Origin of the sequence: Georhizobium profundi, from assembly GCF_003952725.1 — a bacterium.
Taxonomy (GTDB): Bacteria; Pseudomonadota; Alphaproteobacteria; order Rhizobiales; family Rhizobiaceae; genus Georhizobium; species Georhizobium profundi.
Genome location: NZ_CP032509.1, coordinates 2,190,820 through 2,303,156 on the forward strand (window position 1 = coordinate 2,190,820; position 112,337 = coordinate 2,303,156).

Annotated in this window: 112 protein-coding genes, 1 pseudogene and 1 riboswitch (2 of these 114 only partly in view); of the genes and pseudogenes, 54 read left to right on the plus strand and 59 right to left on the minus strand. The window is 62.5% G+C overall.

All coding sequences use genetic code 11. The annotated features are described in order from the left end of the window. The 4 genes in view from uraD to uraH are tightly spaced (at most 4 nt apart) and all read left to right on the plus strand, a layout consistent with a single transcriptional unit that may run on beyond the window. On the plus strand, positions 1-345 hold the 3' portion of the coding sequence (uraD, locus tag D5400_RS10350) for a 2-oxo-4-hydroxy-4-carboxy-5-ureidoimidazoline decarboxylase (RefSeq protein WP_126009946.1). It extends 153 nt beyond the left edge of the window; the window shows 345 of its 498 coding nt (coding positions 154-498); its start codon lies beyond the left edge, outside the window; its stop codon occupies positions 343-345. Beyond that, positions 346-1,392: an allantoicase gene (alc, locus tag D5400_RS10355; RefSeq protein ID WP_126009947.1), complete on the plus strand. Its 1,047-nt coding sequence runs from the start codon at positions 346-348 to the stop codon at positions 1,390-1,392. Between the two features lie 4 nt (positions 1,393-1,396). Next, positions 1,397-1,915: an ureidoglycolate lyase gene (locus D5400_RS10360; protein WP_245451257.1), complete on the plus strand. Its 519-nt coding sequence runs from the start codon at positions 1,397-1,399 to the stop codon at positions 1,913-1,915. Then, positions 1,912-2,274 carry a hydroxyisourate hydrolase gene (gene uraH, locus D5400_RS10365; protein ID WP_126009949.1) on the plus strand — a complete coding sequence of 121 codons (363 nt, stop codon included), beginning with the start codon at positions 1,912-1,914 and terminating at the stop codon, positions 2,272-2,274. Before D5400_RS10360 ends, uraH begins: the two co-directional genes overlap by 4 nt. Before the next feature lie 47 nt (positions 2,275-2,321). Here uraH and guaD read toward each other — a convergent pair whose 3' ends face one another. The 3 genes from guaD to D5400_RS10380 all read right to left on the minus strand — a co-directional run bounded on the left by guaD (position 2,322) and on the right by D5400_RS10380 (position 5,838). Further along, a complete protein-coding gene (guaD, locus tag D5400_RS10370) occupies positions 2,322-3,629 on the minus strand; it encodes a guanine deaminase (protein WP_126009950.1) in 1,308 nt (435 codons plus the stop codon). Beyond that, positions 3,626-4,870, minus strand: coding sequence for a urate hydroxylase PuuD (locus D5400_RS10375; RefSeq protein WP_126009951.1), 1,245 nt, complete (start codon positions 4,868-4,870; stop codon positions 3,626-3,628). Before D5400_RS10375 ends, guaD begins: the two co-directional genes overlap by 4 nt. A 74-nt stretch (positions 4,871-4,944) precedes the next feature. Beyond that, entirely contained in the window at positions 4,945-5,838 is an 894-nt protein-coding gene (locus tag D5400_RS10380) for a LysR substrate-binding domain-containing protein (protein WP_126009952.1), read from the minus strand. Between the two features lie 121 nt (positions 5,839-5,959). Between D5400_RS10380 and D5400_RS10385 the strand changes: the two genes are divergently transcribed. Then, positions 5,960-6,154 (plus strand): hypothetical protein, encoded by a 195-nt coding sequence (locus D5400_RS10385; protein WP_126009953.1) that lies wholly within the window; start codon positions 5,960-5,962, stop codon positions 6,152-6,154. Here D5400_RS10385 and xdhC read toward each other — a convergent pair. The 5 genes from xdhC to D5400_RS10410 form a co-directional block, all read right to left on the minus strand. Further along, positions 6,146-6,946, minus strand: coding sequence for a xanthine dehydrogenase accessory protein XdhC (gene xdhC, locus D5400_RS10390; protein WP_126009954.1), 801 nt, complete (start codon positions 6,944-6,946; stop codon positions 6,146-6,148). The two genes, D5400_RS10385 and xdhC, sit on opposite strands and share 9 nt — an antisense overlap. Beyond that, on the minus strand, positions 6,943-9,288 hold the full coding sequence (gene xdhB, locus D5400_RS10395; RefSeq protein ID WP_126013074.1) for a xanthine dehydrogenase molybdopterin binding subunit: 2,346 nt from the start codon (positions 9,286-9,288) through the stop codon (positions 6,943-6,945). The genes xdhC and xdhB overlap by 4 nt, the downstream gene beginning before the upstream one ends. Positions 9,289-9,301: 13 nt before the next feature. Next, entirely contained in the window at positions 9,302-10,780 is a 1,479-nt protein-coding gene (gene xdhA / locus D5400_RS10400; RefSeq protein ID WP_126009955.1) for a xanthine dehydrogenase small subunit, read from the minus strand. A 74-nt stretch (positions 10,781-10,854) separates the two neighbouring features. Further along, positions 10,855-11,955, minus strand: coding sequence for a patatin-like phospholipase family protein (locus D5400_RS10405; RefSeq protein ID WP_126009956.1), 1,101 nt, complete (start codon positions 11,953-11,955; stop codon positions 10,855-10,857). Continuing rightward, complete coding sequence (locus D5400_RS10410; protein WP_126009957.1) at positions 11,955-12,737, minus strand: 3-hydroxybutyrate dehydrogenase; 783 nt, start codon at positions 12,735-12,737, stop codon at positions 11,955-11,957. The genes D5400_RS10405 and D5400_RS10410 overlap by 1 nt, the downstream gene beginning before the upstream one ends. Positions 12,738-13,087: 350 nt before the next feature. Here D5400_RS10410 and urtA point away from each other — a divergent pair, with 350 nt between their 5' ends. The 6 genes from urtA (at position 13,088) to urtE (ending at position 18,884) form a co-directional block, all read left to right on the plus strand. Next, a complete protein-coding gene (gene urtA, locus D5400_RS10415) occupies positions 13,088-14,356 on the plus strand; it encodes an urea ABC transporter substrate-binding protein (RefSeq protein WP_425364924.1) in 1,269 nt (422 codons plus the stop codon). 107 nt (positions 14,357-14,463) lie between these two features. Then, positions 14,464-16,104, plus strand: a complete 1,641-nt coding sequence (gene urtB / locus D5400_RS10420) for an urea ABC transporter permease subunit UrtB (RefSeq protein ID WP_164527854.1) — start codon at positions 14,464-14,466, stop codon at positions 16,102-16,104. Then, positions 16,101-17,252, plus strand: coding sequence for an urea ABC transporter permease subunit UrtC (urtC, locus tag D5400_RS10425; protein WP_126009958.1), 1,152 nt, complete (start codon positions 16,101-16,103; stop codon positions 17,250-17,252). Before urtB ends, urtC begins: the two co-directional genes overlap by 4 nt. A gap of 5 nt (positions 17,253-17,257) precedes the next feature. Next, positions 17,258-18,028 (plus strand): urea ABC transporter ATP-binding protein UrtD, encoded by a 771-nt coding sequence (gene urtD / locus D5400_RS10430; RefSeq protein WP_126009959.1) that lies wholly within the window; start codon positions 17,258-17,260, stop codon positions 18,026-18,028. Between the two features lie 9 nt (positions 18,029-18,037). Continuing rightward, the gene (locus D5400_RS21140) at positions 18,038-18,196 is read left to right on the plus strand and encodes a hypothetical protein (protein ID WP_164527855.1); all 159 of its coding nucleotides are present in this window, start codon (positions 18,038-18,040) and stop codon (positions 18,194-18,196) included. Beyond that, positions 18,189-18,884 carry an urea ABC transporter ATP-binding subunit UrtE gene (gene urtE, locus D5400_RS10435; protein ID WP_126009960.1) on the plus strand — a complete coding sequence of 232 codons (696 nt, stop codon included), beginning with the start codon at positions 18,189-18,191 and terminating at the stop codon, positions 18,882-18,884. Before D5400_RS21140 ends, urtE begins: the two co-directional genes overlap by 8 nt. A 15-nt stretch (positions 18,885-18,899) precedes the next feature. On the opposite strand, the gene D5400_RS10440 is transcribed toward urtE, so the two are convergent. The 3 genes from D5400_RS10440 to D5400_RS10450 all read right to left on the minus strand — a co-directional run bounded on the left by D5400_RS10440 (position 18,900) and on the right by D5400_RS10450 (position 20,676). Continuing rightward, the gene (locus tag D5400_RS10440) at positions 18,900-19,466 is read right to left on the minus strand and encodes a superoxide dismutase family protein (protein ID WP_205665457.1); all 567 of its coding nucleotides are present in this window, start codon (positions 19,464-19,466) and stop codon (positions 18,900-18,902) included. Between the two features lie 109 nt (positions 19,467-19,575). Beyond that, positions 19,576-20,115, minus strand: a complete 540-nt coding sequence (locus D5400_RS10445; RefSeq protein ID WP_126009961.1) for a hypothetical protein — start codon at positions 20,113-20,115, stop codon at positions 19,576-19,578. 105 nt (positions 20,116-20,220) lie between these two features. Beyond that, on the minus strand, positions 20,221-20,676 hold the full coding sequence (locus D5400_RS10450; protein ID WP_245451259.1) for a MarR family winged helix-turn-helix transcriptional regulator: 456 nt from the start codon (positions 20,674-20,676) through the stop codon (positions 20,221-20,223). A 91-nt stretch (positions 20,677-20,767) separates the two neighbouring features. On the opposite strand from D5400_RS10450, the gene hmgA reads away from it, so the two are divergent. From hmgA to D5400_RS10470, 4 genes are read left to right on the plus strand one after another with little or no spacing between them, the layout of a single operon-like run. Continuing rightward, positions 20,768-22,093 (plus strand): homogentisate 1,2-dioxygenase, encoded by a 1,326-nt coding sequence (hmgA, locus tag D5400_RS10455; protein ID WP_126009963.1) that lies wholly within the window; start codon positions 20,768-20,770, stop codon positions 22,091-22,093. Then, positions 22,090-22,992: an MBL fold metallo-hydrolase gene (locus D5400_RS10460; protein WP_126009964.1), complete on the plus strand. Its 903-nt coding sequence runs from the start codon at positions 22,090-22,092 to the stop codon at positions 22,990-22,992. Before hmgA ends, D5400_RS10460 begins: the two co-directional genes overlap by 4 nt. Next, positions 22,989-24,005 (plus strand): fumarylacetoacetate hydrolase family protein, encoded by a 1,017-nt coding sequence (locus tag D5400_RS10465; protein WP_126009965.1) that lies wholly within the window; start codon positions 22,989-22,991, stop codon positions 24,003-24,005. The genes D5400_RS10460 and D5400_RS10465 overlap by 4 nt, the downstream gene beginning before the upstream one ends. Positions 24,006-24,011: 6 nt before the next feature. Beyond that, positions 24,012-24,962, plus strand: a complete 951-nt coding sequence (locus D5400_RS10470) for an MBL fold metallo-hydrolase (RefSeq protein WP_126009966.1) — start codon at positions 24,012-24,014, stop codon at positions 24,960-24,962. Between the two features lie 30 nt (positions 24,963-24,992). Here the strand turns inward: D5400_RS10470 and D5400_RS10475 are convergent, their stop codons facing one another. After that, positions 24,993-25,364, minus strand: a complete 372-nt coding sequence (locus tag D5400_RS10475; protein ID WP_245451260.1) for a type II toxin-antitoxin system VapC family toxin — start codon at positions 25,362-25,364, stop codon at positions 24,993-24,995. Continuing rightward, complete coding sequence (locus tag D5400_RS10480) at positions 25,361-25,585, minus strand: type II toxin-antitoxin system Phd/YefM family antitoxin (protein ID WP_126009968.1); 225 nt, start codon at positions 25,583-25,585, stop codon at positions 25,361-25,363. The genes D5400_RS10475 and D5400_RS10480 overlap by 4 nt, the downstream gene beginning before the upstream one ends. A 63-nt stretch (positions 25,586-25,648) precedes the next feature. On the opposite strand from D5400_RS10480, the gene D5400_RS10485 reads away from it, so the two are divergent. The 4 genes from D5400_RS10485 to D5400_RS10500 all read left to right on the plus strand — a co-directional run bounded on the left by D5400_RS10485 (position 25,649) and on the right by D5400_RS10500 (position 29,487). Further along, positions 25,649-27,268: an FAD-dependent oxidoreductase gene (locus D5400_RS10485; protein WP_126009969.1), complete on the plus strand. Its 1,620-nt coding sequence runs from the start codon at positions 25,649-25,651 to the stop codon at positions 27,266-27,268. Continuing rightward, positions 27,265-27,462, plus strand: coding sequence for a DUF2783 domain-containing protein (locus tag D5400_RS10490; RefSeq protein WP_126009970.1), 198 nt, complete (start codon positions 27,265-27,267; stop codon positions 27,460-27,462). The genes D5400_RS10485 and D5400_RS10490 overlap by 4 nt, the downstream gene beginning before the upstream one ends. Positions 27,463-27,529: 67 nt before the next feature. Further along, positions 27,530-28,582, plus strand: a complete 1,053-nt coding sequence (gene mgrA, locus D5400_RS10495) for an L-glyceraldehyde 3-phosphate reductase (RefSeq protein ID WP_126009971.1) — start codon at positions 27,530-27,532, stop codon at positions 28,580-28,582. A gap of 60 nt (positions 28,583-28,642) precedes the next feature. Next, a riboswitch (cobalamin riboswitch) is annotated at positions 28,643-28,829 on the plus strand. A gap of 49 nt (positions 28,830-28,878) precedes the next feature. Continuing rightward, positions 28,879-29,487 carry a HupE/UreJ family protein gene (locus D5400_RS10500; RefSeq protein WP_126009972.1) on the plus strand — a complete coding sequence of 203 codons (609 nt, stop codon included), beginning with the start codon at positions 28,879-28,881 and terminating at the stop codon, positions 29,485-29,487. A 95-nt stretch (positions 29,488-29,582) separates the two neighbouring features. Here the strand turns inward: D5400_RS10500 and D5400_RS10505 are convergent, their stop codons facing one another. Continuing rightward, positions 29,583-30,722: a zinc ABC transporter substrate-binding protein gene (locus D5400_RS10505; protein ID WP_126009973.1), complete on the minus strand. Its 1,140-nt coding sequence runs from the start codon at positions 30,720-30,722 to the stop codon at positions 29,583-29,585. A 111-nt stretch (positions 30,723-30,833) separates the two neighbouring features. On the opposite strand from D5400_RS10505, the gene D5400_RS10510 reads away from it, so the two are divergent. The 6 genes from D5400_RS10510 to D5400_RS10535 all read left to right on the plus strand — a co-directional run bounded on the left by D5400_RS10510 (position 30,834) and on the right by D5400_RS10535 (position 36,489). Beyond that, entirely contained in the window at positions 30,834-31,721 is an 888-nt protein-coding gene (locus D5400_RS10510) for an ATP-binding cassette domain-containing protein (protein WP_126009974.1), read from the plus strand. Beyond that, positions 31,711-32,535 carry a metal ABC transporter permease gene (locus D5400_RS10515; protein ID WP_126009975.1) on the plus strand — a complete coding sequence of 275 codons (825 nt, stop codon included), beginning with the start codon at positions 31,711-31,713 and terminating at the stop codon, positions 32,533-32,535. Before D5400_RS10510 ends, D5400_RS10515 begins: the two co-directional genes overlap by 11 nt. Further along, on the plus strand, positions 32,532-32,948 hold the full coding sequence (locus tag D5400_RS10520; RefSeq protein ID WP_126009976.1) for a Fur family transcriptional regulator: 417 nt from the start codon (positions 32,532-32,534) through the stop codon (positions 32,946-32,948). The genes D5400_RS10515 and D5400_RS10520 overlap by 4 nt, the downstream gene beginning before the upstream one ends. A gap of 55 nt (positions 32,949-33,003) precedes the next feature. Then, complete coding sequence (locus D5400_RS10525; RefSeq protein ID WP_126009977.1) at positions 33,004-34,803, plus strand: acetate/propionate family kinase; 1,800 nt, start codon at positions 33,004-33,006, stop codon at positions 34,801-34,803. Positions 34,804-34,899: 96 nt separating this feature from the next. After that, positions 34,900-35,892: a tRNA dihydrouridine(20/20a) synthase DusA gene (gene dusA / locus D5400_RS10530; protein WP_126009978.1), complete on the plus strand. Its 993-nt coding sequence runs from the start codon at positions 34,900-34,902 to the stop codon at positions 35,890-35,892. Between the two features lie 87 nt (positions 35,893-35,979). Next, on the plus strand, positions 35,980-36,489 hold the full coding sequence (locus D5400_RS10535; protein WP_126009979.1) for a Kazal-type serine protease inhibitor domain-containing protein: 510 nt from the start codon (positions 35,980-35,982) through the stop codon (positions 36,487-36,489). 167 nt (positions 36,490-36,656) lie between these two features. Here the strand turns inward: D5400_RS10535 and D5400_RS10540 are convergent, their stop codons facing one another. Next, entirely contained in the window at positions 36,657-36,869 is a 213-nt protein-coding gene (locus D5400_RS10540; protein ID WP_126009980.1) for a cold-shock protein, read from the minus strand. Positions 36,870-37,248: 379 nt separating this feature from the next. On the opposite strand from D5400_RS10540, the pseudogene D5400_RS10545 reads away from it, so the two are divergent. Next, positions 37,249-37,650, plus strand: a pseudogene (locus D5400_RS10545) (cell wall hydrolase); the annotation flags it as partial. A 25-nt stretch (positions 37,651-37,675) separates the two neighbouring features. Here the strand turns inward: D5400_RS10545 and D5400_RS10550 are convergent. Beyond that, a complete protein-coding gene (locus D5400_RS10550; protein WP_126009982.1) occupies positions 37,676-38,155 on the minus strand; it encodes an NUDIX hydrolase in 480 nt (159 codons plus the stop codon). A gap of 103 nt (positions 38,156-38,258) precedes the next feature. Continuing rightward, positions 38,259-39,800, minus strand: a complete 1,542-nt coding sequence (locus D5400_RS10555; protein ID WP_126009983.1) for a sensor histidine kinase — start codon at positions 39,798-39,800, stop codon at positions 38,259-38,261. A 175-nt stretch (positions 39,801-39,975) separates the two neighbouring features. Here D5400_RS10555 and D5400_RS10560 point away from each other — a divergent pair, with 175 nt between their 5' ends. From D5400_RS10560 to D5400_RS10570, 3 genes are all read left to right on the plus strand, one after another. After that, complete coding sequence (locus tag D5400_RS10560) at positions 39,976-40,587, plus strand: glutathione S-transferase family protein (protein ID WP_126009984.1); 612 nt, start codon at positions 39,976-39,978, stop codon at positions 40,585-40,587. Beyond that, positions 40,550-41,263 (plus strand): uracil-DNA glycosylase family protein, encoded by a 714-nt coding sequence (locus tag D5400_RS10565; RefSeq protein ID WP_126009985.1) that lies wholly within the window; start codon positions 40,550-40,552, stop codon positions 41,261-41,263. Before D5400_RS10560 ends, D5400_RS10565 begins: the two co-directional genes overlap by 38 nt. A gap of 110 nt (positions 41,264-41,373) precedes the next feature. Then, positions 41,374-41,862 carry an Lrp/AsnC family transcriptional regulator gene (locus D5400_RS10570; protein ID WP_126009986.1) on the plus strand — a complete coding sequence of 163 codons (489 nt, stop codon included), beginning with the start codon at positions 41,374-41,376 and terminating at the stop codon, positions 41,860-41,862. Between the two features lie 2 nt (positions 41,863-41,864). Here D5400_RS10570 and D5400_RS10575 read toward each other — a convergent pair whose 3' ends face one another. Further along, entirely contained in the window at positions 41,865-42,326 is a 462-nt protein-coding gene (locus tag D5400_RS10575) for a PAS domain-containing protein (RefSeq protein ID WP_164527856.1), read from the minus strand. 122 nt (positions 42,327-42,448) lie between these two features. Next, positions 42,449-43,318: an NAD(P)-dependent oxidoreductase gene (locus tag D5400_RS10580; RefSeq protein ID WP_126009988.1), complete on the minus strand. Its 870-nt coding sequence runs from the start codon at positions 43,316-43,318 to the stop codon at positions 42,449-42,451. A gap of 81 nt (positions 43,319-43,399) precedes the next feature. Between D5400_RS10580 and D5400_RS10585 the strand changes: the two genes are divergently transcribed. From D5400_RS10585 to D5400_RS10595, 3 genes are all read left to right on the plus strand, one after another. Continuing rightward, positions 43,400-45,865: a penicillin acylase family protein gene (locus D5400_RS10585; protein ID WP_126009989.1), complete on the plus strand. Its 2,466-nt coding sequence runs from the start codon at positions 43,400-43,402 to the stop codon at positions 45,863-45,865. Between the two features lie 152 nt (positions 45,866-46,017). Beyond that, positions 46,018-47,184 carry a PAS domain-containing protein gene (locus tag D5400_RS10590; protein WP_164527857.1) on the plus strand — a complete coding sequence of 389 codons (1,167 nt, stop codon included), beginning with the start codon at positions 46,018-46,020 and terminating at the stop codon, positions 47,182-47,184. Next, positions 47,174-47,608, plus strand: coding sequence for a response regulator (locus D5400_RS10595; RefSeq protein WP_126009991.1), 435 nt, complete (start codon positions 47,174-47,176; stop codon positions 47,606-47,608). Before D5400_RS10590 ends, D5400_RS10595 begins: the two co-directional genes overlap by 11 nt. 25 nt (positions 47,609-47,633) lie before the next feature. On the opposite strand, the gene D5400_RS10600 is transcribed toward D5400_RS10595, so the two are convergent. The 13 genes from D5400_RS10600 to D5400_RS10660 all read right to left on the minus strand — a co-directional run bounded on the left by D5400_RS10600 (position 47,634) and on the right by D5400_RS10660 (position 59,914). After that, positions 47,634-49,115, minus strand: a complete 1,482-nt coding sequence (locus D5400_RS10600; RefSeq protein WP_126009992.1) for a sensor histidine kinase — start codon at positions 49,113-49,115, stop codon at positions 47,634-47,636. Between the two features lie 246 nt (positions 49,116-49,361). Beyond that, positions 49,362-50,192: an ABC transporter permease gene (locus D5400_RS10605; RefSeq protein ID WP_126009993.1), complete on the minus strand. Its 831-nt coding sequence runs from the start codon at positions 50,190-50,192 to the stop codon at positions 49,362-49,364. Further along, positions 50,189-50,962, minus strand: a complete 774-nt coding sequence (locus D5400_RS10610; protein ID WP_126009994.1) for an ABC transporter permease — start codon at positions 50,960-50,962, stop codon at positions 50,189-50,191. The genes D5400_RS10605 and D5400_RS10610 overlap by 4 nt, the downstream gene beginning before the upstream one ends. Positions 50,963-51,068: 106 nt before the next feature. After that, positions 51,069-51,845 (minus strand): ABC transporter substrate-binding protein, encoded by a 777-nt coding sequence (locus tag D5400_RS10615; RefSeq protein WP_126009995.1) that lies wholly within the window; start codon positions 51,843-51,845, stop codon positions 51,069-51,071. A 148-nt stretch (positions 51,846-51,993) separates the two neighbouring features. Next, positions 51,994-53,280, minus strand: a complete 1,287-nt coding sequence (locus D5400_RS10620) for a molybdopterin molybdotransferase MoeA (RefSeq protein WP_126009996.1) — start codon at positions 53,278-53,280, stop codon at positions 51,994-51,996. Then, complete coding sequence (gene mobB, locus D5400_RS10625) at positions 53,277-53,813, minus strand: molybdopterin-guanine dinucleotide biosynthesis protein B (RefSeq protein WP_126009997.1); 537 nt, start codon at positions 53,811-53,813, stop codon at positions 53,277-53,279. Before mobB ends, D5400_RS10620 begins: the two co-directional genes overlap by 4 nt. Continuing rightward, entirely contained in the window at positions 53,810-54,457 is a 648-nt protein-coding gene (mobA, locus tag D5400_RS10630; RefSeq protein WP_126009998.1) for a molybdenum cofactor guanylyltransferase MobA, read from the minus strand. Before mobA ends, mobB begins: the two co-directional genes overlap by 4 nt. Next, positions 54,454-55,347 carry a formate dehydrogenase accessory sulfurtransferase FdhD gene (gene fdhD / locus D5400_RS10635; protein ID WP_126009999.1) on the minus strand — a complete coding sequence of 298 codons (894 nt, stop codon included), beginning with the start codon at positions 55,345-55,347 and terminating at the stop codon, positions 54,454-54,456. Before fdhD ends, mobA begins: the two co-directional genes overlap by 4 nt. An 18-nt stretch (positions 55,348-55,365) precedes the next feature. Next, complete coding sequence (locus D5400_RS10640; RefSeq protein WP_126010000.1) at positions 55,366-56,595, minus strand: multidrug effflux MFS transporter; 1,230 nt, start codon at positions 56,593-56,595, stop codon at positions 55,366-55,368. A gap of 100 nt (positions 56,596-56,695) precedes the next feature. After that, positions 56,696-57,607: a DMT family transporter gene (locus D5400_RS10645; RefSeq protein WP_126010001.1), complete on the minus strand. Its 912-nt coding sequence runs from the start codon at positions 57,605-57,607 to the stop codon at positions 56,696-56,698. A 101-nt stretch (positions 57,608-57,708) separates the two neighbouring features. Then, positions 57,709-58,833: a CHAD domain-containing protein gene (locus D5400_RS10650; RefSeq protein ID WP_126010002.1), complete on the minus strand. Its 1,125-nt coding sequence runs from the start codon at positions 58,831-58,833 to the stop codon at positions 57,709-57,711. A 13-nt stretch (positions 58,834-58,846) separates the two neighbouring features. Continuing rightward, positions 58,847-59,512 (minus strand): DUF922 domain-containing Zn-dependent protease, encoded by a 666-nt coding sequence (locus D5400_RS10655; RefSeq protein WP_126010003.1) that lies wholly within the window; start codon positions 59,510-59,512, stop codon positions 58,847-58,849. A 57-nt stretch (positions 59,513-59,569) separates the two neighbouring features. Then, entirely contained in the window at positions 59,570-59,914 is a 345-nt protein-coding gene (locus D5400_RS10660; protein WP_126010004.1) for a hypothetical protein, read from the minus strand. Between the two features lie 1,292 nt (positions 59,915-61,206). On the opposite strand from D5400_RS10660, the gene D5400_RS10665 reads away from it, so the two are divergent. Next, positions 61,207-62,859: an RNA-directed DNA polymerase gene (locus D5400_RS10665; protein ID WP_164527858.1), complete on the plus strand. Its 1,653-nt coding sequence runs from the start codon at positions 61,207-61,209 to the stop codon at positions 62,857-62,859. Positions 62,860-62,941: 82 nt separating this feature from the next. Here D5400_RS10665 and uvrB read toward each other — a convergent pair whose 3' ends face one another. Then, the gene (gene uvrB, locus D5400_RS10670) at positions 62,942-66,217 is read right to left on the minus strand and encodes an excinuclease ABC subunit UvrB (RefSeq protein WP_425364875.1); all 3,276 of its coding nucleotides are present in this window, start codon (positions 66,215-66,217) and stop codon (positions 62,942-62,944) included. A 221-nt stretch (positions 66,218-66,438) separates the two neighbouring features. Beyond that, complete coding sequence (locus D5400_RS21365) at positions 66,439-67,008, minus strand: SH3 domain-containing protein (protein WP_205665458.1); 570 nt, start codon at positions 67,006-67,008, stop codon at positions 66,439-66,441. A 494-nt stretch (positions 67,009-67,502) separates the two neighbouring features. Here D5400_RS21365 and D5400_RS10680 point away from each other — a divergent pair, with 494 nt between their 5' ends. Beyond that, the gene (locus tag D5400_RS10680) at positions 67,503-69,605 is read left to right on the plus strand and encodes a KAP family P-loop NTPase fold protein (protein WP_126010006.1); all 2,103 of its coding nucleotides are present in this window, start codon (positions 67,503-67,505) and stop codon (positions 69,603-69,605) included. Positions 69,606-69,699: 94 nt separating this feature from the next. Here the strand turns inward: D5400_RS10680 and D5400_RS10685 are convergent, their stop codons facing one another. The 4 genes from D5400_RS10685 to D5400_RS10700 form a co-directional block, all read right to left on the minus strand. Next, the gene (locus tag D5400_RS10685) at positions 69,700-70,749 is read right to left on the minus strand and encodes a sensor histidine kinase (protein ID WP_126010007.1); all 1,050 of its coding nucleotides are present in this window, start codon (positions 70,747-70,749) and stop codon (positions 69,700-69,702) included. Positions 70,750-70,767: 18 nt separating this feature from the next. Next, positions 70,768-72,273, minus strand: coding sequence for an ATPase domain-containing protein (locus D5400_RS10690; RefSeq protein ID WP_126010008.1), 1,506 nt, complete (start codon positions 72,271-72,273; stop codon positions 70,768-70,770). A gap of 154 nt (positions 72,274-72,427) precedes the next feature. Then, on the minus strand, positions 72,428-73,867 hold the full coding sequence (locus tag D5400_RS10695; RefSeq protein WP_205665459.1) for a sensor histidine kinase: 1,440 nt from the start codon (positions 73,865-73,867) through the stop codon (positions 72,428-72,430). A 198-nt stretch (positions 73,868-74,065) separates the two neighbouring features. Then, positions 74,066-74,449 (minus strand): acyl-CoA thioesterase, encoded by a 384-nt coding sequence (locus D5400_RS10700; protein ID WP_126010010.1) that lies wholly within the window; start codon positions 74,447-74,449, stop codon positions 74,066-74,068. Positions 74,450-74,709: 260 nt separating this feature from the next. Here D5400_RS10700 and D5400_RS10705 point away from each other — a divergent pair, with 260 nt between their 5' ends. The 4 genes from D5400_RS10705 to dmeF all read left to right on the plus strand — a co-directional run bounded on the left by D5400_RS10705 (position 74,710) and on the right by dmeF (position 78,725). Further along, the gene (locus tag D5400_RS10705) at positions 74,710-76,104 is read left to right on the plus strand and encodes an extensin-like domain-containing protein (RefSeq protein ID WP_245451261.1); all 1,395 of its coding nucleotides are present in this window, start codon (positions 74,710-74,712) and stop codon (positions 76,102-76,104) included. Between the two features lie 92 nt (positions 76,105-76,196). Next, entirely contained in the window at positions 76,197-77,363 is a 1,167-nt protein-coding gene (locus tag D5400_RS10710; RefSeq protein WP_126010011.1) for a GGDEF domain-containing protein, read from the plus strand. A gap of 82 nt (positions 77,364-77,445) precedes the next feature. After that, positions 77,446-77,715: a metal/formaldehyde-sensitive transcriptional repressor gene (locus tag D5400_RS10715; RefSeq protein WP_126010012.1), complete on the plus strand. Its 270-nt coding sequence runs from the start codon at positions 77,446-77,448 to the stop codon at positions 77,713-77,715. Between the two features lie 44 nt (positions 77,716-77,759). Then, complete coding sequence (gene dmeF / locus D5400_RS10720; RefSeq protein WP_245451262.1) at positions 77,760-78,725, plus strand: CDF family Co(II)/Ni(II) efflux transporter DmeF; 966 nt, start codon at positions 77,760-77,762, stop codon at positions 78,723-78,725. On the opposite strand, the gene D5400_RS10725 is transcribed toward dmeF, so the two are convergent. From D5400_RS10725 to D5400_RS10750, 6 genes are all read right to left on the minus strand, one after another. Continuing rightward, positions 78,726-80,468, minus strand: a complete 1,743-nt coding sequence (locus D5400_RS10725) for a SulP family inorganic anion transporter (RefSeq protein ID WP_126010013.1) — start codon at positions 80,466-80,468, stop codon at positions 78,726-78,728. 245 nt (positions 80,469-80,713) lie between these two features. Continuing rightward, a complete protein-coding gene (locus tag D5400_RS10730) occupies positions 80,714-82,474 on the minus strand; it encodes a methyl-accepting chemotaxis protein (protein WP_126010014.1) in 1,761 nt (586 codons plus the stop codon). 150 nt (positions 82,475-82,624) lie between these two features. After that, positions 82,625-83,077, minus strand: a complete 453-nt coding sequence (locus D5400_RS10735) for a VOC family protein (RefSeq protein WP_126010015.1) — start codon at positions 83,075-83,077, stop codon at positions 82,625-82,627. 142 nt (positions 83,078-83,219) lie between these two features. Further along, positions 83,220-83,642 (minus strand): VOC family protein, encoded by a 423-nt coding sequence (locus D5400_RS10740; protein WP_126010016.1) that lies wholly within the window; start codon positions 83,640-83,642, stop codon positions 83,220-83,222. A 39-nt stretch (positions 83,643-83,681) separates the two neighbouring features. Next, positions 83,682-84,035, minus strand: coding sequence for a DUF1428 domain-containing protein (locus D5400_RS10745; RefSeq protein ID WP_126010017.1), 354 nt, complete (start codon positions 84,033-84,035; stop codon positions 83,682-83,684). An 81-nt stretch (positions 84,036-84,116) separates the two neighbouring features. Next, entirely contained in the window at positions 84,117-84,575 is a 459-nt protein-coding gene (locus tag D5400_RS10750) for an SRPBCC family protein (protein WP_126010018.1), read from the minus strand. Between D5400_RS10750 and D5400_RS21145 the strand changes: the two genes are divergently transcribed. Continuing rightward, positions 84,574-84,747, plus strand: coding sequence for a hypothetical protein (locus tag D5400_RS21145; protein ID WP_164527860.1), 174 nt, complete (start codon positions 84,574-84,576; stop codon positions 84,745-84,747). The genes D5400_RS10750 and D5400_RS21145 overlap by 2 nt on opposite strands. Before the next feature lie 56 nt (positions 84,748-84,803). On the opposite strand, the gene D5400_RS10755 is transcribed toward D5400_RS21145, so the two are convergent. From D5400_RS10755 to thpD, 6 genes are all read right to left on the minus strand, one after another. Then, positions 84,804-85,013 carry a cold-shock protein gene (locus D5400_RS10755; protein WP_126010019.1) on the minus strand — a complete coding sequence of 70 codons (210 nt, stop codon included), beginning with the start codon at positions 85,011-85,013 and terminating at the stop codon, positions 84,804-84,806. Between the two features lie 189 nt (positions 85,014-85,202). Continuing rightward, positions 85,203-85,448: a hypothetical protein gene (locus D5400_RS10760; protein WP_126010020.1), complete on the minus strand. Its 246-nt coding sequence runs from the start codon at positions 85,446-85,448 to the stop codon at positions 85,203-85,205. Between the two features lie 61 nt (positions 85,449-85,509). Continuing rightward, positions 85,510-86,820 carry an RNA polymerase sigma factor gene (locus D5400_RS10765; protein WP_126010021.1) on the minus strand — a complete coding sequence of 437 codons (1,311 nt, stop codon included), beginning with the start codon at positions 86,818-86,820 and terminating at the stop codon, positions 85,510-85,512. Continuing rightward, positions 86,817-87,200, minus strand: a complete 384-nt coding sequence (locus D5400_RS10770; protein ID WP_126010022.1) for a YciI family protein — start codon at positions 87,198-87,200, stop codon at positions 86,817-86,819. The genes D5400_RS10765 and D5400_RS10770 overlap by 4 nt, the downstream gene beginning before the upstream one ends. A 164-nt stretch (positions 87,201-87,364) precedes the next feature. Beyond that, on the minus strand, positions 87,365-87,580 hold the full coding sequence (locus D5400_RS10775; protein WP_126010023.1) for a hypothetical protein: 216 nt from the start codon (positions 87,578-87,580) through the stop codon (positions 87,365-87,367). A gap of 115 nt (positions 87,581-87,695) precedes the next feature. Then, the gene (gene thpD, locus D5400_RS10780; RefSeq protein WP_280987439.1) at positions 87,696-88,622 is read right to left on the minus strand and encodes an ectoine hydroxylase; all 927 of its coding nucleotides are present in this window, start codon (positions 88,620-88,622) and stop codon (positions 87,696-87,698) included. Positions 88,623-88,971: 349 nt separating this feature from the next. Here thpD and D5400_RS10785 point away from each other — a divergent pair, with 349 nt between their 5' ends. Then, positions 88,972-89,793: a sulfite exporter TauE/SafE family protein gene (locus D5400_RS10785; protein WP_126010024.1), complete on the plus strand. Its 822-nt coding sequence runs from the start codon at positions 88,972-88,974 to the stop codon at positions 89,791-89,793. Here D5400_RS10785 and D5400_RS10790 read toward each other — a convergent pair. The 3 genes from D5400_RS10790 to cobS are packed head-to-tail and all read right to left on the minus strand — an operon-like array spanning position 89,777 to position 91,559. Continuing rightward, positions 89,777-90,487, minus strand: a complete 711-nt coding sequence (locus D5400_RS10790) for a TIGR02281 family clan AA aspartic protease (protein ID WP_245451263.1) — start codon at positions 90,485-90,487, stop codon at positions 89,777-89,779. The two genes, D5400_RS10785 and D5400_RS10790, sit on opposite strands and share 17 nt — an antisense overlap. A 4-nt stretch (positions 90,488-90,491) precedes the next feature. Continuing rightward, positions 90,492-90,773 carry a DUF1289 domain-containing protein gene (locus tag D5400_RS10795; RefSeq protein ID WP_126010025.1) on the minus strand — a complete coding sequence of 94 codons (282 nt, stop codon included), beginning with the start codon at positions 90,771-90,773 and terminating at the stop codon, positions 90,492-90,494. 9 nt (positions 90,774-90,782) lie between these two features. Next, positions 90,783-91,559, minus strand: a complete 777-nt coding sequence (gene cobS / locus D5400_RS10800) for an adenosylcobinamide-GDP ribazoletransferase (protein ID WP_126010026.1) — start codon at positions 91,557-91,559, stop codon at positions 90,783-90,785. Positions 91,560-91,768: 209 nt separating this feature from the next. Between cobS and cobT the strand changes: the two genes are divergently transcribed. The 6 genes from cobT to D5400_RS10830 all read left to right on the plus strand — a co-directional run bounded on the left by cobT (position 91,769) and on the right by D5400_RS10830 (position 97,054). Then, positions 91,769-92,791, plus strand: coding sequence for a nicotinate-nucleotide--dimethylbenzimidazole phosphoribosyltransferase (gene cobT / locus D5400_RS10805; protein WP_126010027.1), 1,023 nt, complete (start codon positions 91,769-91,771; stop codon positions 92,789-92,791). 125 nt (positions 92,792-92,916) lie between these two features. Then, positions 92,917-93,330, plus strand: coding sequence for a GFA family protein (locus D5400_RS10810; RefSeq protein WP_126010028.1), 414 nt, complete (start codon positions 92,917-92,919; stop codon positions 93,328-93,330). 81 nt (positions 93,331-93,411) lie between these two features. Beyond that, complete coding sequence (locus tag D5400_RS10815; protein WP_126010029.1) at positions 93,412-94,221, plus strand: DODA-type extradiol aromatic ring-opening family dioxygenase; 810 nt, start codon at positions 93,412-93,414, stop codon at positions 94,219-94,221. Between the two features lie 100 nt (positions 94,222-94,321). Continuing rightward, entirely contained in the window at positions 94,322-94,672 is a 351-nt protein-coding gene (locus D5400_RS10820) for a diacylglycerol kinase (RefSeq protein ID WP_126010030.1), read from the plus strand. Between the two features lie 7 nt (positions 94,673-94,679). Continuing rightward, the gene (locus D5400_RS10825; protein ID WP_126010031.1) at positions 94,680-95,261 is read left to right on the plus strand and encodes a hemerythrin domain-containing protein; all 582 of its coding nucleotides are present in this window, start codon (positions 94,680-94,682) and stop codon (positions 95,259-95,261) included. 119 nt (positions 95,262-95,380) lie between these two features. Then, a complete protein-coding gene (locus tag D5400_RS10830) occupies positions 95,381-97,054 on the plus strand; it encodes an NAD+ synthase (protein ID WP_126010032.1) in 1,674 nt (557 codons plus the stop codon). Here D5400_RS10830 and D5400_RS10835 read toward each other — a convergent pair whose 3' ends face one another. From D5400_RS10835 to D5400_RS10845, 3 genes are read right to left on the minus strand one after another with little or no spacing between them, the layout of a single operon-like run. Beyond that, a complete protein-coding gene (locus D5400_RS10835) occupies positions 97,055-97,945 on the minus strand; it encodes a DMT family transporter (RefSeq protein WP_126010033.1) in 891 nt (296 codons plus the stop codon). Between the two features lie 36 nt (positions 97,946-97,981). After that, positions 97,982-98,743 carry an ABC transporter permease gene (locus tag D5400_RS10840; protein WP_126010034.1) on the minus strand — a complete coding sequence of 254 codons (762 nt, stop codon included), beginning with the start codon at positions 98,741-98,743 and terminating at the stop codon, positions 97,982-97,984. Next, on the minus strand, positions 98,740-99,666 hold the full coding sequence (locus tag D5400_RS10845) for an ABC transporter ATP-binding protein (protein WP_126010035.1): 927 nt from the start codon (positions 99,664-99,666) through the stop codon (positions 98,740-98,742). Before D5400_RS10845 ends, D5400_RS10840 begins: the two co-directional genes overlap by 4 nt. Positions 99,667-100,092: 426 nt before the next feature. Here D5400_RS10845 and rpsU point away from each other — a divergent pair, with 426 nt between their 5' ends. Together rpsU and gltX are read left to right on the plus strand one after the other, a co-directional pair. Then, a complete protein-coding gene (rpsU, locus tag D5400_RS10850; RefSeq protein WP_126010036.1) occupies positions 100,093-100,323 on the plus strand; it encodes a 30S ribosomal protein S21 in 231 nt (76 codons plus the stop codon). Positions 100,324-100,651: 328 nt separating this feature from the next. Beyond that, entirely contained in the window at positions 100,652-102,031 is a 1,380-nt protein-coding gene (gene gltX, locus D5400_RS10855; protein WP_126013101.1) for a glutamate--tRNA ligase, read from the plus strand. Here the strand turns inward: gltX and D5400_RS10860 are convergent. After that, positions 101,949-102,668 (minus strand): hypothetical protein, encoded by a 720-nt coding sequence (locus tag D5400_RS10860; protein ID WP_126010037.1) that lies wholly within the window; start codon positions 102,666-102,668, stop codon positions 101,949-101,951. The two genes, gltX and D5400_RS10860, sit on opposite strands and share 83 nt — an antisense overlap. Positions 102,669-102,828: 160 nt before the next feature. After that, entirely contained in the window at positions 102,829-105,150 is a 2,322-nt protein-coding gene (locus D5400_RS10865) for an NADP-dependent malic enzyme (RefSeq protein ID WP_126010038.1), read from the minus strand. A gap of 201 nt (positions 105,151-105,351) precedes the next feature. Here D5400_RS10865 and D5400_RS10870 point away from each other — a divergent pair, with 201 nt between their 5' ends. Then, the gene (locus D5400_RS10870) at positions 105,352-106,197 is read left to right on the plus strand and encodes a UDP-2,3-diacylglucosamine diphosphatase (protein ID WP_126010039.1); all 846 of its coding nucleotides are present in this window, start codon (positions 105,352-105,354) and stop codon (positions 106,195-106,197) included. An 8-nt stretch (positions 106,198-106,205) separates the two neighbouring features. Here D5400_RS10870 and D5400_RS10875 read toward each other — a convergent pair whose 3' ends face one another. Beyond that, positions 106,206-106,406: a hypothetical protein gene (locus tag D5400_RS10875; RefSeq protein ID WP_126010040.1), complete on the minus strand. Its 201-nt coding sequence runs from the start codon at positions 106,404-106,406 to the stop codon at positions 106,206-106,208. A 173-nt stretch (positions 106,407-106,579) separates the two neighbouring features. Here D5400_RS10875 and D5400_RS10880 point away from each other — a divergent pair, with 173 nt between their 5' ends. The 5 genes from D5400_RS10880 to D5400_RS10900 form a co-directional block, all read left to right on the plus strand. Continuing rightward, positions 106,580-107,761 (plus strand): MFS transporter, encoded by a 1,182-nt coding sequence (locus tag D5400_RS10880; protein WP_126010041.1) that lies wholly within the window; start codon positions 106,580-106,582, stop codon positions 107,759-107,761. A gap of 202 nt (positions 107,762-107,963) precedes the next feature. Beyond that, positions 107,964-109,097: an ABC transporter permease gene (locus D5400_RS10885; RefSeq protein WP_126010042.1), complete on the plus strand. Its 1,134-nt coding sequence runs from the start codon at positions 107,964-107,966 to the stop codon at positions 109,095-109,097. Positions 109,098-109,106: 9 nt separating this feature from the next. Further along, positions 109,107-109,961, plus strand: coding sequence for an ABC transporter ATP-binding protein (locus D5400_RS10890; RefSeq protein WP_164527861.1), 855 nt, complete (start codon positions 109,107-109,109; stop codon positions 109,959-109,961). Positions 109,962-109,968: 7 nt separating this feature from the next. Beyond that, on the plus strand, positions 109,969-111,657 hold the full coding sequence (locus D5400_RS10895; protein WP_126010043.1) for an MlaD family protein: 1,689 nt from the start codon (positions 109,969-109,971) through the stop codon (positions 111,655-111,657). Positions 111,658-111,775: 118 nt separating this feature from the next. Then, a protein-coding gene (locus D5400_RS10900) for an ABC-type transport auxiliary lipoprotein family protein (protein ID WP_425364876.1) crosses the window boundary here: on the plus strand, positions 111,776-112,337 show its 5' portion. 32 nt of this gene lie beyond the right edge of the window; only the first 562 of its 594 coding nucleotides appear in the window; it begins with the start codon at positions 111,776-111,778; its stop codon lies off the right edge, out of view.

Here is a 112,337-nt window from a genome sequence, read left to right on the forward strand (position 1 = left end):
GACCGTGACGAGCGGCTCGGCGTGCTCCGCGCCCATCCCGATCTTGCCGGCAAGCTTGCCATCTCCGGTGGCCTCACCGAGGCGTCGAAATCGGAGCAGGCTGGCGCGGGGCTCGATCGGCTGTCGCCGGCCGAGCACGCCCGCTTCACCGAACTCAACGATCGTTATCAGCGAGAGTTCGGCTTTCCCTTCATCATCGCGGTCAAGGGCCTCGGCAAGGACGATATCCTGCGAGCCTTCGAGAAGCGTATCAAGAACACCAAGCCTGACGAGTTCGCGACTGCCTGCAATGAGGTGGAGAAGATCGCGCTGCTCAGGCTCAAATCCATGCATCCGGAGAGTTGAATGACGAATGAGCATGCCGTTCTCGAACTGAGCGAGGACATTCCTGATTTCGTGCGTGGGACCATCAACCTGGCCTCCGAGCGGCTCGGAGCTGTCGGGTTGGCGACTTCGGACGAATTCTTCGCACCGCTGTCGCGCATGTTGAACGATGAGCCGGCCGTCTTCCTGCCTGGCGAATACGACGACAACGGCAAGTGGATGGATGGCTGGGAATCGCGCCGCAAGCGGGTGCCGGGTCACGATTGGGCTATCGTTCGCCTCGCGATGCCCGGCCGCATCTTCGGCTTCGATATCGACACCAGTTTCTTCACGGGCAACTATCCCCCGCACGCCAGTATCGAGGTCGCTAATGTCGAGGCCGGCGATCCGGACGAGGCGACCGAATGGGTGGAGATCCTGTCGAAGACAGCGCTCGGGCCGTCGCGGCATCATTATGTCGAGATCGACGACCAAGCGCATCGCTCCAATGTCTGGACGCATCTGCGTCTGCACATCTATCCCGATGGTGGCGTGGCGCGCCTGCGTGTCTTCGGTGCCGCGCACTATGACTGGAGCCGTGTCGGCGCCGAGCAGGAGGTCGATCTCGCTTATATCTTCCACGGTGCCCGCGCGCTCGCCTGGTCGGATGCGCATTACGGCTCGCCGGAACGGATGCTTGGACCCGGTCGCGGCATCAACATGGGTGATGGTTGGGAAACGGCGCGCCGCCGCGGGCCCGGTCACGACTGGACAATCCTGAAGCTCGGCCACCCGGGAACGATTGCCCGAGTCATTGTCGATACCGCCCATTTCAAGGGCAATTATCCCGATACCTGCGAGCTGCTGGGGGCCTATCTGCCTGATCACGTCGGCGATTTCAGTGATAAGCAGATCCGCGACAGCGAGACCTGGAAGCCCATTCTGCCGCGCACCAAGCTGCAGATGGACCATGTGCACGAGTTCGCCGGTGACGCAGTGGAGGGGATCGGGCCGGTGACCCATGTCCGTTTCGCGATCCATCCCGATGGCGGCGTCAGTCGTCTGCGGCTTTTCGGCATTAAGGCCTGAGCGCTTGGCCGCGCTCAGGCTCGCCGTTGAACCGTTGACGCGGGAAGCCTTCGCCCCTTTCGGCTCCGTCATGGATATCGACGGAGCGGAACTTCGGATGATCAATGGCGGAACGACGGAACGTTACCATCGCCTCGCTGTCAGCGACACGGATTCCGAGGGTCGTACAATCGTCAGCCTTTTTCGCGGGCAGCCACGGGCTTTTCCGTTTTCCATTGCGATGATGGAGCGCCACCCCGAGGGCAGCCAGGCCTTCTATCCACTCGACAAGCAGGACTGGCTGCTGGCTGTTGCCGAGGATGACAGTGGACGGCCCGCGCGGCCGCGTGTCTTTCGCGCATCCGGCGTGCAGGGCGTCAGCTATGGGCGCAATGTCTGGCATCACCCGCTTCTGGCTCTTGATGACGTCAGCGACTTCCTCGTTGTCGATCGGGAAGGGCCGGGGCTCAATCTCGAAGAATATTTCTATTCCGAGCCCTTCGTCATCGAGGCGGCTGACCTGAAGAAAAGGGATAAGCCATGAGCGAAGGCGGCCGACTGACCACCCATGTCCTCGACACTGCATCGGGACGCCCGGCCTCGGGTCTTGCGATCGAGCTCTTCCGGCTCGAAGGCACCGATCGCGTCCATCTCAAAAGCGTCACCACCAATTCCGACGGGCGCTGCGATGCACCGCTGCTCGCGGGCGATAGCTTCGTGGTAGGAACATACGAGTTGGTCTTCCACGCCGGCGATTACTTGCGGGCGCAAGCGCAACCGCTCCCCGAGCCCGCTTTTCTCGACATCGTGCCCATCCGCTTCGGCATCGCCGATGCCGGCGCGCACTACCATGTGCCGTTGCTGATCTCGCCCTACGGGTATTCGACGTACCGGGGGAGTTGATCCGGCGATCGTAAGGGTCGTCCCCATCGCGGGGCGACCACGCCGCTTCAATGCACCAGCACCGACTTGCCGGGTTCACCCGCGACGTAAACCTCGCGGATCGTGCGGTCGTCGCCCATGGTCTGCATCAGGAACAGCTCTTCTGAGAGAGTGGTGACGCGTTCCATCTTCAGTGCCATAGCCGGTGTCGCCTGGGCGTCGAGCACCACGACATCCGCTTCCGAGCCTTCGTCCAGTGTGCCGATCCGGTCGGTGAGGCCGAGCGCGTCGGCATTGCCGCGCGTCATGCGCCAGGTGCTCTCGAGCGGCGGCATGCGGTTGCCGGCGAGTTGCTGCACCTTGTAGGCCTCATCCATCGTGCGCAGCATCGAATAGCTCGTTCCGCCGCCGATGTCGGTGGCAAAGGCGGCGCGCAAGCCAGCCCTCTCGATGCGGCGAAGATCGAAGAGGCCGCTGCCGAGGAAGAGGTTCGAGGTCGGGCACGAAACCGGTACCGCCTCGGCTTCCGCCAGCGCACCCAACTCGCGATCGCTCAGGTGGATGGCGTGGCCGAGCAGCGTGCGGGGCCCAAGCAGGCCGTATCGGGCATAGATGTCGGTGTAGTCCTTGGCGCTCGGATAGAGCTCGCAGGCGAATTCGATTTCCGCCTTGTTTTCAGAGAGGTGCGTCTGGATGTGAAGATCCGGATTCCGCCTCGCCAGCGCGCCCGCCATCTCCATCTGCTCCGGAGAGGAGGTGATCGCGAAGCGCGGCGTGATGGCAACGAGGTTGCGGCCCCTGCCGTGCCAGCGGTCGATCACATGCTGCGTGTCTTCATAGGAGGACTGCGGCGTATCGGTCAGCGCATCCGGCGCGTTGCGGTCCATCATCACCTTGCCGGCGATCATGCGCAGGTTTCTGCGGCTCGCTTCGGCAAAGAAATTGTCGGCACTCGAGCGGTGTACCGAGCAATAGGCGACCGCCGTCGTCGTGCCGTGGCGCACGAGTTCGTCGAAGAACCGCCCGGCGATCCGCGCCGAGTGGATTTCGTCGTCGAAACGCTGTTCCTCGATGAAGGTGTAAGTGTTCAGCCATTCCAGCAGCGAGCCGGCATAGGAGCCGACGACCTGCATCTGCGGGTAATGGATGTGCGGATCGATGAAGCCCGGCATGATGAGGTGCGGCCTGTGATCGACGATGACGACATCATCCGGCGCCTTCGCCTTGACCGTCTGGTAAGCTCCGAATGTCTTGATGCGGCCATCCTGCATCAGCAGGCCGCCATCGTCTTCGTAGCGGTAGCTTGCGTGATCGTCGGCGGCTTCAGGCTTGCGGATGAAGGACAGTAGCCGCCCGCGCAGCAGGCGCGCGCTCAACGGTCCGCTCCATAAGCGGCGCTTTCGTACCAAGCGCTGATCAGCGAGCGTTCGGCTTCCGTCATCGCCGTCAGATTGCCGGGCGGCATGGCGTGGCTGCGGCCCGACTGGAGGTAGATTTCGCGGGCGTGGGCGGCGATTTCCGCGTCCGTTTCGAGTAGGACGCCCTTGGGAGCGCGGTGGATGCCTTCCCAGACGGGATCGGCCGCATGGCACATGGAGCAGCGTCCTTGGACGGTGTCGCGCGCCTCACTGAAATGCACGTCTTCCGCGAATGCCGCGAAGGCCGGGGCGACCGCGCCGGCAGCCTCGGCACCGTCCTCGGTGGTCTGGCGAGGGACGGTGGATAGCCACATGATGACGATGAAGATCACCAGCGTCACGATCCACGTCCAGGTCGGTGAACCTTTGCGGGCATGCTTGGTGTTGAACCAGTGCCGGATCGTCACGCCCATCAGGAAGACGAGCGAGGCGATCACCCAGTTGTAGGCCGTGCCGAAGGCCAGCGGATAGTGGTTCGACAGCATGAGAAAAATGACGGGCAGCGTCAGGTAATTGTTGTGCAGCGAGCGCTGCTTGGCCTGAAGCCCCAAGCGAGAATCGGGAGTCCGGCCGGCCTTGAGGTCGGCCACCACGATCTTCTGGTTCGGGATGATGATCAGGAACACATTGGCCGACATGATCGTCGCGGTGAACGCGCCGAGATGCAGGAACGCCGCGCGCCCCGTGAAGAGCTGCGTATAACCCCAGGCCATGACGACGAGCACGCCGTAGAGCACGATCATCAGGCCGGTCGTGTGCTTGCCGATCGGCGACTTGCAGAGCTGGTCGTAGAGCACCCAGCCGAGGCCGAGCGAGGCGAGCGAGATCAGGATCGCGACGGGCGCCGAGACGTCCAGGACATTGCGGTCGATCAGATAGAGATCGGCACCGGCATAATAGACGACGGCGAGCATCGCGAAGCCCGAAAGCCAGGTCGCGTAGCTTTCCCATTTGAACCAGGTCAAATGCTCGGGCATGGCCGCCGGCGCGACCATGTATTTCTGGATATGGTAGAAACCGCCGCCATGCACCTGCCACTCTTCGCCGCTCGCGCCCACCGGCATGCCCGGGCGCTTCGTGAGCCCGAGATCGAGCGCGATGAAATAGAAGGACGAGCCGATCCAGGCTATGGCCGTGATCACGTGCAGCCAGCGCACGGCAAAAGACAGCCATTCCCAGGCGATGGCATATTCATACATGGTGCGATCCCATTGATGCGACCCCGATCCTTAGCGTGAGACGCTTGGCTGCGGAAAGGCCCTTGTGCACTGCATCAACCACCTTCGACACCTGCCTGTGACAAAATCCAGTTGCGAAAGGCACGGATCTGCGGCGCGTTGCGGCGGCTCTGCGCGTAGACAAGCCAGTGGGTGGCCGTTTCATCGGTGCAGATGATGTCGAAAGGCTGGATCAATTGGCCGAGCGCCAGTTCGCTTGGATAGAAGTCCGGCGTCAGAATGCCGACGCCGATGCCGGCGATCGCCATGCCGGCTTCCAGCGCCTGTGCGCTCATCCGGTGGTCTGGTCGGCCCTTCAGCGCATCCGGGTCGAGACCTGCGGCATGTAGCCAGAGCGGCCACCAGTGATCGCGTGGCGCGAGGATCGGCAGCTTGAGGATATCGGCCGGCTCCCTCACGCCGCCGATCGTTTCGGCAAGCGCTGGGCTCAGCATCGGCGTAAAGCGGATGTCCATCAGTTTGTGGCGCACCAGGCCCGGCCAGGGACCGGTCCCGACCCGGATTGCGACATCGACCTCTTCGCGGTCGAAATCGACATAATTCTGCGTGGTGACCAGCCTGACTGCGATCTCCGGATGGGCGAGCTGAAAGGAACCGAGGCGCGTGACCAGCCAGCGCGCCGCAAACGTCTCCAGCGTGTTGATGACGAGCGTGCGGGAGGTGTCATCGCTCAAGCCAGCGACAGCCTCTCGCATGGTCGCGAAGGCCTCCCGAATCTTCGGAGCCAGTCGCCCGCCCGCGTCGCTCAGCGCGATCTGGCGTGGTTTGCGCAGAAAGAGCGGCTTGCCGACTCGATCCTCCAGGAGCTTGATCTGGTAGCTGACAGCCGACTGCGTCATGCCGAGCTCGTCGGCAGCGCGGGTGAAGCTCATGTGTCGGCTGACCGCCTCGAAGGCGCGCAATGCGTTGAGCGGCGGCAGCGGGTCCATGCATAAGGCCTCTTAATGGGCGCTTGCGATCTTCCCATTGGATCGCCGGCTCGCTTCCAGCCTATCGTCACGGCACATCATCGACAACCAGCAAGACAAAGATAAGGCCGGAGATTTGGTCATGGAACGGGTGGACATCGTCCGCGCGCCGCTTTTCGCGCGCCTTTTTATACGCATCAACCGGGAGCTGTCTGCGCATCTTCAGCGCCGGCCACGGATCAGCCGGATTGATCCGAGTTCGCTGTCCGAGGATCGTCTTCGGGACTTGGGGCTGATGCAAGGTCGTCGGCGGCGCGGCGATCCGGACTTATTTTGAAGCGAGCACGGCAACGAGTTCTGCGGCGACGAGTGCGGCAATGATCTCGGGTCGCTTGTCCGATAGCTTGGCGCCGATCGGGCAGGTGAGCGCTTCCAAACGCTGTGGATTGCCGCCGTCGCGGCGGAATGCGCTCTGGAATATTGCGCGCTTCGTATCCGAGCCGATCATGCCGACATAGGCGGCATCGCCGCGTTCCAGCGCTGACTTGGTGACGAGGAAGTCGAGCGCGTGTTCATGGGTGAAGACGACGAAGGCTGCACCGGCGGGCGCGGAAGCGACGACCTCTTCCGGCAGCGGCGTCAATTTGGTTTCAATGGCTTCGGGAAGATCGATGAGCGTCTCGCGCCGTGTCTCGACGATGATCGTGCGGAACGGCAGCAGACTCAGCGCATGCGCAAGGGCCCGGCCAACATGGCCGGCGCCGAAAAGATAAACGTGTGGCCGCGCGGCGAGGTCGGCTGCGACGCGTTCGTGAACTTCTGAGTCTTCGGAATCGGTTAGCGCCCGGAATTCGAGCGACACATGACCCCCGCAGCATTGCCCGATCGCCGGGCCGAGCGGTACGTCGAGCCGCATCTCCGCCTGCTCACCGGCAAGGATGGCCCTTGCATGCGCAATTGCTGCGAATTCGAGCTGCCCGCCGCCGATCGTATTGAGAATGCCGCGCTGCCCGACCAGCATCCAGGCGCCGGCCTCGCGCGGAGCGGAACCTCTCGCTTCGATGATCGTCACAAGAACAGCAGCCCCCTCGGCTTCGATGAAACCTCGGGCCATTTCCGACGTGATCATGCCGCGCCGGCTGCCTTTAGGCGCTCGATCGCCATCAGCACGCGTTCCGGAGTTGCCGGAGCGTCGAGCCTAGGGCAGATGCGGTAGTCGGCCGTGCTGGCCACAGCCATCGACAACGCCTCGAGCACGGAAACGGCAAGCATGAAGGGCGGCTCGCCGACGGCCTTTGAGCGGCGGACGGCGCGCTCGGCATTTTCCGACCATTCGGCAAGGCGTGTGTTGAAGATCAGCGGGCGGTCCGAAGCGAGCGGGATCTTATAGGTGGAGGGTGCGTGGGTGCGCAGGCGCCCCTTGCCATCCCACCAAAGCTCCTCCGTCGTCAGCCACCCCATGCCCTGGATGAAGCCACCCTCGACCTGGCCGAGATCGAGAGCCGGGTTGAGCGACTTGCCGACATCGTGGAGGATGTCGGTGCGTTCCACCTGATACTCGCCCGTCAGCGTGTCGATCGATACCTCCGAACAGGCTGCGCCATAGGCGTAGTAATAGAATGGCCGGCCCGTGCCCTTGTCGCGGTCCCAATGAATTTTCGGGGTCTTGTAAAAGCCTGCCGCGGAAAGCTGAACGCGGGCGACATAGGCTTCTTTCACCAGTTCCGCAAATGTCATCGGGTGGCCGCCGACATCGACGCGGTTGGCCGAGAAGACGATCGATGCAGCTGGCACATCGTAGAAGTCGGCAGCAAACGCGATCAGCCTGTCCTTGATGGTGCGCGCCGCAACTTGCGCCGCCATGCCGTTCAGATCGGTGCCGGAGGAGGCGGCCGTCGCCGACGTGTTCGGTACCTTGCCGGTCGTGGTGGCCGTAATCTTCACCCGATCGAGATCGATCTGGAACTCTTCCGCCACGATCTGCGCGACCTTGGTGAAGAGGCCCTGGCCCATCTCCGTGCCGCCGTGGTTCAGGTGCACCGAGCCATCGGTATAGACATGGACGAGCGCGCCGGCCTGGTTGAAATGCGTGGCGGTGAACGAGATGCCGAACTTCACCGGCGTCAGTGCGATGCCACGCTTGATGATGCGACTTTCGCGATTGAACGCCAAGATTTCAGCACGACGCGCCTGATAGTCGCTCGAGGCCTCGAGTTCATCCACGACGCGGTGGATGACATTGTCCTCCACCGTCTGGTAGTAGGGCGTTACGTTGCGATCGTCCGTGCCGTAAAAATTTGCGCGGCGCACCTCGAGCGGGTCCTTGCCGAGCGCATAGGCGATTTCCTCGATCACGCGCTCGCACGCTACCACGCCCTGCGGGCCGCCAAAGCCGCGGAAGGCGGTGTTGGAGACCGTGTTGGTGAAAAGCGGTGCCGAGACGGCTTTGACAGCCGGGTAATAGTAGGCGTTGTCGCAGTGAAACAGTGCGCGGTCCGTCACCGGCCCGGAGAGGTCGGAGGAATAGCCGCAGCGCGCCGCATAGGTGTAGTCGACGCCCTGGATGCGGCCATCCGCGTCGAAGCCCACATCGTAATCGACGAGGAAATCGTGGCGCTTACCGGTGGCCACCATGTCGTCGTCGCGATCGGGCCTGACCTTCACAGCACGACCAAACCGCTTGGCGGCAACGGCCGCGACAGCAGCGAATATGTTGCCCTGCGTTTCTTTTCCCCCGAAGCCGCCACCCATGCGGCGCACTTCGACCGTCACGGCGTTGGAAGGCACGCCGAGCACATGGGCGACCATGTGCTGCACTTCGCTCGGGTGCTGGGTGGAGGAGAAGACCTGGACATCGCCATCTTCGCCCGGAATGGCCATGGCGATCTGGCCTTCCAGATAGAAGTGATCCTGACCGCCGATCCGCATCGTGCCGTCGAGCCGGTGCGGCGCGTTTTCAAGTGCCGCAGCAGCGTCGCCGCGCGCAAGCGTCAGCGGTGGCGTGACGAGGCGCGGATCGTCGGCAGTGTCGAGAATGTCGATAACGGGTGGCCGCTCTTCATACGTGATCGCTGCCTTCAGGCATGCACGGCGTGCCGCGTCCCGCGTTTCGGCAATCACCGCGAAGATCGGCTGCCCGTGGAAGAGCACTTCCGTTTCGGCAAAGACGGGTTCGTCATGTCGGCCGGTGGGGCTGATGTCGTTCTCGCCTGGGATATCGACGGCCGTCAGCACGCCGACGACGCCCGGTGCTGCCCGCACCGCGTCGAGATCGACGGAGAGGATGGCGCCATTGGCGACGGTGGAGAGGCCAAGGCAGCCGTGAAGCGTGCCGATCGGCTCGACCATGTCGTCGATATAGACCGCTTCGCCGGTGACATGCTTGTGCGCGGAATCGTGGCGCTGCGACACGTGCGCGCCGCCGCGGATCGTGGCGTCCGCCTCAAAGGCTTCGCCGCGAATGGGCTTCATCTCGTTCATCGGTTCACGCCTCCACCGCCGCAAAGCGCTTCAGGCTGGCCGTCTCACCCTGCTGCTCGAGAAAGAAGCGGCGCAGCAGGTTCTTGGCGGTCAGCATGCGATAGTCACTGGAGGCGCGCCAGTCGCTCAAGGGCTGATAATCGCTTTCGAAAGCGGGTAGGGCGGCGTCGATCGTCTCAATGCTCCAGTCCCGGCCGATAAGGGCCGCCTCGACGTGCCGCGCGCGCTTCGGTGTCGCCGCGATGCCGCCGAAGGCGATACGCGCATCGGTGATGCGATCGGCCTCGATCGTCAGCTTGAAGGCGCCAGCGAGTGCCGAGATGTCCTCGTCGCGGCGTTTGGAGATTTTGTAGACGGCGAAAATCTCGTTGTTGCGAAGTTTCGGAACGTCGATCCGTTCGACGAACTCGCCGGGCTGGCGGTCCTGCTTGCCGTAGTCGATGAAGAACGCTTCCAGCGGCATGGTCCTGCGCGTTCCCGCCTGGTTGAGCGTAACGGTCGCTCCGAGCGCGATCAGCGGCGGCGGCGTATCGCCGATCGGCGAGCCATTGGCGACGTTGCCGCCAATCGTGCCCATATTGCGCACCTGGTCGCCGCCGATCCGGTCGAAATAGGCGCGCATCGCCGGATAGGTTTCGGAAAGAATGGCGCTCGCATCGGTGTAACTCGCCGTCGTACCGATCCGGATGCCGTCAACCGTTTCCTCGATCGCGTCCAGTCCCTCGACCTGCTTGACGAAAATCAGCGGACCGATGGGGCGCATCTGCTTGGTGACCCAGAGGCCGACATCCGTGGAACCTGCGACGATCGTCGCCTTCGGGTTGGCTGCGAAGCTCTGCGCCAGATCGTCGATGTTGGCGGGCAGGATCAGCCGGTCGGCGCCTTCACCCATGTCGACCGTCTCGGCCGTCTGCCATTCGGCCAATTGGCAACGCACGTCATCGCGTTCGGCCTGAAGCGGATCGGACGTTGCCTGGGAAATTTCCGCCATCGCCTCGGCAGCGCGGACGATCGGCTCGTAGCCGGTGCAACGGCAGAGATTGCCTTGCAGTGCCTTTTCGATCGTCGACCGGCTCGGCTGCGCATCCCGCATCCACAGAGCATAGAGCGCCATCACGATGCCTGGCGTGCAGAAGCCGCACTGCGATCCGTGGTGGTCGACCATCGCCTGCTGCACGGGATGCAGCGTGCCGTCCTTGCCCTTCAGATGCTCAATGGTCACGACATGGCAACCGTCGAGCGAAGCGACGAAGCGGATGCAGGAGGTCACGGTTTCGTAGACCAGGACGCCATCGCGGTTCAGACGGCCGACAAGTACCGTGCACGCCCCGCAATCGCCTTCCGCACAACCTTCCTTGGTGCCGGTGAGCCGCCGTTCGAGCCGCAGGAAGTCGAGCAGCGTCTCGGTCGGACGAAGCGTGTTCAACGTCACAGTCCGGTCATTCAGGCGGAAGCGGATATGGGTGCGGGTGCTCAGGGTCATGGGTCCAGGAATCTTTGCGAAGCCTTCAGACTAGCCTAGCCGCCCACGATGCGAAAGCGATTCCGCTTTTCGCCCTAGACACCGGATCCGGCTAGATATTCGTTCTTCAGGTCGACCGTTGCCCGTTCGCCCAGATCGTCGAAATGGCGATCGAGCCACTCCATCGCATAGAGACGTCCGCGATCGCGCAGATCCTGCAGGAAGCCCCAACCGAGCTCGAATTTCGATGCCACGTCGAGGTCTTCGAGCGCATCGTCGGATCGGATCGAGTGCACCAGGATCTTCTTCAGTCGGTCCTTGTACTCATCCTTCAACCAATCCTCGTCGATCAGCCGTGCCACGAAGTCGATGGCGCGGAATTCGCGCACGAGCGAGGCGTTGAAGGACACCTCGTTGATGCGGTTCATGATGTCGGGGGCAGACATCGGCACGTCGTCGCGCACCATGGGATTGATGTGGACGACCACCACGTCACGGCTCGTGCATTTGTAGAAGAACGGGAACAGCGCCGGGTTGCCGGTGTAGCCGCCATCCCAGTAGTGCTCGCCATCGATCTCGACAGCCTTGTAGATGAAGGGCAGGCACGCCGAGGCCATCACGGCATCGAGCGTCACGTCCTCATTGGTGAAGACCTTCACCTTGCCGGTGCGAACATTCGTGGCGGAAATGAAGAGCTTCGTCGACTTGCACGCGTGCAGCTTCTCGAAGTCGACGGAGCGAGCGACGAGATCACGCAGCGGATTGAGGTTCAGCGGGTTCCACTCGTAGGGCGAGAACATCCGCGTCAGATTGTCAAAGGTGTTGAAGGTCAGGGACGAATTCATCGAATACGGTCCGAGAAGCTTCTCCCACGGCAACTGCTTCACGGGCGAAAAGACCTCGCCGGCGAGGCTCATGTCGCGCCAGAACCGCTCGAGTGCCTCGCGTGCTCCGTCGCGGCCGCCTTCCATGTTGCCATAGGCGTAGATGGCAGCATTCATCGCGCCGGCCGAGGTGCCGGAGATGCCCTCGATTTCGATGCGGCCATCTTCGAGCAGACCGTCGAGCACGCCCCAGGTGAAGGCGCCGTGCGCACCGCCGCCTTGCAAGGCGAGGTTGACGGTCTTTGTGGCCGATCTCTTCGATGCGGGCGCCGACGGCTTGTTCTCGGCAGCAGGCGTGGGTTCTTCCAGCATCACTGAGCTGTCCAGCCGCCATCGACGGAAATGGAGGTCCCGGTTATGGACCTGGCCGACGGTGTCGTCAGGAACAGCGCGATGTCCGCCACTTCCTCGACGCTGACGAATTCCTTGGTCGGCTGAGCCTTCAGGATCACGTTTTCCTTCACCTCGTCCTCGGTCATGCCGCGTTCGCGCGCGGTATCGGCGATCTGTCCTTCGACCAGCGGCGTCTCGACATAGCCCGGGCAGATCGCGTTGATCGTGATGCCGTCTTCGGCGGTTTCCAGCGCAACGGTCTTCGTCAGGCCGAGAATGCCGTGCTTGGCTGCCACATAAGCCGACTTGTAGGGTGAGGCGACGAGCCCGTGGGCGGATGCGATGTTGATGATGCGACCGAAGCCACGTTTCTTCATGCCAGGAAGCGCGGCGCGGATGGTGTGAAACGCGCTTGTGAGATTGATCGCGATGATCGCGTCCCACTTCTCGATCGGGAATTCCTCAATCTTGGAGACATGCTGAATCCCGGCGTTGTTCACCAGAACGTCGACGGCCCCGAATTCCTTCTCCGTTGATTGGACGAGATCGGCGATCTCCTTCGGCTTGGTCATGTCGGCGCCGTTGAACACGACCTTGCCTTTTGTAAGTTTCTGCACTTCAGCCACAGCCTTGGCCGCATCATCGTCCTTTGCCAGACCGTTCAGCACGATGTTCATGTCAGAGCGGGCGAGCGCCTTCGCGATCCCGAGACCGATGCCGCTGGTCGAGCCAGTGATGATGGCGGTGTGGCGCTTTTCCATGGGCAGGTCTCCTTCGTGATTGTGCAATGCAACATATAAAGTGCCTACCTTCTTCCTTCCAGTGTTTGGAGGCAGGACATCTTGAGAAGATGAAAAAATGTGCAGGCTTTGTTTGGCGTACAAACTTTGATCAATTTTGGCTCTGTGCGCCCATATCGTGGGCAACTGCCCTGCCGCATCGTCCGAAGAGCGGGCCATCGAACGCCGCGAAATCCAAAGATGAACAGTCTCTTACCGAGCGCCCGCAAGCCTCCGGTTGAGTTGGCACGCCGTTTGCTCAGTTTGTTGCGGTGCATATGAAACCGTTGGAGGGAAAACGGATGGCCGCTACCAATAAGAAATGGGTCATGATGACTGCCGCCGCGGCGCTTGCTGCGTCGACGGCTTGGACGGGTGCCTTTGCGCAGGAGGAAGGCCCGATCAAGGTCGGCATTCTCCACTCGCTCTCCGGCACGATGGCGATTTCGGAGACGACGCTCAAGGACGTCATGCTGATGCTCATCGAGCAGCAGAACGAGAAGGGCGGACTTCTCGGTCGTCAGCTCGAACCGGTCGTCGTCGACATCGCGTCGGACTGGCCTTTGGCTGCCGAAAAGGCGCGCGAACTGATCGAAGTCGAAGAAGTCGATGCCGTCTTCGGCTGCTGGACGTCGGTCTGCCGCAAGTCGGTTCTGCCGGTCTTCGAAGAGCTGAACTCGCTGATGTTCTACCCTGTCCAGTACGAGGGCGAAGAAAGCCAACGCAACGTCTTCTACACCGGCGCATCGCCGAACCAGCAAGCCATTCCGGCAGTGGACTACCTCATGAACGAAGTCGGCGTGGAGCGTTGGGTGCTCGCCGGTACCGACTACGTCTACCCGCAGACGACGAACAAGATCCTCGAGCAGTACCTCAAGGATGCCGGCGTTGCCGATGAAGACATCATGATCAACTACACGCCGTTCGGTCATTCCGACTGGCAGACGATCGTGTCCGACATCAAGACGTTCGGCTCGTCCGGCAAGCCGACGGCAGTCGTCTCGACCATCAACGGCGATGCGAACGTCCCGTTCTACCGCGAGCTCGGCAACCAAGGCATCGACGCGGTCGACATCCCGGTCGTCGCCTTCTCGGTCGGTGAAGAAGAGCTGGCTGGCCTCGATACCGCTCCGCTGGTCGGCCACCTTGCCGCCTGGAACTACTTCATGTCGGTCGACACGCCTGAGAATGCCGAGTTCATCGAAGCCTGGCATGCCTTCATCGGCGACGAAGAGCGCGTGACCAACGACCCGATGGAAGCCCACTATATCGGCTTCAACATGTGGGTTGCCGCCGTTGAAAAGGCGGGTTCGACCGAGCCGGATGCCGTCATCGAGAACATCGTCGGCGTGGAAGTGCCGAACCTGACCGGCGGCACGGCCGTCATGCTGCCGAACCACCACATCACCAAGCCGGTGCTCATCGGTGAGATCCAGGCCGACGGTCAGTTCGACGTCGTCTGGGAAACCGAAGATCTGGTGGAAGGCGATGCCTGGTCCGACTTCCTGCCGGAATCGGCTGTTCTCGAAGCGGATTGGACGGAGCCGGTCATGTGCGGCAACTTCAACACCGAAACCCAAACATGCGGCAGCGGTTCCTGACACCCTTCCCGTCAGGTCCGCAAATGGACGGGAGGCGGCTTCAAGTCGCCTCCCGTGCCTTCTGATCGAGACACGCCGTCCTCCCGTTTCTTGTTGAAAGTTGCTCCATGACAGTCGACCGTGCCATCGCACGTTGCGTCGCCGGATTTGCCTTCCTGTTGATGTCGTTGATCGCGGCATTCGCGCAGGAGGAATCCATTCCGCCCGGCAGCCCTGCCATCGATCTCCTGCGCCAATTGCCCGAGGGCAGCTTTCGCGAGCGGGGTGAGGTGATCGGAGCACTCGCGGACACCGGCGAGGTGGCACTGGTGCCTATCTTGCGCGAACTGGAAGCCGGTCGCCTGTTCGTTGTCACCGAGACGGGGCAGATCGTAATTACGAGAGCCGATGGCGACGGCGTAATCGCGACCGACGTCGCGACGGGTGAAGAGATCGGAGCACTTGCATCCTCGGCGGTCGAGCAGATCCGCGTCAACAATCTCATCCGCCGCGAAGTGCGAACGGCCGTCAGTCAGCTCACCCTGATGAGCCCCAACCCGGCGCGCCGGATCGCCGCTGCGCGCGACATGTATGCGTCCGCCAATGCCGACAGCATCGAAACGCTGGATGCGGCTCTGGCCGCAGAAGATGACGATGCCGTACGCGCGGTGATGGAAGAGGTGCGCGCCGTTGCCATCTTGCGCAGCGACGCGTCGCTTGAGGAGTTCGAGGCTGCGGTGGCCACGATCGTCGCGCGCGGAGGGAGCCAGTCGATCGGCATCCTGCAGGGAGCGCTGTCGACGGCATCTGAGGAACTGCAGCCGACCATCCAGGCCGGCATCGCTGCGATCGAGCGCAATCTCGCGCTTTGGAACGTCGCCCAGAACATCTGGTACGGGCTCTCGCTCGGCTCGGTGCTGCTGCTTGCGGCCATCGGCCTTGCCATCACCTTCGGCGTCATGGGCGTCATCAACATGGCGCATGGCGAGATGGTGATGCTCGGCGCCTATACGACATTCGTCGTTCAGCAGGTGATCCGTACATCTTATCCCGAGCTGTTCGACTGGTCTCTCGCGATCGCCCTGCCTCTGGCCTTCCTTGTCACCGGCATCGTCGGCATCGCCATCGAGCGTGGGGTGATCCGTTTCCTCTATGGCCGGCCGCTGGAAACGCTGCTCGCCACCTGGGGCATTTCGCTCATTCTGCAGCAGTCGATCCGCACCATCTTCGGCGCGTCCAACCGCGAGGTCGGCAACCCTTCCTGGATGTCCGGCGCATTCCAGTTCGGCGGGCTTTCCATCACCAACAACCGGCTTTGGATCATCGTCTTCTCGCTCGTCGTCTTCGCGGTGCTTCTTTTTGTTATGAAGAAGACCGCGCTCGGCCTGCAGATGCGCGCCGTCACCCAAAACCGTCGCATGGCCTCCTCGATGGGCATCCGCACGCCGTTCGTCGATGCAATGACCTTCGGCCTCGGCTCCGGCATCGCCGGCCTTGCGGGTGTGGCGCTGTCGCAGATCTCCAACGTGTCGCCCAATCTCGGCCAGACCTACATCATCGACAGCTTCATGGTCGTCGTCTTCGGCGGGGTCGGCAATCTCTGGGGCACGCTGGTCGGCGCCATGACGCTCGGTGTCTTCAACAAATTCCTCGAGCCCTATACCGGTGCGGTTCTGGCCAAGGTACTGGTGCTCGTCGCCATCATCCTCTTCATCCAGAAACGTCCCCGCGGCCTGTTCGCGCTCAAGGGCAGGGCGGTGGAAGCATGATCACGCACGCCCTTCTGCGCGGTCTCGATGGCAAGGCTTGGCTCGTCGTTTCGATTCTCGTCGCGGTCGCGATCTTCGTCCCGGCCTCGAACCTGCTGCTCTCGCCTGATCATCCGCTTTATGTGCCGAACTATCTCGTCGCGCTCATGGGCAAATATCTATGCTACGCGATGCTCGCTCTCGCGCTCGATCTCGTCTGGGGCTATTGCGGGATCCTGTCGCTCGGCCATGGCGCTTTCTTCGCGCTCGGCGGCTATGCCATGGGCATGTATTTGATGCGCCAGATCGGCAACCGCGGCGTTTACGGCAATGCCGAGCTGCCCGACTTCATGGTGTTTCTCAACTGGACGGAGCTGCCCTGGTACTGGTGGGGCTTCGACATGTTCTGGTTCGCCATGCTGATGGTCATGGTCGTTCCCGGTCTTCTCGCTTTCGTCTTCGGCTGGTTCGCCTTCCGAAGCCGCGTCACAGGCGTCTATTTGTCGATCATCACCCAGGCGATGACCTACGCGCTTCTGCTCGCCTTCTTCCGCAACGACATGGGGTTTGGCGGCAATAACGGCCTGACGGACTTCCGCGAAATCCTCGGCTTCTCGATCCGGGCGCCGGAAACGCGGGCGTCGCTCTTTGCCGCCACGGCAATCATGCTGGCCATCGCCTTCGTCGTGTGCTCGGCGATCGTCAATTCCAAGCTCGGCAAGCTGATGATCGCGGTGCGCGATGCGGAAAGCCGCACACGCTTCCTCGGCTACCGTCCGGAATATGTGAAGCTCTTCGCCTTCGTCGTTTCTGCAGTCATCGCCGGAATTGCGGGGGCGCTTTACGTGCCGCAGGTGGGGATCATCAATCCCGGTGAATTCGCGCCTGCAAACTCCATCGAAGTGGTGGTCTGGACCGCTCTTGGCGGGCGTGGCACGCTGATCGGGCCGATCATCGGAGCGATCCTGGTCAACGTCACAAAGTCCTATTTCACGATCGCATATCCCGACCTCTGGCTGTTCGCACTGGGTGCGCTCTTCGTCTTCGTTACCATCTTCCTGCCCAAGGGCATCCTCGGCATCGCCACGGGCCTGATGGCGCGCGTCGATCGGCGACGCCTGCCTCCCGAGTCCACCGCTGACGCGGCCAAACCGACACCGGCGGAGTGACAGCCATGAATGTTCAGGCATCCCCGGATCGCGCGGAAGACCGGCCGCTGCTTTATCTCAACGGCGTTTCGGTCTCCTTCGATGGTTTCCGCGCCATCAACAATCTCTCGCTGTACTTGGAGCGTGGGGAGATGCGGGCGATCATCGGCCCAAACGGCGCCGGCAAGACAACGATGATGGACATTATCACCGGCAAGACACGCCCCGACAGCGGCGAGGTCTTCTTCGATGGCACGATCGACCTCACTCAGCATGACGAGCCCGCGATCGCGACTTTCGGCATAGGCCGCAAATTCCAGAAGCCGACGGTCTTCGAAAGCCACACAGTCGAGGACAATCTGCTCATGGCGCTGCAGGGCAGCCGCGGTGTTCTCGGCCAGCTGTTCTATCGGCTGAACCGCGACGACGCTGCCAAGATCTCGGAGATCCTCGAGACGACGCGACTGTCCGCCCGCCGCAGCGATCTGGCCGCCAATCTAAGCCATGGCCAGAAGCAATGGCTCGAGATCGGCATGCTTCTCGCGCAGAACCCCAAGCTGCTGCTGGTCGACGAGCCGGTGGCGGGCATGACCGATGCCGAGACGGAAGAGACGGCGCGGCTCCTGAAGGAGATCGCGCAGGACCATTCCGTCATCGTCGTCGAGCACGACATGCACTTCGTGCGCGAACTTGGCGTCAAGGTCAGCTGCTTGCACGAAGGATCGGTGTTGTCTGAAGGATCGCTCGATCATGTCAGCAAGGATCCACGCGTCATCGAAGTCTATCTTGGGCGTTAGGAGGAAGTGATGGGATTTTGGCACGGATTGCGGGTGCTCATGCAGCCTCTGCCCACGGCGAAGCCGGCGCATATGGAGTTGCGCCTGAGCGGGCTGGTGCCCGTGCCGCACATCGTGTGGGCTTGGCAGCCGAAGTCTGCGGCGAAAGAGGACGACCGCGATGCTTGAGGTGGAAGACGCGAACCTTCACTACGGCGCGGCTCAAGCGTTGCGCGGCGTGTCCATGAAAGCGGAGCCCGCGAAGATCACCTGTGTGCTTGGCCGAAACGGCGTCGGCAAGACCAGCCTGATGCGCGCGATCGTCGGCCATCACCCCTTAAGTTCGGGCATCGTGCGCTTCGAAGGCCGCGAATTCGGCCGGCGCGCCGCCTATGATCGCGCCCGTTCCGGCATTGCGTTCGTGCCGCAGGGCAGGGAGATTTTTCCGCTGCTGACCGTTCGGGAAAACCTGGAGACCGGATTTGCGCCCCTGAAGCGCGACCACAAGACGATCCCCGATCATGTGTTCGAACTGTTTCCGGTGCTGAACGATATGCTCGGTCGGCGCGGCGGGGATTTGTCGGGTGGCCAGCAGCAACAGCTGGCGATTGGTCGCGCACTCGTCACCCGACCAAAGCTTTTGGTTCTGGATGAGCCGACAGAAGGTATTCAGCCTTCGATCATCAAGGATATCGGGCGGGCGATCCGCTATCTGCGCGATAGCGCGGGCCTCGCGATCGTCCTTGTCGAGCAGTATTTGGATTTCTGTCGGGAGCTTGCAGACGAGGTCTACATCATGGATCGCGGCGAGGTGGTTCATCAGGGGCCGGCGGAGGATCTCGATCGTCAAGACGTCCGCCGGCACCTGACCGTTTAAGCTATCGAAGCACGATCAGTTCGCGGCTTCGATGACGCCGCAGGCAATGCGGTCGCCGCTGTCGCCTGCCGGATCGGTCATGTAGTCGTCAGCGCCGGCATGGATGATGAAGGCTGCGCCATCGTCATCCAGGATGACCGTGCCGGCGTCTCCTGAAAGGGCGATATCTGAGACGAAGAACTCGGCATGCGCGATGCCGTCTTCCTGGACATGCACGTTCGGCAGATCGCCCGGATGCGGACCATTGGGGTTCAGTACACCATGCTCACCATCGCCCGAAACATGGCCGCCGGCGGCCTCATGGCCACCTTCGGCATCGCATGTGCCGGTCTCGTGAAGATGCACGCCGTGCGGGCCGGGTTCGAGCCCACTGGCTTCGATCTCGATGATGACGATGCCCGTTGGCGTTTCCGTCAAAGTCACGGTGCCTTCGATGCCGTCGCCTTCGAGCGTGGCGGTGGCAGTGATCAGATCGCCCGTTTCTTCAGGCATGCCCGCTGCATCCTGCGCCATGGCGGCCGGGGCCATGGCAAAAGGGGAAATCGTGGCCGCAAGGAAGGTCGCGCACAAAAGCTTCTTCATCGTCGTCTCCGTGAAAAATTTGGGATTGAAGTACCGGGAGGACCTGGCCGGCTTGGCCGACAAAAAAGGCTGCCGCTGGTTGCGGCAGCCTCCAAAGTTTGAGGGTGCCTTACTGCGTCACGACCACTTCGCAGATTTCGACCAAGGCACCGGTTACGGTAACGGCGTCGGCACATTGCGCGAGCACCAGTTGCTGCTCTTCAGGTGTCAGTGAAGAAAAGGCCGCCATGATCTGATCGGGTGCAACGGCCTCGGTGCGCGTTGAGTCGGTGAAGAAATCATCAGCCGAGGAGCCCAGATTCCCGAAGACGCCTTCGGTCTCGACGCCCGTGTCGACGTCGACTTCCGTATCTGTATCGAGCTCTCCATCGATTTCGGCGTCTGTGCCAGTCGCCGTGCCCGCGTCAACGCCCGCATCGACATCGGCGTCAGCGCCAGCGTCGACCCCGGTGTCCGTGCCGGCACCAGCGTCGGTGTCAGTTCCAGCACCGGCATCCGCACCTGCGGCAGCGTCGGCACCTCCAGCCTCGGCACCGCCGCCAGCACTCGCGCCGCCACCGGCTTCAGCGCCGCCGCCTGCGTCCTGGGCAAAGGCAGCGCCGGTCATCAGCGCGAGGCTCATTGTGGATGCGAGAAGTAGCTTTTTCATTGCTTTATCCTCCGTCAGTCATTGTCCCTGTGTCATCCCAACGCGATCTATCCTCGCCTGTTCCCGATCGCACCGCAGGTTAGCGAGGTCTCACATTCGAATGGCCTAACGCTCGCTGGGGCCACCGTCGCCCGCATAACGCTCCAGTGCAGCCATGGCCTCGACCAGATGGTTCGTTGCCTCGGGGCCGATCGCCGACAGCAGCTTCGACTCGTAAGTGCGGGCCATGCTCGAAAGCTCCTGAAAGCGCAGGCCGCCCTCACGCGTCAGTTGCAGCCGTTCCACCCGTCGATCTGCGTCATCTGTCGTCCGGCTGATCCATCGACGTTTCTCCAGAGAAAACACGGCGCGGCTGACCTTCGTCTTGTGCATGGACGAGTGCGCACCGATCGCCGTTGCCGTGATCGTACCGAACTGGCCGATGGTGGCGAAGACGCGCCATTCGGGCCGGGTCAGACCGTGGCGCTCGCGGTAGAGCGCGGCAAAATCGCGGCTGACGATTTCGGCCGCGCGTGCCAGCCGGTAGGGCAGGAATTCTTCCAGTTTCAAGGTCGATGTCACGATCGTCTCTCTCGCTCGGCGGTGGCTTGATAGTTACAAAATATAACGGTTACATCCGCAACGAATTTCACGTGGATGGGAGGAGACCGCCATGTCGCCGCGCTACATGCCGGGTTTCGGCAATGATTTCGAAACGGAATCGCTGCCCGGCGCTTTGCCCCAGGGCCGCAACTCACCCCAGAGGCCAGCCTATGGGCTCTATGCCGAGCAGCTGTCAGGCTCTCCCTTCACGGCACCACGCGGCACCAATGAGCGGTCCTGGCTCTACCGCATCCGCCCGAGCGTGAAGCACACGGGCCGGTTCTCGCGGATCGACATGCCGTTCTGGAAGAGTGCGCCTTGTCTCGATGACCATTCGCTGGCGCTCGGCCAGTTACGATGGGATCCCGTGCCGGCTCCAGACGGACCGACGAACTTCCTGGCCGGCATCCGCACGATGACCACGGCCGGGGATGCGATCGGCCAGGTGGGTATGGCCGCCCATGCCTATGTGTTCAACCAGGACATGGTCGACGACTATTTCTTCAATGCGGACGGCGAAATGCTGATCGTTCCTCAGGATGGCACGATCCGCATCTTCACCGAAATGGGCGTCATCGACGTGGAGCCGCAGGAAATCGCGCTGCTGCCGCGTGGCATGATGGCGAAAGTCTCGATCGTCGAGCCGGGCAGGGACGGCTTTGCCCGCGGCTATATCTGTGAGAATTACGGCGCGAAGTTCACGCTGCCGGATCGTGGGCCGATTGGTGCCAACTGCCTCGCCAATCCGCGCGACTTCAAGACGCCGGTTGCCGCTTACGAAGACAAGGAAACGCCCTGCCGCGTGACCGTGAAATGGTGCGGTCAGTTCCATGTCACCGAGATTGGGCATTCGCCGCTCGATGTCGTCGCCTGGCACGGCAACTACACGCCCTACAAATACGATTTGCGCACATTCTCGCCCGTCGGCGCGATCCTCTTCGATCATCCGGACCCGTCGATCTTCACGGTGTTGACGGCGCCGACGGAGGAGGCGGGTACGGCGAATGTCGATTTCGTTATCTTCCCGCCGCGCTGGATGGTGGCGGAAAACACGTTCCGTCCGCCTTGGTATCATCGCAACATCATGAGCGAATTCATGGGCCTGATCACCGGCCAGTACGATGCCAAGGAAAAGGGTTTCGTGCCGGGTGGTATGAGCCTGCACAACATGATGCTGGCGCATGGTCCCGACGCGCCGGGCTTCGACAAGGCCTCCAACGCCGAATTGAAGCCGGTGAAGCTCGAAAACACCATGGCGTTCATGTTCGAGACGCGGTTTCCGCAGCAGCTGACCCGCTACGCGGCGGAACTGGAGACGCTGCAGGACGACTACATGGATTGCTGGAACGGCCTGGAACGGCGCTTCGACGGAACACCGGAGGGCCGCTCTTCGTGAAGGAGCGCCTCGTTCTTCTGGGCACGAAAGGCGGTCCTGCCATCCGCCCGTTGCCCCACGGCGGCAGCGGGCCATGGCCGACGTCATCCCTGCTTGAGATTGGGGGGCGACGGATCATCATCGACTGCGGCCTCGGCGTCACGCGTGGTCTGGTCGATGCCGGCGTCCGGCTGGCCGAACTCGATCTGATCTTCATCACCCATCTGCACTCCGATCATGTTCTGGAACTCGGCCCGCTCATCCACACGGCCTGGACAGCGGGGCTGAAGACGCCTGTGACGGTCCATGGTCCGGCGGGTACTGCCGATTATTTTGCCGGCTTCCTCGCGTCCATGCGGTTCGACATCGAGCTCAGGATCGCGGACGAGGGGCGACCGGATCTTCCTGACCTCATCTGCATCATCGAGTTTTCCGAGGGTGCCGTGCTCGAAGAGGATGGGCTGAGCGTGAGGGCGCTCAGAGTCGACCATCCGCCGGTGACCGATTGCTTCGCGTTGCGCTTCGAGACCGACGATACGCGGATCGTCTTTTCGGCCGACACAGCCTACTTTGCCCCGCTTGCCACCTTCGCCCGTGGCGCCGATATCCTTGTCCATGAAGCCATGCTGGCGGCTGGCGTCGACCGGCTCGTCGCGCGTACCGGCAATGGTGATCGGCTGAAGCAGCATCTGATGGCAAGCCACACGATGGCGGAGGATGCTGGCCGCATCGCCACTATGGCCGATGTTGGTCACCTCGTTCTGCATCATCTCATCCCGGCGGACGACCCGGAATTTTCCGAAGCCGACTGGCTGGCGGCAGTCGCCGAGACGTGGGACGGTCGCATCACCATAGGCCAAGACGGCCTGGAGATCGCACTGCCGGCCGCAAAGGCCGAAATCGGGAGAGAGAGCGCATGAAACTGGCAACCCTGAAGGACCGCACACGGGACGGCCGGCTGGTCGTGGTGTCGAAGGATCTGACGCTGTGTTCGGAGGTCGGCCATATTGCGCGCACGCTGCAGGCCGCGCTCGACGATTGGGCGCATGTCGCCCCCCGTCTCAAGCGCGTATACGATGGCATGATGACCGGGTCGCAGCCCACCATGCGTTTCCACGAGCATGATGCGCAGTCGCCGCTGCCGCGCGCCTACCAGTGGGCGGATGGTTCGGCCTACGTCAATCACGTCGAACTGGTACGCAAGGCCCGGGGCGCCGAGATGCCGGCAAGCTTCTGGGAAGACCCGCTGATTTACCAGGGAGGATCCGACAGCTTCCTGCCACCGCGCGATCCGATCCGCATGGCGGACGAAGCCTACGGCATCGACATGGAAGGCGAGATCGCCGTCATCGTCGACGACGTGCCGATGGGGGCATCTATCGATGAAGCCCGCGCGGCGATAAGGCTCGTGATGCTCGTCAACGACGTCTCGTTGCGCGGCCTTATCCCCGGCGAACTGGCGAAAGGCTTCGGCTTCTTCCAGTCCAAGCCGTCCTCCGCCTTTTCTCCCGTCGCCGTGACGCCCGACGATCTGGGCGACGCGTGGGACGGCGGCAAGCTGCATCTTCCGCTTTCGGTCGATCTCAATGGCAAGCCCTTCGGCCGGGCCGATGCCGGCAAGGACATGACTTTTGATTTCCCTCAACTGATCGCCCATGCTGCGAAGACCCGGCCCTTGTCGGCCGGCACGATCATCGGTTCCGGTACCGTTTCCAACAAGCTCGATGGTGCGCCAGGCAAGCCGGTCGGCGAGGGCGGGGTCGGATATTCCTGCATCGCGGAAATCCGCATGATCGAAACGATTGCCGGCGGCAAGCCGCTGACGCCGTTCATGAAATTCGGCGATACGGTCCGCATCGAAATGAAAGACAAGACCGGTCACTCGATCTTCGGAGCGATCGAACAGACGGTCGAGAAATACGAGAAGGAATAGATCCCGATGGCAAAAGCGTTCGCGTCGCAAGGCGACATGGCTGACAAGAAGATCTCGTTCACCGAGGTGGGCCGGGATCTCTGGGCATTCACCGCTGAAGGCGATCCCAATACGGGCGTGATCATCGGTGACGACAGCGTCATGATCGTCGATGCGCAGGCGACGCCGCGGCTGGCCAACATGGTCGTCGAAAAGGTTCGCTCCGTCACCGACAAGCCGATTAAGCATGTGGTGCTGACGCATTACCACGCGGTGCGGGTGCTCGGTGCCTCGGCCTACGCGGCCTCCGAAATCATCATGTCGGACAAGGCGCGCGCGATGGTGGTCGAGCGCGGCCAGGAAGACTGGGATTCGGAATTCGAACGCTTTCCCCGGTTATTCCAGGGCCATGAGAGCATCCCGGGCCTCACCTGGCCGACGCAGACTTTCGCGGGCCGTATGACGGTCTATCTCGGCACGCGCCGCGTCGATCTCATGCATCTCGGCCGTGCGCACACCGCCGGCGACATCGTCGCCCATGTGCCGGACGCCAATGTGATGTTTACCGGCGACATCGTCGAATATCACTCGGCCTGCTACTGCGGGGATGGCCATTTCGGTGACTGGGGCGGCACGCTCAACGCCATCAAGGCCTTCGATGTCGACGCGATCGCGCCCGGCCGCGGCGATGCGCTTGTTGGAAAGGCGCTCGTGGGCGAGGCGATCGAGAACACACGCGATTTCGTCGACAGCACTTACCGTCCGGCAAAGCGCATCGCCGCACGTGGTGGCTCGCTGAAAGAGACGTGGGATGCGGTGCGCGCCGACTGCGATCCGAAATTCGCCAGCTACGCCATCTACGAGCACTGCCTCCCGTTCAACGTCGCCCGCGCCTATGACGAGGCCCGCGGCATCGACACGCCGCGTATTTGGACGGCCGAACGCGACAAGGCGATGTGGAACGCGCTGCAAGCCTGACGGAGATGAAACAAAGACCGTTGCCCGGTTTCAAGCGATATCCACCGTATATCGCTTGAGCTGCCTGTCAGCCGTCAGAATGGTCAAGCCAACCGTCTTTGCCTGGGCGATGAGAAGCCGATCGAAGGGATCGCGATGATGCTGCGGCAGGTCTTTCAGAGCTTCGATATGCGCCAGCTCGATCGGCAGAATGGAGAAGCCGGCGCTCTCGATCTTTTCGTTCAGCCTTGGCGGCGCCTCAAGCTTTCCCAGCGCAGTCTTGATCGCGATTTCCCAAAGCGAAGCGATGCTGACGAAGATCAACGCGTCGGAATTCAGGATCGCCGTATGCTGTTCGGAAAGCTCATCCGATCCATCAAGCGCCCAGATCAGGACATGAGTATCCGCCAGATAGGCGGTCACTTGATATACTCGTCCCATTCGGGACCAAGCACATCGAAATCTTCTGCGATTTTGAACTGGCCCTTGAACGCACCGATCCTCGGCAGACGTTCCACCGGCTTCTCCGCGCTGACCTTCACATACGGCTTGCCATGCCGCGTCACGACGATGTCTTCGCCGGCGGCTGCCTTGCGCAGGATTTCGGACAAATTCGCCTTCATTTCCGCAACGGTGACGTTCATGGCGAGCTCCAAGAATTATGGCCATAATTTAGGCCATACCCGCTATTTCCGCAAGGAAGCCTGATGCCGAGCTTCACCCACACGCCGTTCGAAGTCACTTGTCCGCCGGAGCTTACAGCCGGGGCGGTGCCCGAGCGGTACCCGGTCGTCATCGTCGGGGCAGGGCCGATCGGTCTGGCTCTCGCGATCGATCTCGCGCTGAAGGGCGTGGCTTCCGTCGTGCTTGACGACAACGACGTTGTATCGGTCGGTTCGCGGGCCATCTGCTGGGCTAAGCGGTCGCTGGAAATCTTCGATCGTCTCGGCGTGGCCGATCGCATGCTGGCGAAGGGCGTCACCTGGAAGGTCGGCCGGTTGTTTCACCGCGACCGCGACGTCTACAATTTCGATCTGCTGCCTGAAGCCGGGCACAAGATGCCGGCCTTCATCAACCTCCAGCAATATTACGTCGAGCAGTATCTCGTCGACCGGTGCCGGGACTTCCCGGATTTGATCGATCTGCGCTTCCGCAACAAGGTTGTGGCGCTGCGCCAGCAGGGCGATGGCGCGCGTCTTTCGGTCGAAACGCCTTTCGGCGCCTACGACCTGACCGCCGACTGGCTGATGGCTTGCGATGGCTCCAGGTCTGCGCTGCGCGACATGATGGGTCTGGAGTTCAGCGGCCGGCTGTTCGAAGAGCGCTTCCTCATCGCCGACATCCGATTGGAGGACGAGCTTTTTGCCTCCGGCGAGGCTGAGCGGCATTTCTGGTTCGAGCCTCCGTTTCACGAGGGGCAATCGGCACTACTCCACAAGCAGCCGGACAACATCTACCGCATCGACCTGCAACTTGGCTGGGATGCCGATCCCGTCGAAGAGAAACAACCGGAACGGGTGCTCCCGCGCATTCGCGCCATCGTCGGCGATAGGCCGTTCGAATTGGACTGGGTCTCTGTCTACACGTTCCAGTGCCGCCGGCTCGATCGGTTCGTGCATGGCCGTGTCGTCTTCGTCGGCGATAGCGCCCATGTGGTATCGCCCTTCGGAGCGCGCGGCGGCAATGGCGGCATGCACGACGTCGACAATCTCGGCTGGAAGCTTGCGGCGGTAATCCAGGGCAAGGCTCCGGAGGCGTTGATCGAGAGCTACAACGAAGAGCGTGTCCACGGCGCCGACGAAAACATTGGGCATTCCTCCAACGCGACCAATTTCATGACCCCGAAGACGGCGATGGAGCGCATCTTCCGCGATGAGGTCCTTCGGCTTGCGGCCGACGCGCCCTTTGCCCGGCGTCTCGTCAATTCCGGTCGGCTGTCGCTGCCCTGTTCGCTGGAAGGGCTGTCGCTGCAGACGCCGTGCGACACCGGCGCACCCGTCAAGCCGGGCACTGTTCTGCCCGATGCGCCGCTGCTCAAGGGCAACCGCTCGACCTGGCTGCTCAACGAGATCGGCGGCGAATTCTGCCTGCTGACAACGGAACGTGACAGGCCAATGTCGCACGACTTGCCGATGATCCAGATCGCGGCCGATGCTTCGGCAGGCGACGACTGCCTGATCGATCTGGACGGCCATGCGCTTAGGCGGCTCGGTCAGGGTTTCACCTACCTCGTTCGGCCGGACCAGCACATCGCGGCAGCGTTCGTCGCACCCAGCGCCGACGACATTGCCACTGCACATCAACGCGCGCTTGGAGCCGGCCGATGACCGACATTCTTCAAGACCGGCTGGGCCCCGCCGGCGATCGGTTCTATGCCGAGCTCATGGCGGCGCAACGGGCCCTCTCCAACGACGAAGCACAGCGCTTCAACGCCCGGCTCATTCTCCTGATGGCGAATACCATCGGCGATGGCGAGACGCTGTCTGCGCTGATCCGCGAGGCCGCGCGGCACAAGGCCTGAAGCCTCTTCCGTTTTGGCGGTAGAGCGCCTATCCCTCGCGCTCCAACGCATGAAGGGAGATTGCGCCATGGCATGGCAGCCGGCTGAAAACCGTTACGAAACGATGCGCTACAACCGTTGCGGCCGCAGCGGCTTGAAGCTCCCCGCGATCTCCCTCGGTCTCTGGCACAATTTCGGCGACGACACACCCCATCAGACCAAACGCGACATCTGCCGCCGCGCCTTCGATCTCGGCATCACCCATTTCGACCTCGCCAACAATTACGGCCCGCCGCCCGGATCGGCCGAAACGGCCTTTGGCGAAATCCTACGGACCGATTTTGCCGGCTACCGCGATCAACTCATCATCTCGTCCAAGGCTGGCTACGACATGTGGCCGGGGCCCTATGGCGAGTGGGGCAGCCGCAAATATGTGATTGCCTCCTGCGACCAGAGCCTGAAGCGGATGGGTCTCGACTATGTCGACATCTTCTATTCGCACCGCTTCGATCCGGAGACGCCGCTTGAAGAAACGATGATGGCGCTCGATCAGATCGTGCGTTCGGGCAAGGCCCTTTACGCGGGCATCTCGTCCTATAACGCCCAGCGAACGCGGGAAGCTGCGGCGATCCTCAAGGACCTCGGCACGCCGTGTCTCATCCACCAGCCGAGCTATTCGATGCTCAACCGCTGGGTCGAAGATGACGGCCTTCTCGATGCGCTCGACGATCTCGGCATCGGCTCGATCGTCTTCTCGCCGCTCGCCCAGGGCATGCTCACGATCAAGTATCTGAAGGGCGTGCCGGAGGATAGCCGTGCCAGCCAAGGCAAGTCCCTGATGCCGGAGTTCCTCAACGACAAGAACCTCGCCAATATCCGCGCGCTGAACGAGATCGCCGAGAAGCGCGGCCAGACGCTGGCACAAATGGCCATCGCCTGGGTTCTGCGCGGTGGCCGCGTCACCTCGGCGCTCATCGGCGCCAGCCGCGTGTCGCAGGTGGAAGATTGTGTCGGTGCGCTCGCCAATCTCGATTTCACCGACACTGAACTGGCCGAAATCGACAGTTACGCCCGTGAGGCCGACATCAATCTCTGGGCCGCATCGGCAGAGCGCAAAGGGCCTGCCCGTAAAAAGAAGTGAAGCGTCGGCTTTTGCTCAAGAAATGAGCATTGGCAGCGGTTGTGTTTTGTCGCGGCCGCTGTCACCAATCGTTGCGACGGTGCCTTGATCTTCAAGGTGAAACGGGAAGCCGGTGAAAAGCCGGCGCCGCCCCCGCGACTGTCAGGGACGATGCCCTTCCATCATGCCACTGGTGCGCTTCTTGCATCGGGAAGGCGGAGGGGATTGGTCCCGAGCCAGGAGACCGGCCGTCAGCCACGCGGCAAAGCCGCAGATACGACCCAAAGATGGGGCGGAGGGCCCCGAAAGGATTTGATATGCGCATATTGACCACACTTGCAGCCTTCGCGCTTTCGACCGGGGCGGCCTTTGCCCATCCCGGGCATGGCGGCCATGACAATGCAAGCTTCGCCTATGGTTTCATGCACCCGCTGGGCGGCCTAGATCACCTGCTTGCCATGATCGCCGTCGGCTTCCTGGCGTATTTGGTCGCTGACCGCACAAGTTCGAAACGGCCGCTCTGGCTCGTCCCGGCAGCCTTCGTCGGCGCCATGGCGATCGGCGGCGTTCTTGGCGCATTCGCGTTCGATCTGCCGCTCGTCGAACTCGGCATCGGCCTGTCGATCGTTGCCATCGGTGCAGCCGCCGCGTTCGGTCGCCAGATGCCGGTCGCAGCAGCCATGGCTCTCGTCGGCTTCTTCGCCATCTTCCACGGTCATGCGCACGGCACCGAAATGCCGCAGGACAGCGCAGGGCTCGCCTATGGCCTCGGCTTCATGGCTGCGACAGCTCTGCTCCATGCTGCAGGCATCGCAGCCGGTCTTGGTATCGGCAAGCTTTCGCGCTCGCAGGGCGTGCTTGCAGCGCGCGCCGGTGGCGGCGTGATGGCGCTTGCCGGTGTCGCCATCGTGGCCGGCATCATCTGATATTTGGCAGGACTGCGATCACCGCGATTAGAAAAAATGGCCCCGGCAGCGCTGCCGGGGCGTTTCTTCGTTGGGGTTTCAATCAAGCGTAGCGATCAGCTTTCTTCGCCGAGACATGTCGCGAACGACGTCGCCATGTTGCGCAGAAGCTCGAAGTAGAGATCAGGCCCGTCGGCGATCTCCGCGCCTTCCGGATCCAGCACGCCCGCCTTCGCATCTGTGCCTTCGATCACGACATTGACGATCCGGGGCTCAAATTGCGGCTCGGCAAAAACGCAGGCGGCATCCAGTTCGTTGACCCGCTGGCGCAGTTCGGAGATGCGTTCCGCACCCGGCGCCACTTCCGGGCTGATCGTGATCGCGCCTGCAGCCTGGAGACCGAACCGGTTCTCGAAATAGTGGTAGGCATCGTGAAAGACGATGAAGGGCCGATCGGCAACCGGTTCGACGGTCGCGGCGATTTCAGTCGACAGCTCGTCGATCCGTGCCGTCAACGCTTCTGCATTGCTGCGATAGGTGTCGGCGTTGTCCGGATCGGCATCGGCCAGAGCGGCCTCGATCGCGCCGACCATCAGCTTGGCATTTTCGGGATCCAGCCAATAATGCGGATCCGTGCCGGAATGATCGTGTCCGGCATAGTCATCGCTGGAATGATCGTGAGCCGCGTGGTCCTCGTGGCCATGGTCGTGCGCAGCGCCTGCTTCCTCGGCGTGATCGTGGCTCTGCTCGTGATGATGGTCTTCGTTGTTGCCGTGGTCATCATGGCCGTGATCATGATCGTCATGGCTGTGGTCGTGATCGTCGTGCGCGTGCTCTTCATGGGCATGACCATCGCCATGGTCACCGTGATCATGAGCCTCGAAGGCGCCGCCTTCGCGGAACTCAAGCCGCGTCATGCCTTCAGTCTGTTCCAGCGTCACCACGCGCGCATTGGCGCTCAACGTGTCGAGCGGCTGATTGAGGAATGGCTCGAGCCCCGGACCCACCCAGAACACGAGCGGCGCGTCCTGGAGCATGGCTGCATCCGATGGGCGCAGAGTATAAGTGTGTGGGGACGCGGCGCCCTTGACGAGAAGTTCCGGTTCGTCCACGCCTTCCATGACGCCTGCGACCAGCGAGTGGATCGGCTTGATCGACGTAACGACACCGTCAAGCGCCAAGGCGGGGGAGGCTGTCAGGGCAGTCGCTGCCATGAACGCGGCGGCCGACGATGCGATGAGTGCGGAAGATTTCATGCCTGTCCCTCAGTTTCTGGGTCGATTGTAATCATATAACGTTTCTTGTGTAACGCTATAACGTGTGCCATATGCGGTGACAAGCGCCGAAATGGCGCATCGAAAGGGTTGATGGTGCAGCGGACAAACCTTGTGGAGATGAGCGGCGTCGGGGTCCGGCGCGGCGGGCGCTGGTTGGTGCGCGGCGTCGATTTCACCATTTCGCCCGGTGAGATCGTCACGCTGATCGGTCCGAACGGGTCCGGCAAGTCGACCACGGCCAAGACTGCCATCGGGTTGATGAAGGCGGACGAGGGCACTGTTTCCCGCAAAGCCGATCTGACCATCGGCTACGTGCCGCAGAAGCTCGCCATCGACTGGACGCTGCCCTTGTCCGTGCGGCGGCTGATGACGCTGACCGGAAACCAGCCTCGCGCCGAAATCGACCAAGCGCTCGAGGCTGTGGGCATTGCTCACCTGGCCGATGCCGAGGTCCAGCATCTCTCGGGCGGCGAGTTTCAGCGCGCACTGATGGCGCGGGCCATGGTGCGCCGCCCGGATCTCCTCATTCTCGACGAGCCGGTGCAGGGTGTCGATTTTTCCGGCGAGATCGAGCTTTACGACCTGATCAAGCAGATCCGCGATAGGACCGGCTGCGGCATTCTGCTGATTTCCCACGATCTGCATGTGGTGATGGCGGAAACCGATACGGTCATCTGCCTCAACGGCCATGTGTGCTGCCGCGGTGCGCCGGAGATCGTTGCGAAGAGCCCGGAATATCTGCAATTGTTCGGCGCGCGTGCTGCTTCGACCTTGGCAGTCTACAGTCATCACCACGACCACACCCATCTGCCCGACGGCCGGGTCAAGCATGCCGATGGTTCGGTCACGGACCATTGCCATCCCGATGACGGCCATCACCATGACCATGCCGGCGAGCATCATCATCATGCCGATGCCGCGCCGGTTGCGGCCCATAAGCATGAGGATGGGCACAAGGGGCATCACCATGCTCGATGACTTTTTCACCCGCGCGCTGCTTGCCGGTATCGGGGTGGCCATCACGGTCGGTCCGCTCGGCTGCTTCATCGTATGGCGGCGCATGGCCTATTTCGGGGACACCATGGCGCATTCGGCGCTGCTCGGCGTCGCCATCGCGTTTCTCTTCGACATCAACCTGATGGTCGGGGTCTTCGTCGTCGCGGCGCTCGTTTCGGCTGCGCTGCTTCTCCTGCAGCGACGCCAGTCGCTCTCGACAGATGCGCTGCTCGGGATCCTGTCGCATTCGACGCTGGCGCTTGGCCTCGTCATGGTCGCCTTCATGACCTGGGTGCGCATCGACCTGATGGGCTTCCTCTTCGGCGACATCCTCGCAGTCTCGCGCACGGACATCGCTTTCATCTGGGGTGGCGGCGCGATGGTGCTCGCCGGCGTCGCCTGGCTCTGGCGCCCACTGCTGGCTTCGACGGTCAATGCCGAGCTGGCCGAAGCGGAAGGCATGCATCCGGAACGCGCGCGCGTCGCCTTCATGCTCCTGATGGCGCTCCTGATTGCGATCGCCATGAAGATCGTCGGCATCCTGCTCATCACCTCGCTGCTGATCATCCCCGCAGCCACGGCCCGTCGCTTCTCTAGCACGCCGGAAATGATGGCCGTCATGGCCTCGCTGATCGGCGTCGTCGCCGTCGTTTCGGGCTTGTTCGGTTCGTTGCAGTTCGATACGCCTTCGGGACCGTCGATCGTGGTTGCCGCGCTTGCCCTGTTCCTCGTCAGCCAGATCGCGCCGGTGGTTCGCAGATCCGGGCCACAGCCGCAGGAGGGAGGTCGTCGATGACCAGCCACGTTCACGAACGTCCACTGAGCGATCTGACCAAGAACCAGAAGCTCGTCTTCGATGCGCTGAGCAGTGCGGAAGGGCCTTTGAGCGCCTACACGATCCTCGACCAGCTTCGTGACGAGGGGTTTCGGGCGCCGCTGCAGGTCTATCGTGCACTCGACAAGCTGCAGGAACTCGGCCTCGTCCACCGGCTCGAAAGCCTCAATTCCTTCATCGCCTGCGCGCACCCCCATTGCGCGAGCCACGGCATGATCGGTTTCGCGATTTGCGAGAATTGCGGGCAGGTGGAGGAGTTCTCCGATGCCGAGATCGAAACGCGACTTGGGACATGGATGCGCGAACGCGCCTTCAAGCCGCGCAAGACGACCGTGGAGCTGCGCGGCCTCTGCGCCACCTGCTCGACCCACTGAAAGCGGCCGTCCGACAACCGGATGTAGCCGCTCGCCCCCGGGGAGTTGATCCATCTTGCGCATTCTCGTCTTCAACGCGGGCAGCTCCAGCCTGAAGTTCGGTGTGTTCGACATGGATGGCGCTACGATCCGCCATCGCCTCAAGGCGACGGTGGATCGGCTCGGCCGGTCCACGGCGGAACTGAAGCTTGTCGTCGATGGTCGGGAGAGCCGAGAAGACGTTGCTGCAACCGGGGTCGAGGCTGCCATCGCGGCCGTGCCCGTTATCCTTCAGCGCTTCGACTTCGGCGCGATCGACGCCATTGGCCACCGCATAGCCCATGGCGGCGAAAGGTTTGCCGCTCCGGCGATCATCGACGAACCTGTCATCGCAGCCATCGAGGCGCTCACGCCGCTTGCACCTTTGCACAATCCCGGCGGCCTCGCAGGGATCCGTCACGCCAGAGCGACATGGCCGGGCAAGCCGCAGATCGCTGTTTTTGACACGTCCTTCCATCTGAAGAACCCGCCGAGGGCAACGACCTATGCGGTGCCGGCCGCATGGCGTGAGGCCGGGCTGCGGCGCTTCGGCTTCCACGGCACTTCGCACAAATACGTTGCGTTGCGCGCGGCCGAAGCACTCGGCGAGAACCTCCGCGACCTGCGTGTCATCAGTCTTCATCTAGGCAATGGTGCGAGCGCCTGCGCGATCCAGCTCGGTGAGAGCATCGACAGTTCCATGGGCATGACGCCGCTCGAAGGGCTCGTCATGGGCACGCGTTCGGGCGATGTGGACCCCGGCATCTTCGGCTATCTGCAGCGCAATCTCGGGTTCGACGCAGAAGCCGTCGAAAAGGCGCTCTATGAAGAAAGCGGCTTGAAGGGCCTCACCGGGACCGCCGACATGCGGGACGTGGAGGATATGGCCGCAACGGGCGATGCGGCGGCGCAGCTTGCAATCGAAATCTATGCCTACCGCGCCCGCAAATATGTCGGCGCCTACGCGGCCGCCATGGGCGGGCTCGATGCGCTGGTGTTCACCGGCGGCATTGGCGAGAACTCCGCCGCAATGCGCCGGCGCATCTGCGAGGGTCTCGGTTTTCTTGGGCTCATGCTGGACACCGAACGGAACGGACATGTCGATCTCACCGATCATGCCGTGCCGCAGATCCAGGCATACGGCTCGCGCGTTCGCGTTGTCGTCACCGAAACGGCGGAGCAACTGATGATCGCGCGTGAAGTCAGCGCCTTACTGAAAGCGCCAGCCAACGGCGCCTTGACGGTTCCGGTCGCGATTTCCGCGCGCCACGTGCATCTCGATCAGGATGCGGTCGATGCTCTGTTCGGGACCGGCTACAGCCTGAGCCCGGCCGGTCAGCTGCGCCAGCAGGGCCATTGGGTCGCCAGGGAACGCCTGGCGCTTGAAGGGCCGCGTGGCCGGCTGGACAATGTCGCAATTCTCGGTCCACTGCGTGCCAGAACCCAGATCGAGATTTCGCGAACAGACGGCTTCGCGCTCGGCATCGCCCCGCCGGTGCGCGACAGTGGCAGGCTCGATGGCACGCCGGTCGTTCGGCTCATTGGCCCGGCTGGCGCCATTGACAGTGACGGGCTCATCATCGCCGCACGGCACATCCATACAAATCCGCAGGACGCCGCCCGGCTCGGACTGAAGGATGGCGATGAAGTCGATGTTCGGGTCGGGCAGGGTGATCGCGCCCTGACGCTGTCCGGAACACTGGTTCGCGTCTCACCAAACGCCTTCACCGAAATGCACATCGATACAGATGAAGCCAACGCCGCCGGCATCGAGGGGCGGGCGGATGGGGAACTGCTGGCTGCCGAAGCCACCATCAAGCCATCCGCTCCCGTCTGACACCAGACTTGCCGTCGCGGCGCTTATCACCGATATGTCAGCCTCAAAGTAGCCGCTACCGAGCGGCAGAACCTTCAAAATTCCGCCAGGCAGGCCATGACCTACCCCCAGCATACATTCGCCGTCGCACCTATGATGGACTGGACTGACAGGCACTGTCGCTTTCTCCATCGGCTGCTGACGAAGCAAAGCCTGCTCTATACCGAGATGGTCGTCGCCGATGCCGTGATCCATGGAGACCGGGACCGGCTTCTCGGCTTCGATCCAGTCGAGCATCCCGTCGCGCTTCAGATCGGGGGATCGGACCCCGACAAGCTTGCCGAAGCGGCCAGGATCGGCGCCGATTTCGGCTATGACGAGATCAACCTGAACTGCGGCTGCCCGTCCGACAGGGTCCAGTCAGGCACTTTCGGTGCCTGCCTTATGCAAACGCCCGAAGTCGTCGCCAAGGGTGTCGCGGAAATGCGAAGCGCCGTGTCGATCCCGGTAACGGTGAAATGCCGGATCGGCGTCGATGACCAGGATCCGGAAGAAGCGCTGGATTCGCTCGCATCAGCCGTTCTGGACGCTGGCGCAGATGCGCTCTGGGTGCATGCCCGCAAGGCATGGCTGCAAGGGCTTAGCCCTAAGGAAAACCGGGATATCCCGCCGCTCGACTACGACCGCGTCTATCGGCTCAAGCAGAAATTCCCGCATGTTTTCATCGGGATCAATGGCGGCGTTCAGGATTTGAATCAGGCCGCCGAGCATCTGCGCCATGTCGATGGTGTCATGATGGGCAGGGCTGCTTACCACAATGCGGCTCAACTGGCTGACGTTGACAGGCTAATCTATGGCGAGGAATTGGCGCCGGTGGACTGGGCGGACGTGCGGGATGCAATGATGGAGCACGCCGCCCGCCACATGGCGGCAGGCGGCAGGCTGGTGCACGTCACACGCCACATGATCGGTCTCTTTCAGGGTGTTCCGGGTGCGCGAAGGTTCCGGCAAATCCTGTCGGAGCGCTCCAGCCAGCGTGGGGCAGGTCCTGAAGTCATCGCCGAGGCGTTTGCTGCGATGGATGGGCTCGACAGCCGTCTCGCCGCGTGAGGTCTGTTGCGCCTACAACCGGACAGCGGTAGCATTTCTCGCTGAGCGAAGATGTCTCTTCGCCTTCGCCGAGCGAGGAGGCTCTGTATGTCGTTTCTTTCCGCAAAATCGGTAGGTGTTTCGTTTGTTCTTCTGTCGATCCTGTCGGGCTGCGTCGTCGTAGAGGACGGCCCACGTCCGTACCCGCCCGGTCCTCCGGGGCCGCCGCCCGGACCGCAGGTTTGTCCTCAGATCTATGCGCCCGTATGCGGCGATCGCAACGGCCGTCTCGAGACTTTGCCCAACCAGTGCGTGGCGCGTGCCCAAGGATTCAGGATCGTGGCCGATGGCGAATGCCGCCGGCCGGGACCGCCACCGCGTCCCGGCTTCCCTGGTGGACCCGGGCCTGGTCCAGGCTGGGGTGGCCCGGGTGGCCCTGGTGGACCCGGCCCCGGCTGGGGTGGTGGTCCCGGACCCGGTCGCCCTGGCGGCCCCGGCATCTGCACCCGCGAATATGCGCCGGTCTGCGGCCGTCGCGGTCCGCAGTTCCAGACCTTCGGCAATGCCTGCGAAGCGGACAATTCCGGCTTCCGCGTCGTCGCTCAGGGTCCCTGCTAGGACTCAGGAAATCGTTGACCCAATCAAATCAAGGGCGGCTTTCGAGCCGCCCTTTCTCGTTTGATGCTTTGCGGAGGCATTGATGGCTCGAACAAAAAAGGGCGACCCGAGGGTCGCCCTTTCATGTGTGCCGGACCGGTCCGAGGAGCGGCCGAAAGTATCAGCGCCTAGAGCTGCTGCAGGTTGACAGCCTTGTCGCCCTTGCCGCGGCGATCGGCTTCCGTGTCGAAGGAGACCTTGTCGCCTTCGTTGAGGTGCGCGATGCCGGAAGCCTGGAGAGCGGAGATATGGACGAAAACGTCCTTTGCGCCGCCATCCGGCGTGATGAAGCCGTAGCCTTTGTCAGTGTTGAAGAACTTTACGGTGCCCGTCTGAGCCATGGTACTGGGTCCTTTTCCCGGTTGTTTCCGACCGCCGCGCGCCTATCGCGCGGATGGCCAGGCCGCGATCTGCGGCGGTGTCGAGCAGTCACGTACGGGGAAAGAACGTCAGTCCAGTCTCCGGGTCAGCACATCCCGAACAGCTTGAGCGTATGCATGAGTTGAAAACAAACGCAAGTAAATTTGCGAAGGGCGTTTCTGCGCCCCCTGTCACTCTATCGCCTCATTAGGCCGGCAGCAGGAGCCCAGTTTTGCGTAAAGAGGGTTTCTCATGGGCGATCAGCTGGCAATTGGCCGGTCTTTGGGCGTGCGCGCTATTACGGGCATCACAATCGTCGTGTCACTCAGCGGCTGCGTGGCGGGCAACGCGATCGATGAAATGGCCACGGGCTCCATTGCGCCGGTATCGTCACCAGTGGCCTACAGCGAAAAGGAGCGGGAGTGCCTGGAGCGCGCGATCTTCTTCGAATCCAACCGGTCCAGTGAAGAAGGTCTCGTTGCCGTCGGCACTGTCGTCATGAACCGCGTGGAGGCGGATGAGTTCCCCGACACGATCTGCGAGGTCGTCGGTCAGAAGAACCAGTTCGCCCCTGGCGTGCTTTCTCGTGAACTGCCGCGGGAAAAGGTGCCGGATGTCGTCGCTGCCGCCGACAAGGTCCTCGACGGCCATCGTCATCCGGACTTGGACGCCGCCAAGTTTTTCCACATGGCGGGCCTGACCTTCCCTTACAAGAACATGCATTACCGGCTCGAGGCGGGCGGGAATGCGTTTTACGAGCGGCACTGACCGCTAGAGGTCGCACCGGTCAGTTGCGCGTGGACTGGCCGGAAATGTCGATGCGCATGATGCGGTCGAACTTGGCGATGAGTTGGGCCGCACCGTCGTCGGTCAGAAGCTCATTCAGCTCGGCCAGACTGGCCCATTTGCGGATGCGCTGACCCTGCTCGGGCCAGCGCTCGAGCATTTCTTCCACCTGCAACGCAAAGAGCAGCACGGTGACATAGATGGGGCGTGGACGCTGTTTCGTCGTGCGGTAGACGCCAATCGGCTCGCCATGGAGCCTGCCGCGCACGCCCGCTTCCTCCAGCGCCTCCTGCGCCGCGGACTGAGCCGCCGTCTTGCCTTTGACGAGCCCGCCTTTGGGAAGAATCCAGCGACCGGTTCCCCGTGACGTGACCACGAGATAATCGACGATGCCCGGCTTGCGCAGCCGATAGGGCAGAGCCCCATACTGGATGAGGCTCCCTTCGCGCGTCTGGTCGAAAGTCGCGGGCGTCGAATGCATGGAAGTCCAAGCGAATCAGCTGGATGTCAGAACTTCATGATGCGGGCGCATGGGCCGTCGTGTAAAGAACAAGCTCGTCTCGAGCCGTTGATCGGCCAGGCGTTCAAGCAAAAACCGGCTTCTTCTGCTTCGTCGTGTAGATGCTGTCGTCGTCGATGGGCGGAATGCTTTGCAAAACGCGCCGCGGCGGAAGAATCGCGATCGCTTCCGTGCCTTCGCGCAGCTTCGAGCGCAGCACGAACTGACCGCCATGTTTGGCGAGGATGGCCTGGACGATCGGCAACCCGAGCCCGGTGCCCTGTTCAGCGCTTTTGATGGCGACGGAACCTTGCCCGAATGCTGACAGCACGATCGGTATTTCTTCTTCGGGGATGCCAGGACCGTCATCGACCACCGACAGATATTGGCCGCCACCGGCCGTCCAGCCAACTTTGACGGTGACGATGCCGTTTTGCGGCGTGAACTTCACAGCATTCGACAACAGGTTAAGCACCACCTGGCGCATCGCGCGTTCATCCACCCAGACGAGCGGCAGGGACGGCTCGACCTGTGCGCGAATGTCGATGTGCTTGCTGCGTGCCTTCAGCTGCACCATGCCGATGCAGTCCTCTGCAATCTCGACAAGCGACAGTGCCTCCTCGGTCAGATCGTACCGACCGGCCTCGATCCTCGACAGGTCCAGGATCTCGTTGATGAGGTTGAGCAGGTGTTCGCCGGAGCGGTGGATGTCGGCGGCATAGTCCTTGTACGTCGGATTCGGCATTGGCCCCAGGACCTCCTGGCTCATCACCTCCGAGAAACCGAGAATGGCGTTGAGCGGGGTTCGGAGCTCATGGCTCATGGAGGCAAGGAATCGAGACTTCGCCAGATTTGCCTCTTCGGCCCGCCGGCGTGCTTCGTCGGATACGGCATTCGCCACTTCCAACTCCGCGATCAGCGCCACCTTTTCCGACTGAAAGGAGAGCAGCGTCAGGTTGGAAACATAAAGCCGGTTCGAAACGAACACGAAGTAGCAGAAGGCGGCGCCGAGCACGGCGGCCATGCCGAGATCGTAGGGGCTCCCGTGCAGATAGGCACTGAGGCCAAAAGCAATCACAGGTGGACCGAAAGACGCGATGATCGCCCGCTTGAGCGTAAATGTCGCCATCGCGGAGGCGGCAAGGGCAACGAGCAGGATGACGCCCTTGTAGAACGAGAAGGATGGACCGGAACAGGTCGCACAATCCTGATAGGCAAAGATCGCCCAGCACAATCCGATCGTCAGATGCGCCACGAGAAAGCGGATGGTCCACTTTCGCGTCGTGGCCGGGTCGAAGCTCTTCGCTGAAGCCCGCCGCGCCAGGAACACCAGAATGGCGTAGGCGGCCAGTGTGAGTGCTGACCAAGGGATCAGTTCGAAGGATTCGCCGAAATAGATGCTGATGCCTGTTGCGGCCAGAACCAGCAATGGCATCGCCGCGGCGCCCTGCAGCAGCGAATTGATGTGCAGCAGCATCATCTCGCGCGCGAAATGGTGGCTCAGCGGTTGGCGAAACTGAAGCCGTTCACGGGTTGCGCGCACGGCTTGAGACACGCCGGCATTGCGCTGCGGGCGTGATCGGTCGACGATATTCTTGTCGCCGGTGCTCTCGAGTGCGATCGTCATCGTCCGTCTGGGTCATGCGGTTCTTTGCGGGAAGGTTAACGAGAATTTATTAAGAAGACCCTTCGACGGAGATGCTGCGCAGACACGCCAACCGATTGCGGCCAGCGTGGCGAGCCCATAGAACCTAGCTCGAAGCACGAGGAAAAGCTCTCTTGCGGAATTGGGAGGACGTTCTATGAAGCTTTATGATGGTGGCAAGGCGCCGAGCCCAAGGCGTGTCTCGATCTTCCTGGCCGAAAAAGGCATCGAGATAGAGCGTGTTCCAGTCGACATGGGCGCGCTCGGTCACAAGAGCGAAGCGCTCAGCAAACTCAATCCGTTGCAGCGTTTGCCTGTTCTGGAGCTTGATGATGGAACGGTGCTGACGGAGTCAGTCGCCATATGTCGCTACATCGAGGCACTTCATCCTGAACCCAACCTTTTCGGCCACCGCGGTCTGGAAGAAGCGCAGGTCGAAATGTGGAACCGGCGCGTGGAACTGCACTTTCTCAATTCCGTCGCGGCCGTCTTCAGGCACCTGCATCCCGCGATGAAGGGATGGGAAGTTCCGCAAGTGAAGGAATGGGGCGAAGCCAATCGACCGCGCGTCACCGAATTCCTGTCTTTTCTGGATGGTGAACTTGCACACCGCGATTTCATCGCCGGCAACCGGTTCACCATTGCCGACATTTCGGCCATGGTCTCCGTCAGCTTCATGAAGCCGGCGAAGATCGACATGCCGGAGCATCTTGCTCATCTGCGCGCCTGGCATGAGCGCGTCAGTGGGCGGCCGAGCGCGCGCGCCTGACGGCTTCACTTTGGCCACACCCGACGATGACAGCCTGATTGCACTTGGCGAACGCATCGCTGCGTGCCGCATCTGCCGCGATCGTCCGGATCGACGCGCGCGGCCGCTGCCCCACGAGCCGCGCCCCGTGTGCGTGTTGTCGTCCACGGCGCGGATCGTCATCTGCGGGCAAGCGCCGGGCACCCGCGTCCACGCGTCCGGTCGTCCTTTCACGGATCCGTCGGGAGATCGCTTGCGCACATGGCTGGGGGTGGGTGAGGATGAGTTCTATGATCCGGCGCGGTTTTCCATCGTGCCGATGGGGTTCTGCTTTCCAGGGCTCGATGCAAAGGGCGGCGACCGCCCGCCCCGGCGCGAGTGTCGCGCCAACTGGCATGACAGCGTCTTTGCCGCCATGCGCCAGATCGACCTCGTCCTGGCCGTCGGTCGGTATGCCCAGGATTACCATCTGCCGCAGTGGCGCGGCCGGTCGCTTCACGACGTCGTCCAGTCGTGGGAGGAGATCGCCGAAGAAACCGCGCGGGCAGGGCGGTGCATCATCCCGCTGCCTCATCCCTCCTGGCGCAACAATGCGTGGCTGTCGCGCAATGCCTGGTTCGACGAGAAGCTGGTTCCTCATCTGCAAGAGCAGGTTGCCGCACGTCTCAAGCACGCTGTCGATCAGCGGGAGCATTGAGGCTGCAGAAGCGCTGTGCTAGAGCGCGATGAGAGAAGCCTTGGAACAGCATTCCATCAGATCCGCTGCGTCCAGGCATCCACGCAAAACCATTCTAGAGAAGTCCGTCCATGGATCGCCTTGATCGCAAAATCCTCCGTCTTCTGCAGGAAGACTCGACGCTCGCTGTGGCCGACCTCGCCAAGAAGGTGGGCTTGTCCACGACTCCCTGCTGGCGGCGCATCCAGAAGCTTGAGGAGGAGGGCGTCATCCGCAAGCGGGTCGCTCTGCTCGACCCGGCGAAGGTCAATGCCCAAGTCACGGTCTTCGTGTCGATCCGAACGAGCGCGCATAGCCACGAATGGCTGAAGCGCTTTTCGGAGGTGGTAGTGGATTTTCCGGAAGTGGTCGAGTTCTACCGGATGAGCGGCGATGTCGACTATCTGCTGCGCGTGGTGGTGCCCGACATTGCGGCCTACGACAATTTCTACAAGCGCCTGATCCAGCGCATCGAAATCCGCGACGTGTCCTCGAGCTTCGCGATGCAGCAGATCAAGTACACGACGGAGCTACCGCTCGATTATCTCGTGGTGGATGGCGGGCGCTCCAGCGATTCCTGAGATTACTCGTCGACCGGCGCAGCCATGCCGAGCGTCCGGATCGGCTCGAAGAATTCGTAGATCATCCCCACAAATTCCGGTTTGCCGTCTTCGGTCTCACGGTATTTCCCGACGCTTCGGATGAAGCGATACTCGCTCTCGCGCGACCGCAACCGTATGATCGCGTGAAAGGGCGCCCGGATGATCGTGGCTTGCTCGACCATCTCGAGCATCGCGCCGAGATCGTTCGGATGGATGGCCGCATTGGCTTCCGTGAGGGATACGGGACCTTCGCGATACTCCATGCCGAAGATATCGAAGACGCCTCGCGTCCAGTAGGTGAGCCCCTGCTCGATATCCGTGCGCCAAAAACCGGTGCGTCGGAAATAGGAGGACAGATCGCAGACGTCGTCCGCAGTCAGTCCGATCTGTTCGAACTGCGGTCGGGCTCCAGTCAGCGTGTCGAGATCGTATCGGATAAGCACCAGAAGCATCCGTGGTCAGGTTCGCCGCGGCTTCTCCGCCCGGCTGCTTCTGGTGTATGATACCCTACTAACGGCCTGTAAACACGATTTGTCAGATATCGTGTCAATATCGTGAGGAAATGCTATTTCTCCAGGCGAGCCAACAGCGAGGATGTATCCCAGCGGTTGCCGCCCATCTTCTGAACTTCCGCATAGAACTGATCGACAAGGGCTGCGACCGGCAGAGACGCGCCGTTGCGCCGCGCTTCATCGAGCACGATGGACAGGTCTTTTCGCATCCAGTCGACTGCGAAACCGTGCTCGTACTGACCCTGCACCATGGTCTTGTAGCGGTTTTCCATCTGCCAGGAGCCCGCGGCTCCCTTCGAGATGACGTCCACGACAGCCGCGATGTCGAGCCCTGCCTTCATGCCGAAGTGCAGGCCTTCCGAGAGGCCCTGAACGAGGCCGGCGATGCAGATCTGGTTGACCATCTTGGTCAGCTGGCCAGCGCCGACATCTCCCATGCGACCAACCATCTTCGCATAGGATTCGATGATTGGCTTTGCCTTGTCGAACGTCGCCTGGTCGCCACCGACCATCACGGTCAGCGCGCCGTTTTCGGCGCCTGCCTGGCCGCCCGACACCGGAGCATCGAGAAAACCGAAGCCCTTGTCGCTGGCCACCGCGGCAAGCTCCCGCGCGACTTCTGCAGAAGCAGTCGTGTTGTCGATGAAGATCGCGCCTGCTTTAACACCATGGAAAGCACCGTCGGGACCTGTGGTCACAGCGCGCAGATCATCGTCATTTCCGACGCAGCTGAAAACGAAATCGGCATCCTTGGCGCATTCGGCCGGCGTCGGCCGCGATGCCCCGTTGAACTCGGCGGCCCACCTTTCCGCCTTGGCGGCGCTGCGGTTATATACCGTGACTTCGTGGCCACCACGATTCTTCAGGTGACCGGCCATGGGATAGCCCATGACGCCAAGACCGATGAAAGCGACTTTCGCCATTGCGTTCTCTCCTCATTCAAATTCAAGCCGAGCCGGCAGACGCGTTGCCAACCTGCTTAGGTGCCAACCGGAAATAGATCAATGAAGCGTGCGCTCAAAGTCCTCATTGCACTGACATTCGCGGTGCTGCCCTTGGCGCTTCTCGCCGCTGGTCTCGGTGTCGTGTGGCTCGCCCGCTCGCTGCCGCCTGCAGCAGGCACGATCCAGATGGCGGGCATGAGCGGCCCGGTCACGATTGCGAGGGATGCGAATGGCGTTCCGCACATCCGCGGCACTGCGCGGAACGATGTCTTCGCGGCGCTCGGTGTTGCCCACGCACAGGATCGGCTGTGGCAGATGGAGGTGGCGCGCATGGCGGCGCAGGGCCGTCTCTCTGAAATGTTCGGCTCGACCACGCTCAATACGGATATCTTCCTGCGCAGTGTCGCCATCTACGATGCATCGGTTGCGTCGCTCGAAGCTCTGCCTAAGGCCGATCGCGAGGCACTCCAGCGCTATGCGGATGGCGTGAATGCCTGGCTGCAGCGCGACAACCGCTTCTTTGCCTCGCGCCTTCCAGTCGAATTCGTGGCGCTCGGCCATCAACCTGAGCCATGGACACCCGCCGACAGCGTCGCCGTCGTCAAGATGATGTCCGTTGGCCTCGCAGCCAATATCGGCGACGAGATCAACCGCCTCGCTTTTGCCCGCCAGGGCCTGAACTCCGAAGAGATTGCCGAGCTTATGCCTCTGGTCCCGGGGCTTGATGCACCGGCACTGCCGGACCTCATCGATTTGCTGGAGCTACGCGACGCCGCACCGCTGCGCGAAGCGGGTCTTCGCCCGCAACCCTTCGGTTTGATCGAGCATGGCGGCATGACGGGCGAGGGCGCTTCGAACAATTGGGTCGTGTCCGGCCAGCGCACCGATACAGGCCTTCCGATCCTTGCCAATGATCCGCATCTTGGCTTGAGCGCCCCATCGGTCTGGTACCTCGCGCATCTGCGTGTGGACGGCGCCGACGATGAGGCCGCGCAGAACCTCGTGGGTGCAACCCTTGCCGGCGCGCCGCTCGTGCTGCTTGGCCGCAACGACAATGTGGCCTGGGGCTTCACCAACACGGGTATCGACGCACAGGACCTCTTCATCGAGCAGGTGCGGCCGGGCGAGCCGGATCGCTACCGGACCCCGGACGGTTGGGCGCTGTTTGGCAGCCGCGAAGAGACGATCGTCATTTCCGGTGCCGAACCGCATCGTTTCACACGTCTCAGCACCAGACATGGTCCGGTTCTGCCGCCAAGCTACCGCAACCTGGATCGACTGCTGCCGGCAGACCATGTGGCGGCACTTCAATGGACGGCACTTGCTCGCGACGACACCACCATATCGGTCGGCCTTGCGCTCTGGGACTTCAAGACCGTCTCGGACTTCCAGGCCGGCATGGAAGGTTTCGTCACGCCGATGCAGTCCATCGTCGTTGCAGATCGGCGAGGCAACATTGGCTTGATTGCACCCGGCCGCGTGCCTGTCCGTCACCCCGACAATCTCGTGATTGGCCGTGCACCCGTTCCGGGGTGGGACGCGATCTATGACTGGCAGGGCTTCGTCGATTTCGAGGCGCTGCCGCGCGAGATCAACCCTCAGGTCGGCGCTATCGGAACGGCCAACACCCGGATCGTCGGTGACAATTATTCGGAGATGCTGACGCTCGACTGGGACGAGCCCTATCGCCAGCAGCGCGTGGATGCACTCATCGTCGATGCCGAAGACGAGCATACGGTCGAACTGTCGCGCGCGGCGCAAGCGGACGTCTATTCGCCGGTTTTCGCCGAGCTGATGCCGATGATGCTGTCGATGGCGCAAAGTGAAGGCGAAGGTGATCCTTTCGTCCTTGCGCTTTTGGCCGATTGGGATTTTCAGATGGCGCGGGAGCGCCCCGAGCCGCTCATCGCGATGGCATGGCTTCGCGAGGCGACGCGTGCGATTTTTGCCGATGATCTCGGCCCTGCCTTTGATGGCTGGTTCCAGGCGCACGGCCTCGTGTTGGCCAACGTGCTCGGTGGAAATACCAGTCGCGACTGGTGCGATGATGTCCACACCGAAGCGAGGGAAACCTGCGCCGCCATCGTGCGTCAGGCGCTTGATCGCGCACTGTTCGATATCGAGCGACGCTATGGTGACGATCGGAGTGCCTGGCGCTGGGGCGAAGCACACCGTGCGGTGAGCGTGCACCAGCCTTTTGGCCAGGTCTCTCCGCTTCACCGCATCTTCAACGTCGAAGTGGAAAGCGGTGGTGGGCCATTCACGCTCGACCGCGGCAGGACAGTGTTTTCGAACGAGGACGACCCCTTCGCGAACCGCCACGCGTCGAGCTACCGGGCGATCTACGATCTTGCCGATCTGGACGCATCCACGTTCATGATCACGACGGGTCAATCCGGCAACATCTTCTCTCGCCACTATAGCGATCTGGCCGAGCCGTGGAGCGATGTGGAAGGGCTGAGGATAGACACGGATCCTGCGAAATATGAGCCATCCGCCGAAGGCGCATGGCAAATAATTCCTTAACGCTTTCAGAGACTTTCATGGAAGTTGCTCTAGGTGTCCCGATATCGACGCACCGATGGAACTCTTTCGACGGATCGGGAGTTGATCCAGCAATCATTCGAGATGACGCCGTGGGCGAGGCCTGGGCGCTTCTACAATCGAGGCACTGTGGCTTGATCGACGGGCGTAAACCACCAACGGGTCGCCAAATTTCCGACGCTAAGGTTGCCGAACAGCTGCTCTATAGTCAGCACGCCATCGGTGACCCCTTCGCGGCGGCGATCAATGGTACCCGTATGGCCATGATCATCACTGGACCCTCGGAACAGGACAACCCGATCATCTTCGCCAACAAGGCGTTCTGTCGATTGACGGGATATGACCACGACGAGGTCATCGGGCACAATTGTCGCTTCATCCAGGGTCCCGACACGAGTCGACGTGCAGTCGAGCGGATTTCGCAAGCGATCAGGCGTGAAGAAGACGTTCACGTCGAACTGGTGAACTACCGCAAGGACGGTACCCCGTTCTGGAATTCGCTGTTCCTGTCGCCCGTCCGCAACAGCGAAGGCGAAGTGAAGTTTTTCTTCGGCTCGCAGCTCGATGTCAGCGACAAGAAGCAGACAGAATTCGATCTTCATTCTGTGAACGATGAATTGCGCGAGACAAAGACGTTGCTCGAGCAGCAGATCGACGATCGCACCGGCGAGCTGATGCGGCTCCTGTCTCAACGTTCGCGGCTGATCAACGAACTCGATCATCGCGTCAAAAATAATCTTCAGTTGATCAATTCTCTGCTGGGGTTTGAACTTCGCCGCGATCTCGGTCCGGAAGCTCGCGAAGTGGTCAATCGGCTCCATCAGCGCATCGATGCTTTGGGTCTTGCCCATAAGGACCAGCACAACAAGGAAGCGATCGGCTATTTCCGCGTCGACACCTTCGTCCGCATTCTGGTGAGCAAAGTGCTGACCAACCACCCGCGGAGGCATTCCGAGCCCGTGTACCAGATGGAAGAGGTGCTGCTGCCGATTGGTAAAGCGGCCCCGCTGGCACTCGCGCTCAATGAGTTCGTCCGCAGTCTCGTGTCCAACACCGAGGACATCGTTGACGGCGCCAAGTTGGAAATCAGCGCGCGCACGCAGAATGAGAAGCTCGTCATCGACGTCTCGTCGGCCGATTTGACGGAAGCAAGATGCCGTCGCGCCTTCGACGGCATCGAGGGATGGACGATGCGCCTCATCGAGCGGCAGCTTGAAGCCCGCATCGAATTTACGGATATGGATGGGCACTGCGGGGTGAAACTCGCGATGCCGCTCAACGGGGGGTCCCATGGCGATTGATCATCGCAAGCCGCGCAAGATCGTCATCATCGAAGACGAGGTGCTGCTGGCGCTGGATTTGGAAATGATCGCCGAGGATGTCGGCTTCACCGTCGCCGGCCAAGCCGGCCGCAAGAACGAAGCGATCGATGTCATTCAGCGCTCACGACCGGATCTGTGCCTGGTCGATGTCCATCTTCTGGACGGGCCCACCGGCGTCGATGTTGCCCGCTTCGCGGTTGAGAACACAAACGCACTCGTTGTGTTCGTCACGGCCAATCGAGCCGCCTTGCCAGAAGATCTGGTCGGCGCATACGGCATCATATCGAAGCCCTACACGGTCTCAGGCGTCAAAGACGCGCTGCGCCATCTGCTCGGCGTGATCAACGACAACAATGAAGCAGACGCCGTAACACCTGCGGAATTGCGCGCAGCTGCGCGCTGAACCTTACGCCAGCGCAGCCTCAGGCCTAAAGCGCAGCATTCTTTAGCGGAAAAGCGATCGTGACCTGCGCCCCTTCCGGTGGCCAGGCGAATTCCAACTTACCGCCCAATTGTCCTTCGACGCTGATTTTGGCAAGCCGGCTCCCGAAACCGCTGGGTTCGGGCGTCGATCGGATTTTGGGCCCACCGGTTTCCTTCCAATTCAAACGGAAGGCATCGCTGTCGGTTTCCCATTCGACGCTGATGCGTCCCTCGGATGTCGATAGAGCACCGTACTTCGCGGCGTTGGTTGCCATTTCGTGGATGACCAGCGCCATGCTGGTCGCGGCCTTTGAGCCAAGGACGATGGACGGGCCCTCGATCTTCATCCGCGAACCTTCGGCGTCCACATGTGGCGCCATGATCCGCTCGACCAGATCGTGGAAGGCGATGCGCCCGCCGTCGGCATCGGACCCGGCATCGTTCATGACCATGCCGTGCGCGTGGGACAATGCGCTGAGGCGTCCGGTCAGAATTCCGGCCATCTCTTTTGGCGTCGACGCGTTGCGCGCCGTCATGGTGACCATCGAGATCGCGACAGAGAAGAGGTTCTTGACGCGGTGGTTGAGTTCGCGGAGCAGCAACTCGCGGCCACGCGCCGATTTGACGCTCTCCGTGCGGTCCAGCCCCTGGACGAACACACCGGTGACCTGATCAGCGCTGTCGAAGATGGGATGATAGGTAAAATCGAGGAAGGCTTCGCTCTCCGGTCCGCCTTTTTCCTGCTGCAGCACGATGCGCGCGGCTTCACGGCTGATCGGCTCGCGCGTCTGATACACGCTGTCGAGCATTTCGTAGAAGCCTTGACCTGACAGCTCCGGCAAAGCCTTGCGCACCGGTTTCCCGACCAGATTTCGGCGGCCGACAAAGCGGGTGTAGGCCTCGTTGACGAAGGTGAACACATGCTCGGGACCAGAGAGAACCGCAATCATGCCCGGTGCCTGGTTGAACAGGCGGCGGAAATCGTTGTTCTCCTCAAGAAGCGCCTTTTGTGCTTCTTCGGCCTCCTGCGCACGACGGATGAGGGCCGTTTCGAGACCAACGGTTCGGAACGGCACGAAGGTCGAGCGTCGTAGGCGATGCAACTCCGTCACATCGACCGTGTTCTGCACAACGTGTGTCACGGTCCCTTCCTCATCATGGATGGGGAAGTGGATGGCCGTCCAATAGCGATCGTCAAAACCATCGCCCTTGGCATTGGGAATGGCATAATGGATGTGCGCCAGCGTGTCGGCCTTGCCGCTCCGCAAAACCCGGTTCAGCGAATCGCGCAGATCGCGTCCTGCCGGCCCATCATTCGGAAAGATATCGAAAATGCAGTTGCCGAGAAGGGCATCCAGGCTTTTGCCCGTCGCTTTGCAGTAGGCTGGATTTGCCGCGACGTAACGCAGCTGTGGGTCGAGTACCATGTAAGGGCTGGGGATTGCGTTGAACAGCTCCCCAAATCTCTCGAATTCCGCAGAAGCCACGCGCGCTTTCTTTCGATATCAAGTACCGGCGACGACAAGTCGATCGGCAAAAGTCGGAAACGATCTCGACAGCCAGGTAGAGTGACCGAGGAGCGGGAAGCTGTGTCCGTAAAAGCGCGTCCCTCGATTTTTCAAATCACATGAACATCCCGGTAGTCATCCATCGCCCAGAAGACATGGCATTTCAAGCATTTTCGCGGTTGTACGCAATTTGAGGAAATTCTTTTATACCGTATTTTCAGGCGGTTAACGTTTGAGATGACGCGTGAGGCGCCGTTCGAAGACGGCCCACAAATTGCGCAGCGCTTCCACGATCAGAAGATAGAAAACGGCGGCCCAGAGATAGGTCTGAAAGTCGAAGGTGCGGGAGAAGGCGCGCCGCGTTTCGCCCATCAGATCGAAGACCGTGATGATGGAAACGATCGCCGAGCCCTTGATCATCAAGATGATCTCGTTGCCATAGGGCCGAAGCGCCACCATCATCGCCTGCGGGAGGATGATCTTGCGGAAGGTGACGTTGCGCGGCAGGCCGAGCGCTGCAGCACCCTCGTGCTGGCCGACAGGAACGCTCGCGATCGCCCCGCGCAGGATTTCGGCCTGATAGGCGGCGGTATTGAGCGTGAAGGCGAAGAGGGCGCAGTACCAGGGCTCGCGGAAGAACGTCCAAAGCCCGACCGTCTCGAGAGCACCGCGGAACTGGCCAAGACCATAATAGATCAGGAAGAGCTGCGCGATCAGCGGCGTGCCGCGAAAGAAGTAGACGTAGACATAGGCAAGAGCGCCGAACACCTTGTTCGTCGACATGCGTCCAAGCGCGACCGGAACGGACAGGATGGCGCCGAGCACGACGGAAATGATGACCAGTTGCAGCGTGATCCAGAGGCCGCGCAGATAGCCGGGCCCGTACTGGATCATCTTCTGGCTGTCGTAGCTTCCCACCAGAAAGAGGAAAAGCGCGACGCTCCCGGCGATCCAGATCGCCAGGAAGAGGTGTCCGATGATGCGCGATGCCGACCAACCGGCTGCCAATGCAGGCGGAGGTGGCTCAGGCGGCAGCATGCGCTGGATGACGCTCATGTGCGGGCCTCGTCACGACCGGCCCACCGCTCGATGTAGTGGATGACGATCGAGGACAGCATGGCGAGGACGAGGTAGATCAGGCAGGCAAGACCGAAGAACATGAAGGCCTCGCGCGTCACGCGCGCAGCGATGCCGGTCTGGCGCAGGATATCGGCCAGGCCAATGACGGAAACGAGTGCCGTCTCCTTCAACAGGATCATCCACAAATTGCCGAGGCCAGGCAGCGCGATGCGCACCAATTGCGGGATGATGATGCGCCGCATGGTCGTGCTTCGCCGAAGGCCGAGCGCCGCGCCCGCCTCATACTGCCCGCTCGGAATGGCGTGAAAGGCAGAGACGAGCACTTCGCTCGAATAGGCCGAGAAGACGAGGCCAAGGGCGACCATGCCGGCCAGAAAAGCGTTGATCTCGATCGTTGTCGACGAACCCATGGCCGAGAGCAGGTTCTGCAGGCCGATCTGCGCGCCGTAATAGACGAGAAACAGCGTCAACAGTTCAGGCAGGCCGCGAAAGATCGTGGTGTAGATATCGGCCGCCAGCCGCAAGGACTTTTCCTTGCTCTGCTTGGCGAGCGCCAGCATGAAGCCGGCGAAAAGGCCGACGGGAAGCGTCGCCAGTGCAAGGGACACGGTGACAAACACGCCGGATGCGATCTCGTCGCCCCAGCCGGTATCGCCACAGGCAAGTAGGCTGTCAGAGGGAAAGAGACGGAAGATGCCAAGGGTGCCGCATAGCGGATCGAGCCAAGTCATCAGGGCTTGAAGCATTGCCGCTATCCCGTTTCCCCATCATCCATGCCGCGATGGATGCACAAAGCCATCATGGCCGGTTTTGAGCCGGCCGGCCATGATGGAGTTCGAATGATCGTCGGGCTTAGCTGCCGTAGACGTCGACGTCGAAATACTTGTCGTTGATTTCCTGATAGGTGCCGTTTTCGCGGATGGCCAGGATGGCTGCGTTGAACTTCTCGCGAAGCTCATCTTCACCTGGACGGACAGCGATGCCAGCGCCTTCGCCGTTGATGACCGGATCGGTTTCCAGCGTGTCGAGAAGCTTGCAACAGGCGCCGTCCTCGGAATCGAGCCATTCACCGAGAACGATGACGTCGTCGATGACGGCATCGATACGACCGGATGCGATGTCGAGCTTGTACTCGTCGGCGGTCGGATAGAGACGCAGATCAGCCGACGGCAGCTTCTCTTCAGCGTAGTTTGAATGCGTCGTGGAGGACTGCGCGCCGAGCGCGATGCCGGAGAGCGCTTCGTCGGTGGCTTCGGTCAATTCGCTGTCGTTCGGCACGGCGATGGCTGGCGGCGTGTTGTAGTACTTCTCGGTGAAGTCGACCTGCTGCTTGCGCTCCTCGGTGATCGACATGGATGCGATGATCGCATCGAAACGGCCAGCGAGCAGACCGGGGATGATGCCGTCCCAGTCGGAGGTCACGAATTCGCACTGGACTTCCATCTCTTCCCAAAGGGCGTTTGCGATGTCGATGTCGAAACCGGTCAGGGTGCCGTCAGCTTCGAGCACGTTGAAGGGCGGGTAGGCGCCTTCGGTGCCGATGCGCACGACTTCTTGGGCGCTGGCTGCTCCCATCGTCAGGGCGAGGGTTGCTGCCGAGGCTGCAAGCATGAACTTTTGAATGCGCATTATGGTCCTCTCTGTGGTTAAGCCGGTGCCCCGTTGTCCATCTTCGGCGTCGGGGTCTGATTGAAGCGCTTTGAATGGGATTAATGCGGACGCCATTCGCAATTGCAATAAAAATCCAAATTGACGTTAGCGGCCTGCACGTAAGTTTTCAAAGGCCGAATTCGTTAAAGGGGATAAAAGCGACACGGTCGCCTTCGCGCACCTCGTTCACCGCTTCATCAAGCTCGATCAGCCCGGTCGCCTGCCGCAGTCCTGTGATGAGCCCTGAGCCGTCGCGTGGAAATTTTTCGATGCGGGTGATGCCGTCAGGGCCGATCGCAAGCCAGCCCCGAAGAAATTCGCGGCGGTCGGTCTTCTTGCGGGCGATGTGGAATGCTGCGGGCAGCTGGTAGCGGACAGGTTCAAGGGCCTGCCCGCCGCCCAGGATCGTCAATGCGGGCCGAACATAGAGCAGGAAGCAGACGAGAACGGCGACCGGGTTACCCGGCAGGCCGAAAAACACGCAATCCCCCTGGTCCGTGGGAATTTGGCCCACCACCATCGGCCGCCCGGGCTTGACGGCGATCTGCCATAGATGCCGCTTGCCGAGCGAATCGAGCGTCGTCACCACATGGTCTTCCTCGCCACGCGATGCGCCACCGGTGCTGAGGATCACGTCATGCTTACCGGCTGCATCTTCGATCGTACGCGCAATGAGGGAAGCGTCGTCCTTGAGGATGCCGAGATCGGTGATCTCGATCGGCAACGTCTCAGCCAACGCGGCCAGCATGGTGCGATTGCTATCGAAAACCAGTCCGGGTTGGAACGGATCGGCGCTGCCCGGCTCGACAAGCTCGTTGCCCGTGGAGAGCACAGCAATCCGCAGGCGGCGATAGACGGGCACCTGGTCGAACCCGAAGGAGGCAATCGCGGCAAGATCCTGCGCCCGAAGTCGGACGCACGGTTCGATCGCGATCGACCCCTGCGCGACATCCTCGCCGGCACGCCGTCGATTGGCGCCAGGCTTCAGGCCTTTGGGTACGGTGACCGTCGAACCGTCCTCCGAAAGCTCGCAATCTTCCTGCATGGCAACGGTGTCCGCGCCGGTCGGCATTGCTGCACCGGTGAAGATGCGTGCCGCTTCGCCTTTGCCGATCTCGACGGGGGCGAGGTCCCCTGCGGCGATGCGCGTGCGGATACCGAGCGTGTTGCGCTTGAAGTAGTCGGCATAGGCGAAGGCATAGCCATCGACCGCGGAATTGTCGGAGAAGGGAACGTCGCGCGGGGCCGCGATCTGCTCAGCGAGGATCCTGCCGGCTGCCTCCCGCAGAGGGACCAATTCCGTCGGCACGATGGGCGAGAGCCGCTCGGAGATCAAAGCGAGCACTTCTGAATGCCGCATGCGGTCACGGTCGTGCAGAAAACAATCGTCGAGAAGCCGGCGTCCCGCACTCATGATGCAGCTCTCCGACGCTTGGCCAAGCCCGTGACGCGCTCGATGAAGTCGGAGATGGCGATGGTGTCGTCCAGGTCGAAGACCGGCAGATGGTCTTCGGTCACAGGATGATCGGAAGCGATCGCGATGATGCCCGGATCGCCGGCTGCCAATGGTTCACGGTTGGCGGCATCGAGCCGTCGGGCTTCGATCTTGGGATGGTTTTCGCGCTTGTAGCCTTCGATGACCACCAGGTCGCAAGGGGCCAGGCGCTCGAGAATATCTTCAAGCGCAGGCTCGGCTTCCTGACGCAGTTCGTGCATAAGCGCCCAGCGCTTGCCGGAAACGATCGCCACTTCGCCCGCTCCGGCTTGGCGATGACGCCAGCTGTCGGTGTTTTCCCTGTCGATGTCGAACTCGTGATGGGCATGCTTCACGGTGGAGATGCGCCAGCCCCTGCGGGTGAGTTCCTCGACGATGCGCACGGTCAGGCCCGTCTTGCCGGAGTTTTTCCATCCGGTGACGCCGAAGACGCGCTGGGAGTGTCTCGTCATGAAATCTTCTGCTCCCGAAGGAAATATTCGGCTTCGATCATATCGTCCGGCGTGTTGGCGTTGAAGAACGGATCGAAGCTTCGTTCGCCGTGTCTTACCAAATCAAAGTCCACTGTCGCCAGCCTGTGGCGATGGACCCAAGCCAGCACCTTGAAGGTGTCGCTTTCCTTCAGCCATGTCTCCAGATCGTCGGCGAGCGCGACCGGCCACAGGCCAAAGACGGGATGACGATTGCCGCCGGAGGTGGCGAGAACAATTGTGTCAGGTGTCGTTACCACCTCGGCGAAGCGCTCCACCAAATCGAGCGGGAAGAACGGTGTATCGCTGGCAGCCGTTGCGACATGGCTGATCGGCTCATCCATGGCTTGTGCATGGCGCATGCCGGCAAGAACGCCAGCAAGCGGCCCGGCGAAGTCGCCGACAGTGTCAGCAATGACAGGCAGGCCGTAATCCGCAAAGCGGTCAGCATCGCCATTGGCGTTGAGAACAAGTGCGGACACCTGGGGTTCGAGCCGACCGATGACGCGGGTCAGCATAGGGGCGCCGCCGAGCTTTAACAGCGCCTTGTCACCGCCTCCCATGCGCCGCGAGAGACCGCCTGCCAGAACGCAGCCGAGGATGTCATTCCTGGAGGGGCCAGTCATGCTTCGGCCTCGATCTCGCGTCGGCTGCCCTTGCGCCCGGATCGGCCCTCTTCATCCGGCACCTTGTCGGGATCGAGATCGAAGATGATGCGCTCGGTACCGGCCAGCGCGACGAAGCGCTTTCCGCGCGCACGGCCGATGAGCGTCAGGCCGATCTTGCGGGCGAGTTCGACACCCCAGGCGGTAAAGCCTGAACGCGATACCAGGATGGGGATGCCCATCATGGCGGTCTTGATGACCATCTCGGACGTAAGGCGACCGGTCGTATAGAAGATCTTGTCGGACGGGTCCTCGTTCGTCTGGAACATCCAGCCGGCGATCTTGTCGACGGCGTTGTGACGACCGACATCTTCCATGTAGACGAGCGGCCGATCTTCCTCGCACAGCACGCAGCCATGAATCGCGCCTGCCTCGAGGTAGAGCGATGGAGCGGTGTTGATCTTGTGCGTCAGGGCATAGAGCCACGATGTGCGAAGCCGGGCATCCTTGGACAATGAAATGCTGTCCAGATTGTCCATGATGTCGCCAAAGACCGTGCCCTGGGCGCAGCCCGAGGTGCGGACCTTCTTCTTCAGCTTGTCCTCGTAGTTTGTCTCTTCCTCAGTGCGCACGACGACGACTTCGAGCTCTTCATCGTAGTCGATGCCGGTGACGCGGTCGGTTGGCTTCAGCATGTTCTGGTTCAGCAGGTAGCCGAGTGCCAGAAGGTCGGGATGGTCGCCGATCGTCATCATGGTGACGATCTCCCGGGCGTTCAGATAAAGCGTCAACGCCTTTTCGGTCACCACCCGCGTATCGACCGCATTGCCGTTCTGATCGATGCCTTCGACGATCGTCGAGAGCCGCTGATCGGTCGCGTCGGGCCGAACGATGAATTCACGTTCCGTCAAAATACTCTCCGTCGGACCTTATTCGTCGTCCATCACGATGCCGGCCGACCGGTCCTGACGCACAACATAGAGGACGTAGAGCGCCGCCGCGACCCCTGCGATCGAGGAGGAGAACATGACGTAGAGAAGCGGATATGGGCCGGACTCCTCCGACAGAAGCGAACCGGCCAGCACCGACAGCAGCGCGCCGCCACCGATCATCAATGCCCCACCGAGTCCCGAAGCCGACCCGGCAAGGCGCGGCCTGACCGACACGATGCCCGCATTGGCATTGGGAAGCGCCATGCCGTTGCCGAAGCCGACGAAGAAGATCGGCCCGAAGAACGCCATGGGGTGGAAGAGGCCGGACCAGAAGAGCCCGATCGAGAGGGCCATGCCGAGGGCGGAGATCAAATTGCCGATCACCATCATGGCATTCAGCCCGACATTGACGGAGAACCGCGCCGTCAGAAAATTGCCAATCATGTAGCCGAAGGCGATGAAGAAGAAGTGGTAGCCGAGTTCGGCCGGGGTCATGCCGAGAATGACGTTCGCCACATAGGGGCCGCCACCCAGGAACGAGAAGAATGCGCCGGAGGCAAAGGTGGCCGTGAGCGTGTAGCCCCAGAAGCGCCGTGCCTTCAGCAACTCGGGATAGGCGCGGAACTGCTCAACGAAATTGGCAGACATGGCCTGGTTGGTTTCACCCTGATCGCGCCAGCACACGATCAGCACCATAACCCCGAATAGGAAGGTGAGGATGAAATTGGCCTGCCAGCCGAACATCTGGTCCAGAAAACCGCCGAGTGCCGGGCCGACCATCGGCACCAGCGTCATGCCCATCGTGACGTAACCGATCATGGAGGCGGCCTGCGAAGGGCCGACGATGTCGCGCACGATCGCGCGGGACAGAACGAGGCCCGCCACCACCACTGCCTGCAGCACGCGGCCGACCAGCAGGATCTCGATCGTCGGCGCGAAGATGCAGATCAGCGTGGCGCCGAGGAAGAGCCAGATGCTGACCAGCATCACCGGACGACGGCCGAAGCGGTCGGAGAGCGGGCCGATGAAGATCTGCAGAAACGCGGTGCCGGCGAGATAGGCGGAGACCGTGAGCTGCACGAGCGCATAGTCGGCGTTGAAATAGCGCGCCATCCCCGGCAGCGACGGCAGGAAGACGTTCATGTTCAACGCACCGAGCGCTGCCATGAGGACGAGCGTGACGATGTGCGGCGGGGTGCGGGGATCGAGAAAGCGAGCGGGTGGCATGCGGGATCATTCCTTCGCCGACCAATTGGCGCATCGATACCGAAAAGGAAAGGCGGCCTTAGCTTTTTGTTGTGCCGATTTGTTCAGGCAGGCAGTTGAACTACGGCGAAGGCTGTCGTGCCGTTTCTGCGGCCACCGGGTCGACCTCGGGGCGCTTGCGTTCGCGGTAGAGGGTGTAGATGCCCGAGACGACGATGATGGTTGCGCCGATGATCATATAGGCATCGGGGACATCGCCGAAGACGAGGTAGCCGGTGGGGATGGCCCAGAGCAGATTGGTGTAGCGGAAGGGCGCGACGAAGGAGATATCGCCGCTGCGCATGGCCATGATGATGAACTGGTAGCCGATCAGGAGCAGGACGGCGCAGAGAACCAGGAGGCCGATATGGCCGGCATCGACCGGGGTCCAGCCGCCCATCATCGGGGCCATGATGACGCCGGTGAGGCCGACGATGGGGGAGGTGACCACCGACAGGAAGAGCGACGGCACCTCGGCCTGCACCATGCGGGTGGCGAGATCGCGCATGGCGGCGAAGAACACGGTGCCGAGCACCAGCATGGAATAGAAGCTGAAGCCTTCGACACCGGGCCGCGCGATCAGCATGACGCCCATGAAGCCGATGGCGATGGCGCTCCAGCGGCGCCAGCCGACGGGCTCGGAAAGGAACAGGGCCGCGCCCATGGTGACGGCAAGCGGCAGGGCTTGCAGTATGGCAGAGGCGTTGGCGATGGGGATGTGGGTGAGCGCGATGAGGAAGGTGACGGTGCCGCCGACCTCGCCGATGATGCGCAGCAGGATCATCGGCTGGAACGCCACCCGGATCGGCCGCAGCGCGTGGCGCCACCAGGCGAGCGCGGTGATGGCGATGGTGGCGAAGATGCCGCGCAGCGCCATGACCTGGCCGACATTCATGTCGGCGGCGAGGACCTTGACGACGGTGTCGTTGAACAGGAAGCCGGCCATGGCCAGCGACATGAAGATCGCGCCGCGGACATTGGCTGAAAGGGGCATCTGCGGGACCGGGAGCGAGTGAGGGTTGCGCTCTGGCTAGACCTGCACCCCGGCATCGACAAATCAATTCTGGTGATGGATCGGGCTTTTGCGGTGACCGGTCAGCTATCGGCGTCGCCATTCCTTCCTGGCTTGGCGGCGAACCATCCTTTGACGGGCGGTAGACTTCCGGCCGGAGCGGTGTCGCCGGTCTCGCCCTTTGCCGTCTTGCCGTTTTCCGCGCGCCAGAGCTTGTAGAGAGCCTGGTGGCGGGCGGCCATGGGCTTGGATTTCTCGGCGAGGATCCGCGCGCCGGCGGCGAGCGCTTTCGCCTCGATGGCGGCCTGGCGGGTATGGGCGAGATCGATCAACGCGACGCGGGTGGGGTGATGGCCGAGATCGTCCTGGCCGAGCGCGCGGACGAGTTCGGCGAGATCGTGGTGGCGGCCGAGATCTTCGGCGAGCGCGCGGGCGGCGGCGACCTGGGGATCGATGGCTTCCGGCCAGACGGGAGCGAGGACGCGCAGATGCTGGGCGTGGGCCTTCACACGCTTGCGCCATTCATGCAGCGCCTCGGCGGCGTGCCACCGGCTTTCGGCAGCTTGCGGCGACGCGGGGTCGGTGTCGATCGCGGCGAGCGCCTTCACGGCATGGACGCGTGCCTTGCGGGCGGCGCGGTGGGTATCGGCAAGGCCTTCCGCGAAGGCTTTGGCGCCCTTCGGCCGGATTTTCCACGAGCGGGCGCGTTCGGCGATGGCGGCGAGCTCGGTGGCGGCGGCTTCGATGACCGGGGCGGCGGCGCCGGTCTCCTCGGCAAGCGGCACGACGAGGCGGCGGCGAAGGGCGGTGACGGACTGGCTGCGCAGCGGCGGCAGTGCCGTATCGGAGCGGTAGGCGGCGACGAGGTCATCGAAAGCGGCGGCGAGCGACTGGGCCTCGCGGTGCGGCGCGAGCGACCGGCCGATATCGCGCAGCGCCGTGTTCTCGCGGTCGAAATCTGCGAAGGCGGGCCGGACCAGGCGGATGAGGCCGCGCAGTTTCTTGATGCGCTTGCGCAGCTGGTGGACGCGCTGGCGTTCGGTGAGGTTTTGCGCTCCGGTGTCCGTCGTGCTGCCGGTTTCCCGCTCCGGATTCGGATCCGGCGGGACGGCACGGGCTTCCTCGATGGCGCGGGCGAGCTGTTCGCCGGCGATGCGGCGGACGGTCTGCTGGAAACTCTTGTCCTTCGGCGTCAGGCGGTAGGGCATGGCGCGCGCCTCCTCACGGACCGTTGACGAGGGCGAGGATGAGCTGGTGGACATTGCCGCCATTGCCCATCTCGTCGCGGTCGAAGGCGCGGGCGCGGGCAAGCCGCTCGGCCGCCATGCCGGCCAGGAACTCCTGGAGCTTGGCGCGGACCTTGTTGCAATCGGCATCGGCCGGCGCCGACAGGCCGGTGGAGAAGGCCTGGATCTTCTCCGTCATCTCGATCACGTGGTCGCCATGGACGCGCTCGTGCTTTTCGACGCCTTCGATGAAGCGGGCCCAGCTGGCCGCCACATCTGGCGCAAGGCCAGACGGCGCCACCGGCCAGCGGTAGATGATGGTGAGGCTCGGCCGGGCGGAGGCGAGGATACAGGACCCATCCGGCTGCGGCCGATAATCGCGCGACCACAGAAGCTCGAAATCGGTGAAGGCGATGGCCTGGCCGACACCGGCCGACGGCGCGCGATCGCCGATGGAGCGGTAGAGATCGATGCCCGTCGCGCCCGTGACCGCATAGGTCTCGATGCGCTCAGAGGGCTGCCAGTCGCGCGCAAGCGCAGGCGCCGGCAGGAGCGCCAGCGTGGCCAGCGCGGCGAGGAGGGCGGCGCCAAGGGCCTTGAGCCGGGCGGCGGCGAAGCGGGAGGCGCCAGAGAGGGAGAGGGATCGCTTGAGCAGGGTCATGGCCCCTGCTTAAGCGAGATCGGCGATGCGATAAAGAGCGCTTGGTAAAGCGCGGCGTCAGCGCCGCCGGTCGCGTTTCTGCCGCTCGCCGTAGGCCTTTACCTGCTGCTCGGTGACAACGTTCCAGGGGAATTCGCCGTCTTCCGCGGCCCGCTCGGCCGCTTCGGCCCGTTCAAACGGGATGCGCTCGCAGGCGCGGCGGATGGCGTCGCTCTGGCAGGCGCGGTGGCGCCGGCAGGCGGCGAGCGGGCAGGTCCTCGCATCCTCGGCCGGGGGCAGGCGCCATTGCCGCCGCGCCATGACCTCGATGGTGGCTCCGATGGCACCGAGCTGCGCATCGACCGCGGCGCAGGCGAGGCGGAACTTGAACCGGTCCCTGTCCGGGTAATGCTTGCGCGGCATGAGGGATCTCCGTTGGTGTTTCTGGACGCGCAAAAGTGTCCGGCTTTCGGGCATTGTCGGACGCGCGAAAGCATCCGGGGTCATTGGCGTTTGTCGGACGCAGAAAAGCGTCCGACGGGGCGGTTTGCCGCGGCGGGGAGAGGCAGAAATAACGGGTCCGGGGCGCAAGGATCGAGCCGCCTGGGTCAATGTAGTTCGAGTGGCACGGTCATCGCGCCCCGGCGGCGTTCTCGGGAGCATCCTCCGTCAGATCCCGGTTCCAGCTCTCTGCGCGGGATCCGACCACCCCCGGGCGCGTCGCCTGGCTGGGGGCCTGCGGTCGGCCCGCTTGCACGGGCACGCAGCCGAACCTGCTCGTAGTGGCAGGGGGAGCCGTTTTGGGACCTCTCCAGCCGGAAGCTACGTTGGCCACCGGCGGAAGCGCCGTCCCTCACCGCTGAAACCGGACCGTCGACCTGTCCCATCCCGTCGTGGCGAAGGATGAAGGGAGTATGGCATGGGCGCGAGGGGCGGGGAAAATTTGGGGGGATTAGGGTGCGTTTCGCTGACGCTCTGTATCGGCGCGATCGAGCACGGCAAGCGCCACCGCCTGCCAGAGGACATGCAGCGGCCAGCGGTTTGCGAGCTTATGCTCGCGAATGGTGTTGAAGGACGGGCTTGCCAGAAACTCGCAGACGGACAGCTTGCCCTTGGCGCTGTTGCACCCGCGGCAGGGGGAATGGTGATCCTGCTGCCGCCATGGGCGCGGGGAATAAGGTGATCGCGCGTCGATTTCTGCGGAGGAACCGGCTTGCCGACCTGCCACCTCAACCGCATGGGCCTCCCGCAATAGGCACACCAGCGCCGGCGCTCGTCGGCCCACCAATTGCCGATCTCGTCAGACAGAAGTGCTGCAGGCGTGATCGTTTTTGGCATGGGCCTTCCCCGCGAACGGGAAGTGAAGCATGGGTTGGATTGAGAAAGAGTGAGTAGTTGATTGGTGGGGGGCTGCCGAGATATCAGTTCAATGCTTTTTGACGCGAAGAAGCGCCGTGCTTTACCTTGACTGGTCTGTAGTCAGCAGGCGACTGAGAGGATGCTAGTCGATGAAGTATGGTTAGCTACGCGTAAGAGTTGCAAGTTATCCTTCTCTCATGAAAAACGAAAATCAATCTCCCAAATATCCCCTGCGGTGGCATGAGCTCCGATACGTCCTCAGTCGCAATCGTCTTCTCCAAAAATGGACAAAGAAGACTCGATATGACCTACGTAAAGGTTTTTTTCCCGACTTAGTCGATTTTCTGGATGTTCATGTGAACATACGCCTCGTCGCGACGAAAGTGCGGGGTCAGATCGAGACCGGTCGATATCTTCCGTCGGAAGCCGCCCGATATAGAGTTGAGAAGAGTAAGGGTCTTTGCCGCTTAATGGTTGCTCCCTGTCCCGAAGACACACTCATTCTTCAGGCTGTATCCGACACTTTGTATAATCAAATAAAGGAGTCGTCTCCGTCGAAGAATGCTTTTTTTGAGCCCAAAGACCATTCATTTTCCAAGCAAAAGGGAGTCGAGCCCGAATACGGCACTTTCGAAGCCTGGAAGAAATTTCAAAAGAAGATATTAGGGTTTCAATCTGATTCCAACATTATAATTGTTACTGACATTGCTAATTATTATGATTTTATCGATTTCAATAGTTTAAGAAATGTATTGTCCGCAAAGAAGAAAATAAATGAAAGTCTTATGGATTTCCTGATATTTGTGCTGAGAAGTCTATCCTGGCAGCCTGATTTCATGCCTTTTAGGTCAACTGGATTGCCACAAATTGATATTGATGCACCTAGATTGCTGGCTCATGCCTATCTGTTTGAACTGGATGCGTTCGTCGAACGGCGAAATCAAAAGCGTTATGCGCGGTTTATGGATGATATAGATGCCGGCGTTGATACTATCGCAGACGCCAAAATACTTCTACGTGATATTGATTTGGTTCTTCAGTCTAGAAATCTTCGGCTAAATTCTGGAAAAACCAAAATAATGACTATTCCAGAGGCGGCGCGTCATTTCTGCATTCGGGAGAACAATGCCATCGATCGCATTGACGAGCGGTTGTCGAAGTTGACGGTAAAGGCGCAGGCACGGGCCGGAAAGCGCATTGCAAGTGCTGTCCTATCAATGATGAAAAACAAGAAATTCGATCAAGGCAATAGTGAAAAGGTTCTTAAGCGATTAATTGGGTTGCTCAATAGACTCAGAATAGAACTTCCTGTCCCTGTTTTTCACGATGTTGTTTTTCGGCGGCCAAACGTTAGGGTCACAGCATTTGACAATGCAGCCTTAAATGGCTTCCAAAAACATCACTTCGATACAATTATCGAGTACTATAAACTCGGACTCGTATGTGACGACGCATTCCAGATGAATCTGAGCAAGGCCTTGGTTCATGGGAAAATAATCTACGATGGCAGCGAAACTTCGAGTCTAAATAAATTGTTTGATGTCATGGATAAAGAGTCGCTGTGTGGGGTACACAGTACTATGTGGTTTCTATCAAGGTTTGGGACGGTCAACACGTTCCTAAAATTTGTTGAGTCTTTGCCCGCAGCGGCTGATCTGCACCCTTTTTCCTGCCGGTTGATCGCGGGGTTCCGTGCTCGAACTTCTGGTAATCCCGTGGCGACGCAGAGACTTAACAACCTGTTAAACAGATTCATGTGCGCGGATGCTGAGCACGTAAACGATTTCGTCTATAGTGTTGAAAATTCAAAGGACCACGTGAGATCTTTGCTTCCAACGTTGCTGGCGAATAATAAATCTCTCGCACTCGGCTGCAGTCATGCAAAGTTTATGTTGATCAAATGCGCTCTATTGAATCCCCATGTCTCAGCATCTCAAAAAGCGAAAATCCGACACCGTCACAACGATATATTTGTTGAAAAGAGCTATTTGATGTCCGGATTAATCTGATTATTAATAATATTAATCGCAACATGGCCGAACAGCTGGTTCCACTCACCTCGGACGGAAGCGCGTGGCCATCGCGGCTTGCCTACCGTCCCGGTCGGCCCGTTTTGCCTGGGCGGCGTTTTTGGCGGCGGGCTTCGGATTCGTCTTCGTAGGAGCCGGCGCCGATCTTGCCGCGGGCCAGCGGGCGTAGGTCGTTCCCCTCACCAAGCGCGCCAGTCTGCTCGGGCTTCGCCTCGCGGGGCTTGCCTGCCGGCCCTTCGCTTTCGCTTCGGGCGTTCGTCGCTCGAAACGATTCACTGGATCGTTTCGTCTGCTGCGCAGACCGCTCCTCCTCTCCCTGTGAGGGAGAGGAGGGGTTCAGGGGCTTGGGTGGGATCTTGCCTTGTACGGGTCTTTCGGTCCGGCCGACGGTCATTTCGTCGAGGTCGGGTTTGTGGAAGAGAGAGCGGGATGTCTCTCCGGGGGTTTGGCTTGCGCTCACGCTGTCGCCGCTTTGCGGCTCGCTCCGCGGGGGCGCCGGATGACCGGCGGCGGACGATTGTCCGCTGCGCGTCGCTCCGCTCGCTCGGTCTTTTCCCTTGCCTGATTTGGATGCGGAGCCGCCTTCGCCGGCATTGCCCTGCACCCGGGCCAGCGGGTCGTCCATCGTTTCCAGTTCGCGGGCCTTGAGGCGTTTGATTTCGTCGCGCAGGCGGGCTGCGGTTTCGAAGTCGAGGTCGGTGGCGGCGGCGCGCATGCGGCGTTCGAGGTCTTCGAGGTGGGCGGCGAGGTTGTTGCCGATGAGGTTGTTGGGATCTTCGCCGCGCTTGCCCTTGCCGCGCACGCCGATATCGGCGCGGACGTGGTCGCGCTCGTAGACGCTATCGAGGATGTCGGAGATGCGGGCCTTGACGCTTTCGGGCGTGATGCCGTTCTTGGCGTTGTATTCGAGCTGCTTTTCGCGGCGGCGGCCGGTTTCTTCCATGGCTCGGGTCATGGAGCCGGTGATCTGGTCGGCATAGAGGATGACCTTGCCGTCGACGTTGCGCGCGGCGCGGCCGATGGTCTGGATCAGCGAGGTTTCGGAGCGCAGGAAGCCTTCCTTGTCGGCATCGAGGATGGCGACGAAGCCGCATTCCGGGATGTCGAGGCCTTCGCGCAGAAGGTTGATGCCGACCAGCACGTCGAAGGCGCCGAGGCGCAGGTCGCGGATGATCTCGATGCGCTCCAGCGTGTCGATGTCGGAGTGCATGTAGCGGACGCGCACGCCCTGCTCGTGCAGATATTCGGTGAGATCCTCGGCCATGCGCTTGGTGAGCACGGTGACGAGGGTGCGGTAGCCGGCGGCGGCCGTCTCGCGGATTTCGCCGAGAACGTCGTCGACCTGGGATTTCGCCGGGCGGATTTCCACCGGCGGATCGATGAGGCCCGTGGGGCGGATGACCTGTTCGGCGAAGACGCCGCCGGCGGCCTCCATCTCCCAGCCGCCGGGGGTGGCGGACACGGCGACGGTGGGCGGGCGCATCGCATCCCACTCCTCGAAGCGCAACGGGCGGTTGTCCATGCAGGACGGCAGGCGGAAGCCGTATTCGGCCAGCGTCGCCTTGCGGCGGAAGTCGCCGCGATACATGCCGCCGATCTGCGGGATGGTGACGTGGCTCTCGTCGACGAAGAGCAGCGCGTTGTCGGGGATGTATTCGAACAGCGTCGGGGGCGGCTCGCCGGGCGAGCGGCCGGTGAGATAGCGCGAATAGTTCTCGATGCCCTGGCAGGAGCCGGTGGCTTCCAGCATCTCGATGTCGTAGCGGGTGCGCTGCTCCAGTCGCTGGGCTTCGAGCAGGCGGCCGGCCTTTTCGAGCTCGGCGAGGCGGTGCTTCAGCTCTTCCTTGATCGACTTGATCGCCTGGTTGAGCGTGGGCTTCGGCGTCACATAGTGCGAGTTGGCGTAGATCTTGACGGATTTCAGCTCGGCGGTCTTGTGGCCGGTCAGCGGATCGAACTCGGTGATGGACTCGATCTCGTCGCCGAAGAGCGAGATGCGCCAGGCGGCATCCTCCAGGTGGGCGGGGAAGATCTCGATCGTATCGCCCCTGACACGGAACGAGCCGCGCTGGAAATCCATGTCGCGGCGCTTGTATTGCTGGGCGACGAGGTCGGCGAGGAGCTGGCGCTGGTCGAGCCGGTCGCCGACGGCCATCTGGAAGGTCATCGCCGTATAGGTTTCGACCGAGCCGATACCGTAGATGCAGGAGACGGAGGCGACGATGATGACGTCGTCGCGTTCGAGCAGGGCGCGCGTCGCCGAGTGGCGCATGCGGTCGATCTGCTCGTTGATGGAGGATTCCTTCTCGATATAGGTATCCGAGCGCGGGACGTAGGCTTCCGGCTGGTAGTAGTCGTAATAGGAGACGAAATATTCCACCGCATTGTCCGGGAAGAAGTTCTTGAACTCCGAATAGAGCTGGGCGGCGAGGGTTTTGTTGGGCGCGAGGATGACGGCGGGGCGCTGCGTCTCCTCGATGACCTTGGCCATGGTGAAGGTCTTGCCCGAGCCGGTGACGCCGAGCAGCACCTGGGAGCGCTCGTTCTCCTTCACGCCGGCGACGAGATCGGCGATCGCGGTCGGCTGGTCGCCGGCGGGCTGGTACTCGGTCTGCATGGTGAAGGCGATGCCGCCTTCGGATTTCTCCGGCCGGGCGGGGCGGTGCGGCGTCCACAGCTTGCCGTCCTTGAAGAGCGGATTGCCGCTTTCGATCAGCGCCGACAGCGCCTCGACGGTGGCCGTGACCGCGCCGGTGGCGAGCGCGGAGGCCTCCTCCAGGCTCGTATCCATGCCGGCAACGGGATTGAGGCCGGCGGCGGCGCGGGCGCGCGGATCGGTCGTACCGCCCATGGACGTTCCGCGGGAAGTTCTTGATGCCCCGCCCTTAAGCTTCTCGCTGCGCTCGGCGCTGGCGGGGGCCCCGGGCTCGGATGCGGTGGGTTTGTTAGAGTTGATTTTGTTTGCGCTCACGCTGTCGGCGCTTTGCGCCTTCGCTCCGCGGGGGCCTCGCACGGGCTCGGACGGCCGTTCGGCCTTGCGGCTCTTCGAGCCGTTTGGAGCGTCATCACTGGCTTCGCGTTCCGCCTGGGCAGCGCGTTCGACCTTGCGGCGGTGTTTGCCGGCCTTGGAGGCGACGTCGTGGCGGGTTTCGATGGTTTCGGCCTCGGCCATGCGCTCCATCTCGCGGGCCCAGTCGGAGACGGAGCCGGAGGAGAAGGGGGCGCCTTCCAGGCCGCGCTGGGGCGCCTCGGAAAAGCCGCGCGTGCGCGTCGGGTCGAAATCCTCCGCGCCGGTATCGTCGGGGCGGGGCGAGGTCTTGTCGGGTCGGGAAGCCATGGAGGGAATATGGGTGGAGTCCGGCGGGATTGGAAGGGGAGCGCGCCGGTTTGAGCCGTGGAATGACCGCTTTTCGAGAGGATCGGCGGCGCTTTCCGCCGTCAGCACGACGGGTGGGCGGATGGCCAGGTCCGCAATGCGAAAACGCGCCGCCCCATGGGGACGACGCGCTCTCGCATGCACTTAAGATTCGGGCGTGGGCCCGATCCGGTCCGACCAAATCAGTCGGTCTGGTAACGGAACGGAGCCTGGCCGCCGCGGGGGATGACGATCTCGCCACGGGCATCGCGGCGATCATCGCGCCAGTCGCGACGGACTTCACGGCGCCATTCACGGCGATCGTCTCGCCAGTCGCGGCGGGCTTCGCGGCGCCAGTCACGGCGATCAGCACGCCAGTCGCGGCGATCGTAGTAGCGGCCCGGACGGCGGTAATCGCGGTCATTGTTGCTGAGCGCGGAGCCGATGACGACGCCGGCGATCAGCGGGATGCCAATGGAGGCGGCGGACGACGAGAAGTTGCCGCCGGCATAGCGGCCTTCCTGCTGGGCGAGGTAGCGGGACGAGGCCCAGCCGTCATAGCCCTGATAGTTCACGCGGCACCAGGAATAGCCCGAGGCGCAGCCGGCGACATTGACGACGGCGCCGCTCGGCAGGACGCCGACGGACTGGTAGCCGGTGCCGGGACCGGCGCGCAGGTTGAGATCGGTGGTGACGAGCGCCGACTGGGCCAGCGCGCTACCGGCGCCCAGCATGCCCACGACGAAGGCGGCTGCTTTCAAAAAGGTTTTCATGACGTACCTCACTGCTTTTTCTTGACGTGCAGTTATCGTTGATTTCGGCTCTCAAACGGTCGCAAGCGACAGATAGTTCCCGAAAACGCCGCCGATCACGCGGGCGTGACCGTTGAGACCTTGAGGAATTGTTAACGGAAGAGACGTGAATGGGGGCTGAATGGGGGAGGAGGCTTGATGACAGCTTTCGACCCCATGGCGGTTGTTCAAAGGACCACTGACGGCTTCCCTAAAGCTGCCGTTCTGTAGTCGATCCCGAATGCGGATGTTCCCGCATTCCGGGGAACGGGGTGTCGCTTTACGATTCAAGTGCTGACGTTGATCCACGCTAGGAAAGGTAGCTACTCTGCGCGTAGCAAGACTTGGTTTGCGATCAGTTCTGCCTGAGTGGGGGGGAAAAGCGCGATGACGAGTGATGAGTACACCCTAGGCGACGATCAACCGAAAAAAATCTAAAGGACGATCGACTGGGATATGCTCCATTTGCCGAGCGCTTGGCGAACGTCATCGTCAATATGAACGTACCAAACGGCTACGTTATCGGGCTTCACGGCAAGTGGGGCTCCGGAAAGACTACGGTCGTCAACTTCATTCTTGAGCACATCAAGAAGCACCAGGATGAGGCAAAAAAGGTCGAACACGTCGACTTCCGTCCTTGGATAGTCTCGGGTCACCAGGACCTGATGGCAGCCTTCTTCAAGTTGTTGTCCGAGCAGCTGAAACCCAAAGAAGGCAAAGTCAGAAAGCTTTTCAAAAGGGGCATGCACACCACAGCACAGGGTACGGACAGTCTGGTCGATGCAGCCGTCACTCTATCAGTCGCAATTGATCCAAGTGGCGGTGTATTTTCGCGGCTAGCCGGCGGATTCGGCAAGAAGGCGCTAAATGCCGCTGCGAGCAACTATCTCAAGACGCCCAGCCTGCAAAAGGCATATGAAGACCTCAGGGATCTGCTGTCAAAGAGCGACCGTCGCTTCTTTGTCACCATCGACGATATCGATCGGCTCGAAGACGATGAGATCAGGTCGATCATGCAAATGGTCAAGACCATCGGGCGCCTGCCAAACGTCATTTACCTGCTTGTTTATGACCGCGAAATAGTGTGGCGGGCACTCGAGGAAGGCACGGACCGCGTTGGCCCACGATTTGCCGAGAAAATCGTTCAGCAGGAAGTCGAGTTGCCCCTGCCCGGGAAGAACGTCCTTCTGACTATGCTCGACGAAGAGATCAAGTTCCTAACCGCTGACGGCGAAAACTCGGCCAGGTGGCAGTACATTGTCCGAGACGGCGTGCACCGCTGGATGAATTACCCGCGTGACGTGCTGCGTTTCTCGAACGCTTTGAAGTTTGTCTGGCCGGCTTTGGAGGGCGAGTTTGACTCTCAGGATCTAGTGGCCATCGAAGGCATCCGCCTGTTCGATTCAACCGCGTTCGATTGGGTTCGTCTGAACCGTGACTTTCTCTTCAACGAAGGCCGCTACTTCATGGGTGCTGACGAGGAACGAAGGGCAAAGGTTGAGGCGCTGAAGGAGTCCTTGCTGCCGACGACCGTCGACGTGATTATGGCGCTCCTAACCGTCCTCTTTCCGAGCCAGGGCAAGTGGTTTCAGGGCGATCGTTACATGATAAGCGAGAACTACGCCGCATCGCAGGCTCGTCGAGGTCTAGCGAGTGAAGCTGGCTACGACGCCTACTTTGCTCTTCACCCCAGCGCTGACGCAGTGCCCAAGAGCACAATTGATGCGGTGTTCGACAAACTCGACGATGAGAAGGCGATCACGAGCGCGCTGCGAGCGTACGTTGGGAAGGACAATCGCCGCGGCCGAGCGATGATCGGACTCTTCCTGCAGGACTTGCGTATCCGCTTCGCTGTCCATCCTAAGCCTGAACCATCCCAACAATTGCTCAACGCACTTCTCTCGATTGGCGATGAAGTACTTGGTCTCCCCTGGCAAGGAGAGATGTTCACGCTCGAACCGAGCGGAACGCTTCGCTTCTTGGTACGCGATTTGCTTGAGGCTTGGGGTGAAGAGGAAGCTGGCAAGCACCTCATAGCCGCCTTCGAACAGTCGAACTCTCCGTTCGTCCTAGCCGACCTCTATTTTGATCGCGGCCGGGAACTCGGCGTCTTCCCTAGTGATGATGCCGGCCGACGGGTCATAAGCAAGGAGGATTTTGATAAGCTCGGCACCGTATTGATGCCAAAAATACAGGCCTCGGCCAACGATGGCTCGCTCGTGAATGTGCCCTACCTATGGGACATAGCACGGTCATGGAAGCATTTAGGCGATCCGGCTGCCGCCAAGGAATGGCTACGCAAGGGCATCGAGGCGGACGGCAGCTTCACGGCGAAGGTGATCAAAGGGATGTTAACTCAGAGTTCCTCGGGTGGCGGCATCCGGTATAGCTTCCGCAAGGAACCAGATGAGGATCTTTACGACTTGGGCGCTGTGTACGAGAATGCAAAGAGCCACCTCAGCGATGCTAACGGCCTGACCGATTACGAGCAGGCCCTTCTCAAGGCACTGGTAGATGGCGTGGATCGGATACGGGCAGGCCAGTCGCCCGATCGTTTTGGGGGCGACGGTGATGAGTGACCTATTTGAATGGCCGCTTTCATAAGCTCGCAGCTCAGAATCCGACCGTCCTCTCAGCAGCCTCTAGTCCCGACATCCCAACCCACCAACCCCCTCAATACCGCGGCACGAGCCTCGACTTCGGCAACGGCATCGTCAGGTGGAGCGAAAATCCCGTTTCGGCGTAGTCGGTCTGGATCTCGGCGTTGCACTGGACGGTGAGGACGCGTTCCAGGAGGACGGAGCCGAAGCCTTTGCGGGTGGGGGTGGTGGCGGCGGGGCCGCCGGTTTCCTGCCAGCTGAGGTTGAGGTGGCGGTTGCCTTCGGTTTCCTCGATGGACCATCGGACTTGGACGCGGCCTTCTTCCACGGAAAGGGCGCCGTATTTGACAGCATTGGTGGCAAGTTCGTGGAAGGCCATGCCGAGGGGGACGGCGATATCGGAGACGAGGTGGGTATCGGGGCCTTCGATGGTGAAGCGGCCGGCCTTGGTATCGTAGATATCGAGTTCCTGGGTGAGGATGCGGCGCAGCGAGGCGGTCTGCCAGTAATCCTCGGTGAGCTTTTCGTGGGTGCGCGAGAGCGACACGATGCGGCTCGAGAAGGCGCGTGTGAAGCTTTCGATATCGGTGTGGGAGCGGGCGGTTGCGCCGAGCATGGCCTGGACGTTGGCGAGCGTGTTCTTGACCCGGTGGTGGAGCTCGCGGATCAGGAGCTTTTGGCGCTCATCGGACTTTTCGCGCTCTTCGATATAGGCCTTGACCTGGAGCTGGCGGGTGCGCGCGCGTGCGGCGGAGGCGACGGCGCTCTTGAGCGAGGCTGCGCTGAAGGGGCGTTCCAGCACGATGTGGCCGTGATTGAGGAAGGCGAGGCGTTCATCGAGCTCCTGGCCGCGCGAGCCGAGGATGATGACGGGGAAATCGGACCAGGGCGGCTGGCTTTCGATCCATGCGGCAAGCTGGCTGCGTTCGCCTTCGAGCAGGGCTTCCTCGGTGATGACGAGGCAGAGCGCATCGGGCCTGGCAGGCGGCAGGAGGGCGAGGATTTCCGGCAAGTCGGTGCAGGAAACGGGATCGAAGCCGGCATCGCGGATGAGGCCTGACGCGATCGCGCCATCGCGGCCGAAGGGCGTGCAGACGATGATGCGGGCAGGTTCAGCCGACACGCTTTCAGGTTTCCGGTTTCAAGACTCTGGCTGTGACTGGCGCATCAGCGACGCCCGATCGCCATCGAAGCGTGGGGTGCCGGAGAGCACGCCGGAAAACTGCGAGAGCGGCTCCCCGACCGATAGTCCATCCGACGACAGGGTGAATTCACGGATCGCATCCTCATGGGGCCCGGTGCGCTTCTTCACCACCGAGACGGCGCGGCGGATCCGGCCTTCGGCTTCGAAGTAGCGCAGCAACATCACCGAATCGGACAGGTAGGTGAGATCGACCGGTGTATTCATATGGCCGATCAGCCCGTGATTGGCGAGCAGAAGAAGCGTGACGATGCCCTGCTGGTTCAGATAGGTGAGAATTTCGTGCATCTGCAGGAGCAGCTGCTGCTCCTCGGGCAGGGAATTAAGGTAGCCGGTGAGGCTGTCGATGATGACCATCTTCACGCCCGACGCTTCGACGGCCTGCTGCAGGCGGCCGGTGATCTCGCCCGGCGACAGCTCCGCCGGATCGACCTGATCGAGCGTGAGCAGGCCGCTTTCGAGGAAGGGCGCGAGGTCCATGCCCAAGCCTTCGGCGCGGGCGAGAATGATGCGCTTGGTTTCCTCAAAGGTGACGAGGTAGACGGGTTCGCCGCGCCTCAGCGCCGCATAGGCATAGCGCGCCGAGATCGACGACTTGCCGGTGCCGGACGGGCCCATGAGCAGCGTGCTGGTGCCGCGCGGAAGGCCGCCCTTGAAGAGATCGTCGAGGCCGGTGCCGCTTTGCGCATCCGCGCCGAAATCCACCTGGGCATGATCGGCAGCCGTGAGGCGGGGGAAGATGGTGACGCCGCCCGGCCGGATGACCATGTCGTGGAAGCCGCCGCGGATCTGCACGCCGCGCATCTTGATCAGCCGCGCGCGCCGCCGTTCCGCGCCATAGGCGGGGACGTAATGTTCCAGCCGCAGGACGCCGTGGCAGACGGAGTGGAGGTTGAGATCGTCCTGCTCGCCGGTGAGATCGTCGAGGAAGAGCGTGGTGATGTCGTTCAGGAGAACGAAGCTCTTCAGCGCGAGCACCTGGCGGCGATAGCGCAGCGAGCCCTGCGACAGGATGCGGATTTCCGACAGGCTGTCGAAGACGAGCCGGGTGGGCTTGTGCTTCTCGATGGCGGCGAGCGCCATTTCCAGCGTCTCGCCGAGCTCGAGCTCGGAGGAGTGGAGCATCGACTGGTACTTGGACTTGTCGAGGCTGAGTTCGGGCGGGACGAGCTCGTAGATCTCCAGTCCATCGAGCGACCAGCCATGGCGGCGCGCGACCGAGATGAGCTCGCGCCGGCTTTCCGACAGCGTGATGTAGAGGCAGGTCTCACCGCGGCGCACGCCATCGAGCAGGAACTGCAGCCCGACCGTGGTCTTGCCGCTGCCCGGCCGCCCCTCGACCAGATGCGCCCGACCCTTGGCGAAACCGCCGCGCATCAGATGATTCAACCCCGGCACGCCGGAATCGATGGGCGCCGCATCGTCCATAATAACCTGATTTTCCATGGACGGCTCCTGAACTGAGGGGAAAGGGAGCCGCTGTGTAGGCCGATGAGCGGGGGTGTCTTTAAGATAGGTTATATGGGGTGGGGGTGTGCCAATCGGCGAAACGGCTGCAAGGACGTTTCGCGTTGGGCGACCTCTTCGACACGGGGCGCCTTCAGCCTGCGTCGAAAGGCTCGGCGCTTGCGGTTTGCGTTATGCCGCGCAGAACATACTCCACGCCCTCAGGCAGATAAGCAGTCTCTCCCGAGCCTTTGAAGTATCTGGGGACGATCCGGTCGGTCAGTTTCGAGCCGAACCCCGAGCGCAGCGGCGGTGAAACACGCGGACCGTTGCGTTCCTTCCAACGAAATTCGAAAGTGCGATCCTGTCCGACGTTCCAATCGATCGAGATTTCTCCCTCGTCCGATCCAAGCGCGCCATATTTTGCGGCGTTTGTGGACAGCTCATAGATCGCCAGCGAAAGACCAACGGCCTGCTCGGCTGAAATCGCGATCGAAGGTCCTTGGATCGTCAATCTGCGTTCATCGTCGATATGAGGCGCGATGGCCTCGCGAACGACCTCTGCGAAGTCGGTATCTCCCTCCTGCCGGGTGATCAGTGTCTGGGTTCTCGACATTGCCTCGATACGCGAGGCGATGATCTCGCTTGCCTTTTCCAAGCTCGGTGCATTGCGCAAGCTTGCTGTCACCACTGCACTCACCACCGCCATGGTGTTCTTCACCCGATGCATCATTTCCTGATGCAGGAACCGTTGCTGCTCTTCGTTCAGCTGGCGTTGCGTCACATCGGTGAACAGAGAAGCGACGCGGTCGCCCTCCAGGCGTCGAATTCGATTCTCGAACCTGTTCTCATTTATCGCTTTGGCGCTGACGCTCAGCAGAGGCTCCCCAGTGTCAAGCACCCTTCGGACAGCGGGCAGCATCTCTTCGCAAAGCTCCGGCATGAGGTCGCCAAGGCAGTGTCCCAAGACAGCGTTTGCGTCGAGCCCGAGCAGCCGCTCGAAGGCCGGGTTCACTTCTTCGAAGCGAATGTCCGCAACGTCTCCGGCGGCATCGCGCACTGCCTCGGCGATGTAATAGCCCTCCTGCATGTCCTCGAAAAGCCGTCGGTATTTGAGTTCCGAGACCCCGACCGATATTTCGCGCTCCACGACGAGCGCCAGGCTTTGCAGCACCTTCCGGTCATGTTCGGTCCATTGGTGGGGTGTCGTGTCGATTGCCGCGAGCGCCCCCACCAGTTCGCCGGTTGGCAACGCGATCGGAACGCCGAGATAGGCCCGCACACCAAGATCTGCGATGGCATGATTGCTGTTTACAAGCTCGTGGAGGTCGGCATCGTTCACCTTGAGTATCGCCGCCCGCTCCACCACGTGTTGGCAGAAAGAGTGGGTCAGCGGCGTCTCGCCGACGCTGTCCCAAGGCGCAGGTAAACCACAATGGCCGGCGAACACCTGACGGTCCTCATCGACAATGGAAATGATGGCAACCGGCACCTGTAACGCGACACGCACATGCTCGGTCAGGTGATGAAACTGTTCGCGACCGGAACTGTCGAGCAGTCCGGATCGTCTAATCGCCGATACTCTGTCGGACAACTTTTGCGGCATGCTCAGGAAACCAGCTTTCGACTGGTCCATACGCCAGCTTGGGTTAGATATACGATGGAAGTGAACCTACAACAGATTCGAACTTAAATCTGCGCCTTAGCCTTAAGCGATCACAGCTATTGCCTGCAGGGCGAAGGCGGCCACGGCTGCTGCCGGCGGTCTCCGGCTCAATATCCTCCTCACCCTTCACCCCGGAACCGGCGTCGGCTTGCCGTTGCCGTCCAGCGCGACCATGACGAAGGTGGCGTTGGTGACTTTGTCCATCTGGTCGGAGAGGTAGCGTTGGGCCCAGGCTTCGACGGTGAGGGTGATGGAGGTGCGGCCGACCTTGGCGATGTCGGTGTAGATGCAGAGCGTGTCGCCGATCTTGACCGGCATGGCAAAGGCCATTTCGTTGACGGCTGCGGTGACGACGCGGCCTTTCGCGCGTTCTGCGGCGCGTATGCCGGAGGCGAGATCCATCTGGGCCATGACCCATCCGCCGAAGATATCGCCCGCGGCGTTGAGGTCGGCGGGCATGGCAAGCGTTCTGAGCGTCAGTTCGCCGGTCGGTCTCGGGGCTTCGTTCATGCGGGCTCCTTCAGGGATTTGCCGGAGCGATGTCGCGTTCTTCGACATCGTTCGCTTGGCTCCGGGGTTTGGCTTTGCACGTGCCTTACCAGTGAACCGGTCGCCGCTCCATCTGGCAACGTTTCTGCGGATCTGGCGCTCGGTGCGGCTTCCCGTTTAGCGAGCGGGGGCGGGCGGCAGCAAGCGTTCAGTCCTCATTTACCATGATCGCTTAAGGTGGCTCTCCAAGGGACCGGTACGCTACCTGGAGACGCATGTTCATGGCCATCGACGGAGCGGACGACGCGGACGGCCGCGACAACGGTCTTGCTGCGCAACAGCGCCGGAGCGCGAGGGCTGGTTTGGTCGCAGGACCTGGCAGGATCGCCGGGCTTGGACGGCTTCTCGCCGGCGGGTTTGCGGCGGCGCTTCTCGTTTCGTGCTCGGCCTCGAGCGTGCTTGCGCCGCCTGAGGCGATTTCCACCAGTTCGATCGCACCTCAGCCGCCTGCGGCTCTTGGCGGACAACAGGCGACCTATGGCGCGCCGCCCGCGCAAGGGTTGCCGGCCTATGAGAGCCTTGCACAAGGAGCAGTTGGAGGAGCGGGGGCCGGTGCCTCGTCCGGCGCTGGTGTGGCTGGCGTGAGCGGGCCTGGCGCCGATCTCGGCTATGGGTCGGGTCTTGCGGTGCTGCAGCGCGGCCAGCCGCTGCCTGTCGACGATGCGGCACTTGCGCAGATGCAGGGGCGGCCCGTGCCGGACGGGTGGCAGCCCGGCTATGTGCCATCGGACCAGCCGCAGATCCTCGGCACGCTGGGGCCGAATGGCGAAGCGCGGCTTGCGGGCCAGCCAAGCGCGATGCAAAGTCCTGTGGCGTCCGTCGCGCCTCAGCCGTCGATGATGCCGCCTGCGGCTGCACCGGTTCAGATCCAGCCTTCGGCGCCGATCGCCGCGGCACCTCCCGTCTCGGCGCCGGTTGCCGTTGTCGCGCCGCCGGTCGCTGCCGCACCGCCCGTTGCTGCTGCTCCGGTCGTGCAACAGGCGCCAGAGCCGCAGCGGGTCGCAGGCCTGTTTCCGCGTGCGCTCAATCCGTTCGCGCGCTCGCAGGCGCCGCAGAGCAATCTGCCGGCGGCGGAAGCCGCGTGCCGGCAGCGGCTGGAGCGGCTTGGCGTGCAGTTCACCAACAAGCCGGCCGTCGGCAATGGTGGGTCCTGCGGGATTGCCCATCCCGTGGAGGTTTCGGCGCTTTCGGGCGGGGTGAAGGTGCGGCCCGCGACGCTGCTCAACTGCCAGATGGCGGAGGCTTTCGCGACGTGGGTGAAGAATGAGCTCGCGCCTTCGACGCGCAAGCGCTACCTGTCCGGCATCGACACGGTCGGCTCCATGGGCGGCTATTCCTGCCGGACCATGAATTCGCGGCGCGGCGCGCCGATGTCGGAGCATTCCAAGGGCAACGCGATCGATGTCGGCTCGATCAAGCTGAATTCGGGCCGGGTGATCGATGTGAGCGCCAAGGGCTTCTTCGCGTTTCGCGAGCGCGGGCTTTTGAATTCCGTGCGCGACGACGGCTGCAAGTATTTCAACACGATCCTGGGTCCCGGGTCGGACGCCAACCACGCCGACCATTTCCATTTCGACCTTCGGGCGCGGCGCAACGGCTATCGCCATTGCGACTGAGTGCCAAGGCTTGCCGCACGCAGTGCATGTTCCGGTAAGCGGTTGTTAGCGCTCCCCATGCCATGGTGCGGGTTAGAGGGTAGGGGCCTGTGTTGACGGCAAAGTTTGAAATGGACGCGGATCTGAAGCTGCAGCTGGATGCGCTCTACAAGGCGGCGCCGGCTTCGGTGATGTCGATCGTGGGCGGGCTGGTCGCGCTTTCGATCTATTGGGAGCAGGGCATTCCGGCCGGACTGATCGCCTGGTTCGTGGTGGTCGCCGGGGTGGCGGTCGTGCATTTGATCAGCGCGGGCTTGCGCCACTACGGCCTGCCGCGCGGCTTCACAACGCGTCACTGGGCGCGCCTGGTGTGCGGTATCTACGGCACATCCGGTGTGGCGTGGGGTGTGGGCGCAGCTCTCATGATCCTTGAGGGCAATGCCGCGCAGGCACTCGTCGTCTGCTGCCTGATCACCGGCGCGGTGACGGTGACCTTCCCGGCAGCGGTCTACCAGCGGGCCTATAATCTCTTTCAGTTTCCGGCGCTGTTGCTCACCTGCGCCGGCCTGTTCGCGAGCGGGGTGCCCTATAGCAACGCCCTCGCCATTGCCGGCGTGCTTTTGTGCGGGACGCTGGCGGCGATGGCGCGCGGGCTCGGCACGCAGCTGACGCTGGCGCTGAAGCTTTCGCGGGAAAATTCGCGGCTCGTCGCCGATCTGCAGGAGCGCAAGGCGGCGCTGGAGGCGGCAAACCGCGACCTGGAGATCCAGACGGAGACGGACCCGATGACGGGGCTCGGCAACCGGCGGCGGCTGATGCGGGTGCTGCGCGCCTCGTCCGGCGCGCTCGGCGTTCTGCTGATCGATGTCGATCACTTCAAGAGCTACAACGACACTTTCGGCCATGCCGAGGGTGATACCTGCCTGAGGCGGATCGCCGACGCGCTGAGCCGGTCGACGATCGCCGGCGTTACGCTGGTTGCGCGCTATGGCGGCGAGGAATTCGCGATCGTCGTCGATGCGCGCGACCATCACCATGTGCGGGCGGTGGCGGAAGCCATGCGCAAGACGGTCGAGGCGCTGCACGACGAGGGCGGAAGTGCGCTGCGCCGGGCGGTGACGATCAGCGTTGGTGTGGCGCTGCGCGAGGCCAGCGAGGACAAGACCATCACGCAGCTGATCACCGAGGCGGACGAGCGGCTCTATGAGGCCAAGCGGGCCGGCCGCAACCGCGTGCATGACGGGCGGGAGCAGCGCGCGAACCGGGCAGCGGTCGCTTAAGGCACCGGAGCCCTGATGTGGCCTCTTCCGCCTCGGTGCGTCCTATAGTATAGTCCCCTAGGTTATATTTTAGAGGGCGCGGATGCACACGCAGAAGCACAAAGACAGGCTGATCGGCCGGGTGCGGCGGCTCAAGGGCCAGCTTGAAGGCGTGGAGCGAGCGCTGAACGGGGAGGCGCCCTGCGGCGAGATCCTGAGGCAGCTCGCCTCGATCCGCGGCGCGATCTCGGGCCTGACGGCCGAAGTGATGGAGCACCATCTGCGCGAGCACGTGCTGGAAGCCGAGACCGAAGCGGACCGGCACCAGGGCGGCGAAGAGCTGATGGGCGTGCTCAGAACCTATCTGAAATGAAAAGCGACCGCCGCGAGCGACGACGGCGCGCAAACAGGGAGGCCATGATGGCCGGGCAATCGCAACTGGACGACGACCACGATTACGACCATGGGCACGTGTTTCTCGGCGACAACCACGCGCGCAACGAGAAGCGCGTGTGGCTGGTCATCGCGCTGACGGCATCAATGATGGTGATCGAGATCGTCGGCGGCGCGATCTATGGCTCGATGGCGCTGATGGCCGATGGCTGGCACATGGCGACGCATGCTGCGGCGCTGATGATTTCGGCCGTCGCCTATCTTTATGCCAGGCGCCATGCGCGCGACCGCCGCTTCACCTTCGGCACAGGCAAGCTTGGCGATCTGGCGGGGTTTGCCAGTGCCGTCGTGCTCGGGATCGTGGCGCTTCTCATCGGCTGGGAAAGCCTGCTGCGGCTCGCCAATCCGGTGCCGATCAGTTTCAACCAGGCGATCCTCGTCGCGGTGGTCGGGCTTGCGGTCAATTTGATTAGCGCATGGCTTTTGCGGGAAGATCACGGGCATCATCATCACCATGGACATTCCCACGGCCATGATCATGACCACGGGCATGGCCATGTGCATGGGCAGGACAACAATCTGCGGGCGGCCTATCTGCATGTGCTCGCCGACGCGCTGACGTCGGTTCTCGCAATCGTGGCGCTGGTGGTCGGCAGCTTCAATGGCTGGGTCTGGGCCGATCCGCTGATGGGCGTCGTCGGTGCGCTGGTGATCGCGCGCTGGTCGATCGGGCTCATGCGGCAATCGGGCGGCGTGCTGCTCGATACCGTTCCGGAGGACGGGCAGCTTGCGGGTGCGATCCGCTCTGCGCTTTCGGGTGAGGGTGGAACGATCACCGACCTGCATGTGTGGCAGGTGGGGCCGGGACACCACGCGGCGATCATCGCGCTGGTGTGCCCGCGGCCGAAGGCACCCTCGCACTACAAGGCGTTGCTGGCCGATATCCGGCAGCTGTCGCATGTGACGGTGGAAGTGCAGCCGGCGCGCTGATCACTGCGCGGCTGATGCGCCGTCGTCCGTGGGGTCTGCGGATCTGAGACGGCGAAGCGCGCTGTCGACCGTGCGGTCAAAGCGCACAACCGGTGGCGCCACGCCATGGGCGAAGAATTCGCGCCGCAGCGGGCCGGTCGTGCCGGTGATGACGACGCGGCCGCCGCGCCGCTTCTTGCTGCGCGCGATGGAGGCGATCATCTCGCCGGCGGTGGAATCGATCATCGGGACGGCGGAGAGATCGAGCACCAGCACCGGTGCCGACGTCGCGACGCGATCGAGCAGGCTGCCGATGGAGGCGGCCGCGCCGAAGAAGAGCGCGCCCGAGACACGGTAAACGATCACGTCGCCCTGCTGGGTGAGGCGGTCCTCGTCCGGTCCGGCGGAGCCGTCGGGTTCGTCTTCGGCTACGAGCGGCTCAGCAAAGGTTGCCGTCGACATGCGGTGGATGAAGATGAGCGCACCGAGCGCAAAGCCGACGACGATCGCCTCGGTGAGATCGCGGAAGATGGTGAGCAGGAAGGTGACGAGAAGCACCGCCGCATCGCCCCAGGATGCGCGCAGAAGCGTGGCGAAGGCGTGCTTTTCCACCATGGACCAGGCGACAACGGCAAGCACGCCGGCGAGGCTGGCGAGCGGGATATAGCTCGCGAGCGGTGCGGCGAGCATCATGAAGCCGAGCAGGAAGACGGCGTGCAGCATGCCCGACACGGGTCCGACCGCGCCGGCGCGCACATTGGTGGCGGTGCGCGCGATGGTGCCGGTGACGCAAAAGCCGCCGAAGAGCGACGAGCCTATATTGGCGACGCCTTGCGCCACGAGTTCGCAATTGGAGCGGTGGCGCCGGCCGGTCATGCCATCGGCCACGACCGCCGAGAGCAGCGACTCGATCGCGCCGAGCAGTGTGAAGGCGATGGCGCTCGGCAGGACGGCGATGACGAGATCGAGATCGAAGGCCGGCAGCGACGGCGCCGGCAGACCCGACGGGATGCCGCCGAAGGCGGTGCCGATCGTCGCCACCGGCAGGCCGGCAAGGGCTGCGACGAGCGTGGTGAGGACAACCGCGATCAGCAGTCCCGGCCAATGCGGTTTCAGCTTGCGGACGGCGACGACGATGCCGATGGCGGCCAGGGCAAGGGCGGCCGTGACGGGGCTTACCGTCGGCAAAGCGGCGAAGATCACTGGCAACTTTTCGATGAGCGGTCCGGGCTCGGGCGAACCGAGGGTCAGGCCGAACAGCGGGGTCAACTGGCTGGCGAAGATGATGACGGCGATGCCGGCGGTGAACCCCACCGTGACGGGATAGGGAATGAACTTGATATAGGTGCCGAGCCTGAGGAAGCCGATCGCCGCAAGCATGAGGCCCGACAGGAAGGTCGCGAGGATGAGGCCGCCCATGCCATGGGCCTGGATGGTCGCGGCGACGAGCACGATGAACGCCCCGGCCGGCCCGCCGATCTGGTGGCGGCTGCCGCCGAAAAGCGAGACGAGAAAGCCGCCGACGATGGCAGTGATCAGGCCCTGCGCAGGCGTCGCACCCGACGCGATCGCGATCGCCATGGAGAGCGGCAGGGCGACGATAGCGACGGTCAGGCCGGCCACCGCATCTGCCCTGAAATGCGAAAGCCGGTAGCCTTCCTCCAGCACCGTGACAAGCTTCGGCTTGAACAGCTCGGAAAAGCGCGCCTTTTCGGATTGCGCACGCGGATCGCGAGGGCGCGACGACTTTACCGGAGCATGCATGGCCAGCGATCAACCTCCCTCTCACACGGGAGACCCGATTTCAGCGACTCGATCGTCAAGCGCAGTTCCCCCAGGCCAATTTAGCCCGTGTTTGGTTGGAAAACGCGGAAAAAGGTGACGGGTGCTGCCAAAGTAGCGGTGGGGCGGTTCGTAAGATCGATGCGGCGGGTGCGTAGCGTAGGTTCGTCGGGGTTTGTAGGTTCGGCCGGCGGCGTCGATTCTACAGCGTAGAAGCGCCGGCCGCTTCAGGCTGAATTACGCAGCGCGGCTTGGCGGTTGCCGGCGGCGTTGGGAGGTGTGTCGGGGCGGGCGTGGGAACCGGTGCCGGTATGGGCGGTGGCGGTGGGGCGAGAACTGGAGGTCGGAGTTTCGCTGATTTCGAAGCCGGCGACGAGGTCGAAGAGGGTGGCGGCCTCTTCGGACAGGCGGGCGGTGGCGCTCGATGTCTCGACGAACATCTGGGCGTTCTGCTGTGTCGTCTGGTCCATCATGTTGACGGCGCTGTTGATCTGCTTGAGGCCGATCGCCTGCTGCCTGGAGGCTTCCGCAATGGCCTGGAGGTCGCGGTCGACGCCGACGACGCGATCGACGATGGCGCCGAGCTCCTCGCCGGTATTTTCGACGAGCGTGACGCCGCGCCCGATCAGGTCGTTTGAGCCGTGGATGAGGACCTTGATCTCCTTGGCGGCGGTGGCGGATCGCTGGGCGAGTTCACGCACCTCCTGCGCGACGACGGCGAAGCCACGGCCCGCATCGCCCGCGCGCGCAGCCTCGACGCCGGCATTGAGGGCGAGAAGGTTCGTCTGGAACGCGATCTCGTCGATGACGCCGCTGATGCCGGAAATCTCGCTTGCGGAGGTGCGGATCTCGCCCATGGCGTCGATGGCCTGGGTCATCACGGCGACCGACTGTTCGGCGCGTTGCCTCGTTTCGCGCGCCTTGCCGCCTGCGTCGCGGGCGCGCTCGGCGGTATCGGTGACCGTGACGGTGATCTCTTCCAGCGCCGAAGCGGTCTCCTCCACCGAGGCGGCCTGCGCGTCGGTCTGGCTGGCGAGGTGCTGCGATGTGGCGTCGATGGAGCGCGAAGCGGAGGTGATCGCCTCGGCCGCACTGAAGATGGTTTGCAGAGTCGTTCGCAAGGTCGAGGATGTTTCGTTGAAGTCGATGCGCAGGCGCTCCAGCGCGGGCAGGAACGGCTGATCGAGCGTGGCGGTGAGATCGCCGGCAGAAAGCTTTTTCAATGCCGCGGCGAGGCTTTCCACATTGGCGACGCGGTCGGTGACGTCTGTCGCGAGCTTGACGATCTTGAAGACTTTGCCGTCGACATCGAGGATCGGGTTATAGGACGCTTGGATGAAGACGGGGCGGCCGTTCTTGCCGACGCGGACGAATTCGTCAGAGAGGAAGCGACCGGCGGCAAGCTCCGGCCAGAAGCTCCGGTAGGCTTCGGAGCCGACATAGGCGGGCTCGCAGAAGATCGCATGATGGCGCCCGACGATCTCGTCGAGTTCGTAACCCATCGCCTTCAGGAAATTGGCGTTCGCCGTAAGGATCTTGCCGGTCGGCGTGAATTCGATGACGGCCTGGGCGCGCGACAGCGCCTCGAGCTTGCCGCGGTCTTCGGCTGCCTGCAGCGCCTGCGCGGTGACATCGGTGGCGAATTTCACGACCTTATAGGGTTTGCCACCGCGCATCACGGGGTTGTAGGAGGCCGCGATCCAGACCTCCGATCCATCCTTGCGCAGGCGGCGATATTGCCGTTGGTCATGCTGGCCGGAAGCAAACTGGGCCCAGAACTCGGCGTAGTCCGGGCGTGCCGCCTCGGCGGGATCGACGAAGATGCGGTGGTGACGCCCGACGATCTCGTCGGCGCGATAGCCCATCGTGCGGCAGAAATTGTCGTTGGCCTTCAGAATGGTGCCGTCGAGGCCGAATTCGATGATGGCCTGTGATGCGTTGAGGGCGTCCAGAACGGCGCTCGCATCGCGCGCAAAAAGCTGCAGCATGTCGATCTCTTCATGAGAGGGGAGATGCCGCCGGTTCGACGCAATTCCCCATCAAATTTCATGGTGCATCTTCTTGCGTAAATGCGTTTACGCTGCATGAAGAAATCCGTGGTTGCCGCCCCGACGCGCATATTCTCTTGATGTGACCGTTTACCCGGCAAAGGCCTTTTCCAGGGCGGCGATGTCGAGCTTGACCATGCCCATGACGGCAGTCTGGACGCGGGCGGATCTTTCACAGTCCGGGTCGTTCATCATCTTGGGCAGGATGGCAGGCACGACCTGCCAGGAAAGACCGTAACGGTCCTTAACCCAGCCGCATTGCTGGATGGTGCCGCCTTCGCCGAGCGCGCTCCAGTAACCGTCGATCTCCGCCTGGTCGCGACAGGCGACCGAGAGTGATATCGCCTCGGTGAATGCGAACATGGGCCCGCCATTGAGGCCCATGAAGTCGCGGCCGGCGAGGCGGAAGGTGGCGACGAAGAGCTTGCCATTTGCATGGCGCGTGGCTTCGATGATGGCGGTATCGGGGAAGATGCCGCCGTAGAACGCGATCGCTTCCTCCAGCTGGTTATCGAACCACAGGCAGGGGGTGATGGTTGGCATGGTGGACGCCTCCGACATCGATCGTCTCAAGGATTATCGCAGAAACTCTCCCGCGCGGGCGGGTCGGCCGGCGAGGTGCCGGCGCGACCTCAGAACCATGATCCCATGATATGCCGACTTATTTGCCGGCTTATCGTTCTGTCTATTTCCCGTCCGGCGGACCGACGATGGCCCACATATGGCCGAAGGGGTCCTTCAGCTGGCCGTAAAGATCGCCCCAGAAGGCGACTTCGAACGGCATGACGACGGTGCAGCCGGCATCCACCGCGCGGTCCCACCATTCGCGGGCGTTCATGACCGCGAGCGTCAGCGTCGTGCCCTGCGGCTCGACCCAGGGATAGCCGTATTCGGGCATGGCATCGCCCAGCATGAACTTGCCATCGTTGATGGTGAGTTGGCAGTGCATGACGCGCTTGCCGTCATCCATCAGCATGCGGCTGTCCTCGGTGGCGGCGAAGGCCTTCTTGTAGAATTCGATGGCTGCGCTCGCATCCTTGGATGCGAGATAGGGGACGACGCCAGGGATGGATGCGGTCCATTCCTGCGGCTGGGTTTGATCGGACATGGGTGCTTCCTCCTTCAAGCTGTGTTTGGCACCGGTGGATCAGAATTCGACGAAGCTTTCAAAGCCGCCGAAGATCATGCGCTTGCCGTCAAACGGCATGCTGGCCATGTCCATCTTCATGCGGTCGTCTTCGAACACCTTCTTGTTGATCTCGTCGCGCTTTTCGCGGGACGGATAGGTGATCCAGGCGAAGATCACCGTTTCGTCGTCCTTGGCCTGGACGGCGCGGGGAAACGAGGTGAGCTCGCCATAGGGCACGTCGTCGGCCTTGCATTCGACATAGGACAGCGCGCCGTGCTCCATCCAGATGCGGCCGGCAGTGGTGGCGATCTCCTTGTAGGCGTCGAACTTGTCCTTCGGGACTGCAAGCAGAAATCCGTCGACATAGGGCATTTCAGAGCCTCCTCTTCAACATTTCATTGAGCTCAGGACGTTCGCGATTTCGGGCAGCCGACATGGCCGCTCGAAATTTTTTCAGAGCGTGGCGGCGAGCGCAGCCATCTGGTCTGCAGCCTTTCCCCAACCTTCATGAAAGCCCATCTCTTCGTGGGACTTCTTGTCGGCCTCCGTCCAATGGCGCGCGACCGCGGTGTAGCGCGTGCCGCCCGCTTCATCCGCAAAAGTGATGATGCCGGTGAAGAAGGGCTTTTCCGAAGGCGTCCAGGCATCGGTGTAGGCGTCGGTGAAGACGATCTTCTCGTTGGGCACGACTTCGAGATAGATGCCCTGGTTCGGATACTCGTTGCCTTCGGGATCGGCCATGACGATGTGGCTGATGCCGCCCGGGCGCACGTCGACCCTGGCCGAAGCGATCGTCCACGGCGCGGGGACGAACCACTGCTTCAACAGGTCGTCTTCGGTCCAGCAGCGATAGAGTTTCTCGCGCGGCACGTCGATGAAGCGGGTGAGGGTCAGTTCACGGGGCTCAGCCATGGTGCATCTCCAGATGATGTCCGATTTCGTGCAAAGGACGCTGGAGGATGCCACTTCCCGACAGGGGGCGTCCAAAAAATCTGAATTTTCGCGGAAACCGGCGTTGCTTGAGCCGAAAAACGCAAAAAAGGCCGGTATGAACCGGCCTTTCATTGCCATTGCCGCATCCTGAGCCAGTACATCCGTGGTCACAGGGAAGGCGATGACAAGCTATGCGAGCTTGCTCGATTAAGCGGCGGCGAGGTTGCCTGCGCTCATCTTGCCGCTCTTGCTGTCGCGAACAACGTCGAAGTGCACTTTCTGGCCTTCGGCGATGGACGACATGCCGGCGCGCTCAACGGCCGAAATGTGAACGAATACGTCTGCGCTGCCATCGTTCGGCTCAATGAAGCCGTAACCCTTGGTGGCGTTGAACCATTTTACAGTACCAGTAGCCATGACGATTACCTTTCAATCGCATAGTAAGAATGCCGATCGACCAAAAATCGAAAGGCGGTGGATCGATAGGTAAGGGAAAGTCGTCGCATGCGCCGTGGCGCCTAAACAAGTTCGGTTACTCAGATCGATTTGACATAGGTGCGCCTTTGGCGGCCCAATGTCAATGCTATGGCGTTGATAGTCGGGTCCTTATCGGCTGCCTACGCCCTTTCTGGTGGCTTTCTTAGGGGATTTGCGCGCGGGCGCCTTGGGCACTTCGACAGCGGCGGTCTCCGCTTCCATCGCCAGGCGCTGTGCTCTCAGCCGCTCCGTCTTGCGCTCGCGGGCGACGACTTCCTTTTCCATGATGGTGCGGGCTTCGTTGTTGGTCGATGACCACTTGGCCTCGGAGGAAGAGCGCTTTTCCGTGGACGGCGTTTTGAAGGGCTGGGCCAATCGTTTTCCTGACTCTGTCTGAACACAATGAACGCAGTCTGCGTTCTCTAAAGTCCTTATATCAGACATTCGTCGTTCGTGACAGGTGGGCTGTTTCACGCGCCGTTTTGGGGGCTTCGCCGAGCTTGTCGAGATGACGCCGGATATGCGCCGCCTCGGCGGGGCTGTTGGCCAGCGAAATGGCGCGGTTGAACGCCTCGACCGCCTCCGCGCGCCGGCCGAGTTCGCTGAGCAGGCCACCACGCAGGCCGTGGAAATAGAAGTAGCCGGACAGCCTTTCGGCGAGCGGATCGATGAGCGCCAGCGCCGCTTCGGGCCCGGCAAGCTTGTTGATCGCTACCGCGCGGTTGAGCGTGACGACGGGGGATGGCTGCACAGCTTCGAGCGTCCGGTAGAGCAGGTCGATCGCCGCCCAATCGGTTTCGACGGCGGATTTCGCGCGGGCATGGGTGGCGGCAATCGCGGCCTGAAGCTGGTAGGCGCCGGGGCGCGCATGACGCAGCGCCTTGTCGAGCATGGCGAGGCCTTCGGCGATCATCGCGCCGTTCCACAATGTGCGGTTCTGGTCCTCCAGCAGCACGATCTGGCCATCGGCATCGAAGCGGGTCGGGCTGCGGGCGTGCTGCAGGAGCATGAGCGCGAGCAGGCCTGCGATCTCGGGCTCGGCCGGAAAGAGCTTGACCATCAGGCGGGCAAGCCGGATCGCCTCCTCGGCGAAGACGGAGGCGGACCGCTCGGCCTCACGCGTCCTGGCGACGTCGCTGGCGCGGGCGGAGTAGCCTTCGTTGAAGACGAGGTAGAGCATGGCACCGACGGTCGACAGGCGCTCGGCACGCGCCTCGCGGTCCGGCGCCTCGAAGGGAACGCCGGCGCGGGCGATTTTTGCCTTGGCGCGCGTGATGCGCTGTTCCATCGCCGCTTCGGAAACGAGGAAGGCACGCGCGATCTGCGGCACGGTGAGGCCCGAAACGATGCGTAAAGCGAGCGCGATCTGCTGCGTCGTCGGCAGATCCTGATGGCAGCAGACGAAGAGCAGTCGCAGTATGTCGTCGCGATAGGCGCTCTCGTCCAGCTTCTCGGCGATGTCGGTTTCGGCGTCCGAGAGATCGGAAATCTGATCCTCTTCCGGCAGCGGCCGGAGGCGGCTGTCACGACGTACGCCGTCGACGCCGGCATTGCGGCCGACGAAGATCAGCCAGGCGGCGGGATCGCGCGGCGGGCCGTTCTTCGGCCAGGATTTCAGTGCGCGCAGGCAGGCTTCCTGGAAGGCCTCTTCGGCCCGGTCGAGATCGCGGAAATAGCGAAGAAGCGCTGCGACCGCTTGGGGACGGGCGGCGGTCAGTGCGGTCTCGATCCAGGCAGTGTCGTTCATCTCGTCTCAGCCTTCGGTGTTGCCGGTTGATAGAAGCCGACGGGGCGGATCTCGTAGGAACCACCTCCGGGATTGGCCTCCGCGAGGTCGCGCGCGATCGCCAGCGCATCGTCGAGCGTTTCGCAATCGACGAGGTAGAAGCCCAGGAACTGCTCCTTGGTTTCGGCAAAGGGGCCATCGATGACGAGCGGTTCGTCCGCGCCCTTGCGCAGGGTGGTGGCGGCGCTGGTCGGCATGAGGCGGGCGACGGGGCCGAGCCGGCCTTCGTCCTGAAGTTTGCCGGTGATCTTCATCAGACGCGCCATGACGGCATCGTCTTCTTCCTTGCTCCAGGCACCGACGACGTCTTCATGGTTGTAGCACAGGATCGCATAAAGCATGGATGTGGCCTCGCTTGCTCACAGGACGAAGGAAACAAGCGGTACCCGACAGCAGGCCGGCAAACAATGTTGGACAAATCGAGGGAAGCAACGTCACGGGCTCAAGGCCGCGTCTCTGACCGGGACAAGAGCCCCGGCCTCATTGGTATGCCAAGCGCTGGGTGTCAGGCCGGCTCGGGCTCGTCGATGAGGATCAGCTCCTCGCGGGTGATGTCGATGACGTAGCGTCCTTCCTCGACATGGGTGACCTTGCGGCCATCGTCGAGAATGTAGTGCTTCATGCCAAGCGCCCCGCTCGCCATGAGATCGTGATACTCGTCCACGCGGCGCTCGGTGCCCTTGCCGTCGCGCACCCGGAACGATCCGGTTTTCTTGTCCATGGGACATTGCCTCCCTCTTCCAATCACCGTCTCGGCGAGACGGTTTTCATCAGGCCCGAAGACCCGATCTGTCCATCGGACACCCCACCGATCGAGGCGTCCGAAGGCCTCGCCGTCAGGCGGCGAGTGGTTTCGCGTTGCGCTCGATCACCTCGACCGTGTCCACATGCTTGCGTGCGCCGACGAATTCCGGGCGCGGCGTGCCTGCAGAGAAGGGGGCGACGAGCTTGTTCGACACGGCGTTGAACACGAAGAACGCGTTGGACCGCGCCATCGGCGAGATGTTGGACGCCGAGCCGTGCATCGTGTTGCAATCGAAGATCAGCAGCGAACCGGCTGGGCCCGTTGGCGTTTCCAGCCCGAAATCGTCATAGAGACGGGTGAGGCTTTCATCGTCCGGCGTGCCGGTTTCCTGGACCTTGAGCGATGACTTGTAGTTGTCCTCGGGCGTTTCGCCGACCGTGCCGACGAAGCGCTTGTGGGAACCGGGCATCAGCATGAGCGGACCATTGTGCGGCTCGTTGTCGGTGAGGAGCAACGACATGGACAAGGCACGCATGCGGGGCATGCCGTCTTCCGCGTGCCAGGTTTCGAAATCGGAATGCCAGTAGAACTCTTTGCCGCGAAAGCCCGGTTTGAAGTTCAGCCGCGACTGGTGGATGTAGACGTCGTCGCCGAGCAGGAACCGCGCGAGGCCGGCCAGGCGCTCGTCGCTGGCGAGGCGATGCATGATGGCGCTCTGGCGGTGAAGGGCGAATATCGAGCGGACATCGCCGGAATTGGGTTCAGTGATGAGGGTTTCGTCTTCGAGCGCATCCTTGGAGGTGCGAAGCCGCTTGGACTCATCAAGAAGGATCTGAAGTTCGTCCGCCTTGAAGAGGCCGGGCAGGAAGAGGAATCCCTTGTCCTCGTAGGATCGATATTCCTCTTGAGTGAGGGGCGCATCTTCGCTCCAGCGCGAATAGATCACCGGATCCTGACGGTCGCGGACGTCAGGTTCCGTGCCTTTTCGGGTCGGGTAAAGGTCGTGCATCTCTGCCATCGTCCATCTCCTCATTCGTCATTAGGTTGTTTCACACGTCCGAAACTGGCGTGGCGACCGAAAGAGCGGATCGAAATCCGATAGGGCAAGGCAGTCAGACTTACCGGCGAGCGGCTGGCAGGCCGCGGGATTTCCTCATCATTCCGGCGGCGCAACGCACGCATCGGACACCGGCGGAACATCTGCTTCCGCCTCGTGTTCCAAACTACCTCAAATTTTTTCCGTCTGAAACCTTCGGTGAGGTGCACGACTGGAAGAATGGGGGCGATCCAAAGACGGGTTTTGCATTTGGCCGCTTTCGCGCTATGGCGATTGCATACAATCTTCAACTCTCGCGAATGCCGGTCCCATGCCCCCCATCGAAGATCTGATCCTTTTCGCGCTGGCGCTCGCCGGTGCCGGTGTCGTTGCCGGTATTCTGGCCGGACTGTTTGGCATCGGCGGCGGGGCGATCCTCGTGCCTGTGTTCTACCAGGTGTTCGCGCTGGTGGGCGTCGATGAAGCGGTGCGGATGCATCTCGCGGTTGGTACGTCGCTCGCGATCATCGTGCCGACATCGCTGCGATCCTATTTCTCGCATCGAAAGCGCGGGGCGGTGGATGATGTGCTTCTGAAGTCCTGGATTACGGCTGTGCCACTTGGTGCGCTGCTTGCGGCGGCCGTGGCAGCGTTTTCGTCGAGCGAGGCGCTTCGGGCGATCTTTGCGGTGATCGCAGTGCTGGTCGCCTTCCGGATGCTGTTCAACCGGGCATCTTGGCGGCTTGGCGACGACCTGCCGCGCAATCCGTTCAAATACATAGCGGGCGTCGTCATCGGCGTTCTGTCGGGCCTGATGGGCATCGGCGGCGGCGTGCTCAACAACACCTTCATGAGCCTTTACGGGCGACCGATGCACCAGGCGGTGGCGACATCTGCCGGCGTCGGCGTGCTGATTTCGATCCCGGGGCTCATCGGCTACATCATTGCAGGCTGGGGCGCCTCCGGCCTGCCGCCGTTTTCGACCGGCTACATCAACTGGGTGGCGGTTGCCCTGATCATCCCGATCACGTTGCTCGTCGCGCCTGTCGGCGTCGCGCTGGCCCACCGGGCGAGCAAGCGGCAGCTGGAGATCGGTTTCGGGATCTTCCTCTTGATCGTCGCCGCCCGCTTCGCGATCAGTCTCGCAGAATAAGCTCGTCGCGACGCATCTCGAAGGACGAGAGCTCGCCGATGAAATTCATGCCGAGCAGGCTTTGGGACAAAGCGCCATCCTCGGAGACCAGCGCGCGGACATCGCTGCGCACGATCGGGCCAATCGCAACCTCATCGAGCGTAACGATTGCGGCGAGCGCCTGGCCATTGGCGGTGGAGACCGGCTGGCTGTAGCTGAGGTTCTCAGGTTCGAGGCCGAGCCGCTCGGCGTCGTCATAGGCCAGCGCGATCAGCGAGGCGCCTGTGTCGACCATGACGCCCACGGGCTCGCCATTGACGCTGATCTCGGTGGCGAACTGACCGCCCATGGCTTTCTGGATGACGACTTCCCGCGTGCCATCGTCAAGCTGGCGCACGGCCGCCGTGCCTGGCATGAGGCCGGCCTGCAACCGCGTGCCGAGCGATTGGATGTCGTACCGGAAGACGTAGAGCGCGCTGAAGGCGAGGATGATGACCGCCCAGATGACGGCGGCCTTGAGCACCTGGCCGAAGCGGCCGGGCATGAGTGCCGCCGAGCCGAGAACGGTGAGGAGTGCCGCACCGGTGACGAGGTTGCCGAACTGATCGTTCTCCAGGCCGAGGGTCTGGCCCGCATTGTGGTTCCACAGCAGGAGGCCGAGGCCGGTAGCGAGGATGGCCATCGCGACATAAAAGATGACGGGGTTGCGGCGCATGCGGTCAGCCTTCGCCGCGTTCAAGCGCGAGGCGCTGGCGCTTCGTCACGCGGCGCGGCTTGCGCTCGATCTTGTCCAGGCGGGCCGGCAGCTCATCCATGATCGCACGGCGTTCGGCGGCGGAATAGACGAGCCAATTGGTGATTTCGGCACTGGAGCGGCCGCAACCGAAGCAGTGGCCGGTCGACCGATCAATCGAGCAGACGAGGATGCAGGGGCTTTCGACGGTCACTGGGCAGCGCTCACGGGGCGGGCGGGTCTCTCTGTTCAGGTCGTTCACATTCATATCGTTTGCCTAGAGGCAAAGGGCAAGGCCGGCGAGGAGCGCGACTTCCACCAGTTGCTGCGTGGCCCCGATCGTATCGCCCGTGGCGCCGCCGAGGCGGGTGCGGGTGCTGCCGGTGAAGACAAAGAACGCGGCGAGGGCGCAGGCGACCGCGACGAGGGCCGCGATGGGTCCGGCCGCGATGGGCAACAGCGGTAGCGCGACGAGCGCACCGAGAAAGAGCGCGAGGCGGGCGGATTTCGGCGCGGGGCGCCCCATGGACACGGCCAACCCATCGCTGCGCGCCGGCGGCAGCATGTGCCAGTGCCACACCATGGCTGCGCGGCTTGCGGTGGCGATGGCGATAAGTGCCAGCGCGAGGGCTTCGGGCGGCAGGATGACGACGAGGGTCGCGAGCGCTGCGACTCGGACGAGGAGCGTATTGACGAGCGCGACGACGCCGAAAACACCGGTGCGGCTGTCCTTCATGATGGCGAGTGCGCGCTCCCGGTCGCGGCCGGCACCGAGCCCGTCGGCGGTATCGGCAAGACCATCCTCATGCAGCGCGCCGGTGATCATGAGCTGAAGCCCGACGATCAGCGATGCGGCGAGGAAGGACGGCGCGACAATGATGGCAAGCGCCGCAGCGATGAGAGCGACGGGAAGCGCGATGATCGCGCCGGCGATCGGGAAGGCCCGCACGGTGCGCGAGAGGCTGTGATCATCGCCATGGAAATGGCGCGCCGGGACCGGCAGGCGGCTCAGAAAGGCAATCGACCGGGCGATGTCGTCGATGAAGGCGCGCATGGGAATATCGACCGTGCTCCTGGCAGCTTTGGCCGGCGCCCTGGAGAGGCTGGGGCTTCCGAGCCGTTTTCGCGTTTTTGGACGGTGAACCGATATCCACATTGCCTTCAACGCATTCGTCAGTTGTGGCGAAGGCCGGATGCTTTTACCAGTGGCGCCGACTGTTGTTCCAAGGCCTCGTGCATCAGGCGAGGCAATAGAGGTTTGCCATGCCCGCCAATGCCACCGGACTGCCCTTCGACGATTTTCGCACGCTTCTCGCCAATCTGCCCGGCGCCGACCGTGCCGCCGTGGAGGCGGTGCGCGCGCGCGACGGCGAACTGACCAAGCCGCGTGGATCGCTCGGGCGGATGGAAGCGCTGGCGGAATGGCTGGCGGCCTGGACCGGCCGCGCGCCCGCGGTCAACCGGCCGCTGGTGGCCGTTTTCGCAGGCAATCACGGTGTGACGGAGGAGGGCGTCTCGCCGTTCCCGAGCGACGTGACGGCGCAAATGGTCTCGAATTTCGCCGCGGGTGGTGCGGCGATCAACCAGATCTGCGTCGCCTACGATCTCGGTCTCAAGGTGTTCGATCTGGCGCTGGAAGTGCCGACCGGCAACATCACGAAGGAAGCCGCGATGGACGAGCGCACCTGCGCGGCGACCATGGCCTTCGGCATGGAGGCGATCGCCGGCGGCACGGACCTGCTCTGCATCGGCGAGATGGGCATCGGCAACACGACGATCGCGGCGGCCATGTGCCACGGGCTCTATGGCGGCGAGGCGGAGGACTGGGTAGGGTCGGGCACGGGCGCGGAAGGCGACGTGCTGGCCCGCAAGATCGAGGCGGTAAAGGCGGCTGTCGCGCTGCATAAGGCACATCTTTCCGACCCGCTCGAGGTGCTGCGCCGGCTCGGTGGGCGCGAGATCGCCGCGATGGCGGGCGCCATTCTGGCGGCACGGGTGGAGCGTATCCCCGTCATCATCGACGGCTATGTGGCGACTGCGGCCGCCGCCGTTCTGCACAAGGCGAACCCGGCCGCGCTCGACCACTGCCTGATCGGCCACGTCTCGGCCGAGCCCGGCCATGCGCGCGTGATCGCCAAGCTCGACAAGACCCCGCTGCTGGCCATGGGCATGCGGCTTGGCGAAGGCACAGGCGCTGCACTCGCCGCCGGCATCGTCAAGGCCGCCGCGCTTTGTCATTCGGGCATGGCCACATTTGCGCAGGCTGGGGTCAGCGGGAAGGAGTGAGCCGCGGGGCGGTGCGATCGTAGGATCGACGCCTATGATGGAGCGGGTGTCGGTGATGGAACTTCGCGAGTGGCGTCAGGAGCGTAGGTCTCGTTCCAGGCTCAATGACCCGTGAGGAGGATGCGATGGTGACGACCAGGGTAGGCGGATGCCTTTGTGGGGCGGTGCGGTACAGTGTCGTGAGCGACGAGGCGCGTCCTATGCGGGGAATCTTTGCCTGTCATTGCGTCGAATGCCGCCGGCAGTCCGGGCATTATGTGGCGGCCACTGCGGCGAGCGATGACGCCTTGACGGTGACGGGCGGCGACAATCTGACGTGGTTTGCGGCGTCACCGGAGGCCAAGCGCGGGTTCTGCAGGATTTGCGGGTCGCTTCTGTTCTGGAAAGCGGACGCGCGTTCGTCGACCTCGATCATGGCGGGTAGCCTGGACGGGGCCACCGGGCTTATGATCGATCGTCATATCTTTGCGGCTGAAAAAGGCGATTATTACACGATCGACGATAACCGCCCGGTCTACGAGGATGCGGGGCCGTCCTGAAATAGCGAACAGTGCGTGGCTGTTTCCGCATCTTATGTGAACAATGAGCGTCGATTATCTTCCTTACAAAAGGAGGGTCCTATGACCGTTTTTCCAAGTCTCTTCATCTCGCATGGATCGCCCGACACGGCGATTGCAGATACTGCGGCTGCTGCCTTCATGCGCCGGTTCGCAGAGACGATGCCGAAGCCGAAGGCGATCGTTGTAGCGAGCGCGCATTTCGAAGTGGGCGGCGGTGTTGCCGTATCCGCCGATGCGAAGCCTGAGACGATCCACGATTTCGGCGGCTTCGACCGCGCGCTTTATGAAATCCACTACGATGCCCCGGGTGCGCCGGCGCTTGCCGAAGACATTGCGGCCGAGCTGACGGCGGCCGGCTTTCGCGCGCAGGCCGTGCACGGCCGCGGCTTCGACCACGGCACGTGGGTGCCGCTCAGCCTGATCTATCCGGATGCCGACATTCCCGTCGTGCAGGTCTCGGTCGATCCGACCAAGGATGCGGCATACCACATCGCGCTTGGCCAGGCTTTGGCGGGTCTGCGCGAGCGGGACGTTCTCGTGATCGGGTCAGGCTCGTTCACCCACAATCTCGGCGAGGCGTTCAAGCTGCTGCGGACCGGCCAACGGCAGGCGCCGGTGCCGGGCTGGGTCGAGGATTTCGTGACGTGGATGGACGATCGGATCCGGGCAGGCGACATCGAGGCTCTCAAGCGCTGGCGGCAGCAGGCGCCGTTTGCGGTGGAGAATCACCCGACGGACGAGCACCTGATGCCGCTCTTCGTCGCGATCGGCGCGGCGATCGGCAGGGAGACGCGTCGGTTCGATGCGCAAGCGCTGCACTCGAGCCAGGAATTCGGCGTGCTTTCGATGGATGCCTACGCATTTCATTGAAGATTGATCCTCGCACTCTAAAGTCTCCGGCGAAGGTCGGATGCCGCTCGATCCCTAGTGCGGAAATGGCCGGATCGATCACTGGCGTGCGAGGATTTCCATGAAGCGGCTGTTCTATGCCTTTCGCCATTCTCTGGCGGGCATTCGCTATGCGGCGGCGCATGAAGCCTCTTTCAGGCAGGAACTGATCCTGTTCTTTGCGGCGCTGCCGGTCGCGGTGCTCGTCAGCGACAGTCTGGTCATGCTGCTGGCGCTGATGGGAGCGATCGTCTTCATGATGATCGTCGAACTGCTGAACACGGCAGTGGAGGCGGTTTGCAACGGGCTGTCGCGCGACTACATGGAAGAGATCAAGATCGCCAAGGACTGCGGATCCGCCGCCGTTCTGTTCTCCGTGCTTTCGGCCGGCACCGTCTGGCTGAGCGCGCTTTACCTCAGATTTTTGGCTTGATGACCCGATGACACCCGATCTCACGCTATTTGCACGTGCCGGCCTGCCGGACGATTTGAAGCTGCTTCTTGCGAGATATCCGCGGGAAAGCTGGGGCCGGGATCATACGATCGGCCAGATGGGATCGTTCTGGCTGCAGCGCCACGACATGTTTCGCGAACTCGGTTCCGGCCTGGTGACCGCGACGCATGAGCTGCGCGAGGGCCGCATGGAAGCGGGTGCGTTTGCCGGCTGGTTCGTGCCGCGCATCAATTTCTTCCTGTCGCAGCTCGAAGGGCACCACCAGATCGAGGACCAGCATTATTTTCCGGTGTTCGCGGCGGCTGAATCCCGGCTGAAGCACGGCTTCGACCTGCTCGACGAAGACCATCACGTCATCCACGATCTGCTTGCCGCGAATGCACAATCGGCCCGCGGTTTCCTCGGTGGGCTGCAATCGGGTGGCGATGCGCTGAAGCGAGGCAGCGAGGACTATGCCAGGAACGCCGAGCAATTGCTCAAAGGCCTGCTCAGGCACCTGGAAGACGAGGAAGATCTGATCATTCCGCTGATACTGGATCGCGGAGAAGAGGCGCTCGGGGTTTCGTGATCAGGTGAGACAGGCGAAGGCCTGCCATGCCGTCGCAGACGATCATTTCGATTTGGCGGAACGGTCCTGCATCCGCTAGAAAGCGGCAGCGACTTTAAAGTGCCCAGAACAGGTTCCGCATGACGTCCCGTCCCGACCGACTGAAGATTGCCGTCGTCCAGCTCAATCCGATCGTCGGTGATGTGGCCGGCAATCTGGAAAAGGCGCGGGGTGCGCGGCGTGAGGCAGGAGCCCAAGGCGCCGATCTCGTTTTCTTTACCGAGCTGTTCATCGCCGGCTATCCGCCGGAAGATCTGGTGTTGAAGCCGGCGTTCCTCGCGGCGTGCGCGCAGGCCGTCGAGGCGCTGGCAGGCGATACAGCCGATGGCGGCCCAGGGATTGTGATCGGCTATCCACGCGTCGACGACCATGGGCGCTACAATTCCATCGCCGTGCTGGACGGCGGCCGGGTGATCGCGACGCGCGACAAGGTGGACCTGCCGAATTACGGCGAGTTCGACGAGAAGCGGGTGTTTCAGGCGGGGCCGATGCCGGGGCCGGTGGGCTTTCGCGGCGTGCGGATCGGCATTCCGATCTGCGAGGACATCTGGGGCGATCTGTCCGTCTGCGAGACGCTGGCCGAAAGTGGCGCGGAGATGATCCTCGTGCCCAACGGCTCGCCCTATTATCGCGGCAAGATGGATGTGCGCCAGCAGGTGGTGATCCGCCAGGTGATCGAGAGCGGGCTGCCGGTGCTTTATGCAAACCAGGTGGGCGGGCAGGACGAACTGGTCTTCGACGGCGGCTCATTCGCGATCAATGCCGACAAGCAGTTGGCGTTTCAGCTCGGCCAGTTCGAGGAGACGGTGGCGCTGACGGAATGGGTGCGCGAAGGCGATGAATGGCGCTGCGCGGCGGGACCGGTCGCGCCGTTGCCGGACAGGCTGGAGGCGGACTACACCGCCTGCATGGTGGGCCTGCGCGACTATGTGGAGAAGAACGGGTTCAAGCAGGTCGTGCTGGGCCTGTCCGGCGGGATCGACTCGGCGATCTGCACGGCGCTTGCCGTCGATGCGCTCGGCCATGAGCGCGTGCGCACCGTAATGCTGCCTTATCGCTACACGGCGGAAAGCTCGCTGACGGACGCGGAGGCCTGCGCCAAAGCGCTGAACACGCGCTACGACGTGGTGCCGATCGCCGAGCCGGTGGAAGGGTTTACGGCCGCGCTCGAAAGCATTTTCGAAGGCACCGAAGAGGGCATCACGGAAGAAAATCTGCAGAGCCGGACGCGCGGCGTGATCCTGATGGCGCTTTCCAACAAGTTCGGCTCGATGGTGGTGACGACGGGCAACAAGTCGGAGATGTCGGTCGGCTACGCCACGCTTTACGGCGACATGAATGGCGGCTTCAACCCGATCAAGGACCTCTACAAGACCGAGGTCTACCAGCTGTCGCGCTGGCGCAATTCGAACAAGCCGAAGGGTGCGCGCGGACCGTCAGGCGAGGTGATCCCGGTTTCGATCATCGACAAGGCGCCGTCGGCGGAATTGCGCGAAAACCAGACGGACCAGGATTCGCTGCCGGACTACGCCGTGCTGGACGACATTCTGGAGTGCCTGGTGGAAGGCGAAATGGCGACGGAGACGATCGTCGCGCGCGGCCATGACGAGGCGCTTGTTCACCGTATCGAGCACCTGCTCTACATCGCCGAATACAAGCGTCGCCAATCGGCGCCGGGCGTGAAGATCACGCGCAAGAATTTCGGCCGCGATCGGCGCTACCCGATCACCAACCGGTTTCGCGACAGGGGGTAATCACGCCTCGGCCTTTTGCGCGCGGGTCGTCATGGCGACGCCGGCGGCGATGATCAGTGCGCCGATCCAGGTGAGCAGCGAGTAGCGCTCGCCGAGGAAGACGACGCCAGCGAAGAGGCCAACGGCAGCGGCGACGTAGCCGATCTGGCTGAGATAGACCGGGCCGCCAACCGATTGCAGGCGGAAGAAGAAGATGAACATCGCCGAGGCGCTCGCAACCTGCGCCGCGACGACGAGCGGGATCGTGCCGAGAACCGGCAGGACGGCGATGTCGCCGGTGACGAGCAGGCCAACCAGAAGAACGAGTGCAGCAGCGAGATGGCTGCCGGCCGCGAGCTCGATCGGGCCGGCATCCTTCGGCCAGTCGATCGTGCGGTAGATGTTGCCGGCGGCGAGGCTGACGGGAATGAGCAGGCCGATTGCGACCCAGAACAGGCTTGCGGGCTCGCTGGCCTCTCCGCGCGTGATGGCGACGAGCAGCGCGCCGACGAAGCCGACGGCGATGCCCGCCATGCCGAGGCCGTTCGGTTTGCGCACGCCAAGCAGGATCGAGAGCAGAAGCGTCAGCACCGGTGAGAGCGTGAACATGATGCCCGTGTAGCCGGCACCGAGATGGGGCACGGCGGAAAACATCAGGAGGTTCGGGATCGCGTAGGAGATGATCGCCGCGAGGAAGAAGTAGCGCAGTTTCGCCGCACCGAGCCCGATGCGCCCGCCACGGGCAAGGAGCCCTGCGAGCAACAGCGTGCCGGCGCCGAACGAGATGACGAAGGACCAGAGAAGCGGTGGCGCGCCTGCGAGCGTCGCGACCTTGCCGAGCGGCGGCGTCGCACCGAGCAGGAGCCCGGTGACGACGAGGAGGCCGAAGACGGATCGCCAGAGTGCGGTCATTGGAGGGTTCGCTTCAGCGCTTCAGAATGAGGCGCATCAGCTCTTCAACTGGTAGCCGGTCTTGAAGATCCACCAGACGACGGAGAGGGCTGCGACCAGGAAGAAGAGGATTGCGGCGACCGACCAGACGAGGCTGACGTCGGAGACTTCGAAGAAAGACCAGCGGAAGCCCGAGATCAGGTAGAGAACCGGGTTGAACAGCGTGACGTTCTGCCAGAAGGGCGGCAGCATATCGATCGAGTAGAACGAGCCGCCGAGGAAGACGAGCGGCGTGATGACGAGCAGCGGTACAAGCTGCAGCTTCTCGAAGTTGTCCGCCCAGATGCCGATGATGAAGCCGATCAGCGAGAAGGTGAAGGCGGTCAGCAGCAGGAACGCGATCATCCAGAACGGGTGCGCGATGCGCAGATCGACGAAGAGCGCGGCGGTGGCGAGGATGATGACGCCGAGGATGATCGACTTCGTCGCGCCGGCACCGACATAGCCGAGTACGATCTCGAAGAACGAGACCGGTGCCGACAGGAGTTCGTAGATCGTGCCGGTGAATTTGGGGAAGTAGATGCCGAAGGCCGCGGCCGAGACGCTCTGTTGGAGCAGCGTCAGCATGATGAGGCCCGGCACGATGAAGGCGCCATAGGACACGCCGCCGACGGTTTCGATGCGCGAGCCGATCGCGGCACCGAAGACGACGAAATAGAGCGACGTGGAGATGACCGGCGAGATGATGCTTTGCAGCACCGTGCGCTTCCAGCGGTTCATCTCGAACATGTAGATGGATTTGACGGCCTGGAAATTCACTGCTGTTCCTTCACGAGGCTGACGAAGATGTCTTCGAGCGAGCTCTGGTGGGTATCCAGATCGCGGACGCGGATGCCGGCCTGCTGGAGATCGGCGAGGAGCGCCGTGATGCGGGTGCGTTCGCCCTGACGGTCGAAGGTATAGACGAGGGTGCGGCCCTCATCGTTCAGTTCCAGGTTATAAGTCGCGAGGCTTTCCGGCACGAACGCCAGCGGCTCGCGGACTTCGAGCTTCAGCTGCTTGACGCCGAGTTTGCGCATCAGATCGGCCTTGCGCTCTACGAGAAGAAGACGACCCTGCGAGATGATGCCGATGCGATCGGCCATCTCCTCGGCTTCCTCAATATAGTGCGTGGTGAGGATGATGGTGACGCCGGATTCGCGCAGCTTGCGGATGACCTCCCACATGTCCTTGCGCAGCGAGACGTCGACGCCGGCGGTCGGTTCGTCGAGGAAGAGGATGTCGGGCTCGTGCGACAGCGCCTTGGCGATCAACACGCGGCGCTTCATGCCGCCTGACAGTTCGCGCAGCTTGTTGTCGCGCTTGTCGTAGAGCGAGAGGTCCTTGAGGATCTTCTCGATATAGGTCGGGTTCGGTGCCTTGCCGAAAAGGCCGCGGGTGAACGAGACGGTGTCGAAGACCGATTCAAACTGATCGGTCGTCAGTTCCTGAGGGACGAGGCCAATCATGGAGCGGGCGGCGCGATAGTCGCGCACGATGTCATGGCCGCCGACGGTGACGGCGCCATCGCTCGCATTGACGATGCCGCAGATGATCGAAATCAGCGTCGTCTTGCCCGCGCCATTGGGGCCAAGCAGCGCGAAAATTTCGCCGCGAGCGATCTCGAGATCGATGCCCTTGAGGGCCTCGAAACCGGAATCGTATTTCTTGGAAAGGCGGGAGACGGCAATGATCGGCTGCATGCGGCGCAATTTATGCTCAAACCATGCGAATGCAATGTGCCGCCCAGCGAAAAGCATTGGTTTGACGATGCGAAGGTACTGGCACCCGGCGAAGGGCTCCACCGGATGATGATGAGCGCTGCCGCGCCATTGAATTGCTGAGCAAGCGACCGTATATGAAGACCAATGACGCGCCCGATTCTTGCGGGACGATGGCCGATTATTTCTCGGTCAACCTCATTTGGCCTTCCACGGACGTCCGACCCTCGAAGCGACACTCGTTTCCCTCGTCGGCGCCGCCCGGACATTCCGGGCCCTGTCACAGCGACAGGTCGGCGTTTCTTCAACGCCTCGTCGGGCCAAGAACTCAACGGGAATGCCCTGGGCTATGCCAGGACTTCCAAGATAGCCGGTATCCGCGACGGCGGGATCGGGATTGGAGCACCATTGCAAGTACTTGTCAGAGACAACAACGTCGAGCAGGCCATGCGTGCGCTGAAGAAGAAGCTGCAGCGCGAAGGTCTTTTCCGCGAGATGAAGCAGCGCCAGGCTTACGAAAAGCCATCCGAGCGCCGGGCCCGCGAAAAGGCACAGGCGATCCGCCGCGTTCGCAAGGCGGCCCGCAAGCAGGCACAGCGCGAAGGCCTGCTGCCGCGCACCGGCGGCGCACGACGCTAGGACTTTTCGGGCAGGGCGCTCACGTTAACGTTTCGTTAACCATTTGCGCCTTAGCCTGACATATCCGCTGATTTGGCCTTCGCAGCCTGCGGCGGATGACTGAGATTGACGCGCCGTTGCTGACCACGGATGTACTGGCAGCACGGTGCGTGATCTCGACTTTTGAGCGCCTCAGGGGCGTACCCATCGATGGTGGGCCGATCGAACGGGGGAAACCCCGTTTTTTTGTGCCTTGCCGAAGCCGATCGCAGGGTGGTCGCGGCGCTGCCAGCCTTGCGGGCGCGGGCAATCTCGAATAACCGACATCGCCATGAAGACATTCGAACGCATGCCCGTCGCCGTCCGTTTCGCGCCTTCGCCGACCGGATATATCCATATCGGCAATGCCCGGACCGCGCTCTACAACTGGCTTTATGCCAAGCAGCACGGCGGCGAGTTCATTCTTCGTTTCGACGACACGGACCAGGCGCGTTCCAAGACGGAATATGCGGAGGCGATCGTACGCGATCTGGAGTGGCTTGGGATCAGGCCCGACCGGATCGAGTACCAGTCGAAACGCTTTCCGATCTATGACGCGGCGGTGGCCAAGCTGAAGGATGCTGGCCTGCTCTATGCCTGCTACGAGACGGCCGAGGAACTGGAGCGCAAGCGCAAGCTACGGCTCGCGCGGCGGCTGCCGCCGGTTTATGGCCGCGACGCGCTGAAGCTGTCGCACGAGGAGCGCGCGGCGCTCGAGGCGGACGGGCGCACTCCGCACTGGCGCTTCCTGCTGCCGAATTTCGAGAGCGATCCGTTCGAAACGCGCCGCACCGAAATCCACTGGGACGATGTGGTGCGTGGCCACCAGACCGTCGACCTTGCTTCCATGTCGGATCCGGTGCTGGTGCGCGAAGACGGCACCTATCTCTACACGCTGCCGTCGGTCGTCGACGACATCGAGATGGGGATCAGCCATGTGATCCGCGGCGATGACCATGTGACGAACACGGGCGCGCAGATTGCGTTGTTCCACGCGTTGGGCGAAGAGGCGCCGGACTTCGGCCATCACAACCTGCTGACGACGGCCTCCGGTGAGGGGCTGTCCAAGCGCACCGGGGCGCTGTCGCTCGGCTCGCTGAGGGAACGCGGGTTCGAGCCGATGGCGGCGGCGTCGCTGGCGATCCTGATCGGATCGTCGGAAAGCGTGTCGGCCGTGCGCTCGATGGATGCTCTGCAGGAGCAGTTCGATCCGGCGAACGCATCGAAATCGTCGGCAAAATTCGATCCGGAGGAACTGACGGCGCTCAACAGGACGCTGGTGCATCAGCTGGAGTTTGCGGATGTTCGGGACAGGCTTCAAGCGCTCGGCATTGAAGGCGAGAAGGCGGAGGCGTTCTGGCAGGTGATCCGCGGCAATCTGGACTTCGTCCCGGATGCCGGTGCCTGGTGGCAGATCGTGACGGACGGGCCGATGCGAGACGGCGAGGCCGAACTCACAGGCGAGGATCTCGATTATGCCCGGCAGGCTTTCGACAGCGCGCCGGCCGGCCCATGGGATGGGACGACCTGGAAGCTTTGGACCGATCAGCTGAAAGCGGATACGGGGCGCAAGGGCCGAAATCTCTTCATGCCGCTGCGCATCGCGATCACGGGAAGAACGTCGGGACCGGAGATGTCAGATCTATTGCCTCTGATTGGTCCGGAAGGAATTGCGGCCCGACGACCCTGACGTTGCGCTCCTGAAGGCGCTCGTCCAGATCGACCAGTTCACGCTCTTCGGCCGGCTTGATCGGCTCGGCAACGACGGGTGCGGGCGCTTGCGGCGCGGGGATCGTCAGCGTGGACCGCTGCTCGTTCGATGACGGAGCGGGAGGCGCTGCCGGCATGATTTCGATGACGCTGGAATGATCGTTGGAGGCGGTGTGGAACTGGCTGTAGCTTGCGGCCTCGCGCACCGGCTCCACCTGACAGCCATAGGCGGCGAGTTCGGCGCGGATTGCCGACGGATCCGAGTAGATGACGGACTGGCGCAGGGCGTCACGCTCTTGCTGGAGGAAGGCGATCTCGTTTTCGATGGATGCCGCCTCGGCTTCGAGCGGGCCGCACACATTTCCTTCGCCGCCGCGATAGACCGTGACCGAATTGCCGCAGCCGGCATGATGCAGCTCAAGCGCGATCTCACCGAGTGTCTGCTTCGCCTGCGCGAGGTAGACATCGACGGTGGTGTTGGTCGTCTGGCCGGTCGAGAGCGCCAGATCGTGATGAAGAGCCGCGCAGATGTCGGCGCTTTCGGCAAAGGCCGTTGTGGAAGTCGTCAGAACGGCACCGGCCAGCAGCGCCGCAACGCCCGTTGCGATCGGTTTCATTTTTGTACCCGCCTGTCTTGATCCGCCGGTTTTACCGACTGCGGCGATGGCCGCCAAGCGACATCGCGTTTTAGCCTTAATGCGGCAGAGCGGATTTTGTTGCGTCGGATAAAGAACAGGACCCAGCTGGTGCAAAAATGCCAGCTGGATCCTGTGAAATTCAGTGAGGCTGCGACGCTTCCACGACGGCGAGCGTTGCCATGTTGACCACGCCGCGCGAGGTGACGGACGGCGTGAGGATGTGCGCCGGCTGGGCAGTGCCGAGCAGGATGGGACCGACATGCAGCGCGTCGGTCATCGTCTTGACGACGCCGAGCGTGATGTTGGCGGCATCGAGGTTCGGGAAGACCAGGAGATTGGCCTCGCCGCTGAGGCCGCTGCTCGGCATGACGCGCTGTCGCAGCACGGCGGAAATCGCCGAATCGCCGTGCATTTCGCCATCGGCCTCGAGGTCCGGATCGAGCTTGCGGACCAGTTCGGTGGCGCGGCGCATTTTCTCGGCGCTCGCGGAATCGCGCGAGCCGAAGTTCGAATGCGAGACGAGGGCCGCGCGCGGCTCAATGCCGAAACGTCGGATCTCGTTGGCTGCCATGATGGTGGTTTCAGCCAGTTCTTCCGCACTTGGATCGTAGGACACATAGGTGTCGGTGAAGAAGGTGGCGCCGCGCTGCGAGATCAGCAGGCTGAGGGCCGAATAGTCGATGACGCCTTCGCGCTTGCCGATGATCTGGCTGATGTCACGCAGATGGCGGGCGTAGCGGCCTTCCAGTCCGCAGATGAGCGCATCGGCCTCGCCGCGGCGGAGCGCGAGCGCGGCGATCACCGTGGCGTTTGTGCGCACGGTCGTGCGGGCAGCTTCGGGCGTGACACCCTTGCGGCCGACGAGCGCGAAATATTCGTCGACATAATCACGGTAGCGCGGATCGTCTTCCGGGTTGATGAGGTCGAAATCGGTGCCGGGGCGTACGCGCAGGCCATAGCGGCGCAGACGCACGTCAATGATCGCTGGACGACCGATGAGGGTCGGTCGTGCGAGGCCCTCCTCGACAAGAACCTGGATGGCGCGCAGCACGCGCTCGTCCTCGCCTTCGGCAAAGATGACGCGCTTCTTCTCGGCGGCCTTGGCGGCGGAAAACACCGGTTTCATGATGAGGCCGGAGCGGAAGACGAAACGGTTCAGCTCATCCATATAGGCTTCGAAGTCGGCGATCGGGCGGCGGGCGACGCCGGTTTCGGCGGCAGCCTTGGCGACAGCCGGCGCGATGCGCAGGATGAGACGCGGATCGAAGGGCGAGGGGATGAGATAGTCCGGTCCGAAGACCGGGGTGTCGCCCGAATAGGCGCGGGCGGCGACGTCCGACGGTTCCTCGCGCGCAAGGCCGGCGATGGCACGCACGGCAGCGAGCTTCATCTCCTCATTGATCGTGCGGGCGCCGCAATCGAGCGCGCCGCGGAAGATGTAGGGGAAGCAAAGCACGTTGTTGACCTGGTTCGGATAGTCCGACCGGCCGGTGCAGATCATCGCGTCGGGCTGAGCGGCGCGTGCCTCGTCGGGCATGATTTCAGGCGTGGGATTGGCGAGCGCCATGATCAGCGGCTTCTCGGCCATGTCCGCCAGCATCTCGGCATTGAGCACGCCGGCTGCGGAGAGGCCGAGGAAGACATCGGCACCGCTGATCGATTCGATCAGCTTGCGCTTGTCGGAGGGCTGGGCGTAGACGGCCTTCCACTCGTCCATCAGCGCGGTGCGGCCCTCATAGACGAGGCCTTCGAGATCGTGGACCCAGATGTTTTCACGCTTCGCGCCAAGTGCCACCAGCAGGTTGAGGCAGGCGAGTGCGGCGGCACCGGCGCCGGCGGTGACGATCTTGACGTTCTCGATCGACTTGCCGGCGAGCTCGAGGCCGTTGAGGATTGCGGCGGCGACGATGATTGCCGTGCCGTGCTGGTCGTCGTGGAAGACGGGGATGTCCATCTTGTCGCGCAGCTGGCGTTCGACCTCGAAGCACTCCGGCGCCTTGATGTCTTCGAGATTGATGCCGCCGAAGGTGGGCTCGAGCGCCGAGATGACCGTGACCATGCGGTCGACTTCCTGCGCATCGATCTCGATGTCAAAGACGTCGATGCCGGCGAACTTCTTGAAGAGGACGGCCTTGCCTTCCATCACGGGCTTGGAAGCGAGCGGGCCGATGGCGCCGAGGCCGAGCACGGCCGTGCCGTTGGAGACGACGGCAACGAGGTTCGCGCGGCTCGTATAGTCGGCGGCGCGATCGGGATTGTCGCGAATGGCGAGGCAGGGTGCGGCGACGCCCGGCGAATAGGCCAGTGCCAGATCGCGCTGGTTGCCGAGCGGCTTGGTGGCCTGGATCTCGAGCTTACCCGGGCGCGGATAGCGGTGATAGAAGAGCGCGTTCTCGTCGAGATCGCCGGACGCCGGTTTGTTGCGATCCGTCTTGGGTCCGTTCTGATCCTTCAAAGTCATAGCGCGCTCACGTCCTGCCTGCCGAATACAATGGTGCGGGGCGCGCACCGCTTCGCCCGCCCGCGCGATGGTCCGGAGTGTCTTGCGGATAAGTGTCGCCGCTGTCCAGTCTGACGACGATGTTTCCGCCATTTCCGGCCGATGTCATCCAACTGAAACAGGACTCTGATTATCCGTGCGCATGAAGCCAGAGGATGCGACATGTCACAGGACACGAATGAAGCCGCCGTGCGCCGCTTTCGAACGCTCTTCATCTCCGATGTGCATCTTGGTTCGAAGTCGGCCAAGGCGGACCATCTCATCGACTTCCTCCGGTATCACGAGGCCGAGACGATCGTTCTGATCGGCGATATCGTCGATGGATGGCGGCTGAAGCGCAGCTGGTACTGGCCGCAGGATGCCAACGACGTGGTGCAGAAGCTGTTGCGCAAGGCGCGCAAGGGCACGCGCATCATCTACATCCCCGGCAATCACGACGAGTTCCTGCGCGATTTTCCCGGCATTCATTTCGGTGGAATCGAGGTGAAGACGAACACGATCCACCAGGCGGCCGACGGCAAGCGCTATCTCGTGCTGCATGGCGACGAGTTCGACGTGGTGGTGCGCCATGCCCGGTTCCTCGCCTATCTCGGCGACTGGGCCTATGACGCGGCGCTCGGCATCAACATCGTCCTGAACGTTCTGCGGCGTCGCATCGGCATGCCGTACTGGTCGTTTTCGGCCTGGGCGAAACACCGGGTGAAACAGGCGGTGAACTTCATCGGCGAATTCCAGAAAGTGGTGGCGGAAGAAGCGCGCCGGCACGAGGTCGACGGGGTGATCTGCGGCCACATCCACCATGCGGCGATCGAGGATATGGACGGAATCACCTATATCAACAGCGGCGACTGGGTGGAGAGCTGCACCGCGATCGGCGAGACGCTCGACGGCGAGATGACGCTTCTGACGTGGCGGGTGCTGCGCGCCGAAACCACGCCGACGACCACGCCGCCCCTGCTCGCGCCGCCGGTTGCCCAGGTCAAATTGCGGGAGGTGGAGGCGGCCTGAGCGAAGGCTCAGCGCAGCTTGCCACTGAAGAAGAGCATGAAGGCCTCGGTTTCGTCCTCAAAGGCTACTTCATTGCGGCCGGCCTTCTCTATGCTCGACAAGGCGAGGCGGAGCTTCGCGAGGATGGCCGGATCTGATTGATCGCGGATCGCCACCTTCAGCATGGCGCGAAATTTCATGATCTGAACCTTGTCGTCTTCGGTCGGCACGACGTCGTCCCCCGCCTGTCGCAGGTAATGAAGCAGATCGCCGGATCGAAGGAAACGACGAAGGCGCTTGGCGATGTTTGCCGCTTGGCTCAGCCCGCGGGACTCGTGTAACGGTCGCGCCATCTCATGCGGTGGCTGGCGTTGCGCCGGCAGTCGCTGGCGAAAGGCGGGCGATGCAGGGTGATAAGGCCAGTTCCGGGGCGATCGAGACGGCGCCGCCTGCTTTTGCGCTTCGCGCCGGGGTGGGGTTCTTCGGCACCTTTCTCGCCTTCGGGATCATGCTCCCGTATTTCCCTGTCTGGCTGAAATCGCTGTCGCTCGAAGACTGGCAGATCGGGCTCTTGCTGTCCTTGCCGATGTTCGTTCGCATTTTGACGACGCCGCTGATTGCCGCCTATGCCGACCGCGCGGCCGACCGGGCGCATGTGCTGATCCTGACCGCCTTCCTATCGATCCTTGTGACGGCGCTGCTTTTCGTCGTGGATGGCTTCTGGATGCTGCTCATCGTCGTGCTGGCGCAGGCGATCGTGGTTGCGCCGCATGTGGTGATCATCGATTCGATCACCATCACCGGGGTGCGGCGGTACCGGACGGATTATGCCCGGGTGCGGCTTTGGGGCTCTGTCGCCTTCGTTGTCGCCAATGTCATCGGCGGCTATGTGATTGCGCGGCAAGGGGCGGGCGCGGTCCTGCCGCTTCTGATCCTTGGCCAGATCACGACCTTCGGGGCGGCGCTGATGGTGCCGCGGGTCGGGCAGCCGCGTCGGCCTTCAGCGCTCGCAAGCGGCACTCAGGCCGGGCTGCTCACCAACCGGCCGTTCGTCGTGATGTTGATCGGCGGGGCAACGATCCATGCCAGCCACGCGATGCTTTACGGGTTCTCGGCCATCTACTGGGGCCAGCTCGGTTATTCGGGCACGGTCATCGGCGCGCTCTGGGCGACGGGTGTTGTCGCGGAAGTTGCGCTGTTCCAGGTGTCGCGTCGGCTGATCGGCCATATCGACGTGACGCGGATCATCGTGGTCGGCGGGCTGATTGCCGCGCTGCGCTGGGCGCTTTTCCCGATCGATCTTGGTGCCGGCTGGTATTTCGCGATGCAGCTTCTGCACGCCGGCAGCTTCTCCGTCGTGTTTCTCGGCATGCAGCGGTTGATCGTGATGCATATGGGCGAAGAAAAGGAGGCGGGCGCGCAGGGCCTGTTCTTCATGGCGAGCGGTGCGACCATGGCGACGGCTATGGTGCTGTCCGGTTATCTGTTTGACCGATTCGGTGGAACCGCATTTGTTGCAATGGCGTTATTGGCTCTAATGGGCATTGCGTGCCACCTCGCGGGCCGGTCAATGCAGCGTCCATAAGCTCTTGCAGATGCAGGCGGGCAACGCCGGTTTCAAAAAAGACATGAAGGCTGTTCAAACGCCTGTGACCCGGTGTCATGTGCGCGTGACAGTGAAGAATTGAGCGGATAAGGCTTCGCGAATGGTGGATGCTATCGTCAATCCCGGACATGCTGATGACGCAGCCCCGCGCAGCTCTGCGCGCGGCGCGGATACCAGCATCATGGGCAAGGCGCGCCTCGACATTCGCGACGAGGCAGATGGCACCGTACGGCTGGCGATGTCCGACGACTGGCGCCACCATGGGGTAAAGGAGGTTAATGCCGCCTTAACCGACTTCCAGGCCAGCACCAATGCGCGCGCCGTCATCGTCGACATGAGCGCCGTGAGCCAAATGGACACCGCCGGCGCCTGGCTGGTGCGGCGCCTGCAGGCGCAGATGCGTGCCAAGCGCATCGGTTTTTCGGTGGAAGGCGCCGACGAGACTGAAAAGGCGCTTCTCGTCGCCGTGCCGGAAGAGTTGCATGACGGCCGGACGCCAAAGAAGGAAAAGCCGCTTTTCGAGCGCTTCTTCGAGCCTACCGGCAAGGTCGTCTACGCGGTCTATGACGACATCGTCGCGTCTCTGTTCATTCTCGGCTCGGCCGTGCGCGGCGCGCAGGAGAAGCTTGAGAAGAACGCGCGCGTTTCGCCGGCCGCGATCGTGTCGCAGATCGACCATATGGGCGTGCGCGCCGTTCCGATCATCGCGCTGATGTCGTTCCTCATCGGCGCGATCATCGCGCAGCAGGGCGCGTTCCAGCTGCGCTATTTCGGTGCGGAGCTGTTCGTGGTCGACCTCGTCGGCATTCTGCAGCTGCGCGAGATCGGCGTGCTTTTGACCGCGATCATGATTGCCGGCCGCTCCGGCAGCGCCATCACGGCCGAAATCGGCTCGATGAAGATGCGCGAGGAGGTCGACGCGCTGAAGGTGATGGGCCTGAACCCCATCGGCGTGCTGATCTTCCCAAGGCTCGTGGCGCTGACGATCGCGTTGCCGCTTCTGACGGTCATTGCCAATTTCTCCGCCCTTTTTGGTGCCGGCGTCGTCGCCTGGAGCTATTCGGGGATCACGCCCGATACGTTCCTTGCGCGTCTGCAGGAAGCGGCCGACGTATCGACGCTGATCGCCGGGATGATCAAGGCGCCGTTCATGGCGCTGATCATCGGCATCGTCGCTTCGGTGGAAGGCATGAAGGTCGGCGGCAGCGCCGAATCGCTTGGCCGGCACGTCACCGCTGCGGTGGTGAAGGCGATCTTCGTCGTCATCCTGGTCGATGGCCTCTTCGCTATCTTCTACGCCGCAATCGATTTCTGAGGAGCCTCGATGTCCGACACGACAGACATGCAGGCGACGGATGCGAGCGGGGCGAGCCGCAAGACGGTGTTGTCCGTGCGTGGCGTCAATGTTTCCTTCGGCAGCAACACGGTGCTGAAGGATCTCGATCTCGACGTCTATCGCGGTGAAATCCTGGGCTTCATCGGGCCTTCGGGCACGGGCAAGTCGGTGCTCATGCGCACCGTGCTGAAGCTTCTGCCGCGCCAGAGCGGCAAGGTCTGGATCCTCGGGCACGATTACGAGAACGTGTCGGACGCCGAACGCATGGCGCTCGACATGCGGCTCGGCGTGCTGTTCCAGCAGGGGGCGCTGTTTTCGTCGCTGACGGTGCGCGAGAACATCCAGGTGCCGATGCGGGAATATCTCGATCTGCCGCAATCGCTGATGGACGAACTCACCATGCTCAAGATCGAGATGGTGGGCCTCGCGCCGCAGGCGGCGGACCGGTATCCGTCGGAGCTTTCGGGCGGGATGATCAAGCGCGCGGCGTTGGCGCGGGCCTTGGCGCTCGATCCGGATCTCGTCTTTCTGGACGAGCCCACATCGGGCCTCGACCCGATCGGTGCGGCGGAATTCGACGAGCTGATCGCGCGCCTGCGCGATACGCTGGGTCTCACCGTCTATATGGTGACCCACGACCTCGACAGCCTGTTTTCCGTTTGCGACCGCATTGCGGTGCTGGGGGACAAGAAGGTCAAGGCGCAGGGCACGATCGAAGAGATGCTGGCCTTCGACGACGAATGGATCCAGTCCTATTTCCACGGCAAGCGGGCGCGCTCGATCGTCCGCAAAGACGGACAGCCGAACCGAGCCGGCGCCGATGCCGGAACGATGAACGGATAGAAGCAGTATGGAAACAAGAGCCAACTACGCCATTGTCGGCCTGTTCACGGTCCTCGTGCTCGTCGCCTCCTTCGGATTCGTCTATTGGATGACGAATTACGGCAACCAAAGCCAGATGGCGCCGCTGAACGTGCGCATTCCGGGCTCGGCCAACGGCTTGAGCGTGGGATCGCCGGTGCGCTTCAACGGCATCTCGGTCGGCTCCGTGCGCGGACTGACGATTGACGAGAACGACGCAAGCTTCGTCGTGGCGCGGACCGATGTGCGCGCCGATGCGCCCGTGACGGAAGCCACGCAGGCCATTCTGGAGATCCAGGGCCTGACGGGCGCTGCCTATATCGAGCTGAGCGCGGGACAGGCGCCGGGACAGCAAAACATTCTGCTCGAGGCAATGGACAGCGGCGTGCCGGCGCAGTTGACGGCCGATCCTTCGAGCGTGACCAACCTTTTGTCGACGGCCGACCAGATCCTGACGCGCGCCAATGACGTGGTGGAAGAAATCGAGGGCTTCGTCGTCGATGCGCGCGGACCGCTGACCAACACGCTGCGCAACACCGAGACCTTCTCGCGTGCGCTGACCGACAATGCCGATAATATCGACCAGTTCCTGCAGAGCGTCGGCGCTCTGTCCTCCACGTTCGAAGGGCTTTCCGGCCGGCTGGACACGACGATGGCTGCCGCCGAGCAGCTGATGACCTCGATCGACGGCCAGAAGATCGATTCCATCCTTACCAATGTCGACACCGTGACCGCCAATCTGTCGGTGGCGTCCGGCGACGTCACGGAAGTCGTGGCGAGTTTCCGCGACACGGTGGCGACCTTCGAGAACTTTGCTACGACTGCCGGCGCCTCGATCGAACGCGTCGACCAGATCGTCGGCAATGTCGACCAGATCATCGCCAGCGTTGATGCAGCCCAGGTTGGCCTCTTCGTGGACAACATCTCGGCTGCAAGCGCCGACGCCCGTGCAGCGATCGAGAACACGGCGCAGATTACCGAGCGCTTCAATGCACGCGGCGAGGATGTCGACCGTTTCATCAGCGACGTGACGGAGATGGCCGACCGGCTGAACGCGGTTTCGACCCGCGTCGACAGTGTGGTGGCAAAGGTGGATACCGCGCTTGGCGAGGGAGATGTGCGCAACCTGCTGGCCGATGTGCAGCAGGCCGTACAGTCGTTCACCGCCGTTGCTTCGGCGATCGATTCCACTCAGGTGAACCAGGCACTGACCGACATCGCATCCGCCAGCGACAGCGTGCGCCAGGCAGCTGAGGACACGCGGCGCGTGACGGGAAGCTTCGCGGCCCGCGAAGGCGACATCGATGCCTTCATCTCCGATGTGACGCAGATGGCGGACCGGCTGAACGCCGCCTCGGTGCGAGTCGATGGCGTGCTCGCCAAGGTCGACGGGTTCCTGGGCGAGGGCGATGCCTCCAACCTGCTTGCCGAAGCGGAAGCGGCGATCGCCTCGTTCCGCAGCGTGGCCGACAACATCAATGGACGCGTCGGGCCGATCGCGGAGAATTTGGAGCGCTTCTCCAACAGCGGCCTGCGTGACGTGGAATCCCTGATCGTGGAGACCCGCCGTTCGATCAATCGGATCGAGCGGAGCATCTCCTCCATCGAGCGCAACCCGCAGCGTCTGCTGTTCGGTGGCGACGACGTGCAGCAATTCGACGGCCGGGTGCGCCGCTGATGCGAAACGGACAGCAAGATCGGCGAGGGGAACGCGCTTGCGTCACCCTCGGACACTCCCTTTTTCCGGCGGCCACTGCCTGCGGCGCCGACTGCCTTTTGATGAAAGGATTTCTCGTTTGCTGAAGCGTTTCCTGTCGATCATCGCCGTTGCGGCAGCGCTTTCGGGCTGCGCCGGCCTTCCCGGTTTCTCCACTCCGAACGACACGTTCGCCCTGACCTCGCCACCGGCCGCGCCAGCCGTGCCGGCGGCGCAGCGACGCCAGCTGCTCATTCAGGAGCCGAGCGCGCTGAAGCTGCTCGACAGCGAACAGATCGTCGTTCGCGTTTCGGATTCTGAGGTGCAGTATCTCACCAATTCGCAGTGGAACGACCGCCTGCCGCGGATCGTGGAATCGAAGCTCATCGAAGCGTTCGAGAACACCGGCCAGCTTGGCGGCGTCGGGCGCTCGGGCGACGGCCTTGCGATCGACTTCCAGCTTCTGACCAATATCCGCAGCTTCGAGGTGTTGGCCTACGGCTCGCCGCGCGCCAATGTGGAGCTGTCGCTGCGCCTCATCAACGACCGCGACGGCACCGTCATCGCCCAGCGCGTCTTCACCGGCAGCGCCCCAGTCGCCGGCACGGGCAACGAGACCTATGTTCGCTCGCTCGACGCAGCCTTCAACTCGATTGTGCCCG

What these genes read in the sequence shown, in the direction of transcription:
- alc (WP_126009947.1), top strand. Translation starts at nt 346, where the DNA reads ATGACGAATGAGCATGCCGTTCTCGAACTGAGCGAGGACATTCCTGAT.
- uraH (WP_126009949.1), top strand. Translation starts at nt 1,912, where the DNA reads ATGAGCGAAGGCGGCCGACTGACCACCCATGTCCTCGACACTGCATCG.
- D5400_RS10375 (WP_126009951.1), bottom strand. Translation starts at nt 4,870, where the DNA reads ATGTATGAATATGCCATCGCCTGGGAATGGCTGTCTTTTGCCGTGCGC.
- D5400_RS10380 (WP_126009952.1), bottom strand. Translation starts at nt 5,838, where the DNA reads ATGGACCCGCTGCCGCCGCTCAACGCATTGCGCGCCTTCGAGGCGGTC.
- D5400_RS10385 (WP_126009953.1), top strand. Translation starts at nt 5,960, where the DNA reads ATGGAACGGGTGGACATCGTCCGCGCGCCGCTTTTCGCGCGCCTTTTT.
- xdhC (WP_126009954.1), bottom strand. Translation starts at nt 6,946, where the DNA reads ATGATCACGTCGGAAATGGCCCGAGGTTTCATCGAAGCCGAGGGGGCT.
- xdhB (WP_126013074.1), bottom strand. Translation starts at nt 9,288, where the DNA reads ATGAAGCCCATTCGCGGCGAAGCCTTTGAGGCGGACGCCACGATCCGC.
- xdhA (WP_126009955.1), bottom strand. Translation starts at nt 10,780, where the DNA reads ATGACCCTGAGCACCCGCACCCATATCCGCTTCCGCCTGAATGACCGG.
- D5400_RS10405 (WP_126009956.1), bottom strand. Translation starts at nt 11,955, where the DNA reads ATGCTGGAAGAACCCACGCCTGCTGCCGAGAACAAGCCGTCGGCGCCC.
- D5400_RS10410 (WP_126009957.1), bottom strand. Translation starts at nt 12,737, where the DNA reads ATGGAAAAGCGCCACACCGCCATCATCACTGGCTCGACCAGCGGCATC.
- urtA (WP_425364924.1), top strand. Translation starts at nt 13,088, where the DNA reads ATGACTGCCGCCGCGGCGCTTGCTGCGTCGACGGCTTGGACGGGTGCC.
- urtB (WP_164527854.1), top strand. Translation starts at nt 14,464, where the DNA reads ATGACAGTCGACCGTGCCATCGCACGTTGCGTCGCCGGATTTGCCTTC.
- urtC (WP_126009958.1), top strand. Translation starts at nt 16,101, where the DNA reads ATGATCACGCACGCCCTTCTGCGCGGTCTCGATGGCAAGGCTTGGCTC.
- urtD (WP_126009959.1), top strand. Translation starts at nt 17,258, where the DNA reads ATGAATGTTCAGGCATCCCCGGATCGCGCGGAAGACCGGCCGCTGCTT.
- D5400_RS21140 (WP_164527855.1), top strand. Translation starts at nt 18,038, where the DNA reads ATGGGATTTTGGCACGGATTGCGGGTGCTCATGCAGCCTCTGCCCACG.
- urtE (WP_126009960.1), top strand. Translation starts at nt 18,189, where the DNA reads ATGCTTGAGGTGGAAGACGCGAACCTTCACTACGGCGCGGCTCAAGCG.
- D5400_RS10440 (WP_205665457.1), bottom strand. Translation starts at nt 19,466, where the DNA reads ATGAAGAAGCTTTTGTGCGCGACCTTCCTTGCGGCCACGATTTCCCCT.
- D5400_RS10445 (WP_126009961.1), bottom strand. Translation starts at nt 20,115, where the DNA reads ATGAAAAAGCTACTTCTCGCATCCACAATGAGCCTCGCGCTGATGACC.
- hmgA (WP_126009963.1), top strand. Translation starts at nt 20,768, where the DNA reads ATGTCGCCGCGCTACATGCCGGGTTTCGGCAATGATTTCGAAACGGAA.
- D5400_RS10465 (WP_126009965.1), top strand. Translation starts at nt 22,989, where the DNA reads ATGAAACTGGCAACCCTGAAGGACCGCACACGGGACGGCCGGCTGGTC.
- D5400_RS10470 (WP_126009966.1), top strand. Translation starts at nt 24,012, where the DNA reads ATGGCAAAAGCGTTCGCGTCGCAAGGCGACATGGCTGACAAGAAGATC.
- D5400_RS10480 (WP_126009968.1), bottom strand. Translation starts at nt 25,585, where the DNA reads ATGAACGTCACCGTTGCGGAAATGAAGGCGAATTTGTCCGAAATCCTG.
- D5400_RS10485 (WP_126009969.1), top strand. Translation starts at nt 25,649, where the DNA reads ATGCCGAGCTTCACCCACACGCCGTTCGAAGTCACTTGTCCGCCGGAG.
- D5400_RS10490 (WP_126009970.1), top strand. Translation starts at nt 27,265, where the DNA reads ATGACCGACATTCTTCAAGACCGGCTGGGCCCCGCCGGCGATCGGTTC.
- mgrA (WP_126009971.1), top strand. Translation starts at nt 27,530, where the DNA reads ATGGCATGGCAGCCGGCTGAAAACCGTTACGAAACGATGCGCTACAAC.
- D5400_RS10500 (WP_126009972.1), top strand. Translation starts at nt 28,879, where the DNA reads ATGCGCATATTGACCACACTTGCAGCCTTCGCGCTTTCGACCGGGGCG.
- D5400_RS10505 (WP_126009973.1), bottom strand. Translation starts at nt 30,722, where the DNA reads ATGAAATCTTCCGCACTCATCGCATCGTCGGCCGCCGCGTTCATGGCA.
- D5400_RS10510 (WP_126009974.1), top strand. Translation starts at nt 30,834, where the DNA reads ATGGTGCAGCGGACAAACCTTGTGGAGATGAGCGGCGTCGGGGTCCGG.
- D5400_RS10515 (WP_126009975.1), top strand. Translation starts at nt 31,711, where the DNA reads ATGCTCGATGACTTTTTCACCCGCGCGCTGCTTGCCGGTATCGGGGTG.
- D5400_RS10520 (WP_126009976.1), top strand. Translation starts at nt 32,532, where the DNA reads ATGACCAGCCACGTTCACGAACGTCCACTGAGCGATCTGACCAAGAAC.
- dusA (WP_126009978.1), top strand. Translation starts at nt 34,900, where the DNA reads ATGACCTACCCCCAGCATACATTCGCCGTCGCACCTATGATGGACTGG.
- D5400_RS10535 (WP_126009979.1), top strand. Translation starts at nt 35,980, where the DNA reads ATGTCGTTTCTTTCCGCAAAATCGGTAGGTGTTTCGTTTGTTCTTCTG.
- D5400_RS10540 (WP_126009980.1), bottom strand. Translation starts at nt 36,869, where the DNA reads ATGGCTCAGACGGGCACCGTAAAGTTCTTCAACACTGACAAAGGCTAC.
- D5400_RS10550 (WP_126009982.1), bottom strand. Translation starts at nt 38,155, where the DNA reads ATGCATTCGACGCCCGCGACTTTCGACCAGACGCGCGAAGGGAGCCTC.
- D5400_RS10555 (WP_126009983.1), bottom strand. Translation starts at nt 39,800, where the DNA reads ATGACGATCGCACTCGAGAGCACCGGCGACAAGAATATCGTCGACCGA.
- D5400_RS10560 (WP_126009984.1), top strand. Translation starts at nt 39,976, where the DNA reads ATGAAGCTTTATGATGGTGGCAAGGCGCCGAGCCCAAGGCGTGTCTCG.
- D5400_RS10565 (WP_126009985.1), top strand. Translation starts at nt 40,550, where the DNA reads ATGAGCGCGTCAGTGGGCGGCCGAGCGCGCGCGCCTGACGGCTTCACT.
- D5400_RS10570 (WP_126009986.1), top strand. Translation starts at nt 41,374, where the DNA reads ATGGATCGCCTTGATCGCAAAATCCTCCGTCTTCTGCAGGAAGACTCG.
- D5400_RS10580 (WP_126009988.1), bottom strand. Translation starts at nt 43,318, where the DNA reads ATGGCGAAAGTCGCTTTCATCGGTCTTGGCGTCATGGGCTATCCCATG.
- D5400_RS10585 (WP_126009989.1), top strand. Translation starts at nt 43,400, where the DNA reads ATGAAGCGTGCGCTCAAAGTCCTCATTGCACTGACATTCGCGGTGCTG.
- D5400_RS10595 (WP_126009991.1), top strand. Translation starts at nt 47,174, where the DNA reads ATGGCGATTGATCATCGCAAGCCGCGCAAGATCGTCATCATCGAAGAC.
- D5400_RS10605 (WP_126009993.1), bottom strand. Translation starts at nt 50,192, where the DNA reads ATGAGCGTCATCCAGCGCATGCTGCCGCCTGAGCCACCTCCGCCTGCA.
- D5400_RS10610 (WP_126009994.1), bottom strand. Translation starts at nt 50,962, where the DNA reads ATGCTTCAAGCCCTGATGACTTGGCTCGATCCGCTATGCGGCACCCTT.
- D5400_RS10615 (WP_126009995.1), bottom strand. Translation starts at nt 51,845, where the DNA reads ATGCGCATTCAAAAGTTCATGCTTGCAGCCTCGGCAGCAACCCTCGCC.
- D5400_RS10620 (WP_126009996.1), bottom strand. Translation starts at nt 53,280, where the DNA reads ATGAGTGCGGGACGCCGGCTTCTCGACGATTGTTTTCTGCACGACCGT.
- mobB (WP_126009997.1), bottom strand. Translation starts at nt 53,813, where the DNA reads ATGACGAGACACTCCCAGCGCGTCTTCGGCGTCACCGGATGGAAAAAC.
- mobA (WP_126009998.1), bottom strand. Translation starts at nt 54,457, where the DNA reads ATGACTGGCCCCTCCAGGAATGACATCCTCGGCTGCGTTCTGGCAGGC.
- D5400_RS10640 (WP_126010000.1), bottom strand. Translation starts at nt 56,595, where the DNA reads ATGCCACCCGCTCGCTTTCTCGATCCCCGCACCCCGCCGCACATCGTC.
- D5400_RS10645 (WP_126010001.1), bottom strand. Translation starts at nt 57,607, where the DNA reads ATGCCCCTTTCAGCCAATGTCCGCGGCGCGATCTTCATGTCGCTGGCC.
- D5400_RS10650 (WP_126010002.1), bottom strand. Translation starts at nt 58,833, where the DNA reads ATGCCCTACCGCCTGACGCCGAAGGACAAGAGTTTCCAGCAGACCGTC.
- D5400_RS10655 (WP_126010003.1), bottom strand. Translation starts at nt 59,512, where the DNA reads ATGACCCTGCTCAAGCGATCCCTCTCCCTCTCTGGCGCCTCCCGCTTC.
- D5400_RS10660 (WP_126010004.1), bottom strand. Translation starts at nt 59,914, where the DNA reads ATGCCGCGCAAGCATTACCCGGACAGGGACCGGTTCAAGTTCCGCCTC.
- uvrB (WP_425364875.1), bottom strand. Translation starts at nt 66,217, where the DNA reads ATGGCTTCCCGACCCGACAAGACCTCGCCCCGCCCCGACGATACCGGC.
- D5400_RS21365 (WP_205665458.1), bottom strand. Translation starts at nt 67,008, where the DNA reads ATGAAAACCTTTTTGAAAGCAGCCGCCTTCGTCGTGGGCATGCTGGGC.
- D5400_RS10690 (WP_126010008.1), bottom strand. Translation starts at nt 72,273, where the DNA reads ATGGAAAATCAGGTTATTATGGACGATGCGGCGCCCATCGATTCCGGC.
- D5400_RS10700 (WP_126010010.1), bottom strand. Translation starts at nt 74,449, where the DNA reads ATGAACGAAGCCCCGAGACCGACCGGCGAACTGACGCTCAGAACGCTT.
- D5400_RS10705 (WP_245451261.1), top strand. Translation starts at nt 74,710, where the DNA reads ATGGCCATCGACGGAGCGGACGACGCGGACGGCCGCGACAACGGTCTT.
- D5400_RS10715 (WP_126010012.1), top strand. Translation starts at nt 77,446, where the DNA reads ATGCACACGCAGAAGCACAAAGACAGGCTGATCGGCCGGGTGCGGCGG.
- dmeF (WP_245451262.1), top strand. Translation starts at nt 77,760, where the DNA reads ATGATGGCCGGGCAATCGCAACTGGACGACGACCACGATTACGACCAT.
- D5400_RS10725 (WP_126010013.1), bottom strand. Translation starts at nt 80,468, where the DNA reads ATGCATGCTCCGGTAAAGTCGTCGCGCCCTCGCGATCCGCGTGCGCAA.
- D5400_RS10730 (WP_126010014.1), bottom strand. Translation starts at nt 82,474, where the DNA reads ATGCTGCAGCTTTTTGCGCGCGATGCGAGCGCCGTTCTGGACGCCCTC.
- D5400_RS10735 (WP_126010015.1), bottom strand. Translation starts at nt 83,077, where the DNA reads ATGCCAACCATCACCCCCTGCCTGTGGTTCGATAACCAGCTGGAGGAA.
- D5400_RS10740 (WP_126010016.1), bottom strand. Translation starts at nt 83,642, where the DNA reads ATGTCCGATCAAACCCAGCCGCAGGAATGGACCGCATCCATCCCTGGC.
- D5400_RS10745 (WP_126010017.1), bottom strand. Translation starts at nt 84,035, where the DNA reads ATGCCCTATGTCGACGGATTTCTGCTTGCAGTCCCGAAGGACAAGTTC.
- D5400_RS21145 (WP_164527860.1), top strand. Translation starts at nt 84,574, where the DNA reads ATGGTGCATCTCCAGATGATGTCCGATTTCGTGCAAAGGACGCTGGAG.
- D5400_RS10750 (WP_126010018.1), bottom strand. Translation starts at nt 84,575, where the DNA reads ATGGCTGAGCCCCGTGAACTGACCCTCACCCGCTTCATCGACGTGCCG.
- D5400_RS10755 (WP_126010019.1), bottom strand. Translation starts at nt 85,013, where the DNA reads ATGGCTACTGGTACTGTAAAATGGTTCAACGCCACCAAGGGTTACGGC.
- D5400_RS10765 (WP_126010021.1), bottom strand. Translation starts at nt 86,820, where the DNA reads ATGAACGACACTGCCTGGATCGAGACCGCACTGACCGCCGCCCGTCCC.
- D5400_RS10770 (WP_126010022.1), bottom strand. Translation starts at nt 87,200, where the DNA reads ATGCTTTATGCGATCCTGTGCTACAACCATGAAGACGTCGTCGGTGCC.
- D5400_RS10775 (WP_126010023.1), bottom strand. Translation starts at nt 87,580, where the DNA reads ATGGACAAGAAAACCGGATCGTTCCGGGTGCGCGACGGCAAGGGCACC.
- thpD (WP_280987439.1), bottom strand. Translation starts at nt 88,622, where the DNA reads ATGGCAGAGATGCACGACCTTTACCCGACCCGAAAAGGCACGGAACCT.
- D5400_RS10785 (WP_126010024.1), top strand. Translation starts at nt 88,972, where the DNA reads ATGCCCCCCATCGAAGATCTGATCCTTTTCGCGCTGGCGCTCGCCGGT.
- D5400_RS10790 (WP_245451263.1), bottom strand. Translation starts at nt 90,487, where the DNA reads ATGCGCCGCAACCCCGTCATCTTTTATGTCGCGATGGCCATCCTCGCT.
- D5400_RS10795 (WP_126010025.1), bottom strand. Translation starts at nt 90,773, where the DNA reads ATGAATGTGAACGACCTGAACAGAGAGACCCGCCCGCCCCGTGAGCGC.
- cobS (WP_126010026.1), bottom strand. Translation starts at nt 91,559, where the DNA reads ATGCGCGCCTTCATCGACGACATCGCCCGGTCGATTGCCTTTCTGAGC.
- cobT (WP_126010027.1), top strand. Translation starts at nt 91,769, where the DNA reads ATGCCCGCCAATGCCACCGGACTGCCCTTCGACGATTTTCGCACGCTT.
- D5400_RS10810 (WP_126010028.1), top strand. Translation starts at nt 92,917, where the DNA reads ATGGTGACGACCAGGGTAGGCGGATGCCTTTGTGGGGCGGTGCGGTAC.
- D5400_RS10815 (WP_126010029.1), top strand. Translation starts at nt 93,412, where the DNA reads ATGACCGTTTTTCCAAGTCTCTTCATCTCGCATGGATCGCCCGACACG.
- D5400_RS10820 (WP_126010030.1), top strand. Translation starts at nt 94,322, where the DNA reads ATGAAGCGGCTGTTCTATGCCTTTCGCCATTCTCTGGCGGGCATTCGC.
- D5400_RS10825 (WP_126010031.1), top strand. Translation starts at nt 94,680, where the DNA reads ATGACACCCGATCTCACGCTATTTGCACGTGCCGGCCTGCCGGACGAT.
- D5400_RS10830 (WP_126010032.1), top strand. Translation starts at nt 95,381, where the DNA reads ATGACGTCCCGTCCCGACCGACTGAAGATTGCCGTCGTCCAGCTCAAT.
- D5400_RS10835 (WP_126010033.1), bottom strand. Translation starts at nt 97,945, where the DNA reads ATGACCGCACTCTGGCGATCCGTCTTCGGCCTCCTCGTCGTCACCGGG.
- D5400_RS10845 (WP_126010035.1), bottom strand. Translation starts at nt 99,666, where the DNA reads ATGCAGCCGATCATTGCCGTCTCCCGCCTTTCCAAGAAATACGATTCC.
- gltX (WP_126013101.1), top strand. Translation starts at nt 100,652, where the DNA reads ATGCCCGTCGCCGTCCGTTTCGCGCCTTCGCCGACCGGATATATCCAT.
- D5400_RS10860 (WP_126010037.1), bottom strand. Translation starts at nt 102,668, where the DNA reads ATGAAACCGATCGCAACGGGCGTTGCGGCGCTGCTGGCCGGTGCCGTT.
- D5400_RS10865 (WP_126010038.1), bottom strand. Translation starts at nt 105,150, where the DNA reads ATGACTTTGAAGGATCAGAACGGACCCAAGACGGATCGCAACAAACCG.
- D5400_RS10870 (WP_126010039.1), top strand. Translation starts at nt 105,352, where the DNA reads ATGTCACAGGACACGAATGAAGCCGCCGTGCGCCGCTTTCGAACGCTC.
- D5400_RS10880 (WP_126010041.1), top strand. Translation starts at nt 106,580, where the DNA reads ATGCAGGGTGATAAGGCCAGTTCCGGGGCGATCGAGACGGCGCCGCCT.
- D5400_RS10885 (WP_126010042.1), top strand. Translation starts at nt 107,964, where the DNA reads ATGGGCAAGGCGCGCCTCGACATTCGCGACGAGGCAGATGGCACCGTA.
- D5400_RS10890 (WP_164527861.1), top strand. Translation starts at nt 109,107, where the DNA reads ATGTCCGACACGACAGACATGCAGGCGACGGATGCGAGCGGGGCGAGC.
- D5400_RS10895 (WP_126010043.1), top strand. Translation starts at nt 109,969, where the DNA reads ATGGAAACAAGAGCCAACTACGCCATTGTCGGCCTGTTCACGGTCCTC.